Genomic DNA, 98230 nt, shown 5'->3' on the forward strand with positions numbered 1-98230 from the left:
GTCAGGCGGTTCAGGATGGTGGGAAAGTTCGTCATCAGCACCGGCACATCCCGGTCAAGCAGGGCGTTGGCGATACAACCGGCGAAAAAGGACTTGCCGGTTCCCACATCCCCAAACAGAAGCAGGCCGGTGTTGTTCCTGTATGCCTCTTTCCAGTTCTCCACATAGGCGCGGGCCTTGTCCATCAGGGGATTTTGGCCGTTGTCGTTGGCAAAGGTGTAGTCGTACAGATAGCGGTCTTGCAGGCCCTGGGCCTTCCGGCGCTTGATACGCTCCATGCGGCGCTGCCGTTCCTCGGCGGCCTTGCGCTGTTCCTCGGCCTCCCGCTGGCACTGGCAGATACAGCGGGGCATGAAGTAGCCCGGTTTCCCAAAGCAAGGCACAACGGTCTGCCTCTGGCCGCCGCACTTCTTACAGTGAATGAGGCCATCTGCCGGGTCTATGTACTCGTCCCCGGCCAGTTCCACACTGGCGGCTGCCTTGTCGATCAGCGCCCGGATTTCTGCGGTAATCTCCATCATATGGTTTCATCCTCCTTTACGCTGTAATCCCGGTTGCGGGTGGGCGGGGCCGCTTTCCTGGCGTCCTCACTGGCCCAGCGCCGGATGGTGGCAGCATGGCTCTGATACCGCTTGCCGGTAGAAGCCATGTACTCGGACAGCTTTTCGATGTACTGGCCCCATACAGTGGGAAAGCTGGCCTGCAGGTCTGCCAGTTCCTCGTCCATCAGGAAAACATTCTGGTAACGGCCATAGGCGCGGGCGCTCTCACTCTCTCTATTCTCTATACTCTTATCTCTAATATCTAATCTCTTATCTCTAATCTCTGGTGGACAAATGTCCCCCCGGCTATATGGTGGACAAATGTCCGCCCCGTCGGATGGGAGCAGTTTTTGACGCTTCAACCGCATACGCTCTTTCTTTTTCCGTTCCCCCTCGGTAGAGGACTGGCCGATCAGCAATTGGATGTCGGCCATGTAGTAGGCCCCGTCGGTCAAAATCTCCACAAGGCCAAATTCGAGGAACACCTTCAAGGCCCTCTCCACCGTCCCCACCTGATGGCGGGTAAAGGTGGCGATGGTCTGGGGCGTGTGGGGCAGATGGTCGTTGAGCATGAGAATACCGCCGCTTTTGAGTGACATGAGGTACATTTTCAGCAGCAGATTGGAGTACAGCAGGCCGTCCTGCATACTCTCCAAAATAACCATTGTTTCGCTGTTGTAGAAGTTTTCTTTCAGCTTGAGGTAGTAATATTTTCGATTGTCTGACATGGGTTCCTCCTTGGGGTTTATTTCAGGGGTCTGTACGCCTTTAGAGGGCCGTTTTGGGGGCCAGAGGATAAATCTATCAGGCCCCCAGCGACACCCTCAAAAAAAGCCTTGATTTACAAGGGGTTTTCGGCCCCTAAAGCGTGACATTTCGCCCTTTGTTTCCGCTTGCGCTGGGCGGCCTTGATACGCTTCATGCGCCCGGCACATTCCGGGCAGTATTTGGCCCGGTTGGAGCCGGGGGTGAACAGCGCCCCGCAGACGGCGCACCGCTTGGCGTCCAGGCGGTGGAACAGGGCCGTTTCCAGTTCTCTGTCCAGCGGCAGCACCGCCGCCCGGAACCACCGGCACAACAGGGAGTAGGAAATGGACTGGACGCAGACACATTCCTCCCCATCGTCCAGCGCGATACAGTTGCCGCCGTCATAGTTGCAGCACTCATGTACCAGCCGCCGCGCTCTGCGGTACTGGCGGTAGTCCATGACGGGGACGGGTTCAGGCTTGCTTTTCTTCATGCTGGCACTTCCCACACCCGCCGCAGTTGCCGCAGCCGTGGCAGGCATGGGCCTCCGGCTCCGGGCCGGTGGGCGCGTCTGCCGGTTCCGGCTGCAACAGGGCAAGGGGCAGGCGGATATTCAGGTGGACAGTGACGGGTAAAATAATCTGCTTCATAGGGCAATCTCCTTCTGTGAGTGAATGTTGACAGTTCTGTGCAAAGGTGTGTCGTGAAACGCGACGCACCTAAAAGGGGTCGGCAAAGCGCCGTACCCTTTACCGCTCTGGTCCCCGGTCGCGGGGCTTGTCCCGTTCCTGCCGGGCCAGTTGGTCGGCGGCCTTGCGGAGCCGTTCCACGGCTTTCAGTTCCTCCCGCATGGCCTTCATGTCGATGCTGTCCACCTGCTTCTGGGCGGTCAGCAGGTCGATCTCGCGCCGCCATTCCTTCGGAGAAAGTTCCTCGCCGCTGGCTTTCAGTTCCTTCAGATACCGAGCCGCCGCGTCATAGAGGATCAGTTCCCGGCTGTGGCGCTGCTCGAACAGTTCCCGCTTTTCCGGCTTCACCCTGGCAAACTGTTTATGAATGGCCTTGTACTCGTTGTACTGCGCCCACATCTCCCCGCGCTCGGTGAGAACAGCGATCCGGCGTTCGGCCTTGACGATCTCTCGCCGCAGGTCATAGTAGCGGGTGTTCATATCGGAAATTTTTTCATGGAGCTGCTGCATGGACTGGATGCCGTTTGCCTGCAAAAAGCTGAACAGGGCGGCGCTCTCCTGCAAAGCCCGGATTTTGCCGGTGCGGGTGTCAGGCCGCTTGAGCTGCTGCTGGGCCTCCCACAAGTCCATCATGCTGGGCTGCTGGCCCTCCGGCTTCTCCGCCTCGGCCTTCGACCAGTTGTAGAGACGGGTCATGCGGGCCTTGATTTCTTTCAGCAGCTTGTTGTCGGCGGCGATCTGCCGGTTGACTTCTCCCTTGTCGGTGCGGATGCCGCGCTTCTCCATCTGGCTGGCTGCTGGCCCCAGGTGGACAGAGGGGATTTTATCAATGCCCCGGCGCTTGTAGCTGCGGTGGTCTACCAGGGCAGGCTGACCGACGGCCTCCAATGCCCGGTTGGTATAGGCCGCCCATGCCGCCCGCCAAATCTCCACATTCCCTTTGTCGTTCCAGTCGGTGGTATCCTCCCGGTGGTTCTTCCAACCGCCTTTCCCGTCTGGGATGCGCTGGCCGTTCTCGTCCAGGTCGTATGCCTTGCGGCACTTCGCGCCCCATGCACCGTTTTCTTTTAAGGGCCGGACGGTCAGCATGATATGGACATGGGGGTTGCCGGTTCCCTTGTCATGGATGGCGAAGTCGGCGCACATTCCTTTGTCCACAAAGTTGTCCTTCACATAGGCCCGGACAAGGGCAAGCTGCTGTTCCCTGGACAGTTCACGGGGCAGGGCCGCCTCAATCTCACGGGCAAGCTGGCTGTCCCTGGCTTTCTCGATCTGCTCCACACTGTTCCAGAGGGTGGAGCGGTCTGAAAATTCCGGCGGGGCGTGGGCGGGCAGCATGATCTCCGCATGGACAACGCCGCCTTTGCGGGTGTAATCGTGGGTAAGGCCGTCCCATTCATTCGTCAGCTTTGTTCCGCTGCGGTAGGCGGCTGCGGCAACAGCGGAACGGCCCTCGCTGCGCTTGATGATACTGACGGGGATGTGGCAAAAATCTATGGGGATCGCCTCCTTTCGGTGAGGGGTATTCAGGCTCCGTGGAGCCGGACAGACGCGAAGCGGGTGTCTGGCTGCGCGGGGCGCACAAGGGGTTTGGGGAGTGTAGCGCCCCATCGCGGACGAAGTACGCAACAGCCCCCGGCAGGGCGCACGACACCGGCAACGGTGTATAAGTGCGCCCTTGTAAACAAGGGACTTACGGCTTGTCCCCGGATTTCGGCAGTTTTGCGGCCAGTTCCGCCGCCCCCGGAAGATGGGACAGGGCAATCAGGAACGCCTTGACCTCTACGCCGGGAAGGCCGGGGGCCAGAGGAAAAATGCCCTCCAAAATGGCCCCGCGCTCAATCAGGCGGCGGGTGCGGGCCTTGCGTTCCTCATTGCGCTGCTTGTTCTCCAAAATCTTCTGGCGGTTCTCAAGCTGCCGGATTTCCTTCAGGACTTCTTCGCGCTCGTCCTTTTTCGATTTCGCTTGGGCGGTGTTGTCTTTGTGCATATCGTTTTTTCCTTTGGCGGCTCCATCCAGCCGCGCTTGATATAATATTTCTGCAACTTGATGATGGCGTTGCGTACCGTGACAATGGCCGCCGATGTGGTAAATCCCTCGGCCCCGGCAATCTCCTTAAAGGGCTTGCCCTCCCAAAACCGGGCATGAAGGCAGCTCGCCTGCCGGGGCGTCAGGGTGGCAAGGGCCTCCCGGAGCCGTTCCATCATCAGGGCATGGGCGGCCTCCTGTTCCCGTTCCGTTTCCTTCTCCATCAGAATATCTTCCGGGGAAATGGCCTGCTCCGGGAAATGGTGTTCCATGCCGGGGGATGCGTCCAGAGAATAACAGTGATAATGCTGCTTGGCGTCATTGGCGTCCTCTGCGCGGCTTTCCTCCACAATGGCGTCTGCCACTTCGTCCGGCACTTCCACAAAGGTGTCTTTCTTACAAATCGGGTAGTAGTATTTTTTCAGGTTGAGGGTTTTCATAGGCCGCTTGTCCATTTCCGGCGTATGAAGTACCGGCGCAGCCGCCGGAGCGCCGCATGGATGGACTTCCCAGCCTGGGATGGGGTAATGCCCTCCATCGCAGCAATGTCCTTCACTTTCATCCCCAGCATATACCGGGCATGGACGCGGCGGGCCTGCGCTGGGGTCAGAGAGGAAATCGCCTCATAGAGCCGCCGGAGCAGTTCGGCGTATTCGGCCTGCGCCTCCTTTTCCATCAGGCAATCCTCCGGCGATGGCTGCGCCCAGCCGATGGCGGCGTTCTCAATCCCATCGTCGCAGTCAAGGGAGTAAAACGCCTTGTAGCGGTACATCTTGCGCTCCCTGGCGGCCTCGGCCCGCTTGTCCAGCAGGAACGCTTCAACGATTTCATCCGACACCTCCACAAAGGTGTCCTCGGTGCAGAACGGGTAATATTGCTTGAGGTTGATCGTCTGCATAGGCCCGCCCTCACTCTGACGGGAAAAGGCCGTCATAGCAGCGGCGCATATTCCGCAGGCCCCGCCGGATGGCAATACTGACCTTGCTGCTGTGTACGCCCTCCATCCGGGCAATTTTCGGCTGATTGATACCGGCGATGTAGTAGGCCCGGACGCGGCGGGCCTGTGTGGGGGTGGCATGGGCCAGGGCCTCCGACAAGGTGGCAACCAGCCGCAGGCGGGCGGCCCGTTCCTCGCGCTCCAAAAGGATTTCCTCCGGCGATCTGCCGTGTTCCAGCGCGTAGTTCTCCGTCCAGCTATATGCGTCCAGAGAGTACCAGGCGCGGTGGTAGACCTTCCGGCGCTCATAGTTGTTCATCTCGCGCTGGGCCTGCCGCATGACCTCCCAAACCTCATCGCTGACCTCTACAAACTCGTCATGTCGGTAGTGGGGATAAATCCACCGCAGATTGATTGTTTTCATAGGCTTACCTCCTGAAAATGGGAGAGGCGGGCAGCTTGTCCGCTGTCCGCCTCCCGCTGGGATAAGGGAAACAATCCCTTTCACTTGGTAGCCCGAAAACAGGTCATTCGTTAAGCCTGTTTTCAAAGAAATTTATAAAATTTTTTCTGACTGCCTCCACACTCTGATACACGGCCACTTTGGAGCAGCCGCACACCGTCCCGATCTCCGCAAGGGTCAGCCCGTCCAGGGCATAGAGCAGGAACCGGCGGCGCTGGGCCTCGGTGCAGGTGTCCAGGACGGCCATCAGCTCGCCCAGCGTTTCCATGCGGCAAAGGTATTCCTCCGGCGTTTCGCCGTAGATACCTACGCCCTCGGTGGCAACTATGTATTCGTCAAACTCCCGGCCATCCCAATGCCGCCGCTGCTCATGGGACAGGTTCTCGGCTTTGTGGTCAGCCCAGTCAAGAAATTCATAGACTTCCAGTGTGACCTCCACGGCCACAGCTTGTCCGTTGTAATGGATGGTGACTTCCATCTGCCTTTCCTCCGTTCAGATTTTTGCGGGAAAATCTGAACGGGGCGGCGGGGAACGACACCGGGGACAGGGTTCGGGCCATGTTGGCCCGATGTTCCGGCCCCATAGGTATGAAAAAACGCCCGGACAGCATGAAGCTATTCGAGCGCAAAAAATATGGTATTCAGTTACATTGTGACAATTTTCGCACTGGCTGCCAGACGGGGCCTGTCCGGTGGCCGGGCTTTTTTTGACGATAGTGCAAATATCGTCTGAATTTGTCGGCGGTCAGTGTGTTTCACGGCGGCTCCCTCCTAAAGCCGCCGTGTCAGCGTATGGGCGTCACTCCTTTGTCGAGGGCATAAGGAACGGCGGCCTTGATGTTACTCAAAACCGCCGCAGTCCTTGAAAATCCATTATGGGCGCACGAAGCTGCCTGCCCTGCAACGGTTTTTTTCTTTCCCCGTCTTGCGGGGCAGGATCGCTTGGCTTATTCGGTTTATTCCTGCTCCTGTTCGGCTGCCTCTTTCAGCCGTGAAAAACTCTCATCGCTGATAATGTGTTCAATCCGGCAGGCGTCGGCCTCCGCAGTCTTGGGGTCAACGCCTGCGGCGATAAGCTGCTCGGTAAAAAAACAATGTCTCTCATAGATTTTTTCAGCAACCTCGCGGCCCACATCGGTCAGATGGAGAAAGTGATCTTCGTCCATTGTAAGAAAGCCGCCGTCCCGCAGGATCGCCACTGCATGGCACACGCTGGGCTTTGACACCTCCATGTGCCGGGCCACATCTACGGAGCGTACCATACCGAGTTTCTTTTGGAGAACAAGGATGGTTTCCAGGTAGTCCTCCCCGGACGGAGTTATTACGGGCTTCATAAACTCTTTGCGCTCCTTTGCCTGTTTTTGTTGCAATTCTTCCCATGCTTCACGAATAATCAAAGAAAACACCTTGGCACGCCCCCTTTCAAGAATAATAGGTTCTGATGTTTATGCAAAAGAAATCACTTTAGTTTCCAGCCACTTGCCAGTTCACGCTGTTTCCAAAAACGACTATAAATTCCATCTTGAGAAATCAGTTCTGCGTGTGTTCCTTTTTGCGCCACTTTGCCATCCGATATAACGACAATCTGATCGGCATTTTTTACTGTTGATAAGCGATGTGCAATGGAAATCAGTGTTTTTCCCTTTGTAAGCTGTTCAATCGCTGCCAACAGTTCATGTTCATTCTCCGGGTCAACGCTGGATGTTGCTTCATCCAGGATAATGATTGGAGCATCTTTCAAAATGGCTCTCGCTATGGAAATACGCTGCTTTTCACCGCCAGACAAAGTAGAGCCACCTTCACCCACCTTTGTGTTATATCCTTCGGGCAAAGATACGATAAAGTCATGGCATTGAGCCTTTTTTGCTGCCTCCACGATTTGCTCATGGCTTGCATCAGGATTGCCAAAGCGAATATTATTCTCAATGGTATCATTGAAAAGGTAGACGCTTTGAAAGACCATGCTGATATATTGCATAAGGCTATCAGCAGTGTAATTTTTTACATCCTGCCCGTCCACAAGAACCTGACCTTCTTGAACATCCCAAAAGCGGGCAATCAGGTTGCAAAGGGTTGTTTTACCTGATCCAGATGGCCCCACAATCGCGCAGGTAGTTCCCTGTGGGATAAGCAGAGAAACATGGTCGATAATTTTTCGGGACTTTTCATATCCGAAAGATACATCCCGAAGCTCAATATCAAACCGTTTCGGGACAAGTTTATTTGATGTTGTGTCCATCTGCGGGATGTTAGTAACTTCTTCAAGGCGGTTTAAGCCAGCGGTGACGACACGGGAAAGAAACGCACCATTTCCCATCTGCTCCATTTCGGAAAAAATGATAAAGGCGCTGACAATCACCATGAGGCACCACGGCAACGATAAACTTCCCGCCAGATACAAAAGAACGGCGGCTAACATCAAAACACTGCCGGTTATCTTGTAAACAGCAGAGTACCATTTCATCAAAGCCATAGAAGCGTGTTCCTGTGCAAGATCAGCTTCTTTCTTTTTACGAAAAGAGGCATAAACGGCATTTTCGCTACCATCCGCTTGGGAAAAGGCACGAAGCACCGCAATTCCCCGGATATATTCCAACGCCTGAGTCGTCATATCTTCTTGCGCCGCCAATACTTTCGGCGCGTGTTCCCTTGCAACTTGTCCAATAGCATGAAGAATTAAGATGCCGACAATGGAACCTGCAAGGGTGATTACTGCAAAAACAGGAACGGAAAATAGAAAGAAAACGATCATTACCAGCGCCATCAACGCTCCGCTGGTCAGATCAGTGACCGCCATCATGGAATATTGTTCCAACTCCGTTACTGTCGTTGTAAGTACATTCTGAATACTTCCCAAACGCTGCTCAGAAAAATATCCCATAGGTGCTTTTCGCATGAGGGAGCCGACATGAAGTCTGTAATCACGGAATATATCAAAGCCTTTAGCACTCATGGAAATATCCATAAGCCACTGAAAAAAGAAACGGCCCAGCACACTGATACACAAGACAGCAAAAGCTTTCCAGATTACATCCATTGTCAGGCTGTCCAGATCAGAGGCAACAATATAAACCGCCCATAAAACCATTGCCATACATACGCTTTTCAGGAAATTAAAGAGGATGCCCAGCAAGATTTTTGATTTATGCTTTCCCGCCAGATTGAGTATTCTTTTAATCATAGCAACCATTGCCTATCCCTCCTTCTTTTCCAGATTTGATGCTCCGACATACTGCTGCCACATTCGATGATACAGTGGACACTGTTCCAGTAATTCTTTCTGTGTTCCTCTGGCAATAATATTTCCCTTATCAACGACAAGAATTTGCTCCGCATTTTGAATAGTGGAAAGCCTGTGGGCGACAACCACAAGAGTTTTGCCGTGAACAAGACGCCCAACAGCCTCTTGGATTTGAGCCTCGCTTTCGGGATCAGCGTAGGCAGTTGCCTCGTCCAAAATGATAAGGTTTGACTGTTTCAGCATAGCCCTTGCAATCGTAATGCGCTGGCGTTCGCCCCCTGAAAGCCGATCTCCCGCATCACCGGCAAAGGTATCATACCCTTGCGGCAATTTCATAATAAAGTCATGGCAGTTTGCGGCTTTGGCCGCAGCCTCTACTTCCTGATCAGACGCTTGTGGGTTTCCCATGCGAATATTCTCTCGAATAGACTTATTAAACAAAAAGTTATCCTGCGCCACATAGCTGATTTCCTGCATCAGCTGATCGAATGGAATGTCTTTTATGTCCTTTCCACCATAACGAACGATACCGGAAGTCGCATCCCAAAATCCAGCCATCAGTTTTGCAATCGTTGATTTGCCAGAGCCGGAAGCCCCAACGATAGCGGTCATAGTTCCTGGTTTTGTCTGGAAAGATATGCCATGAAGCACTTCTTTGGTATCGTTATAGGAAAACGAAACATTCTCAAAAGAATATGCACTTCCGTCAAATTCAACTTTCGCATCCGGCCGTTTTTGTTCCGGCGTTGCGAGGAAATCTTTGACGGGCTTCAGATTGGCGGTAATCGTTGTCAGCATTTCACCGGCACTTGCCAGCTTCATCAAAGGCGCAATCGCACCAATGGGGATGATAATGCACGCAACAAGGATCGGAAGTGAAATCTGCTGGTTCATATAGAGGTATGCACCAATGGGCAGACTTCCCAGCATTGTCGATGGAAGAATTGCTTTTACCGCAGCCATCCAAAACCAGCATTGCCGCCACCAATCAAGCGTACTGTCATGGAAAAAGTTCACTGAATTAGAAAACTTGCCAAAAGATGCTCCTGTACGGCTAAAGGCTTTTATGACCTGGATGCCTCCAACATATTCAACCAGCGCTGCGTTCATTTCGTTTCCGCTACGCAGATAGGTTTCCATTTTCTCACCATATCCGCGAAGCATCCCGAAAATAAAAGGGATGCAAAGAGGAATTGTAATGAGTGACGCCAATCCCATGCGCCAGTCCAACGCAAACAACAAAACAATGCAGGCTGCCGGAGCTGCGATATTTGAAGGGATTTCGGGGATAAAATGCGCTATCGCATCTTCTAATTTTGCAACATTATCTACGATGAGATTTTTATATACGCCGGATGGCGTTTCCAGCATGACACCCATTGGAACCTTTCGCATTTTTTCTGCAATCGCACACCGAATATTGCACAAAATGGTAAATGCAATCTTATGGCTGCGGCTGGATGCAACAATACCGAGCAGAGTTTTGAGGATGATACCTGCTGCGGCAATTCCGGCCCAAATCAGTGTACTATGTATCGTTGCTGTACCTGCGAAAACTTCGTTGGCAAGCATGGCGGCGGTCAAATAGGGGAGCATACCAAATAACTCTGACAGAACTGTCAAAATTACAGACAACGACATCTTTCCCTTGGCATCGCCGGAAAACTCAAAAAGAGTTTTTATTGGATTATCTTCTTTCTGCTTCATAAAGCCCCTCCTTCCTCAGAACCGAAAAATTGTTGAACACGCTGTCCGTTCTGTGTATCAAACGGCCCATACCATTTCACAGTCCCATCCTCAATAAAAATGAAATAGTCACAGCATTCTGCAATCAATTCCGGGTCATGGGTAATAATCAGCGATGTTTTCCCTATGGCGCTTAATTTCTTGAGGCAATTTGAAACCTCCAACATATGCCGATAGTCCAAACCACTTGTCGGTTCATCAAAAACCATAATTTCTTTTTTTGATGCAATGGCACTTCCAATCGCCACGCGCTGTTTTTGTCCGCCAGATAACGAAAGGGGATGGATACTTTTTAATGCAATTAAATCCATATCACGCAGGATCTCATCAACTATTTTTTCACGCTGAGCATCGTCCGTATGTTCCACGCTTATGGAAATTTCATCTTCAACGCTTTCTGTAAAAAGCTGATGATTGACATCCTGCATAACCAGATAGCATATTTTCAGCCGCTGCCGGTTGCTGTATGTTCTACTTCCGAACGAGAATAAACCTCTTGCCCGTTTCTCAAGCCCGCACAGGCAACGGGCAAAAGTCGTTTTTCCAGCTCCATTTTCCCCGATAATTCCAACAATCGCACCTTTCGGAATAGATAAGGCCGGTATTTCAATCCCAACGCCATCCTTGTAATGAAACGATAAATCTTTCACAGAATAGCAGTCCGAACTATGCGGTGTTCTGGCATTGGAGCCAAAAGACACTGGCGATATGGATCGTAGCCCACGGCGTTTGATTTCATCTGCTGACAGGCTCCAGAATGTATCAGCGGGCATATCTTCTTTGATTTCTCCATCGTTCATATAAACAACCCGATCTGCCACACCCTTCAAATAACTAAGCCGATGTTCAGCAACAATAACGGTCTTTCCCTGGGCTTTCCATCGCATGATAATATCTTTCAGCATCCAGATTGAGCGCCAGTCCAAATTAGAAGTGGGTTCATCCAAAACAAAAATGTCCGGCATGGGAATGGAAACTGAGGCACAGGCTATCTTTTGCTTTTCACCGCCAGACAGATGGAATAGATTTCGCCCAACAAGTTCTCCAATTCCAAATTCATTGATTGCGTTTTCTAAATACTGGCTGATTTGCTCAACAGGTACAGCCAGATTTTCACATCGAAAAATCAGTTCACTGGTAGAGTCAATATTAAAAAATTGTGTGCGCGGGTTTTGAAAAACAGAGCCAACCTTGCGGGCTACCTTATGGATCGGCTGCTTCGAGATGTTTTCTCCATTAAGCAGGACTTCACCAGTGAGCTGCCCCTCATAAAAGCTGGGAATAAGGCCATTCAATAGCCGTGTGATTGTTGTTTTTCCGCACCCTGATCCTCCACATATAAGGACAACTTCTCCATCGTGAATAGATAGATTTACATTCGTAAGAGAATTGTCCTGTTCGCTGTCCTTATAGCGGAAGGACACATTTTTCAGTTCGATCATCGTGCCCCTCCTTAAAACAAGTAATAGAGAATAAGCGCAGCGGTTAACAGAACCATCAAAAGGATGTCCAACCCTTTGATCTTTATTTTGCAGTAATTACTTCTTTCCGTATCCACGCCGAGGCCGCGTGCAACGGCGGCAGCGGATAGTTCGTCACCAATTTGCACAACAGAAGCAATCAGCGGTACGAGCCTGTATTCCAACATGGCAATCGGCCCTTTACTAATTCCAATACCGCGCATTTTCATTGCATCCTGAATACTGTGGTACTCGTCCGCCACCGTAGGAAAGAAGCGAAATATCACAGCGAAGGGAATTGTGATTTTTCTGGTAATGTGCATTTTTTCCATCGCCGCCACAAACTCGCTGACTTTTGTTGTCTGTAAAAAACTCATGGCGATAAACAGGGTGGGCATCATACGAAGCACCACCTCGACTAACAAGCGAATGATAATACCTAAAAGGCTCATTCCAGATATGTACGCCAGTAGCCCATTTGCCCCATAAGCGGCACAATAGGCCACCGCATAAACCGCGGCAAGGCCGGGCCTCCTGATGTTTATCAACATCAGGAAAGCCAGCCCTGCAAACACGATTTTCAAAATGGTATCAAGTTCGCTTTCAGACGATGGAACCATGACAAGACTGAACACCATTAAGGTATATAGTTTTGTCCTTGGGTCAAGATTGATAACGGCTTGCTGCGTATTCGTTGATACCTTCCCACTCATTATGCAATTCCCGCCCGTTTGAAATGCTTATTCAGGACAGCGCGGCCAATCAAAGCGCCGATGACACCGCCGACAGCAGTTGCAAGAATGACAACTGGAACCATATAGCCCTGCACTAAGGCTGCGAGGCCATCTGCAAAGGCATCCCCCTGGCTGGCACGGTACATTTCAACATAAGCATCGCCCATGATAAACATGGGAAGCTGTGTCCCGACCTGCCAAACACTGAAAACTGCATAGCCTGCCAGCATCGCTTTCCAGCTTTTATATTTTCCAGCCTTCATAATGACATCTGCCAGCAAGCCAAAGACAATGCCGGTAATCAGAGCGTAGTATCCATATCCCATCAGGAAAAAGATAAGGCCCAGAAGCACACCCATGATTGTCACGAGGCCGAAGGATTTTACCTTCGTGTAGAAAAGGATGCAGGGTATGCCTGCAATGATCGCTGTCAGCACAGGATAAAAAACAGCCATCACCGGAACAAAGCCGGTCATTGCACACACATAGAAGATCACAAAATAAATGACCGTGAAGATTGCGACATTTACAAGATCGCGCACGCCAATTTTTGAGGTTTGCACATTGTTTTCCATAAAAATATCCTCCTTTGTTTGTTAGTTACTGCTAACCTGTCTGTCAAAATGTAGCCGACGCTTTGAATATTTTCATATCAAACCATCGGCTGTAAGATTGTGTGAAAGCGCCTATACGCAGATCATTCGGGCGGCTTTAATCCGGCCACATGACATCACCCACTTTCCCGCCTTCAAAAATCGTTTTCCATCCGGCATTGAAGAACCAGCTCATACTTTGTATGTGCTTTTTAGCATCTTCTTTGGTCATATCATGGATAACGGTTTCAAAAAGGCCCGTATAAAAAGCGCTCGATAGCAGGTGGGCCAATTCCATTGTCAACCGGCCAGAAGAAATCGCATCGTTTCCAGTCTTTTCAATGTATTGCAAAGTGGTCTGTATATCAATCGCAACCACTCTGTGCATAAACTCCTGATAGCAATTTGTTTCGCCGCTGAGAAGCATGATTTTGAATTCATCAAGATGGGCGAAAACAAAATCCATCAGCTTTGAAAATTTGCCATTGGAGTAGCTATTGATTTGTGCTTTTTGTTCTTCCGGCTCTAAAGCCTCAAACCCGGCCAGCGTTTTTTGTAACAACTCGCAAAAGCCATCAGCAACAGGCTGGACAATACTGTGGTATAACGCCTCCTTGTCCGAATACCGATAGAGCAAGGAGCTTTTCGTTGTGCCTGCTTTTTCGGCAATATTACGCAAAGAAGCGTTCTCGTATCCATTGGCAAGAAATTCTTCTTTGGCACACTTGAGAATATTCTCCGTTACGCCTTCAATCATCTTGGCCATAGGCTCACCTCCTTCTTATTTTAGTCCACCGGTCTAAACCGATGGTCTAAATATAGCATAGAAAGATCAGATAGTCAAGATGGTCTTTCTATGTTTGGTTGTTAATGCTAACGGAAAACAATGTAACAGGCGGAAAAAATCCGCCTGTTCGATGCTGCTAAGCCATAATTAACTCATCTAAAACAATTTCCTCCGCCTGCGCTTTCAGCGTGTTCATCAGCCCCACCCAGCGCATGGGATCACGGACTTTCAGTTCCTCAGTGACGCCCGCCGCCTCCATCATACGGGGCAGCATGGCATCCATGCGCTCCCGCGCCGCCCGGTCAATCTCCAACAGGTGCAGGTACAGCTTTTCGCTCAAAATCAAGCTGCTGTAAAGGCTGGGTCGGTGTTCCTTCAGGTAGCGTTGCCGCATACGGCCATACTTGCCGATGGGGGCCTCCGGCTGCTCGGACAGCTTCAAGTCGGGGATATAGTAATCTCCGCAGCGGGTGTAAGTCAATTCGCTCATGTTCATTCTCCTTTGCACTGTGATGGTCAAACTGCGGCACTGGCCGATACGGTGGCCTTGCGCGGCTCCTGCCTGGGTAACTGGCTGACGGTGGTAAAAATGCCCTTCTCCATGTCCTCGGCCCGGATAGCTGCCTTTGCCGCCTCCATTTTTGCCTTGCGCTTGGCGTTGTAGCGTTCTTCCCATTCCTTCTGCTTGCCGTTTGCTTTGCGGCGTAAGTAGTTCTGGTGAAGCCTGTCTTTGCGTTCCTCCTTCTTCCGCAGTTCTTCCTGTTCCTCCGGGGTCAGGGGAACCGGCTGCAAGGCGGGCGGGATATACCGGCCCACAAAGTTGAAGTAGATTTCAACCTCTTGCGTAGTGTCCTGGCTGCCTTTGCGGGCGCGCTCATGGACAAGGATTTTCTCTACAAACTCGTTGAGCATGGTGTTTGTCAGCGTGTCGAAATTCTCGTACTTGTCAATCAGGGCAATAAATTTCTCCGCAGATTTCCGGCTCTGCTCATAGCCGGTAACGGCCTTTTCCAGTTCCGTGATTTCCGCATTGAGAGCGTCCTGCTCTTTGGCATACTGCGCGTCCAGGGCCTCATACCGGGCGTCCGGCAGCTTACCCAGGGCGTTGTCCTCATAGATTTTGCAAATCAGCCGTTCCAGTTCCCCGGCCCGCTTTTGGGCGGCGGCCAACCGTTTCCGCTTCTTGGATATGTCGGCGGTCTGCTGGGCGGCCTGCGTTTCCTGGACAGTGCGGATAAACTCGGCCCGGTCATTCTTGGAATATTCCGCGATGGCCCGGAGCATATCGGCAATCAGGGTCAGAACAGCTTCGGCCTTGATACGGTGCTGTGTAGGGCAAAGGGAGCCGATAGGGTATTTCCCATACTGGCCGCAAGTGTACTGCGGGACGCGCTTGCCGTTGTATGTGCGGTGAACATACATCTTGCCGCCGCAATCGGCGCAGTACATCAGGCCGGTCAGGGGATGGGCCTCCCCAAAGCCGTCCGGGTAGCGTCTGGCGTTTCCCCGGATACGCTGCACATTGTCAAAGGTTTCCTGGTCGATAATGGCCTCATGGGTGTTCTCAAAAATCGTCCACTCGCTTTCGTCAACATAGTGGCTTTTCTTGTCCTTGAAGTGCTTGCGGGTCTTGAAATTGATCGTATGGCCTAAATACTCCCGCTTTTTCAGGATTTCAACAACGGTAGAAGCACTCCAACGATAAATATCCGCAAAGGTCTTATTTTTGTTCACTCCCTCGCCATAGCGGGCAAGGTGAACGGCGGGCATTTCGATTTTTTCTTCTGACAACTTGGTTGCGATCTGATAGGGGCCGTATCCCTCCATCGCAAGCGCGAAAATATGGCGTACCACAGCGGCGGCTTCTTCGTCAACAAGCCAGTGTTCCCGCTTTTCGTCCCACAAATAGCCGTAAATGACAGTGCCGGTCAGGTGCTTGCCGCTCATGCCTTTGGACTTGAACACGGAGCGGATTTTCCGGCTGGTGTCGCGGGCGTAAAACTCGTTCATAATGTTGCGGAAAGGGGTAAAATCATCATCGCCTTTCAGACTGTCCACACCGTCATTGATGGCGATCAGCCGGACACCGCGCTGCCGCAAAATCTCCATGACCTGGCCGACTTTCAGATAGTCGCGCCCCAAGCGGCTCATGTCTTTGATAACAATGGCCTCCACCCGTCCGGCCTCAACTTCCTCCATCATCGCCAGAAAGCCGGGGCGGTCAAAACGGGTTCCCGATACGCCGTCATCGGTGAAGTGGGTAGGGTTCGGCAGACCATTCCGGCGGGCATAGTCCTCTAACATCTTTTTCTGGTTCGATATGGAATTGCTCTCGCCCTGTAACTCATCATCACGGCTCAAACGCTCATACAGAGGGGTGATTTTCTCGTTTCTCATGGCTGTACCTCCTGAAATGAAAATGCTCTAAGCGACTGCTTCACTAACCATGACAAAAACCATGATTAAGAAGTCACTTAGAGCATACATCTCCGGCGGCCAACTTGAATTTGCGGTACTGCTTCACGGCGAAGTGGTCCGGGTGCTCCTTCTCCAGCTTGGCAAAGAGCAGGTCCACAGGGCTTTGAAATTCCTCGTCGTCCTCTCTAGCCTCCGATGCGTTGATGAGCTCCAGCAGCGTGAGGAAGTTTCGCTCCTCCGGCTCCGCCTCGTACCAGATGTACCCAATCAGGGCGCAGTACAAAAGCCGCTCGGCCTTGACCCAAAAATCTTCTGAGGATTTCTCTCCGTCGCCTTTGGTGTTGGCAATGATGACATTGACCAGTTTGAGGATGTCTTTCTCTGACCGGATATAGGCGAAGGGGTTGTATTTCATGCTCTTTTTGAAATTGATGGTGTTGAGGACCTTGATGCGGTACGGCTCATAGATGATTTTCCCGCGGGCATCCCGCATGGGCTTTCCGTTCTCGTCCAGCTTGGGAGCGCCCCGCCGCAGCATGGTTCCCACCTCCGACAAAAGCTGTCCTTTCGGGTTTTGTCAATAAGGAACAAGAAAAAAGTATCTTGCTTTTAAGCGGTTTCATCGCCGCTGTCGTTCTTGATAAGGCGCACAACCTTGTCCGTAAAGGTTTCCCGGCTGGTTTCGCTGAAATGGATATGAATGTCAAAGGTCGTGCCGCCGATGTTCTTCACAAGGTCGGGTTTGGCGGTCAGAGGGGAAGCGGCTGCGGGGGTGCTGGTCTTGCTGGTTTCATTGTTCATAGGCTCTCCTTTCAAAGATAAAGCCCCATGTGGTCGGCACATGAGGCGGTCATATCGGGTAAGGGTGCAAGGATGCAACAATGCAAAGGTATCTACGGATTGCATTCTTACTTTGCACTCTTGGTTTCGTTCCTGCGGTAGTACCATTGATTTCCCCGGCGTATGACTTCTATCCGGGTATCAAGATTGCGGCGGGCATTTTTAACTGTTCTCTCGGATATTCCGGCTTCGGCTGCGGCCTTTACAATGTCCTCGCTGGCAAGCTCTTTCCCGTCTGCAAGCAGGTCAAGTATCAGCTTCTCGGCTTGCTCGGTCTTGGTGGCGGTGTTCCCGCCCGCGCCGGATAGCAGCTCGTCAGCGGTTATGTCATACTCGCCTATCCACGAAAAGCCCGTTTCCGGGTCAAGGCAAAAGGCTATCGGCTTGCCCTCCGGCGCAAGGGAAGATTTGTCATGGACGATTACCCGCACATTCGGCTCCCGCTTTACGCGCCCGATCAGCAGGACGCTCCTTGCTGCGGCGCGGAAGTCGATGGAGCCTAAACCCCGGTAGGCGCTTTGTCCTCCGGCGGCTTTGTTGAGATGGCCGATTAGGATAACGGCGCACCCGGTACGCTCGGCAATCTCGGCAAGGCGGCGGAACATGGGGCGTATCTCGTTGGCCTTGTTCATGTCGGTTTTCTCGCCCACATACGCCTGTATGGGGTCAAGGATAATCAGCCGCGCCCCGTTCTGCGTGATTGCCTTTTCTATGCGCTCGTCGGAGAGGGTAAGCTCCCGCTTGGCTTCATCAATCACAAGCACGCGGTCAAGGTCGGCTTCGGCTTCTATCAAGCGGGGCTTGACGGTATCGCCCAGCCCGTCCTCGGCGGTCTGGTAAATCACTTGGAATGGCGGCAAGGGCTTCATTCCCGGCAGCGTTCCCCCGGTGGTGCAGGCGGCGGCAAGGCGCAGGGCAAAGGTGGTCTTGCCCTCGCCGGGGTTGCCTTGCACAATGGTTACTTTCCCAAAGGGGATATACGGCTCCCATAGCCATTCAACGGTCTGTGTGTCAACCTCGCTCATGCGGATAATCTCGACGGTTTCTTCCTGCGGCGGCTCTTTCAGGCCGTAAACCGCTTCCCGGATATACTTCCCGTCTGTGATTTCTGCCCGGTGCTGCAATACCTCGTTCCAGTCCTTAAACAGCGGCACAAGGCGGTGGACGGTATATCCCTCCGGCACAAGCTCCGCAAGGCGGCTGCAAGCGTCGCTTCCGGCTTGGTCGCTGTCAAGGCATAGGTAAACGGTCTTGATGTTCGGACGGTCAGAGAGGAAACGCAACAGGGCTTTTTCTCCCACGCCGCCCAATGACAAATAGCTCTGCTTCTGCCACGCCTTTTTGAACAGGCAGAGGAAAGAGAGCAGGTCAACGGGGGCTTCAAAGACAAAAAGCCTGTCGCCCTCGCCCCGGTAGCAGAAATTAAAGGCTTTGTCGCTGCCTTTCACATCAAGCCGGAAGTTTCCCGCCGTTCCCTTGCTGTGGGCGTAGCGCGGTATTCCGTCCTCGTCCCGCCCCACAAATACGGCGTTGTGGTGGGCTGCGTCCTCGTAAATATCGCCGCGGGCAAAGAAAAAGCTCGTCACATCATCATCAATGCGGCGGGCTGCTGTGAGGTAGTTCCTCGCTATTCTGTTGTCGTTGTTTGGGGGCGGTAGCCGGAAGTCGGATAGGAACGCGGGGCAAGGTCTGTCCGGCGGTGATACGGCTCCCTTTTCTCCTGTGAGAAGTTCCACGGCTTCGGTGAAGCTCTTGCCGAAAAACTCCATGACAAAATCAACGGGGCCGCCGCCCTTGCTCTGGCTGTGCCTGTACCATTTGTTTCCCCGGACGGTCAAGCTGTCGTGCCGTTTCCAGCGGTATTCCTGTCCGGCGCGGGTAAGCTGCTCGCCTTGTGATTGCAGGAAAGAAACAAGGTCGGCTTGGTTCGCCCGATCTATCTGTTCTTGGGTGTAGTACATAGTTGATACCTCGCTTTCTATAGTTGAATTGTTCATAGTTTTTCAGTATAATGAGATTGACGAATTGGAAATTGTGGGGTGACTATTCATGAAAAATAAAATTTTCAAATATGTTGGATTGGAAGTCCTTTTATTGATCGCCTTGATACTGTGTGGAACTATTGTTGTAAAAATATTTAATGTTGCGCTGAAATTACAGTTTGAAAACATAGGGATTGCAGGGTTTATCTCAGGGTTATATGCTTGGCTTATATTGTTACTTGGTTGGGGCATAAAAGCAGCTAAAACAAAAAGGAACAAGTAACTTCCCATTTATCGGAGATTACATCGGACGGACAAGTAGAACGGCTTGCCCGTCCTTTTTCCTTTATCGCGCCTGTTCGTGCCGCTTGGTGCGGGTCTGCTCCGGCTGGTCGGCTTTCAGCGCAATATCAACGCACTTGCGGATATTGTGCAGCTCGGCAACCTCGGCGCGGGTTTCTTTCAGCTTGGTATATTCCGCTGTTCTCTGCCCGCTGAGAGTGGCGTGCTCTTTTTCCCATTCAGAGATAGGCAAGCTCTTTGTCCCTTTCGGCAGATTTGCATGGAGATAGCGGCTCGCTGCGTTCCATAGCGTAAGCTCGGCGCGGTGGGCTTCCTCGTACTTGTCGCGCTTGTTTGTCCAGCCGTTTTGCAGCTTTTTCAGTTCATCGTGAATGGGCTTGTACTCGGTGTAGTTCTTCCCGTATTCAATCAGCTTTTGCAGTTCTTTCATGCGCTTCTCGGCGGTTTTCATTCCCTCCCGGATAGCGTCGGCTTGGTCGCTGACAGAGGAAAGGGCAGCGTCCAGCTCGTCAAGGGTGGAAATACCATGCTCGGAAAGATAGTTGACCGCTGCCGCTATGGTTTTCAGTTCATCGGCTGTGTGCTGTTGTTGCCAACGCTGCGAATACTTCCGACTCTTTTCTCTCTGAACGCTCAAATACTTCATCAACAGATTTGCGAGGTTGGGAGATTGCGGCGGCTGTTCTGGGGCGGTTTCCCGCGCCTTGAACAGCTCGCCAATCCATTCTTTGAGCTTTCCAATCTGCGCCCGGATTTCCCGGATAAGGCGGTTTGCCTTTTGGATATTCCGGTTCAGCTCGCCTTTCTCGGTGGCTATGCCTTTCTTCTCCATTTGACAAGCCGCTACGCCCATGTGGACGGTAGGCAGCTCGTCAATGCCGCGCTCGGCGTTGCTGCGGTGGTCGATACGCGACCGGCTTCCGGCGCGTTCAAGGTAGGCGTTTGAAATATCCGCCCATGCCTTGCGCCATAAAAGCGCGTTGCCCTTGTCGTTCCAGCCTGTGAGGTCAACTTTGTGCGTCTTGTATCTGCCGCTTGGCAAGCGAATACGCTCGCCGTTTTCGTCAAGGTCATATTCCTTTTTGGACTTCGCCGCCCATGCGCCGCGCTCGTCAAGGGGGCGCATGGTAAGCATGATATGACAATGGGGGTTGCCGCTGCCGGTGTCGTGAATGGCAAAATCAACGCACATTCCTCTGGAAACAAATTGAGAGGAACAGTATTCCCGGACGAGCCGGATCTGTTCCTCTCTGGATAATTCTATGGGGAGTGCTGCGTCAATCTCTCTGGCAAGCTGGGCGTTCCCGGCTTTCTCGTAAAGTTCCACGCTGTTCCATAGGGCAGCGCGGTCAGAGAAAGAGGGCGGGGCATGGGGCGGCAGTAGGATTTCCGTATGGACAACGCCGCGCTTGCGGGTGTAGTCATGGGTCATTCCGTCCCACTCGTTTGTGATTTTCTCGCCGCTTCGATAGGCGGCTGCGGCAACGGCTGACTTGCCCTTTCCTCGGCTCACAATGCCGATGTTACAATGGTAAATGGCTATGGGTATCACCTCCCGGATAGGATAATAAAACCCGCAAAAATAGTACAGACGCCGGGGCGGGTGTACTGTTTTTGTGGGTGTGCAGGGATAGCCGCGAAGCGGCGCAAGGGGTGCAGCCCCTTGTTGCGGCAAAGCCGCCATATCGGAGCGCGGGGAAAGTTCCCTGTGCGGAGATAAAGCCCTCGGCAGAGCGCACACGCCCGCAAGGGTGTATAAGTGCGCCCTTTGTTCCAAAGGGATTACTCCGCGTTCCCGTCCCCGGCTCGTTTTTTCAAAAACTCCTGTGCTGGCTCGCTCGTCAAGGCAAGCCGTAAAAAGGCTTTCGCGTCCTCGTCCGGCATGGCAATCAGCTCCGGCACAAGGCTCTCCATGAAGCCGCCGCGCTTGCAAAGCCTGTGGGTTCTCGCCTTGCGTTCCTCAACGGATAACTTCTGCTTGATGATTTTCTCCCGGTTCTCAAACTGCCGGATTTTCTTCTTGCTTTCCTCAATCTCGGCGGTCAATTCCTCGCGGGTTTTCTCTCTCGGTTTCGTCATGACTGGTCGCTCCTTTCTGCCTGTCGGCATAGAAAAAGGACAGTCGATTTTCTCGGCTGTCCCTTGTGGGTGGAGTGTTTGATTTTACTATGTTCTGTTCGATTAAACAAAAATTCATTCCTTAAACTTATTCTTTATTCCTATTTCTGTTTTATAAAAGCCGCAAAACAAAAATACTATTCCCGTACAAATTCCTACAGTAAGGGCAATATTAACTGAAATCTGTAAAAGGAACATTCCTATACTTAAAATAATCTCAACTACTCCTAATACCTTGCCAAGAGAGATAAAATTATTTGGTGCTATACTTTGTGCATAATTCCAGTGTTCTTGTGATTTCCGTGCAGTTGGTGTGTTATATCCGTTACCCGATTTTATGTCAGTTGCAGGATGTCTTTTCAATATGTCCCCAACCAAAATCATTACAAAAGGTATAATCAGATTTAATAACAATAAGGAATACATGGTTTGCCTCCTCAACTCCGATTTGTTCCCAAGAAACAGTATATCATAAGATTGTGAACAAATCTACATCATTTCAGCCTGTCGGCGGCATTGTTTTCTCTGGCATACCGCTGCGCTGCCCTCCGGCGTTCCTCACTGTATGGGGCGGTCAGACGGAAAGAGAGGCGGCCTTTCTCAATATCAAACTCCATGCAGCCCGTTTCCGGGTCTGCGTCGGTCTGCTGGCAGATCGCCGGATAACGGCGGCTGTATGCAAGCAGACGCTTTTTCAAGGCGGTGTTGTGGGTGCGGATATGGATAAGGGGGTCTTTCTCGTCAAACCAAATATCGGTGGTCTTTTCCTGTTTGGTAAGCCCTGTTCTCATAAACTCTCCTTTCTGCGCCTTTGTTACGCAATAGGGGCATTTTTCGGGTGTTTTCTCCGGCTCTTGACTTGGAGAAAACGGCGTTTTTGACGATAAAAACCGCCCGGACGGGGAATGGTTCGTCGGGGCGGCTGTTATCGCAAGATTTCCGATTTTTCCGGCTCTTGACCGTTAAACATAGATTAGCTCATGCATTACGATTTCCTCGGCTCTCGCCTTGCAGTTGTTCATCAATCCCACCCATTTCATCGGGTCGGCAGCTTTGAGGGCTTCGGTGGCTCCCGCTTCTCTGGCAAGGCGGGGCATGAGGTAGTCCAGCATATCCCGCGCCGCCCGGTCTGTTTCCGTAAGGTGTGGGTACAGCTTCTCGCTGGCTACAAGGGCGGTATAAAGGCGGTGGCGGTATTGTTCCAGATAGGCTTTCCGCAGCCGCCCATAGTGGCCGATATGGGGCTTTGGGGTAATGGGGCGGTTCCCATTGTCAATCAATCTTCTCATGCGATTTGTTCGCCTTTCTCGTCGTGCTTCTTCCTGTGGTAGTTCTCCCGCCTTGCAGCAAGGAAGTTCTCATACCGGGCTTGGGCTTCGGGGTTTCCGGCTGCGGCTTCCTCGTACATCTTCTGGCGGGATTTCTTGGTGGCTTCCGAGTGGTAAGCCCGCCGCCTTGCAAGCTCGGCGGCTGCGGCGGGGTCGGTTTCCGCTTGGGCTTTCAGTTCTTGGTAGGCGTTCTTCTTCCGGCTCCGGCTGGCTTCAAGGCGTTCCGTTTCCTCTGGCGTGAGTGGCTGGCCTGCGTCCTGTGCGGCGGCAAGCTCTTTCAGCGTCCGGGGCTTGGGCGGCTGTGCCGCTTTCTGACGCTCATACCATGCCTTGTGCTGGCGGTTTTTCCTCTCCTGGTAGGCGGCAAGACGCTCTGCTTCCTCCGGCGTGAGGTCGGCTCCGGCCTTTTGCAGCGCGGCAAGCTCCTTTAAGGATTTCGGCTTCGGGGGCTTGGGCGGTTCGGCGGCTTTCCGCTTCTCCCGCCATTCCTTTTGCCATGCCCGGTTATGGGCTAACCGCGCTTCATCTGCCGCCTGTTCCTCCGGGGTCAGCAAGCCCGCTTTCTTCCTCGCGGTAAACTCCCGTTTCTCTGCCTTGCGCTTTTCTTCCCGCGCCTTGGCAAGCTCCTGTGAATGGGCTTCCTTTGCGGCCTGTTCCTCCTGCTGGCGGCGTTGTTCCTCGGCTTCCATTGGGGTAACGATATGGGCGGGGACTTCAAACGCGCCGATGAAGTTGAGGTAAATATCTATCCGCTGACGGCGGCTGTTCCCGCGTCCCTCGCCCTCATGGACAACGACTTTTTCGATAAACTCGTTGAGCATGGGCGTTGTCAATTCGGAAAAATCAGTGTAGCGGCTCACAAGCTCGATAAACTTATCTGTTTTCAGCCTGTCGGCGTTCCAGCTCTCGATTGCTTCCTGCCATTGTGCGATAGCGGCTTCCAGCCCAGTCTGTTCCTCGTCGTATTCGGCAAGCAGACGGGTAAAGTGCTTATCGGGTATCTTGCCTGTGGCGTTGCCCTCATAGAGCTTTTTCACAAGGCCGTCCAGCTCTTTACATCTCCGCTGCGCCTTGCTCACTTTCTGCCGGTACTCCTTGACGGCGTTCTCTTGGTGCTGGTCGGACGCTTCCCGCACACGCTCGATAAACTCCGCTTCATTGTGCCGCACATACCAGCTCACGCGCTGGATTGCGGCAAGAATGGCAGCTTCCATTTTTGCGGTGGGGATATAGTGCATGGTACAGTCGCGGGTAAGCTGGCGGTAGCTGGAACACACAAAAGCGTCGTCCAGATACTTGCCTTGCACAAGGCTGCTGCGGTGGGTCAGCTTCGCGCCGCAGTCGGCGCAGTAGAGGAGCCCGGTTAGGCGGTTTGGGGTGGTCTGCCGCTTGGGGGCGCGGCGTTTTGTCCCCATAAGCCGCTGGACGGTGTTCCATGTTTCCTCGTCCACAATGGCGGGTATCTCCCCGTCAAAAATATACCGCTCCTCCGGCGCGGTCTTGCGGGTGCTTTTGGTCTTGTAGTTCTCGCAGACGGTTTTTCCTAAAACCTTGCGCCCCGTGTACTCCGGGCGTTTGAGGATATAGCTGATAGTTGTTGTTGACCATGCGTAGGGGTCTGTGTACTTCGCCGCCCGGACGGGTGCGCCTATCCGCTTCCAATGCTCGGACGGGATAGGGATTTTCTCGGCGCGGAGTGCCCTTGCTATGCTGGCGATACTCTCCCCGGCAACAACACTGTGGAAGATACGGCGCACAACGGCGGCGGCTTCCTCGTCGATTACCCACTCGCCCTTATTCTCCTTGGACGCAAGGTAGCCATAGCTGACGCTGCCGGAGCAGCGCAAGCCCTTTTCCATTCTCGACTTGAACACGCTCTTGATTTTCCGGCTGGTGTCGGCAACATACCACTCGTTTATCACATCTCGGAAAATTGACATTATATCAAAGCCGTTGGCGGTATCAAGGTTGTCATTCGCCGCAATAAAGCGTACATGGTACTCGTCAAAGGTGCGCTTCAAAAGCCCCACTTCGACAACATCACGGCCAATCCTGCTTTGGTCTTTGATAATGACCGTAGCCACATTTCCCGCCCGGATTTCTTCCAGCATAGCGTCCAGCCCCGGACGCTTGAAAGTCGTTCCCCGCACTCCGTCATCGGTAAAGTGCCGGATGTTGGTAAAGCCATTTTTAAGGGCATAGTCCTCCAAAATGCGCTTTTGATTTTCGATTGACACGCTTTCCCCGGCTCGCTCATCGTCATGGGAAAGACGCTCGTACAGGGCTGTGATTTTCCCCTTGTCCGGCTGTTTCTTCATGGGGTTTAACCTCCTTTCTTGAGGGTGCGCGCTCCCTTTATCCTTATTGTAAATTACCATTGGGATCGGTGACCACATAGGAACTGTGCATCTGCATGAGGGAGGGTTTGACAAAGAACCGGGTCTTGCCGCTGCCGCTGCCGCCGATGACCAGGATGTTTTTGTTCCGGGCGTACTTGGGATTTTTCGGGCGGCTGGACATGGTGAGCTTTTCCGTCTGGGTCAAAGGGATATTCCAGTCGGGGACTGGATCGACATAGGGGGCAATATCGGCCGCCGTGCCCCATCGGGCGCTGCCGTATTCAATGCCCTTGCGATATTTCTTTGTATTCTTGCTCTTGGCATACACCGCCAGCCGGACGATGACCGCCCCGGCGATACCCACCAGCAGATCCAGCGGATGCAGGCTGGGAGCCGTATAAGAAAACGCCTCCGTAAAGCCCTGGCTCAAATGCAGGAACTTTTCAGAGGCGTCAAGGCCGGGCGCAAGGCGCACCGCCTGGCAGAGCTTATCAAAGAGATACACAAACAGCAGATACGGGAGGTTGGGGAGCAGTTTCTTTTTCCAGTCAACTGTCATAATTCCACACCCCGGTCTTTGGTCTTGACCTTCTCCCGCTGGCGGTGCTGTGCTTTGGCCTGCTGCTTTGCCTGCTCCAGCTCCTTGCGGATGGAGGGCTTTTTCTCTTTCTCCAGGTTCTTTGCGGAGAACTCCCGAAAGGCCGCCGTGATAACGTCGGCATCCCGGCCCTTGAAGAACACCAGGTAGCGGGGTATCTCGCCGCTGGTATCCTTTTTCAGTGCAAAGTCAATACCGTACTTCTTGGCGGTGGCAGAAAAGGCCCGGATGTTCTGGTTGGTGATCTCGATGTTGGAAACGCCGGTGTTGTGCTTCATAAGCTGCCGGAGGGTCTGCTTTCCGTGGTGCAGCTTGGTCTTGTAGCCGGTCACTTCTTTCTGCATCTCGTCCAGCACTTTTTTCATGGCCTGTTGCAGCATCCCGGCGGAGAGTTTGGTGGCCTCCACGCAGAGGGCAACGGTGCGCTGGGTGACTTCTTCCTGCATAAGTGATTACCTCCTTTCTCCGCTGCCGTAAAGGTCGTGGTTCACCAAGGACGCATAGTAGCTCTCGATGGTGGCCGGGGCGTTATACAGGGCAGCCAGTAGATATTTCTTGATGTTGCGGACATAGGTGGTATTCTCCCGCATACGGTCCAACACATACTCGATGTGAGAACTGTTCAGCTTCAGGAACCGGGATTTAACCACCTCCGCCGGATAGTCGTCCCCGGCAATGCGGATCGTTTCCCTGCGGGAACAGACGGTGTCCACCATGAGTTCCACCAGCTCATTCAGCATATCCTGATCCAGCCGGTCATCCCGGCATAGATAGTCATACTCGATATTCTCCAAAATGAGTTCCCGATAGCTCTCTCGCTCCCGCATCCAGTCCCGTCCGGTCCGGTTGGCCCCTGTGGGGGGGTGGGGGCTTGATTGGATAGGATTTGATCCTTCCGTACTTGATGAATCAGTATTTTGTTCTTCAGGATTTCTTTTCTCTTTATTTAATTGCGGCCGGTTTTCCAGACATGGGTTATCCATATCCGGGTTTTCCGTATCTGGACAAGCCGTATCCGGCTCGTCCTCACACGGCTGGCCCGTGTCCGGGGGATGGGGCGTCTCATAGATGACATACTCCACATCCACGATCTTGCCCTTGCTGTCCCGCAGGCGATTGCGGACTATGTACCCGGCCCGTTCCAGCTCCTTCAGGGCGGAGCCGATGCTGTCCGTGCCCTCCTTGCAGATTTTCGCAAGCCCCCTGGTGGTGTAGTTCCAGTCCTCCGGCAAGGACAGCATCATGGAGAGCAGCCCTTTGGATTTCAGCGACAGTCCCGCGTTGCGCAGGTGGTGGTTGGACATCACCGTGTAATCGCGGGTTTTCTCAATGCGAAATACCGCCATGGTATCACCTCCTTTCGGCGGTCAGGAAAAGTGTTTATTTTGGAGGAAAAGGCGGCCTCTGTGCCTCCTGGACACCCCGGAGGGGAAAACCTATGGGCAGTGGCCTTCCGGGTGATTGTAGACGAAAAAATCCGGGATTTTTAACTCCTTTGGGGGCAGTTTTCGGCATAAAAGAACGCCATAGGTTATATAAAACCTATGGCGTCAAATGAATGCCAACACAAGGAAAAATCAAGTTGTGCCGTTTTTGAGTTTTAGATAGTCTGTAAATGAAGCCGCCCCTAACCTTCTTCTTTTCGCAATCATTTGAGCCCAGATGCGATTTCCTTCGGCTTCAGTAATGATTTTTCGAGTATAGGCATCTACAAGGATGTCACTTGTCGTTGTATGTTTTAGTCCAAATTCAGTTATATATACTTGAATATCTCTGAAGTTATTGCTTGCAACAATTCCACCATAGTGTTTGGCCAAGGATATTGAAGCGGCCTCTCCGTTACCAATTATCTTATGGCCAGCTTCTGGCGCTTCGGTCAATTGGTAATATGTCTGATATTCCTCTGAAGTAACATCAATCTCTTGTATTGTTACTTGCCCTTTAGCAACTAACGCATCAACCCTAGCCTTTAAATGCGGAGTGTTAGGCCTGCACAGTTCTGTATATACCGGTTTTGGAACAACAATTTTTCCAGGATATAACTGAGGCAATAAGCTTTCGTTTTGTACCCACAAAAAGGCACAAAGACAGTCAGTATCAAAGAAGAGCGTATCAGTCAACGATATCCCCCTCCTCTGATTCCAATCCATAAACAATATCCTCTCGGAAAGCATCTAACAGAAGTTCTTCATATTTACCTTGAGAGATAACATCATTATCAAGCAAGTTTTCCGCTTGACAAATATAGTGACCTAATACTTGCATCTTTTTGTTTTCTTCGGTCGGCTTATACAATGATGTGTCAAATCCGAGTCGTGCCGCAGCTGAGATAATTCCACCTTGCATTGAAGCCAAATCTGCGGATGTAAGCTGACCTTCACTTTGCAATCGAATCAACATCGCTTGATGGCTGATTCCAAAATATTGTTCCAGACGGATAATATCGTTCAATGATAATTTGTCAGTGGAGTTCTTCTTGCATTTTGTGATTGCTGCATATAAAGCGGCAGACGGCACCAAAAAGTAGGAAGCAAACTGATCGGCATTTTTTTCCTTATCATTTCCGCTACCAATTTGGCTAGAGCATATGACGGAATCGCTGTCCTCATCAAAATAATAGTGGTAAAGTTCATGCGCTAATGAAAATCTTTGGCGTCCGAGCGACATATCGGAATTCACGACAATTAACGATGATAGCCGATTTCTAAAGCATGCGCCACTAATATTACTTCCTAGCGGATAAAAGACTAGTGTAAGATTTTGTATTGTTTGAACTAATGAAAAAATATCAACCGGAGAGGATTCATCCTCACCCAACCTTTTTCTTATTGTACTTGCCTTATTGCTCAAGTCCATTCTATCAATCATCAGCAATACCTCCGGCAAGTTGATCCATTTTAAATTGATTTAGTGCAATTTTATTAATTACAAATAATGCTCGAAGATCGTCATTGCTGATAGTAGTGGTTCGGAATGCAATATTATATGTTGGTTTTACTTCATCTTCTGTAAGGAGTTTCGATAATGGATAGCAAAATAGTGTTGCAATATTGCTAAGCATATCTGACGAGATTGAACGTTCGCCTTTTTCGATTTTAGATATAAGGCTTTGATCGATTGATAAAAACTCTGCTAACTGCGTTTGAGTAACTTTTGCTGTTTCTCTTAACCTCTTGATTTTTTCACCTATATTAGTCATGTTTTTAGTAGCCATGGATTGTCCTCCTTTCAATCCTCCTATTATATATTATACTCCGTTTTGTCATAATGTAAATGCAATTTTATATAAAAATTATGACAGTGCGAAATAAGGTCAAGGGATTGGAATGAGCATACTTGCATTTTGCAAGGACAACCATCAATTAAATCCTCTATGCGGCATCACCTATTCATCCAGCCCCTCCGCCTTCAGCCAATCCTCAAAGGACTTCCTGGAGATGCGGATCATGTTGCCGATGCGGATCGTCTTGAACAATCCGGAGTTGGCGAGCTTATAGGCCGAAGCGCGGCCGATACCGAGAATGGCTGCGATGTCATTCACGGTGTATGTTCTGCTTTGGGGCGTTCCTTTTTCGTTGGGTGTGTTGGTGCTCATAAGATTATCCTCCATCTGTGCTAATAGCATTGTGAAATGGCCCCTGAAAGCCCTCCGTTACAAGGGGTTTCTGCTAATACCTTGCTAATACGACATTTGAAAAGCCGTTGTAAGACAGCATATTTCAGGGGAATTTGTGCAAATTGACCTGCCTCCAGGCAGCACAATTTGCGAAGAAACAACACGGGAAGATATGATATGAACAACTTACGAAATGGTACGCCGTACTCCTAACAATCGAACCGTTCGAATCCTGGAGCCCTGCAAAATTGAATATTTTCTGTATAAGCCCCCGTAGCTCAGTTGGATAGAGCGGTCGCCTCCTAAGCGGAACGCCGGCAGTTCGAGCCTGCCCGGGGGTGCCAAAAACGCTGTGATTTTGCGAAATCACGGCGTTTTTTATTCAAAATTGTTACGGAGTGAAATCGATCAATTTCCCAATTATCCTATGCGTTTCCAACCATCTTGCCGTGGGGGAATCGAACGATTTTAGGTATGTCTGCTAATGAAAATGGGGTTTTGCTAAAGTCGATCTGTTTCCCGTAAGTCTCCAGCAGCGCCTGGTCCTCACTGGACCTCTGCCGCGCTGGCTTCCTCCGCAGGGAGAAACACATGGCGGCCATCATGGCCCGGTGGCGTGGGGACAGAACGGCATAGTCAATGCCGCCCCGGAGGTGGAAGAGAACGGCCCGCTCCAAGAACTTCGGGGGCAACTGCTTTTGAAGTGCAGCGCGAATATGCGCCCGGTTCTGCGGCTCCGCAGGGTCGGCCAAACCTACAGTGGCCACGATCAGCCGCTGGCCCTCCCGGAGGGAAAGACCTTTCATTGTCTGCTTGAGCCCCAGCACCCCGCCGGCATAGAGCGCCCCAAGATAGACGAGGATACTCCCCTCAGCCAGCCTGTGGAACTCCCCACAGGGGATGGCGGACAGGCCGGTGAGCCGGGAGAGTTCCTCCGCATACCGGCGGGTCGTGCCGTATTTGCTGCCATAGACGATGAGCCCATCCATCTGTGAAAATGCCTCCCTTTGCACAGCGCAACTATCCAGCCCTGCGGTAAAATTTCAATTTACGACAGCGCGGCGATGATCTTCTCCATGGCGGCGTAGCTGGGCATGGCGGCCACCTGGGTGATCTCCGCGGCCAGGTGGGGGACGCCGAAGTGGTCTTCATCGGCGTCCGTCCCGGACACCTCGGTGCGGAAGCCATGGCTCTCCCAGGCCAGGCGCTGGACCTCCTCGTCCATCAGGGCGTCGATGCCCGCCTCCCCCGCCTCGTCCAGGGCGATGTAGATATGGGAGGACCAGACGGTGGGTGTGGGATAGATCAGCACGATGTCATCCTTCAGCTGTTCCCAGTCCTCCGGGTTCTCCACGGCGAACTCCAGCAGTTGGTTTTCATAGCCGGCGATCATGGGCTTGGCCCCCATGCCGGTCTTGAGGAACTGGTCGAAGAGGTCGGAGGAGGACGCCTCCATATAGCCCAACTTCTCGAAGATGGCCTGCAAGCGGGGCAACACCGCCTCCACGCTGTCCGCATCCGCCACCCCGCCGCACAGCACATTGGCCAGCAGCCCCGCGAACATATTCCCGGAGTTGGAGCGCACAGGGTCGGTGGTGTTCACCGCCACGGTGCCGTAGAGCTCCGGCAGCCCTAGATCCGCCCAGGTGGTGCCCGCCTCGATCTCCGCCACCAGCCCGGCCATGTCCATGTAGTAGACCCCGTCCCGCTCTGTCACCAATCCCTCTTTCTGGAACGCCTCCAGGATGGGACGGTGGGTGTAGAGGACGATGGGGGTGTTGAACACGATCTGGCTCTTGTCCGGCGCGCCATAGAGCTGCTGGTAGTACTCCAGGGCGGTCTGGCTGGAGGGAAAGAGGAAGTCCCGGCCCTCGTGGTCCGCCGCCACCATGTCCAAGGAGCCAGCCTTGGCGTAATCCAGGGTGAGCCCGTAGTCCCGCTCCAGAATGTCCTGTACCGCCTCGTCCTCCAGCAGGCCGATCTTCTCGCCCCCCACATAGCCCCGCAGGACGGTGGGCTCCGGCTGGGGGCCGCCGCCCAGCAGCAGATAGATCGCCGCCGCCCCGATGACGGCCAGCAGAATGATCAGACCGATCCATTTTGATTTGCTTCCCATTGGAATCCCTCCGTGTTCAGCAGGCCCTCCATGACCTTCATGTCCGCCTCCGCGTCAAACCGCTCCGAGGCCATCAACTGGCTGAGCTGTTCCTCGAATCCGGTCTTCAGTTTTGGCAAAATGGCCCGCACCTTCCGCTGGAACTCCCGCACCTCGGAAGTCCCCAGCCCGGCCTCCTGGAACTTCACATACTGCCCCAGGATCCGGCCCACCGTGTCCAGATAGTAGGTGAGGAAGCGGTTGGCCGACGAAATCTTCTCCGGATGCTCCCGAAGATACCGGTAGAGGCGATCCCCCGTCTCCGTGAGGGCCAGGGCGTCCTCATGGGTCCGGACGTCCGTGATGCGGCCGGCGGCCAACCGGATGGCCTTCAGATCCCGCTCCGCCTCCTCCATCAGGGCCTGCATCTCGCCGCCGTCTGGCCGCTGGGCGAAATAGAGGGTGATGGGGTCCGCCCTGGGGGCCAGCAGGAACCACACTCCCAGATAGATTCCCACTCCCAGCGCGGCGCTGAACAGGAAATTCCAGCGCAGGCCCAGGGCCAGGACCAAAAAGGCCGCGACCCCCGCCCCCAGCGACAGTACCAGTTGCCGCAGCTGTCCTTTTTTCATCTCAGTTGTACCCCTTCACGCTACGGAAGGCCCCGATCAGGTCTTCCCGGCCGTCGAAGACCCGGGCGTGGGTCAGTTCCGCCAGCTCCTCCAGCTGGGTGGGATCAGCGGAACCGAACATGATGGAGAACACCGGCACATCCGCCCCAAAGGCCTCGTAGCCGTCCCGGAAGTCGGAAAAACTCCCGTCGGACACCCCGTCCGTCAGCAGGATGATGGCGGGGGTATACTGACTCAGGTCGTAGCCATCCAGTTGCCGCAGGCCCTCCATGGCGGCATAATAGATGTCGGTGCCACCCACGGCCTCCTCCGCCTCCACCTGGTCGTAGAGATCCTCCAGCTCCGCCCCGTTGCCCTCGGCGGTGTAGACGTCCCGGGGGTAGCCCTCAAAGGGGATAAGGATATTGACCTCGTGCTCCGAGGCCTGGAGCAGATTTTGCTCCGCGTTCTCCTGGATCAGGATCTGGCTCATGGCCTCCACCATCTGTTCCCGGCCTATCCCCTCCATGCTGCCGGAGTAGTCCAGACAGTAGACTGTGAGGGAGGGCTTGCGGAACTCCGTCTGGTACAGGTTCAGGCACTCCATCAGCACATCGGTGGAGGGCATCCGAATGGGGGAGAGCACCCGATCCGGCTGGACGCCCCAGTCGGCGCGGAACACGTCGGCGTTCTCCGCCGACACCCCCTCATAACCGGTGCGGCGGCCGGTGCGCTGGATCTCATTCTGCACCTCGTCGGACAGGAGATACTCCTGTAAATCCAGAAAGGCCTGTTCCTTCTCGGTGTCCCCGTTGTCCACATAGCCCAGGGGGGAGTCGGCGATGGAGAGACCATCATAGGGGTAGACGGCGTACAGCGTCTCCTCGCCTCGCTCCTCCAGCTCCTGGTTGGCGCTGATGACGAGGCACTCATAATTCACCATGGCGTCGTATCCGCCGGTGAGGAACAGGTCCTTCAGCCAGTCAGAGCTTCCGGAGGACCGATCCACGCCGGAGAGCAGCTGGGTGATCTGCTCCGAGAGGCCGGGGGTCTGGAGGCTCTCCGACGTGATCACATCCGGATTGCCCAGCAGGGCGTAGAGAAAGCCGATGTAGGCGCTGCACCCGGAGTTGGACTGGGTGGCGGAGGTCATGCAGAACTCCAGCTCCCCCGCCTGAATGGCGGAGAGCAGGTCGCTGACCGACACCTCCCGGCCCACAAAACCCAGCTCCTCCGCCAGGCTCTGTCGGATGCCGAACACCACCGGGGTGATGGAGATGGACTGGGCGTGCTTCACCCGGTACTGGGTGTCCCCGGCGGTGAGCCACAGGCTGCTGGCCGGCCATACCGCATCATAGTCCACCGTTTCCCCTTGGAGTGTCCGCATGATATCCAGGGAGCCCTGGTACTCCATTTCGATGTTCACGCCCCGTTCTCGGGCAAAGTCCTCCAGGATGCCCTCCAGCTCCTGGTTCTCCGAGCCGGAGAGGATGCGCAGCGTCACATCTCCGCCGTAGTGGAAAGTCTGCTCTCCGCTGGCGGGATCGCCGGTGGAGGTTATGCTGTCAGACGATGCCGGACCACAGGCTGTCAAAAGCAATGCAAATGCCAGGATACATACGGATAAAACTGCGCGTTTCATAGCAGTAGACCCTTCCTTTCCTGATACGGTGCACAGGCAGCAAGGACCTGCACAGAGAGGAATATATAAAATAAACCTAATTTACCATATCACATCCGGTGGATGCCCACTACCGCAGCGCAGTAAAATGCGTGTAAAATCCGTGTGTTATCCTGGAAAATGAACGCATCCCCCATGTGTGCACACGCATGGGGGATGCGTTCATCCATCCGGAAAGTAGTCTTTTTTCATCTGGTGCAATAGCTGAAGGCGTTCCGCGCTTTCAGCTCCTAACCGTTCCGCCGCAGCGACGGCCAGGGCGTCCAGCAGGGCGGCGGGGGCAGCCATGGAGTGGTACTCCTTTTCGGTGCCGCGGTAGGCGAACAGACTGACGTCCGCCCGCTCCTCCGCGGGCAGGCAGGTGCGTCCCACAAAGGCCAGCGTCCGGTAGCCGGCGGCCCGGCTGTGCTCCAGGAGGACGCGGCCCTCACGGGAGAGTTTGGAGAAGCTGAACAGAACCACCAGGTCTTTTGCGCCGACCTGGGAGAGCCCTTCCAGCAGTTCAGAGCCGCCGGAGGGAAAGAGAGATACCTGTAAGCCCAGCCGGCGCAGGCGGAAGTGGAGCAGCTGAGCCAGGGAGGCGGAGGCGTTTTTTCCGTGGATGAATACCCGCTGGGCAGAACAGAGGGCCTCCACCGCCCGGTCAAACTCCACGGTGGAGAGCTGCTGTATGGTCGTCTCCAGGTACGCCCGCTGCCGCTCCAGCCAGGCCTGTGGGGAAAAACGCGCTCCCTGACTGAGTGTGGCCGCCAGCTTTACCGCCGGGCCCGGAGACTGCTCCAGCACCAGAGATTTCAGCGCCTTGAAGTCCCGGCAGCCCACATGGCGGGCGAAGCGGGAGACCGTGGCGTCGGAGAGCTCCAGCCGCTCCGCCAGCTGCCCAATGGACAAAAACAGGAAGGTATCTGTGTTGGTGTTGATATAATCCAGGATCTTCTGCTCCGCCCGGGTCAGTTCCCCAGCGGCGGCGGGAAGGCGCAGGTCCATGACGAAACCCTCATTCCTTCAAAATTGTTTGCAGTGCGCCGCGGAGCCGCCCATTGGAGGCCAGCAGAGGCCCACCCTCCGCCAGAGAGAGGGGGGCGCCGCCAAGAGCGGTAACCTGTCCCCCGGCCTCCGCCACGATGAGCATTCCAGCGGCGTAATCCCACGGCTGGAGTACAAGCTCCACATAGCCGTCCAGCCGTCCGCAGGCCACCCAGCACAGGTCCAGGCTGGCGCAGCCGGTGCGGCGCACGTCCTGACACCGGTCATACAGCGCCCGCATCTGCCGGAAAGCCGCATCCGCCAGCTCCCGGCGGCCTGGGACGGTGCCCGTGGACAGGAGGCTGTCCTCCAGCCGGGAGACATCGCTGACGTGGATCGGGACTCCGTTTCGGAGCGCTCCGCCGCCCCGGCGGGCGGTGAAGCACTCCTCCGTATAAGGATTGTATACCACACCAAAGACAGCTTGTCCACCCTCCGCCAGAGCCAAGGAGATGGCGCTGTGCCGGAAGCTGTGGATCAGGTTGGTGGTGCCGTCCACCGGATCCAGGATCCAGCAGGGGCGGCTCCAGTCCAGCCCCGTATTGTCCTGCTCCTCTCCCATAAACTGGACGTCCGGGGCCAGGGCCGCCAGGCGCTCCAGCAGAAACTCCTGCACCGCCAGGTCTACATTGGTGACATAGTCCGTCTCGCTCTTGGCCCGGATGCTCCTGACGGCGGCGGGATCGGCCAGCAGCCTTCCCGCCGCCAATACCGCCTGGACGGCCCCCTCCGCCAGAGGATCCGTCAGGGCGGTCATGCGGTGGCTTCCCGGGTCAGAATGGCCACATAGTCGCCTCCCAGGGCGTGGATCTCCTTCAGGGACCGCTTCAGCAGGCAGGCGGTACGCACCTGGAAGGCGGCAGTGTCGGATAGATCGATGGCGTAGCGGCCGGCTGTCATCTCCCCATAGAGGGCGGGGACGGTGTCCACATCCCGTTCAAAGACCGTGGTGACGCAGCCGTACTGCACCGCCTGATGGGTGTCGCTGCCGGACACCACAGGGATCTCCAGCTCTTTTCCCAGAGCGTAGGTGAGCCGCTCCGTCCGATCCCGGTCCAGGGCCAGGTCCTTGCCGTTGAGATCCAGGAACCTCAGCCGCCGAAGCTGCTCCTGAGGCAACTCGGGCACATGGCCGCCGGCGCGGAAGGGGTGGCCGCAGCCCACTACCACCGGGTATTGGTCGAACAGATCCATGAGCTGGGCGAAGGGCAGAAAGTTTCCCTTCTCCTTGTGGGGCTCCAGCCGCCGGTTCAGCTCCAGAATGGCCTCCAGCGGCCCGACGGACAGGATGTGGCCCCCCTCGGCCACATCGGTCTCCATGCCGGGGAAAATTTTCAGGCCGTTCTCCAGCTCCAGAGCGTCCCCGGTTCTCCGGCTCACCGAGGCGATGTAGCCGTACACATCGGCAAACTGGAGGGTGTTGAAGTGCTCCGTCAAGCACAGGGCGTCCAGGCCAGCCCGTCGGGCCTCGCCGAAGAGCCAGTCTGTGTAGGCGGTGGAAAACGGGAGCTTTTTGGCCAGCTTCCCATGGGTGTGAAAATCCAGGCGCAAGAGAAAAAACCTTCTTTCTTACTTACAGCAGTGTGGAGATCAGGACGGCCACCGCCACCACCAGAAAGGAGATGGCCAGAAACAGTCCATCGTTATAGGTGACCTTCAGGGCGGCCAGCTTGATCTTCTTCACGGACTTGTTCACCGCCGCGTACCGGTAGCCCCGCAGCTCCAGCGCCTCCACCGTGGTGCGGGAGCGCTTGGCGGTGTTGAGCATCAGGGGGTAGAAGGACTGCATGATGATCTTCACCTGATAGATCAGGTACTTGACCTTGCCCCCCAGGGTCTCGTGGGCGGGGGGATTGCCCCGCAGCCGGTAGGAGAGCAGCACGTTCTGGAATTCCTCCATCAGCATGGGCAGCATCCGGTAGGCGTAGGAAATGGAAAAGCTCAGCCGCTCCGGGCAGCCGTACCACATGAGACCGTTGGACAGCTTGTCCGGGTCCAGCCCGGAGAACACGGTCACCGAGGCCAGGGAGATGGTGGCCACCTTCAACGTGAGGATGAGCAGCGGGGCAATGGCGGAGGCGTCACCTCCAAAGAGCAGGGTCACCACAAAGAGATACCCCGTCTGGGAGAAGACCCCCAGGGCAAAGAGGAACAGCACCAGCCCTGCCACTCTCGCCAGGAGGGTGGTGGCCATCACCAGCAGGAAGCACCCCAGCAGGAAGGGAATGTCGCTGACAAACCAGGGAACCAGGCCGAAGAACAGGTACCAGGCCAGCAGCACCCGGGGATCCAGGGCGGCGATGACGGTGTCGTCATTGCCATAGGCGTTCTTCAGCACCTGATTGCGGAGAAAGTCCATGGAGAGCTTGTCCAGAATGCTCTCCGAGAGTTTCGCGGTCAATTTTTCCACAGCGGTCACACCTCCTGAAAGGATGACAGGAACTCGTCAATGGTATAGCACATGGAACGGCTGTCTAAAGCCTGTGCCATGGAGAAGATCTCCGGCGGACGGATGCCTACCTGCTCCACCAGGTCGGCCCGGGCAAAGATCTCGTCCCGGGCGCCGTCGGCCACCACCTGGCCGTTACACAGCACAATGATTCGCTCCGCCCACTGGCACACCAGTTGCATATCGTGGGTTGCGATGACGGCGGTCTGGATGATGTCCTTCATATCGGACAGGACCGCCATGATCTCCCGCCGGGTGGCGATGTCCAGGTTGGCGGTGGGCTCGTCCAGCAGCAGGATACCCGGGTTCAAGGCGATGCCGATGGCCAGGCTGGCCCGGCGCATCTGCCCGCCGGACATGAGGCGACCGTCCCGGTCTGCCAGCTCTGTCAGCCGGAACCGCTCCAGCAGCTCCCCGGTGCGTTTCTCCCACTCCGGGACGTTCCGCACCTCCATGGCGTAGGCGATGTCGGCGCGGATGGAGTCCTTGATGAACATCTCCTCCGGGTTTTGATACACCAGGGAGATCTGCCGGGACAGATCCTCGGCCTTTTTGTCCCCAATGGCCTCCTCAAAGAGGGAAACTGTGCCGGAATTGGGCTTCAGCAGACCCACCATCAGCTTCATGAGGGTGGACTTGCCCGCCCCGTTGGAGCCGATGAGGGCCACCTTTTCCCCTTTCCGTATGTTCAGGTTCAGGCCGTCGAACACGGTGTGGGGCTCCCCCTTTACCGAGCGGTAGGCCAAAGATACGTCCTGGAAGGAGACTGCGCTCTCTCCGTCTGGGACAGCTGGCGCCGGACGTTCCCGGGAGATATAATGCAGTCCGGCGAAGGCGGTTTTTCCTCCCTCCACGGTGGTGGGCAGGAGGATGTCCGCCGGGAGACGGCCTGCCCTCCGCAGCCGGTGGGCCGCCTGGGTCACCTGGGGCGGGAAGATGTTGCATTCCTCCAGCTCCTCCACCCGCTGGAGGGCATTCTCCGTGGGCAGTATCCAGCGCACCTGGCCGTCCCTCATCAGCATCACATGCTTGCAGTAGTCGGCGATGTACTCGGTATGGTGTTCAATGACGAGGATGGTCTTGCCGTGGTTCTCATTCAAGTCCCGGAGGACCTCATAGATCCGGTCGGCGTGCATGGGGTCCAACTGGGCGATGGGCTCGTCCAGGATCAGAATGTCCGGCTGGAGGGACACCGCGCCGGCCAGGGCCAGCAGGTGGGTCTGACCGCCGGAGAGCTGCCAGACATATTCCTCCTCCCTGCCCTCCAGACCGCACTGCCGCAAAGCAGTCCTGCCCCGCGCCAGGTAGTCGGGGAAGGCGTAGTTCAGGCAGGCATAGGAGGCGTCGTCCAGCACGGTGGGCCGGACGATCTGGTTTTCAAAGTCCTGATATACATAGCCCACCTTCTGGGCCAGGACGCCCACGTCGCTCTCCCGGGTGTCAAGCCCCTCCACCCGCACGCTTCCCTCCATGGTCCCCGTGATAAAGTGGGGGATCAGGCCGTTGAGGGCCTTACACAAAGTGGACTTCCCGCAGCCGTTGTTGCCAACGACCGCCAGGAAGTCCCCTTTCTCGATCTGAAGGGAGATCTCTTTCAGGGTGGGCTGAGGGGCGCCTGGGTAGGTATAGGTCAGGCCGTCGATCTCAACCGCGTTCATGTCAGTTCACCGCGGCCTTTTTCCCGGCGTTCTTTTTGATGACCAGCAGGGCGATGATGGCCACCGCGGCGGCCGCTACCATGCCCACGGCCATGGCGGTGCCGCTCTCGGCCCACTCGGCCTCCCAGTCAATAAGGGACATACCGGCAGTGGCGGCCAGCTCAGCCACGATGGCGCACACAAAGCCGACGGCGCATACGATCAACGCCTTGGGGCTGATGCCGCTGACGGCGCTGTCCGGGGTGCGGGGAGCCATGCCCAGCAGGGGCTCGATCTTGCCATACAGCTTGGGTACCAGGTATAGGGTAGGCAGCAGGCAGAACAGGATGCCGGAGAACAGCAGGTCGTTGAGGAAGGCAAAGCCCTCGGTGGCAAACACGCTCTCAGGCAGGCCGGCCACGGCCTCGAAGTCCTCCACCGCCAGCTGGACCTTCAGAATGTCCACCACGGTTCCCATCAGCAGTTGGGCGGCGGTTCCGGTGATGGCGGCCACGCCCACCATGACGCGGGTCTTCGGGTCCTTCACCAGCCGTCCGGCGATGTATACGCCGATGGTGACGGTGAGGAACTTCTCCAGCTCGCCCAGGCCGCCGAACTGACCCAGCATGATCTCGCTGAACACCAGCTCGCCGGTGGCGGCGCCCAGGGCGGCGGACAGGGGGTCGAACAGCATGGCCAGGGTCAGGGGGATGAACAGGAAGTACTCCACGGAGAACTCCACAACCCCCACCTGGAACTTGGGGATCAGCTCCGTGAACAGGGTGGCCAGCCCATACAGGGACATGGACAGGACGAAGATCATCAGCTTCTGGGACTGTGTGGCAGTCTGCTTCTGTGCGATACTCATAGCATATTTTCCTCCCTATGATGGTGTGTTTCTCGCTCACACAGGCACAGTATACCGCCGGGATGTAAATTCTTCCTCCAAAGTCCTGTAAAATGTAAATAAATTTTCTTATCTGCCGTGTTATGTAAGTTCTGCCCTCATTTACATCCGCATCGCCGCGTCCAGAGCCAAAGAGGAACGCTCGCACTCGTCAGGGAGCATGGTCAGCTGGACGCACAGGGGGCTGCCCTTCATGTGTGCGCTGGCGTAGGTCAATCCGTTGCTCCGGGTATCCAGCAGGGGATGGTCGATCTGGGCCGGGTCCCCCAGCAGCACCACCTTGGTGCCTTTTCCAACTCGCGTGATGATACCCTTGACCTGCCGCGGGGTCAGGTTCTGGGCCTCATCGATGATGAGCCAGGTGTCGGTGATGGACCGGCCACGCATAAAGTTCATGGCCTCGGCGGTGATGATGCCGGTATCGAAGAGGTAGTCAATGCGCCCACGCAGCTCCTCCTCGCTGCGCCGGTCCTTTTTCTTCCCCTCCAGATCCAGCAGGATCTCCAGATTGTCCACAATGGGCCGCATGAGGGGAGAGATCTTCTCCTGCTCACTGCCCGGGAGAAAACCGATGTCCGCGTCAAACTGGGCATTGGGGCGGCAGACAAGGATTTTGCGGTAGCGGCGTTCCTCCATTTCCAGTACCTGTTCCAGTCCGGCGGCCAGGGCGTAGAAGGTCTTGGCGGTGCCCGCCGGCCCTTGGATGATGGCCAGGGGCGCCTCCTCCACCGGCAGCAGCAGGGCCTCCTGCAGGAACTGCTGGCCCACGCTCCGGGGCTTGACGCCGAATGGGCGGACGCCGCCAAAGCGCAGGGCGGCCACCTTCCCTTCCCGGAAACGGCCCAGCATGGTCTTTTTCGGCTCGGTATCCGAGTGCAGAAGGACGAACTGGTTCTCGGTCAAGGAAGCCGGCTTCCGCTCCCCCGCGCCGTCCACGGCATAGAGCTCTCCCGCCGGCACTCCCTTTTTCTTGAAGGCCGGGAGCAGAGCATCGGGAATATAGACCTCCGCCCGGCCGGTATAGGGCTGGGCGCCGTCCGGCAGCCGGTCAGTGGTGAAGTCCTCCGCCGGCACCCCCATCATCTGGGCCCGGATGCGGGCGACCATGTCCCGGCTCACCAGCGTCACCGGTGTCCCCTCGTCCATGAGGCCCCGGCACACCTTCAGCACCCTTCCTGCCCGGCTGCCGGGTTCTATCCCTTGGGGAAGGGCCGCGTCCACATGGTTGACCTCCAGGCGCACGGTGCCTCCACTGGGCAGGGTCACGCCTTTTACTAGGTCTCCTTGGAGCCGTAATCTCTCCAGGAAGCGGAGCACATGCCGGGCGTTGTTTCCCGCTTCACCGTCAGCCCCCTTCCGATCATCCAACTCCTCCAGCACCGCCAGTGGCAGCACGATGTTGTTGTCCTCGAAGGACTCCAGAGCGTAGGGGGCCTGGAGGAGGACATTGGCGTCCAGCACATAGGTCTTCTGCATACGTTGCGCCTGCCTTTCTGTATTTTTCATGCTTGGGAGCGGTGCCCGGAAAAACAGCGCCGGTTCGCCCCACAAGGGCGCAAACCGGCGCTGATCACACGCTGTTGATTTTGATTGGGCTTTCTGAACCTGTGCTCCATACTGCCGCTCCCAACCGATGCCTGCCGCATCTGTCTGCAGTATACCAGCGGTGCTTCGGTATGCGCCACCGCGTTTGGGTAAAACGCAGGTAAAATCTGTACCAAAAGGTGCTGAACCATTTGCACTCCGGAGAAGTTTAACCCGGGCCGCCTTTTGGATTTTACAGTCGGGCGGCTATACTAAATCCAGAAATCTAAGCAAAGCACCTATCCCGACGCTGGCAGCATACAGTCAAAAGGAGGAGAAAATGATGAGCAGCCAAACAAAAGACCGCAAGAAGCTGGAAAAGGCCGGATTTACCGGGCAGACGCTGGAGCGGGCGATGGAGCTGCTGGAGCGGACGAATGCGTCCATTCTGGCCGAGCTCCTGGTCAAGATGGTGACCAGGCAGGAAAAAACGCCGTCCATGGCGCTGCACGAGATGGAGATCAAAATGCGGGAGCTGGAGGCCAGACTGGGATTTTCGCCCAAGGAGCCATCCTGAAGGACAAAACATACAGAATGAAGCAGCGGGGAGAAGGCAGTGTGCCTTCTCCCCGCTGGTTTTCTGTGCCGGCCAGTCCTGCCAGCCGGCATTCCAGTCGAAGGATCGTGGGGCGATCACAAATTCATACTTCATGCCGTCCAGCAGCGGTTCCCTCTCTTAGATTGCCTGCGGCGGCTCCACACCCAAAAGGGCAAAGACGACCAGAGCCAAAATCCAGGGCAGGAAAATGACCAGCAGAAGAAGCAGCCCTTTGTGGTTTTGATAGTGGTATTCATCACAGGAAAAGAGTTTACAGGGATCGTTGATGTAGTAGAGATACAGATACAGGGGCGGCGTGGACGGGTGCTTGAAATAGGCAGTGTACCTACGCTCCTCGCCTTGGAGCGTATAACGGTAGGTAGCGTGCCAGCTGTAGTGGCCCACATCCCCGGATGGCCATTTCTTTACGATCGACGCTTTGATGATGTGGTTTCGGCTCCTGGCGATGTCCCGCTTGCGCTCCCAGCTCATACCGTGGGAGAGTTTCCCATACAGCGGGACTGCGACAAAATACCCTCCGATCAGGACGGCAAATACCAGCGCCCATTTGAGCCAGTTGACGGGATTGTCTGTAAACATATGGATCAGTGCCTCTCGGATGCTCATATAGGACACTCCCTTACCTGTTTTCCCTTGGACGGTATAGTATTCCGGGGTCTCCGCAGGACAGATGCCTGTTTCCGGTACCTGCAGCCAAATCCGCGTGTTGCAATAGGCTTGTGGGCATCAATCCCGCAGATCAGCGTTCCAGTCGAAGATCCGCCCCGTCCGGGGGTCCAGTTCAAACTCGTACTTCATGCCGTCCAGGAACAGCTCCCCTTCGTAACGTCCCCGGCCGTCGCCGGACTCTTCCCAGACAGATACGTCCGCCGCACTGGCGCCGGAAACCTTGCCGGCCACGATGGAAGTGGCCTCCTCCGCTGTGACAGGGCTGCCGTCCAGAGCGTCCAGCCACTCCTCGTCCACCTCGTAGTCCGCACCAACGATGCGACCGTCGGCCATGGCCACCTCAAAGTCGTAGTCGCCGTAGTCGGTCTCGAACTCGATGTCATAGATGGGGATGCCATTGTCGCTGTCGGTCTCGTTTTTGATGTTGTAGGCGTCGCCCTCCGGCACGTCCGAATTGTCCAGGGCGATGGCCAGGGCCTCCTCCCGGCTGATCTCCCCGGCGGCGACTCCCCTCTCCGGGTCGGGGGACACAGGCGGCGTCTGCCCCTGGCCGGCGGGCGTTTCTGGAACGGAGGACGCCGGGGGAGTCTGGCCGCCGGAGGGGGCCGTCCCGCCGGGCGCGGCGCCGCCCGCCTGTCCGCCGCAGCCGGTCAGGCAGGCCAGCAAAAGCGCCGCTGTCAAACCGAAAGAAAAGATCTGTTTCATCCCGCGCTCCTTTCTGTGTGCGTGCCTCCATCCTACCACGAAGAACCCTGGCGCGCAACCCATCCAAGGGAACACAAAACCGCCCCATCCGTTTCATTACATATATTTGACAAAGATTTGACATCCAGACGGTCGCGCCTCCGTTTCGCAGCCGCTAAACTTTACAATAGTGTTTTCTACCCTTTGAAAATTTCTGCTGTGACCCCGAAAATCCGGCGGCGTGTCCGTATCCTACTGCCGGAGGGGGATGGAGGGATGGCAATGGTGCGCACAGAGCACGACATCGTTTCCCAGGTACGATCGGCCAAGACGGACTCGGAGGCGGCGGACGCCCTCATCCGTCAGTACATGGGCTTTATCCGCTCGGAGACGGTGAAGTTTCTTCATACCGCCCCGGAAAACGGCCATGAGGACGAACTGAGCATCGCCATGCTGGCCTTCTATGAGGCGGTGCTGGCCTATGAGAAGAGCCGGGGCGCTTTTCTGCCCTACGCCGCCCGTGCTATTAAAAACCGGCTCATCGACCACTACCGGACGGAGAAGCGCCACGGCAACGTGATCTCCCTCCACACCCCCCTGGGCGGGGAGGAGGACGGCGGCGAGCTGCTGGACACCATCCCCGACACCGTGGACCACGCCGGGGACTATGCGGTGCGCACCGCCAGCCGGCGGGAGATCCAGGAGTTTTCCGAGAAGCTGGCCCAGTTCGGCCTGACCTTCTCCGATGTGGCGGACAACTGCCCCCGGCAGGAGCGGACCTTCGCCGCCTGCCGCCGGGTGCTGGACTTCGCCCGGACCCAGCCGGAGCTGCTGAAACGGGTGGAGGACACGGGCAAGCTGCCCATGGGGGAGCTGTCCGCCGGCTCCGGCACCGACAGGAAGACCATGGAGCGGCACCGGAAGTACCTGGTGGCCATCCTGCTGGCCTTCACCAACGGCTATGAGATCATCCGGGGCCACCTGTGCCAGGTGGGCCCCAAGAGAGGGGGCGACGAGGCGTGAGCTATCTGGTCATGGAGGTGCATCCGGCCTACGCGGTGGTGCTGGACGAGGAGGGCCGCTTTTTGAAGGCCGCCAACCTGCGCTATCAGGTGGGGGACACAGTGCGGGACATCGTGGAGCTGCGGCACCCCAGGGAAAAACGCCCCGCCCTGTGGAAGCCCCTGTCCGGCGTGGCTGGCCTGGCCGCCTGTCTGTGCTTGGTGTTCTTTGGCTACTACCAGCCAAACTTCACCCCCTACGGCGCCCTGCGCATCCAGATCAACCCGGATGTGGAGCTCACCCTCAGCCGCACCGACCGGGTGCTGGAGCTGGAGGGGCTCAATGAGGACGGCCAGAGCCTGATTGCGGGCTACGAATACAGCGGCAAGGACCGGGAGGACGTGACCGGGGAGCTGGTGGAGCGGGCCATCGATATGGGCTACCTCTCCGGCGGGGAGACGGTGTCCATCACGGTCACCAGCGCCGACGCCGACTGGCAGGCCCGGGAGGAACAGGCGGCCCGGGAGGATCTGGAGGAGCGGTACGGGGAGACCATCGTGATCCAAATCGGCCCCGCGCCGGAGGAGGAACCGGCCACCGAGGTGGTGATCCCGGTGGCGCCGCCCAGCCCCACGCCGTCCCCCACCTCGGACCTCACGCCGGAGCCTGTGCCGGAGCCCACGCCGGCGCCCTCCGCGCCCCCTGTCCCCTCTGCCGACCCGGGGATCACGGACTACGATGACACGGACTACGGCCCCAACGCCGACGGGGTCACCGATTATGAGGATACGGATTACGGTCCTTACAGCGACGGCGTCACCGACTATGAACCTCCCGACGACGGCCCTTATGTGGACGGTGACACCGACTATGAGGACCGGGATGACGGCGATGACCGGGACGACGATGACGACGACTGGGACGGCGATGACGATGATGATGGCGACGATGACGGAGAGCGGGATGACGACGATTAACGCAGAAAAATTTCCGCCGCGGCCCCGGTTTTGGAGACCGGCCGCCGTATCCTCCCTGTGTCAGCCGAAGAAGAGGAAAAAAGTTTTTCCCAGGCCCCGGTTTTTCGGCAGCGGCTCCGTAATCTAAAAGCAGAACACACAAACCAAACACCCTTTTCAAGGAGATGAATGAAATGAAACAGAACATCCGCACCAAATGGTTTGCCCTGACCCTGACCGCCGCCCTGGCCCTGACCACTCTGACCGCCTGCGGGAACGGCGCCGGCACGGCGTCCCTCCCCGAGACCCCCGGCACCAGCGCCCCCCTCCTGGAAGAGAGCGGCGGCGTGGCCGGCACCGTCCTGCTGAGCGTGAACCCGGAGATCGAGATGGACTATGACGATCTGGGCAACGTGGTGGCCCTCACCGGCCGCAACCAGGAGGCCCAGACCCTGCTGGCCTCCTACACCGGCTATGAGGGCCGGCCCTGTACCCAGGTGGTGGGAGAGCTGGTGGACGAGATCAATGCCCTGGGCTACTTCGACGCCACCGTGGGCGGCCACGAGAAGAACATCATCCTGAAGCTGGAGCGGGGCTCCGTCTGCCCCAATGACCAGTTCCTGAACGAACTGGCCGAGGCGGTCCGGCTGGTGGTGGAGACCGACCAGATCGGCTCCCAGGCCGTGACCCTGGACCAAGACGACTACGACGACGCCTACGGGGACAAGGGGTACATCAACGCCTCCGCCGCTCAGAGCATCCTCTCCACCCAGCTGGGCCGGGACGATCTGCAGTTTGTGGAGAAGGAGTACGACCTGGACGACGGGGAGTACGAGGTGGAATTCGTCCTGGACGGCGTGGAGTACGAGTATGAGGTGAACGCCTACACCGGCAAGGTCACCGAGATGGACGCGGAGTTCCAGGACTATGACGACACCGACTATGGCCCGGGCAGCGACGGGATCACCGATTACGGCGTGACTGACTACGACGACACCGACTACGGCCCCAATGCCGACGGGATCACCGACTATGACGACACGGACTATGGCCCCAACAATGATGGAATCACCGATTACGACGACACCGACTACGGTCCCAACGCCGACGGCATCACCGATTACGACGACACGGACTACGGCCCCAACGCGGACGGGATCACCGATTACGACGACACCGACTACGGCCCCAATGCCGATGGCATCACCGACTACGACGACTGGGGCGATGACGACGACTGGTACGGCGACCCCACCGGCGAGGACCACTGGGACGACGATGACGACGGCTGGGACGACACGGACTACGACGACCGGGACGACGATGACGACTGGGACGACGATTGGGACGACTGAGCCCCTCCGCCTGCGCCACGAGGTCAAGCACCAGATCTCTCCCCAGGAGGATCTGGTGCTCGCCTCCAGGCTGGGGAAGCTCTTTCCCCGGGACGGCCACGCTGGGCCGGACGGCTCCTACCGGGTGACCAGCCTGTATTTCGACACCACCTACGATACCGCCCTCCGGGAGAAGTTGGACGGGGTGGACCGGCGGGAGAAGTTCCGCCTGCGATACTACGGGGAGCGCCCGGATTTTCTCAAGCTGGAGAAGAAGTGGAAGGTCAACGGCCTGTGCGGCAAGCGTTCCGCCCGCCTGACTTTGGAGGAGGCGGAGCGGTTGCTCTCCGGGGAGGACGCCTTCCTTCTGGAGCGGGGTGAGCCCCTGCTGTCGGAGCTGTACCACAAGCTCCATGGGACGTTGCTGCGGCCCAGGACGGTGGTGTGCTATGACCGGGAGGCCTTCCTGTACGTCCCCGGAAACGTCCGGGTGACCCTGGACCGGAACCTGCGCACCTGCAGGGACAGCGTCGGCTTCCTGTCCCCAGGAGCCTTTCCCCTCAGGCCCCTGGAGGGGGTGACGGTACTGGAGGTCAAGTACGATGCCTTTCTCCCCGACCTGGTGCGGCTGGCCGTCCAGACGCCGGGCCGCCGGGCGGGAGCCTGTTCCAAATACGCCCTGTGCCGGCGGTTTGACTGAGAACGAAGAAAAGAGGTGTGGCTGCCATGCCCACGTTCACCTTTCAGGACATCTTCAAATCCAGCTTTCTGGAGCGGCTGGACGCGGTCTCCCTGCCGGACGCCGCCATCGCCCTGGCGCTGGCCTTCTGCCTGGGCCTGTTCATCTTCCTGGTCTATAAAAAATGCTACGCCGGGGTCATGTACGCCCCCAGCTTCGGGGTGACCCTCATCGCCCTCACCCTCATCACAACCCTGCTGATCCTGGCGGTGACCAGCAACATCGTCCTCTCCCTGGGCATGGTGGGCGCCCTGTCCATCGTCCGCTTCCGTACCGCCATCAAGGAGCCCATGGATATCGCCTTCCTGTTCTGGGCCATCGCGGCGGGCATCGTGCTGGCGGCGGGGCTGATCCCCCTGGCGGTGGTGGGCAGCCTATTTGTGGGGGTGGTGCTGCTGGTGTTCTCCCGGCAGAAGAACGGGGAGTCCCCCTACATCCTGGTGGTCCACTGCGCCGACCAGGATGTGGAGGGGCAGGTGCGCGCCCTGGTGGAGGCCCGGGTGCGGCGGCTGAATCTGAAGAGCAAGAGCGTGGCCCCGGGCCAGATCGAGCTGAACTACGAGGTGCGCCTGCGGGATGCCGACACGGAGTTCGTCAATGAGCTGGGGGCCATGGAGGGCGTGGGGAACGTGGTGCTGGTCTCCTACAACGGGGACTACATGGGGTGAGGCCATGATCCGCCACCGGCATATCGATCTTATCTGCGGCGGGGCCATCCTATTGGCCCTGGTCCTCACCGGTCTGCTCTGCTTCGGGGAGGCTCTGGGCCTCCGGCCCGCCAGCGCCGCGCCCGGGTACGCCTCCCGCCTCTTTGACGATGGCCGGGTCCACACCGTGGACCTGCGGGTGGAGGACTGGGCGGCTTTCCTCGAAAACGCCCCGGCGGAGGAGTATATCCCCTGCACCGCAGTCATCGACGGGGAGGAATTTTACCAGGTGGGCCTGCGGGCCAAGGGGAACAACTCCCTCCGGCTGACGGAGGAGTACGGCCTGTCCCGGTACAGCCTGAAACTGGAATTCGACCACTATGTGGACGGCGGGAATTACCACGGCCTGGACAAGCTCTCCCTGGACGCCTCCTTCCAGGACAACAGCTACCTCAAAACCTGGCTGGTCTACCACATGATGGCCTACATGGAGGTGCCCGCCCCGCTGTGCAGCTATGCCTGGGTGACGGTGAACGGCGCCCCTTGGGGACTGTTTCTGGCCATCGAGGAGCCGGAGGAGGCCTTTGCCCGGCGGAACTTCGGCCCGGATCACGGTCAGCTCTACAAGCCGGACTACCGCTCCCTGAATGCGGAGAACGCCGACGTGGCCCTGCGGTACGTGGGCGATGACCCCGCCGGCTACCCAAACATCTTTGACAACGCCAAGTTTGACACGGACGTGGCGGACCGGGAGCGGCTGATCCAGGCCCTGCGGGTGCTGTCCACCGGGGAAGATCTGGAGACGGCAATCAACGTGGATGAGGTGCTGCGGTATTTTACCGTCCAGGTGTTCGTCATGAACTGGGACAGCTACCTGGGCCACACCGGCCACAACTACTTCCTCTATGAGGAGGACGGGGTGATCTCCATCCTGCCCTGGGACTACAACTTGGCCTTCGGCACCTACGCCCTGGGCATGACCGATCCCATCCGGGACCCCAATGTGCTGATCAACTGGCCCATCAACACCCCCGCCCGGGGGGAGACCATGCTGAAACGGCCCCTCTATCACAATCTGATGAAACACGACGGTTATTTCGCCCAATATCACGCCTATTTCGACCAGTTGATCACGGAGTATTTCGAGAGCGGCCGGTATGAGGCGGTCATCCGGCAGACCCAGGCCATGATCGCCCCCTATGTCCAGGCCGACCCCACCGCCTTCTGCTCCTATGAGGACCACCTGCTGGCGGTGGACACCCTGCTGGAGGTGTGCCGCCTGCGCTCCGAGAGCATTCGGGGACAACTGGAGGGGGACTATCCCATCACCCTGGCCCAGCAGGAGTCGAATCCGGGGGCGGGGGTGGACGCCTCCCATGTGGATCTGCGGGCCCTGGGGGATTTCGATGACCTGGAGGCAGCAAGGGAGCGGCAGGATGAGGCCGCGGCGGTGGTGGAGTGACGCAGGGAAAGAACATGGAATGAGTTTCAGAACAGATCCACGCCAATTTGGTGCTTGATAAACGAAAAAATCAGGCCGCCGGTTCCTTTCGGAACCGGCGGCCTGATTGCAATTTCACCGTTGTCACATTTCCGCCAGATAATACCGCAGGTTCTTCGCCGTTCCCCGCTTCACCAGCAGGCCGTCCCGGGTCATCTCCCGCAGCAGCAGGATCGCCGTGGCCTGGGAGACGCTCAGTGCCGCCTCCACGTCTTTCCGGACGACCCACCCATTCTCTCTGCACAGCCCGATGACCTTCTGCACCCGGGCCTCTCTCTTGCCCAAACTGGTGGCTGGCCGGGTAGATGGGGCATTTTCTGTCTCGCGGCTGAAATTCAGGTTCGGCAGGGTGATCTTGAAGGCGTGGTCGGTGGTCTCGATAGCCGGCTGCACCGCTGCGCCGGCGTAGCACTCGTGGATACGGAGAATGCCGGTTCCGTAGGCCTCGATCAGCCGCAGGCGGTAGAAGATGTTGGCCAAGTTGGGGTTGCGCAGCACCGAGACGCCCAGACGGATGTCCTCCAGCCCGATGCCCCTGGCCAGGCCGCCGATGGTAACGAACTCGATCCGATCTTCAAAAATACTGATGAGTGTGGGGCCGCTGAAGGCGTAGTCCCTGTGGACCAGAGCGTTGAGTAGCGCCTCCCGCACGGCCTCGGGCGGGTAGTCCCGGATGTCCACCCGATCCAGGCCGGAGAACTCCGCCCGGGTGCGGTTGAATCGGTCGATATAGCCGTAGGCGTCCTCCAACTGCTGGAGCAGAGAGCCGGTCAGCTCCTGCCGGTCCTTGAAGACCGACTTTTTGCTGCCCTCGAAGACCGCCAGCTTGACGGTGTGGCTGCACTGGTCTGAGAGCAGGAATGCCAAGTTGGTGTAGGTGCCGTCCGGACCAATCAGATGGAGCGTGCGCATCTGAGCCGGGCCGAAGGCCACGTTCCGGCTCCGGAAAAACGCCGAGGCTTGCTCAAAGGTGAGTTGCTGCTCCAGGGAGCGGGCGGCCTCATAGCTGTCGCCGCTGGTCTCCTTGATCATGTCCAGAATGGCCGCTTCGCTGGCGGGGACGGTGGAGGCCCCCCGGCGGACAAAGACGCCCTCCGGGCGGATGCCCTTGCTGTGGAGGTAGTAAGGCCGAGCCGTCCCCCGCTGGACCCGGACGCAGATCACCGGCTTTCCCTCCATGGTCTCACAGCGGCAGTCCAGGAACATCGTCAGATCCGGGCGCACGGCGTCCCGGATAGCGTTGGTGACCCGGAGCATGGTGCCGTCCGCGTCCTCCACGCCGCGCACCGTGCCGTCGTCCTCAATGCCCACATAGATGGTGCCGCCGTCGCAGTTGGCGAAGGCGATGGCGGTATTCTTGATGTCGTCCACATACTCCCGCTTCAGCTCGGTCGTTTTGTTTTCCGTGAACATGATGAACCTCCCACAGGCAATCTAATAATCTGATAATTATTATATTAGATCATCGCGGGTTTGCAAGGGGATTTTGTCTCCGCGGAGCTATTTTATTGGACCATGCCGCTCAGGCTGTGGACGCAAAAGTCCTCGTACAGCGTATCTGGTTTTCTGATTTGCGTTCAGCGTAGACCTAATGTCGAGCCGCGGTTTTCCGCGCCGCCGAAGGTCTGCGCTGAACGTATTTTTATGCCTGGCTGAAATTTCCCAAAAAAGTTTTCCTAAGGGGGGCAAAAACAGGGGGCCTTTTCTCCATTTATTATGAAAGGGCAATCACGGGCGCCTCCGCCGGCAGGAGTTTTGAAAAATTTTTGCCGGGAGGGGGTGAAAATACCCCCTTCATTTCTACATGCTTAATGAAGGGGCTTTTCAGGAGGCTTCCTGCCCCGAGCCCTTATCCTGTTATGAGAGAAGGTCTTTCCCATGAAGTCACACGATCCGATCCGCAGTGAACATCGCCTGCTGGAGGCCCTCCGAGCCGCGGAGACAGCAACGCTCGCCCTGCGGGACTATGCCGCCACCGTTCTGCCGCCGGGACCGCCCGCGGCGGGAGGCCCGTCCATCGGCGAGGCGGCGCCCGCCATGGTGGAGCTGCTGGAGGGCGGCTGGCTGGCCGTCACCCTGGAGGCTGTCCTGCCCCGACGGGGCGACGGCGACCGAGGCCGCTTCCTGGCCCACTCCCTGCGCGCAGCCATCCGCCGGGCGTTCCCGGACCGGCTGCCGCCCAAGTTCCACATCTGCGTCCTGGCTTATGAACACATCTACGGCCCGGGCCGCCGCTTTTTGGACCACGACAACCTGGAGCTGAAGCACTGCCAGGATGTGCTGGAGGCGGCGTTCCTCACCAACGACACCTCCGCTCTCTGCTCCGCCTTTCAGTGCAGCCGCCGGGGGGACCGGAACGCCACCCGTATCTGGGTCCTGCCCGCCGAGGCGTTCCACAAGTGGCTGGAGAGTCATCGGGAGTCCTGGGCCGGACCACCGGAAACCTGAAACAATAGAGAAAAAATGACCCCAAAAAACATACCGATTTCTGATTTCTCGCGCCTGCGGATTTTCGGTGCCGCTTTTGGGCCGGAAAGCCAGTATTCCCAAGGGGTCCGGCTTCGGGCTTCCAACGCCGTTGGGATCTTTATGGTTTTGAGGCGGTGCGGCAGCGGCAGTCTGTCGGACAGGGCCTGTGCCGGACAGATCCCGTGGGGAATGGCGGCAGTCTGGGCAAGGCGCTCAGCGCGAAAAGGGCCGCGGGCTGCGGAGATCGCAGTACTTAAGATATGAGGATGATACAAGATGAAATGGAATACAGAATATTTTGGCTTTCGCCTGCTGGTGTTCGTGGGGTTCTGCGGCGAGGTGCCGGTGGCGCTGCTGCGGAAGACGGGCGGCTGCTATGACTATCGCCGGCGGGTGGTGACAGAGCTGGTGCGGATGGGCTATCTGAAGGAGCGAAGGTTCCGGGGAGAGCGCCGCCATGTGGTCCGCTCCCTGTCTCTGACCAGCAGGGGGCTGAACCAGATCCAACACCTCTCTCCCGGCCGGGCGGAACAGATCCGGGCCCGCCTGCTGGCTCCGGCTGACGGCCAGGGGGACTGGAGACGGACCCAGCGGCTCCACCGGAACGCCGCCTGCCTGCTGCTGGCCCACCAGCTGGGGGCCCGGTGGGTCCAGGGCAGGCGCAAGGACGACGCCAGGCGGAAGGAGCTGGTCTATTACAGCGCCTATGAGCTGAACAAGGTCTGCGGCAAGGACAACAAGTCCGCCCGGGTGTCCGGGGTGCTGCTGACGCCTGGCGGGCGCTATTACGCTCTCTATTACCTGGGCCGCCGGAATATGCGGTGGAACCCCGAGACGGAACTGCTGTTCCGGGATCAGTTCGAGCAATCGGAGGCCGGGGCCGGCTTTTACTACAATGGCAGCATCCTGCTGGGGGAAGCGTGGGAGCAGGCCGCCGATCTGGTGCCCCACGCGATGAACCCGCGCAGCCGCCTGATCCGCTTTGCCCGGGAGGACTTCTTCTACTACATCGCCTTTGACGCAAACGGACGCCGGCTGCTCCGGGCGATCCTGGACGAGCACTGCCTCTACCGGCTCCAGCAGTACCTGCTGCGGGAGGCGCACTGCCCGGTCACCAATGAGCCTGTGTACCTGTTCCCCCTGGAGCTGCTGGCGGGATTCTATCAGCTGCCGGGGGAGCGGCAATACCATGTCCGGCCGGGTCTGGGCTGGTTCTTCGATTTCCAGATGCCCGCCATGGAGCGGCTGTGCAACACCGGGGCGGAGTTGGTCTCCCTGCCCGGCAGCCTGCTGGCCGGTCTGGACCGGAAGGAGGGGGAGCGGAATGGATCGTGAGAAGATCATCACCGCCGCCGAGCTGATGGATATGCAGTTCCTGCCCCGTTCCACGGTGGTGGATGGGATGCTCCCCGCCGGGTGCTACATTCTGGCGGGAGCGCCCAAGGTGGGCAAATCCTTCCTCATGGCCCAGCTGTGCTGGTGTGTGGCCACAGGGATCCCCTTCCTGGGACAGCCCACCCGCCGCTCCCATGTGCTGTATCTGTCTCTGGAGGACACGAAGGAGCGCGTCCAGGGCAGGCTGATCCGGATGTTCGGCGTGGAGCACCAAGTGAAAAGGCTCCATCTGAAATTTGGAACCGACCTGCGTGGGGGAGACCTGCTAGCAATGCTGGGGGGGTTCTTCATGGATCACCCAAGCGTCCGCCTCGTCGTCATCGACACCTTCCAGCGGGTACGGGAGGGCGGCGGCGCCCAGTACAGCTACCAGAGCGACTATGAGGAGATCCGCCCCTTCAAGGAATTTACCGACATCCACGACGTAGCGCTGATCCTGGTCCACCACACCCGGAAGAACACAGAGAGCGAGAATTCCTTTGACCGGATCAGCGGCACCAACGGCCTGCTAGGAGCGGCGGACGGAGCCTTCCTGCTGTACCGGGAGAAGGGTCGTGTGATCCTGGACCAGACCGGGCGGGAGCTGCCGGGACAGCGGATGATCCTGGACTTTGACCCGCAGCGATGCCTGTGGACGGTGGTGAGCCGGGAGGCGGAGATCGCAGAGCCGCCGGAGCCGCTGCTGGATCTCATCGACCAGGCGATCGGCGGGGGCTGGCAGGGGACAGCCACGGAGCTGCTGGAGCGGTTGCGTCGGCTGGACCCGGAGCTCCCCTACAGGGCCAACACGCTGACCCGGAAGCTCAACGCCCTCACCCGCCGGCTCAAGGAGGAGAAGGGTATCGAATACTGGAAGTCCCGGAGGCCGGAGAGCCGGCAGCTCACCTTCCTGCGCACGGAGGACGAGGAGGAAGATGAGGAGCGTGACGATGATGACGATTCCGCCCCCGCGGGGGAAATACCGTCATTACCGTCATCGGGATCAGAGAGCGGTGGTGATGGGAATGGCTGAGATGGTTCCAGTCTGGGAGAAGGCCAACCTGACCCTGGAGGAGGCCGCGGCCTACTTCGGCATCGGCATTAACAAACTCCGGGATCTGACCAATGAAGAAAGCTGTCCCTTCGTGCTCTGGAACGGAAGCAAGCGGCTAATCAAACGAAAAGCGCTGGAGAAATATTTGGAGACTGCCTATTCCATATAGGTGGTAAATTCCAAGGCTGTATGGTAAAATCAGATACAGCCTATCGAGCGCTTTTCGAGAAAGGAGGATCAAAACTTGTCCGAAAAGCGCCGGGATCAGAGAGGCCGTATTCTGAAAACAGGCGAGAGCCACCGGAAAGACGGTCTCTATATGTTTCGCTAACAAGGCTGTTCTCGATGCTCTGGTTGTCAAAGATACCAAACGCCTCATAGAACACCTTTTGGTCAAAGGTGCCCTGCTCCAGCGCAAAGGCATGAGCCTGGTTGATGGCCTCTTTTGCGGAGTCATGATCTTTCAGCGTTGTGGAGCGCAGGTGATGAAATTTCGTCCACACATTCTCAAAATAGGTGTAGTAGTTGCTCCGCAGCACTTCCACACCGTCCATGCGAATGGCTGCCCGGCCCTCATGGTCGGCGCTTTTGCTGTAACTGGTGGCAAAATATTGGATATGGCCCCGGAGCGCCGGGCACAGGTAGTCATTCTCCAATTTGTTCCGGATTCCGCTCCAGGTTGACATAGGTACTTGTCTCCTTTCTAATGCCGTTGCGGGCGTTGCCCCTTCCGCAGAATTTGCCTTTTGTGTTTGAAGTGTTATCCGTTGAATCCGCCGACTTCAATTTTATATTTGCAGTCGACCTCGATACAAACTAAATGTCCCATGAAATAGTCGGGTTCCGCATCCAAATCGATGTAAAAGCCAGTTTTACTTCCATTTATAAATACCGTTACATTGTTTACAAACAGTGCTTTTACAAACTCCTCTTCTGAAATTTTCCCATCCGCTTCCAGCGTTCCATCTTCGATCATTTCATTCACGGCGTCTATGCAGTCATCGTTTTCCTCCAAAAATGCTCGGATAATGGTATCTTTGTGGTCATTGACCCAATTTACCTTTTCCAAAACGATATCGCCCATATTTCCCTCTGTGCTCTGAAACTCAAGGAGAATTTTAGTTTTTCTATCCCATACGGTCCATTCTCCAACATGAAAGCCGAGTTTGCGGTCAAATACAAATTCCATATTCCCCAAAATGATTTTATCCGGCATTTCGACCCTTTTCTTCAAAAATAGTCCCATAATACACCTCCAAAGATTCCAATTGATTGCTCAGTAGAGCCGGGCTACGCTGACCAGATTCAAATAGTAGTAGGTCAGTTCGGTGAGCTCGGAGATCTGGGACTGGATAAACAGGGTGGAGCGGCTGGGGTCCAGACCCACCGACAGATAGTCCAGCGCCACCTCAATGATGTTCTGCCGAACCTTTTCCGGGTTGTCAAAATTGTCGGTCAGGGCCTGGGCATCCGCGATCATGATGAGGACCTTCTCATATTCCCCTGAATTTTGCAGGGCTACCCGCCGTCTCAGGGAGCCCACATAGTGCCCCAGGTGCAGTCTGCCGGTGGGCCGGTCGCCAGTCAGAATAATTTTGCTCATTTGAAATACGCCTCTTTCTACATTGTTTTGGAGTTCATGGGGTTCCGCCAGGGGCGTGTTTCAAACAAAAACGCCCTTGACAGACCTATGGTTCTGTCAAGGGCGAATAAAATATCTTATCCGTGGTGCCACCTTGATTCATAAGGATAACCCTTATGCGCTTTACAGGATACCAACATATCCCTGGTAACTGACGTATACCCACACGTCGCAGAATACTCTGTAAGTAATTTCACCTACATTTGACTGCGCCCTCAGCGGTCCATTTGACAACTTGTTTCTTGCCCGGTTCTCAGCAGCCCGGACTCTCTGTAAAGGCATCATTGCCGTTATCTCCGCCTCAACGGTTTCAGGATTCCGTATTCAATTGTATGCATAGGATCATATCCCTAAGCCGGGCTATTGTCAATAGCCTGAAAAGATAAAATAAAAAGCAGCGCAGCGTTTACGGGTTCTGGGACTCCTCTTTCTGACGGCCCATTGCCTCCCGGGTCATCTTCCCATCCTCATAGAGCTGGATCTTATAGTTGAGCCGGTCCAGAGACTGCTGGATCTCCTCCATCCGGGCCAGCAGCAGATCCCGCTGCTCCATCAGCAGGGCCTTGCGGGCTTCCAGGGTGGCGTCCCCCTGGCGGAACAGCTCCACATATTCCACCAGCGCCTCGATCTGGACCCCGGCGGCACGCATACACTTCATCAGTTCGATCCACTGGCAGGATTCCTGATCGTAGTCCCGGATGCCGCTCTTGTTCCGGGGCACCGGGGGGATCAGGCCGATCCGCTCATAGTAGCGCAGGGTATCCGCGCTCAGGCCGTACTGCCGGCTGGCTTCCGCAATGGTCAAAGAGATCGCCTCCTGTTCTGTTGCCGGTATTGTAGCACCTGGAGTGGACTCCAAGTCAAGAGATTTTAAAACTTTATGGAAAAAGGGCAAGAAGCCCTTGACATGGAGTGCACTCCAGGTGGTAGCGTAAAGACAAACATCCAACAGGAGGAATCAAGATGGTTTATCGGGACTTTCAGGGAATTAAGCTGTCCGGGCTGGGTATGGGCTGTATGCGCCTGCCGGTGGTGGACGGAAAAGACGACCAGGTGAATCAGGCGGCGGTGGAGGAGATGGTGGCCTGCGCCATGGACAGCGGCGTCAACTACTACGACACCGCCTGGGGCTATCACGGAGGCAACTCGGAGCTGGCCATCGGCAAGGCCCTGGCGGCCTATCCCCGGGAGAATTTCTATCTGGCGGACAAATTCCCCGGCTACGACCTGTCCAATATGGACAAGGTGGCGGAGATCTTTGAGGCTCAGCTGAAAAAGTGCCAGGTGGAATACTTTGACTTTTATCTCTTCCACAACGTATGCGAGATGAATATCAACGCCTATCTGGACCCCAAGTACGGCATTCTGGACTACCTGCTGGAGCAGAAGAAAAACGGGCGCATCAAGCACCTGGGCTTCTCCTGCCACGGAGCCATGCCGGTGCTCAAGCGCTTTCTGGAGGCCTATGGGCCGCACATGGAGTTCTGTCAGCTCCAGCTGAACTATGTGGACTGGCAGTTCCAGGAGGGAAAGGAGAAGGTGGAGCTGCTGGGGCAGTACCACATCCCTGTGTGGGTGATGGAGCCCCTGCGGGGCGGGCGGCTGGCCCGGCTCACCCCGGAGGAGGCGGCTCCGCTGAAGGAACTGCGGCCGGAGGAGGGGGTACCTGCCTGGGCCTTCCGCTTCCTCCAGACTATCCCCGGCGTGGTGGTGGTTCTCTCCGGTATGTCCGATCTGGCCCAGACCAGGGACAACCTGGCTACCTTTGCCACTGAGGCCCCCCTCAGCGACAAGGAATGGGAGACGGTGCTGGAGGTGGGCCGGCGCATGACAGCCCCGGAGGCCCTGGCCTGTACCGGCTGCCATTACTGCGTCAGCCACTGTCCTCAGGGGCTGGACATCCCCCATCTGCTGGCCCTGTACAACGAGCACCGCTTCACCGGCGGCGGCTTTATCGCCCCCATGGCCCTGTCTGCGCTGCCTAAGGAGAAGCAGCCCAGCGCCTGTGTGGGCTGCCATAGCTGCGAGGCGGTGTGTCCCCAGCAGCTGAAGATTGCCCAGGCTATGGCGGACTTCAGCGCCAAGCTCTGAGCCGGGCAGGGAAGGGACCGGTATTTTCCCGGGAGAGCAGTCGTTTTTCAGGCTGGTTTCAGGTTGCCACGGTATGATAAAGTAGAAAATGAGGTGACGACCGTGAAGATCCTGATCGTGGAAGACGAACATCTGCTGGCGGAATCCATCGGCGCTCTGCTGGAAAACCAGGGGTTTGAGGTGGAGATGGCCTTTGACGGGGAGACCGGGATGCAGTACGCCGAGCTGGGAGTGTACGATCTGCTCATTCTGGACGTGATGATGCCCGGCCTGGACGGCTACGAGGTAGCCCGGCGGGTACGGGTCCGGCGGCTGGGCGTGCCCATCCTGATGCTCACCGCTAAAAGCGGCCTGGAGGACCGGATCGAGGGGCTCAACGCCGGGGCGGACTACTATCTGACCAAGCCCTTTGATGTGCGGGAACTGCTGGCCTGCATCCACGCCCTGCTCCGCCGACAGGGCCCCCAGGTGGACCAGATGGAGCTGGGCAATACCACCCTGGATCTGTCCTCCGCCCTGCTGCAATGCGGCAGCAAGCGGGTGCGCCTGTCCGCCAAGGAATTTGAAGTGATGCGCTTCTTGTTCCAGGCGGGGGGGCGCAACTGCTCCAAGGAGGCCATCCTGGCCAAGGCCTGGGGCTATGACTCCGACGCGGTGGAAAACCATGTGGAGGTATATATCGGCTTTTTGCGGAAAAAGCTGGCCAGCATCGGCTCCAACGTACGCATTGAGACCATCCGCAGGATGGGCTACCACCTGGAGGTGGACGGCGATGATTAAGCGGCTGCGGCTCAAGTTTGTGCTCATCAACATGAGCATTGTCTCCATCATGCTGGTGGTGATCCTGGGGCTGGTGTTCTACTTCACCAGCGCCAACCTGGAGCGGGAGAGTATGCGGATGCTGGAGAACATCGCCCTGCAGCCTGTGGGGCTGGGGGTGCCCGGCCAGCCCGGTGAGGACGTGCAGCTGCCCTTCTTCAAGTTACAGCTGGGGCTGGGAGGGCAGGTGGTGGCCACCGGCGGCGGGTACTACGACCTGTCCGACCAGGCCCTGCTGGACCAGCTCATTGCCCAGACCAGCGCTTCCCCCAAGTCCCTGGGGGTGCTGGAGGAGTATAACCTGCGCTACTACCGCCTGAACACCCCCGCCAACCAGTGCGTGGTCTTTTCCGACATCTCCAGCGAGCGGGCCACCCTGGACGGGCTGTTTAAAACCTGTGTGATCATCGGGTGCGTCAGCTTTTTCGGCTTTCTGTGGGGCAGCATTCTGCTGTCCAAGTGGGCGGTGCGTCCGGTGGAGCGGGCCTGGAAGGGGCAGCGGCAGTTTGTGGCCGACGCCTCCCACGAGCTCAAGACGCCCCTGACCGTGATCATGACCAACGCCCAGATGCTTCAGGACGGGGAGACCGGCGGAGCCGACCAGCGGCGGTTTTTGTCCAGTATCCTCACCATGTCCCGGCAGATGAAGGAGCTCATCGAGCAGATGCTGGAGCTGGCCCGGGGGGACCACGGGGAGACGAAGGGGGTGTTCCAGCCGGTGGAGCTGAGCGGACTGGTGGAGGACACCCTGCTGCCCTTTGAGCCCATCTTTTTTGAGGCGGGCCTCACCCTGGACAGCCAGGTGGAGGAACAGATCACCGTCTCGGGGGACTCTCCTCAGCTGGGCCGGGTGCTGGAGGCCCTGCTGGACAACGCCCGGAAGTATGCCAGACCGGGCGGCAGGGTGTGGGTGCGCCTGGAGCGGCGGGGCAGAGGCCGCTGTCTGCTGACGGTGGCCGATCAGGGAGAGCCCATCCCGCCGGATACCCTGGAGCACCTGTTTGAGCGGTTTTACCGGGCCGATCCGGCCCGCAGCCGGACGGGCAGCTTCGGACTGGGGCTGTCCATTGCCCAGAGCGTGGTGACCCGTCACCGGGGAAAGATCTGGGCGGAAAGCCGGGGGGGAATCAATTCCTTTTTTGTGGAACTGCCCTGTATGTAAAAGGGAGCGGCCTGCGGGCCGCTCCCTTTTTTGTCTAATTCAGGGTCCTTTCAGCACCGTTTCAGCATGGCCCGCTATAATGGCTCCGATACCAGCGCCGGCTGCTGCCGTGCGCGGCAAGGAGGTCCAATATGATAACCGTGGAACATCTGACCAAATGTTATGGGGATTTCCTGGCGGTGGACGATCTGTCCTTTGAGATCGACGAGGGCCATGTATAAGCATCCAGTTCTACCGCTATGACGGCGCCTACTGCCTGGCCGTGGTGGACGGCCAGCCCACCGCCCTGGTGACCAGAAGCCAGGTGGTGGACCTGCAGGAGGCAGTGTATGCCGTGGTGCTGGGAGAAAGCTGACCCTGTAAGAAAACTGAAAGAAATGTTCGGAAACTTGTAGGGTGCGGGAAAGAAAAAGCAAAAACATCAAACGCCTTGCTTTGGTACCATATCGGTATCAAAGCAAGGCGTTTTTTGCCTGTTGGGAGGAATCTGCAATGAAAACCATTCTGGTACTTTTCGGCGGCTGCTCCACGGAGTATGCCGTCTCGCTCCAATCGGCCTATGCCGTGGTGAGCCATATGGACCGGGAGGCCTATACGCCTCTGCTGGTGGGTATTACCCGGTCGGGACAGTGGCTGTACTACACCGGCCCTCTGGACCGGATGGAGGCCGACACCTGGCAGCAGGAAAACTGTACCCCCTGCACCCTCTCCCTGGACCGGGGCCGGGGAGCGCTTCTGCTGCTGGACGGTACCGAAACGCGGCTTCATTTTGACGGGGCCTTCCCGGTGCTCCACGGGAAAAACGGGGAGGACGGCACCCTCCAGGGTCTGTTGGAATTGGCGGGGGTGCCGGTGATCGGCTGCGGCACCCTGGCCAGCGCCCTGTGTATGGACAAGGACCGGGCCCATAAGCTGGCCGCCCTGGCGGGGGTGAAGGTCCCCCGAGGGACGGTGGTGGATCGGAGCTGGCGGGAGGCCGACCTCCAGAGCGCGGCCCAGGACTTGGGCTATCCCCTGTTCGTCAAGCCGGTGCGGGCCGGTTCCTCCTTCGGCATCACCCGGGTGACCGGGCCGGAGGCCCTGGTGGAGGCGGTAAAGGAGGCCCTGAAGCACGACCGGGAGGCCCTGTTGGAGGAGGCGGTGCCCGACTTTGAAGTGGGGTGCGCCGTGCTGGGCAACGAGGAACTTACGGTGGGGCTGGTGGATGAGATCCAGCTGTCCCAGGGCTTCTTTGACTATGAGGAGAAGTACACCCTCAAGACCTCCGCCATCCACTGTCCCGCCCGCATCAGGCCGGAGCAGGCGGCCGCCATCCAAGCGGCGGCCAGGACCATCTATCGGGCCCTGGACTGCCGGGTGTTTGCCCGGGTGGACCTGTTCCTCACCCCGGAGGGGGAGATCTACTTCAACGAGGTCAACACCATCCCCGGCTTTACCGCCCACAGCCGCTACCCCAATATGATGAAGGGGATCGGCCTGGACTTTTCCGCCCTGGTGAGCCGCCTCATCGCCCTGGGGCTGGAGCCGTGAGAGGGGAGGGGACGGTCCGGGACCTGACCTGTACCGGACCGCTGATTTTGGTCAACGCCGCCCACCCTCTGAGGGTCCCGGCTGATCCGGAATTGGTGGAACTGGAGGGCGGGGTGCAGCTGGAGCGGCGGGCGGCTGCGGCTCTGAGAGCCTGTCTCCGGACGGTGGGGGGGACGGCGGGCATCCTCCCTGTGTCCGGCTGGCGCAGCCGGCCGGAGCAGCAGGCCATCTGGGACGACACCCTGGCCAAAGAGGGGCTGGCTTTCACCCAAAGCTATGTGGCCATGCCCGATTGCAGCGAGCACCAGACCGGTCTGGCCATCGACCTGGGCCGGCGGCAAGAGAACGTGGACTTCATCCGCCCCTACTTTCCCGACCAGGGAGTGTGCCGGGCCTTCCGGCTGGCAGCCCCCCGGTACGGCTTCGTGCTGCGCTATCCCGCCGGGCGGGAAACCGTCACAGGCATCGCCCATGAGCCCTGGCACTTCCGCTATGTGGGGCCGGTCCACGGGGAGATTATGGCCCGGCTGGACCTGACCCTGGAGGAGTATCTGGAGGAGCTGCGGAACTATCCAGCCGGTGGGGCTCCCTTCCGCTTTGCCGCGGCGGAGTGGGAGTGCGCCGTCACCTACCTCCCCGGCGGGGTGGGGGAGCCCTTCCGGCTGGCGGGCCAGCAGGGGCTGCTGTGCTCCGGTGACAACTGCGGGGGCGTGGTGGCCGCCTCCTGGCGGAGCACAGGGGGGTGAGGACATGGGAAAGGACAGGCTGGTTGCCCGGTCCAGAGGGGATGGACTGGGCTGGTTCTGGCGGCTGTACCGGCTGCGTCGGAACACAAAGCACCGGCTGGTGCGGAGCCTGTGTACCTACCTGATGTGCCGCAGCGCCCACCGCCACGGGGGCTATGTGGGGCCGGGTGCGGAGTTTGAGTCCCCGCCGGTCCTCCCCCACGGCCTCCACGGGGTATTTATTTCCCGCTACGCGGTGGTGGGGGCAAGGTGCAAAATCTATCAGAATGTGACCATCGGCGAGGTGGACGGAAAGGCCCCGACGATCGGCCCGGACTGCCTCATCGGCGCCGGGGCGGTGCTGGTGGGAGACATCCGGGTGGGGCGGAATGTCCGCATCGGCGCGGGGGCGGTGGTCTGTCGGGACATCCCCGACGGCAGCACCGTGGTGGCCCCGCCGCCCCGGATCTTGGAAAGGAAGCAGAGGGTATGAAGTACGAGGAAGCGCGCACCGCCCGGGCCTGGCGGGAGGTGGACCTGGAGGCTGTGGTCCACAACGCCGCCTGGCTCCAGGGGCGGATGGGCCCCGGCTGCCGGCTGATGGCGGTGGTCAAGGCGGACGCCTACGGCCACGGGGCCGGGCCGGTGGCCCGATGCCTGGAGGAGCAGGGGGTAAAGGCCTTCGCGGTGGCCTGCCTGTCGGAGGGGATTGCCCTGCGGCGGCAGGGAGTGAGGGGCCTCATCCTCATCCTGGGCTATACCCCGCCGGAGGAGGCGGCGGAGCTGGTCCGGTGGGGGCTGACCCAGTGCGTGGCCGACGAGGCCCACGGCAGAGCCCTGTCGGCGGCGGGGGTGCCTCTGGAGGTCCACCTGGCCCTGGATACCGGGATGCACCGGCTGGGCATCCCGGCGGAGGACCATGAGGCCATCGCCCGCACCCGGGCTCTGCCCAACCTCAAGTTCACCGGCACCTTTTCCCACCTGTGCGTGTCGGACAGCGCCAGCCCGGAGGACCAGGCTTTCACCCAGGTCCAGCTGGGCCGATTCTACGGGGCGGTGGCCCGGATGGCTGCCGCCGGTCTGGACCCGGGGGCCGTCCACATCCAGGCCAGCTACGGCATCCTGAATTTGCCGCACCAGCCCTGCGCCTGGGCCCGGGCGGGCATTGCCCTGTACGGCGTGTACAGCCGGGAGGAGGACCGGACAAATTCCGCCGCCCTGCGTCCTGCCCTGTCCCTGCGGGCCCGGGTGGCCGCCCTGCGCACCGTGCCCGCCGGGGAGGGGGCCGGGTACGGCCTGGCCTTCCGGGCCAGGGGGGATACCAAGCTGGCGGTGGTCACCGTGGGCTACGCCGACGGCCTGCCCCGGATGCTGGCTCAGGCGGGCGGGGAAGTGCTGGTCCGGGGGGTGCGCTGCCCCATGGCGGGGCGGATGTGCATGGACCAGCTGCTGGCGGACGTGACCGGCGTACCCCAGACCGCTCCCGGCGACGTGGTTACCCTCATTGGCCGGGACGGCGGAGAGAAGATCCGGGCGGAGGAGGTGGCCGCCCGGTGCGGCACCATCACCAACGAACTGCTCTCCCGGCTGGGAAACCGCCTGCCCATCCGGTATTGTCCATAAAAAATACCCTCTGCCCAGGGCAGAGGGTATTTTTGCGGTTACAGGAAGAACTCCGGCTGACGGGGGACGCCTGCCTTTTCCGTCAGCATGGCGGTGGTGGCCTGGAGGGCAGGGGCGGGGATGGTCCGGGCCCCACGGGGGCAGAGGGAGACGCAGCGCATACAGGTGATGCACCGCTCCGGGTCGGTCTCCTTGGGGCTTCCCGCCGGAATGGCGCCCACCGGGCAGCGGGAGGCGCACAGGCCGCAGGAGATGCAGCTCTCCCCGGCGGCGGGGTGGAAGGGGACCCCCTTCCAGTCCTTGTAAGGGGTGTTCCCCGGCACAGTTACCGGGGCAAGGGGATCGGGTCCGGCCAGCTTGTCCAGCACCGCCCGGCCGAAGCTGGCGGCGGCTTCCAGATCGGCCTGATCCGGACGGCCCTGGGCAATGGTGGGGGCGATGGAGTGCTGGGCCACAAAGGCCGCCGCTCCGATCACCTGAAAGCCGCCCGCCTTCAGGGCGTCGGACAGCTCCAGCAGGGCGTCCTCATAGTCCCGGTTGCCGTACACCGCCATGGCGACCGCGGGGCCGCTGCCGCTGAGGGCGGCCAGCCGCTCCAGGGCCACGGCGGGAATACGCCCGCCGAACACCGGCGCGGCGGCCAGCAGCACGGTGTTGCCAGCCACCGGCGTGGACGGCGCGGGGACGGACAGATCCACCACATGGCCCTGGCCTCCGGTAATGGCCTTGGCGATGGCGGCGGTGCCGCCGGTGGGGCTGAACACGGCAGAAATCCAATGAAGGTCATTCATGATGGGACTCCTCCTCTTTTTTCGCAATAAACTCCTGGGAGAATTTAGCCAGCATATCTTTGGGCGGCACCGAGTCCTCCCGGCTGAGCAGGAACTTCTTGATAATGAAGATCAGGGCCACTGCCGCCACCCCCAGCAGGGTATCCATGGAACTGGAGTGGCTCACCACCAGCTGGCGGGCGATGGCAAAGAGCAGCACGTCGGTGACCGCCCGGGGGGTGTGGAGAATGAGCATCTTCACAAACTCCAGGCATACCACGATGTTCATGGTATTGGCCAAAAACTCGTCCAGGCTGAATTGCCCCAGGGCCAGATAGTTTAGGGAATCCATTCCCGTCAGAACCATCTGCACCACTGTAATCACCAAAATAAACAGGGCAATGACCAGTTCCAGGATCCAGGCGGTTTTCAGAAGGAATTTTATGACGGTTCCTTTCATGGAGGACGCTCCTTTCCGGTGTGCCTTCTGTACAAATTATAACGGATGGGCCATGCGCCGTCAACGCCGGGAGGTATAGGGTGGAAAAATTCGGGTATCCTATCAAAATGAGATTGACTTGCCGGTCAAACTGTGCTATGATGGCCGCAGTTGAAAAGGGAGTAGTTTAAAGTCACACTGCCAACAATCACGGCTGTCACCAGCCTGGCTGTGTGCACCCCATGGGTAACAAGACTTTTCGACAACTGCCGTGCTATGCCCGGCGGTTGGCGGAGGGTCTTTTTTTATTTGCTCTTCGCCGAAAGTAAACTGTAAGGGAATGAAAGGTATGACAGAGGCTTATTACCGGAAAACCACCCAGCAGGCGCTGGAGGCCCAGCAAGCCGGGATGTCCGGCCTCAGCGATCAGGAGGCCGGACGCCGGCGGGAGCAGTACGGCCCCAACAAGCTGTCCGAAGGGAAAAAGAAGAGCGCCATCCAGGTCTTTGCCGAGCAATTCAAGGACCTGCTGGTCATCATCCTCATCATCGCGGCTATCATCTCCGCGGTGTCGGAGAATGTGGAGAGCACCATCGTCATCTTTGCCGTGCTCATCCTCAACGCCATTCTGGGCACCGTCCAGTATCTGAAGGCGGAAAAATCACTGGAGAGCCTGAAGGCCATGTCCTCCCCCACCGCCAAGGTACTGCGGGGAGGCGTGCGGGTGGAGATCCCCTCCGCCGACGTGGTGCCCGGCGACATCGTGCTGCTGGAGGCCGGCGACATGGTGGTGGCCGACGGCCGTGTGCTGGAAAACTTCTCCCTCAAGGTCAATGAGTCCTCCCTCACCGGCGAGAGCGAGGGCGTGGATAAGACCGCCGACGTGATCGAAGCCGACCAGGTGGCCCTGGGCGACCAGAAGAACATGGTGTTCTCCGGCTCCCTGGTGACCTATGGCCGTGCCACCGTGCTGGTTACCGGCACCGGCATGAATACCGAGCTGGGCAAGATCGCCGCCCTGATGAACCAGACCCAGCAGCGCAAGACCCCCCTGCAGCAGAGCCTGGACAACTTTTCCGCCAAGCTGGCCATCGTCATTATGGCCATCTGCGTCGTGGTGTTTGCCCTGTCCATCTTCCGTACCGGCATGGGGGTGCTGGACTCCCTCATGTTTGCCGTGGCCCTGGCGGTGGCCGCCATCCCCGAGGCTCTCAGCTCCATCGTTACCATCGTGCTGGCCATGGGCACCCAGAAGATGGCCAAGCAGAACGCCATCATTAAAGACCTGAAGGCGGTGGAGAGCCTGGGCTCGGTCTCCGTCATCTGCTCGGATAAGACGGGCACTCTGACCCAGAATAAGATGACTCCCCAGAAGGTGTATGCCGACGGCTCCCTGCTGGAGGGAGAGGATCTGGAGCTGGTCAACGACGTGCAGCGGCTGCTCCTCAAGGCAGCCCTGCTGGCCAGCGACGCTACCAACAACGCCGAGACCGGCACCTCCATCGGCGACCCCACCGAGGTAGCCCTGGTGATGCTGGGCGAGAAGTTCGGCATCGACGAGGAGGTTTACCGGTCCCAGCATCCCCGTCTGGGCGAGCTGGCCTTTGACTCCGACCGTAAGCTGATGAGCACCCTCCACGACATCGACGGGACGCCCACCATGTTCACCAAGGGCGCTATCGACGTATTGCTGGACCGGTCCAAGTGGCTCCTCACCCGGCAGGGCAGAGTGGAGATGACCCCCGAGCGCAAGGAGGAGATTGCCCGGGTCAATATGGAGCTGTCCATGGAAGGCCTGCGGGTGCTGGCCTTTGCCTACCGGGAGGTGGACGCGGTCCGGCCCCTCACCCTGGAGGACGAGAAGGACTTTACCTTCATCGGCCTCATCTCCATGATTGACCCGCCCCGGCCCGAGGCCATCCAGGCGGTGGCCGACGCCAAGCGGGGCGGCATCCGCACCATCATGATCACCGGCGACCACAAGGTTACCGCCTCCGCCATCGCCCGCCAGCTGGGCATCTTCCAGGACGGGGATGAGGCGGTGTCCGGACTGGAGCTGGACCAGATGAGCGACGCCGATCTGGATGAGCGGCTGGCCAAGATCTCGGTCTATGCCCGGGTTTCCCCCGAGCATAAGATCCGCATCGTCAACGCCTGGCAGCGCCGGGGCAACATCGTGTCCATGACCGGCGACGGCGTCAACGACGCCCCCGCCCTGAAGAAGGCGGACATCGGTGTGGCCATGGGCATCACCGGCACCGAGGTGTCCAAGGACGCCGCCTCCATGATCCTGGCTGACGATAACTTCGCCACCATTGTCCGGGCGGTGGTCAACGGCCGCAGCGTGTACACCAACATCAAAAACGCCATCCAGTTCCTGCTCAGCGGCAACACCGCCGGCATCTTCTGTGTGCTGTACGCCTCCCTGATGGGGCTGCCGGTGCCCTTCCAGCCGGTGCATCTGCTGTTTATCAACCTGCTCACCGACTCTCTGCCTGCCATCGCCATCGGCATGGAGCCCGCCCGGAAGGGTCTGCTGGACCAGAAGCCCAGAGATCCCAAGGAGCCCATCCTCAACAAGCCCCTGCTCTCCCGCATCGGCGGACAGGGCCTGCTCATCGCCATTGTCACCATGATCGCCTTCTACCTGGGCTACCAGAACGGGGACGCGGCGCTGGCTTCCACCATGGCCTTCTCCACCCTCACCCTGGCCCGGCTGTTCCACGGCTTCAACTGCCGGGGCGCCGAGTCCATCTTCCGGCTGAAGTTTGGCACCAACAAGGCCTCCATCGCCGCCTTCTTTGCCGGCGTGGTGCTGCTGATGCTGGTGCTCTTTACCCCCGGCCTGACCAGCCTCTTTATGGTCGCTTCCTCTTTTGGCCTGATGAATCTGGGCGAGATCGTGATCCTGGCCTTCCTGCCTACTCTGGTGATCCAGATTGTCAAGGTCATTGCCGGCCTGAAAAAGGGCAGGGACTAATTGCAAAAAAGACGCGCCCGCAGGGCGCGCCTTTTTCACGCATAAAACCGGGGCGCGGTGGAAACACCGCGCCCCTTACAGGATCGGAGTTCGTTTGATTCCACTCCTTTCGCCTTTCGCCAGAGGGTGAGCTCACCCGGCACCGGCTTAAAAGGAGATGCAAGAACCAGCGGTCATCCGGTCCAACATCAGTATGCCCCGATGGCGGCCTGAAATACAGGAAAAAAACGGTATAGAACCGGACATAATTGCCCAAACTGGACATAGGATAAAACCGGAAAGCCCGGAGCAAGGAGGAGGATCGTATGCCGGAAGCCACCAAGCGCTTCAGCCTGCGCCGACGGGAGAGCGAGCGGGAGGGGACCCGCCGGGTCCTGCTGGAGGGACTGAGCCAGACCAGGGCCCTCATTGCCCAGGCCTATCAGGGCTTCAACGACGCCTGTGACCCGGATCTCATCGAATCCTATGTCTTTGAGATCAACGCCCTTCAGTCCCGGTACACCTACCTGCTGCGCCAGGTCAAGGAACTGGAGGGCGGGCAGACCGTCCGCACCGGATAAGAGGGGCCCGCCCCGCCGCCAAGGTTCTGGCACACAGAAAGGAGGTGGCGGCGGTGGAACCGCTGCTCAACGCCCTGCCATGGGTGGCGGGAGGACTGTTTCTGGTGCTGCTGCTGGCAGTGCTGCGTAAGCCCCTGAGCTGGCTGGGCCGTCTGGCGGCCCGGACAGGGGTGGGGCTGGGAGCGCTGTGGGTTTTGCGCTGGGCTGGGGGCATTCTGGGCCTCCAGCTGGGGGTCAACCTGACCAACGCCCTGGTGCTGGGCCTGCTGGGGCTGCCCGGATTCGGCCTGCTGGCGGCCCTGGAGTGGATGCTGGCTGTGTAAGAAAAGGACGCCGCCCGGAGGTGCGGCGTCCTTTTTGTAAAATTATTTATAATTGGGTCCTTTGGTGTTCATAGTTTTTTAAAATCCGTATCGTAAAATAAATAATACTCGATTATAAGGAGTGGACCCACTTGAAAAGACGACTTGCGGCGCTGACCTGCGCCCTGACTTTATGCGCCGGCCTGGCGCTGCCCGCCTCCGCGGCGAATTTTACCGACGTGCCCGCCGGAGCCTGGTATGAATCGGCGGTGAAGGAGTCGGTGGAACAGGGGTGGATGACCGGTGTGTCCGATACCCTGTTTTCTCCCAACGCCACGGTGACCCGTTCCACCGTAGCCATGGTGCTGTGGCGGATGGAGGGGGAGCCCACCCCGGTGTGGCGGGGCCATTTCCCCGATGTGCAGATCAACAGCTGGTACGGCATTGCCGCCGACTGGGCCTGTGAGGCCCGCATCATCAACGGCACCGACAAGGGCACCTTCAGCGACGGCGTGGTCACCCGGCAGGAGCTGGCGGTGATGCTCAGCCGCTATGACACATATAAGGGCCGTACGATGGCGGAGGGCGCCCTGAACCTCTACAGCGACGCCAACCAGGTGGCCTCCTGGGCCAAGGAGGGTATGTCCCATGCCATCGGTATGGGCTGGATGGAGGGAGACGGCGGCAAGCTCTCCCCCAAGAGCACCACCACCCGGGCCCAGCTGGCGGTGATTTTACAGCGGATGAATACCCAGGCCATGGGCTGACCGGCCCCTTACGGCACGGGCAAGAGAAAGGAGAACGCCCAATATGGAGCAAAGCAGTCTGTTCATATCCTATCTGCGGGTGACCCAGCATATGTCCCAGCAGTTTCGCAGCCACTTCGGCCGGATGGATCTGACCTTTCCCCAGGCCATGGTACTTACCGTACTGGGTGAGGACGGGCCGGTGCCCATCAGCACCCTGGCCGAGCGGACCGGCAGTGCCAACAGCACGGTGTCCGGCATTGTGGACCGGCTGGAGAAGCTGGGGCTGGCCAAGCGCCAGCGCAGCGAGACCGACCGCCGGGTGATCTACGTCAGCGCCACCGAGAAGTACGCCGCCCTGCGGGACAAGGCGGTCACCGATGTGAACAGCTACTTTACCGCCCTGATGGGGAATATGCCGGAGGAGGACCGGAAGCTGGTGGCTGCCGCCCTCCAGAAGCTGGACGAGGCGTTGAGCCAGGTGGAGGAAAAGGGAAAGTGATCCCTGATCTGAGAGGAAAGAGTGAGGTGTCCTGCCGTGAGGCGGAATGGTTATGAATCCTACCATGGGCGCAGCCGGGGACGTAATGCGCTGAAAGTGCTCATCGGCGTACTGCTGGTGCTGCTGGTGCTGTCGGTGGCGGCGCTCTTTTTCCTGGAGCCGTATATTCACTACTCGGCCGATGGAGTCCGGGTGGAGCTGCCCTTCTTCGGCGGCGGTGAGACGGAGACCGAGCCTGACCCGCCGGCCGGCACCGTTCCCATTCAGATCACCACACCGGAGCCCACCCCGCCCCCCACGCCGGAGCCGGAGGTGGATTTCCGGGGCGTGCAGCTGCCTGCCGCCGCCCTTACCGACGGTACTGCCCAGACCCAGCTGGAGGCTAACCGCGGCACCGCCGCCATCTTCTCCATGAAGGAGGCGGACGGCACCCTGGGTTATCAGTCCCAGACCACTTTGGGCACCTCCTCCGATCAGGAGGGCATCAATGAGGCTATCCAGACCCTCAACGGAGGGGAGCTGTACACCGTGGCCCGGATCTCCTGTTTCCGGGACAACGCCCTGCCCTGGAACGACCGGGCCCTGGGCATCCACAGCAATTCGGGCAACTGGCGGGACGACGAGAGCGTCCGCTGGAGCAGCCCGGCAGTGGAATCGGTGCGGACCTATGTGGCTCAGGTATGCGGCGAACTGGCCGGGCTGGGCTTTGACGAGCTGCTGCTGGACAACTGCGGCTACCCCACCCGGGGCACCGTCAGCTATATCAAGAGCGACAGCAACTACGATCCCAACACTCTGACCCAGACTATGGAGGCCTTCTTCCAGACGCTGGACCAGACGTTGGCCCAATATCCTGATATAAAGGTATCGGTGGTGACCAGCCTGACGGTGCTGGGCGGCGGCTCCGACGGCAGCGGCCTCACCCTGGACCTGCTCAAGCAGTATGCCGACCGGGTCTATGTCCAGGTGCCCGAGGGAGAGACGGTCCCCGCCGTCGAGGGGCTGGAGATCGTGCCCATTGTGACCCAGAGGACGGATACCGGCAGCTGGGCCCTGCTGAGCTGACAAAAAAGCTGCAAAAAAGTTGAAAAATGCTTGACTTTTAAAGATCACATTGATATACTACTAGAGCCGCTTTGAATGGGAACCCAAGTGACCGACGTGACTGATGTGACGTCACGCTTCGGCCCTCCCCCGACAGCGAGCCCGTAATGAAGGAGTTGAAAACGTAATGCACGCAATCATCGAGACCGGCGGTAAGCAGTATAAGGTGGCTGAGGGCGATACCCTCTTCATCGAGAAGCTGCCCAACGAGGCTGGCGACAACGTGACCTTTGACAAGGTTCTGGCTGTCATCGACGGCGAGAAGATCACCGTGGGCACTCCCGTGGTGGAGGGCGCCAAGGTGGCCGCTTCCGTGGTGAAGAACGGCAAGGGCAAGAAGATCCTGGTCTTCAAGTACAAGCCCAAGAAGGGTTACCGCAAGCGTCAGGGCCATCGTCAGCCCTACACCAAGGTGACCATCGGCGCCATCTCCCTGTAAGATGACTACCGTCTCTTTTCACATGGAGGGGGACCGCATCGTGGGCTTCACTGTGAAGGGCCACAGCGGTTACGCCGAGGCGGGGAGCGACATCGTCTGCGCCGCCGTCACCAGCGCCGTCCGCCTGACCGAGTGCGCCGTCAACGACGTGCTGGGCCTGGGGGCGACCGTAAAGGTGAAGGAGCATGACGTATCCATCTCCCTGCGTATCCCCGGCGGGCTGAGCCAGACCAGCGAGAGCACCTGTCAGACCCTTCTGACCGCCCTCATGGTCCACTTTACCAGCCTGCACGAGGAGTATCCCGAAAATATTCTCGTACTGGAGGAGGATTGACCTCTCCGTACGGCGACTTTTTAACACACAAGTTTGGAGGTGTGACACCATGCTGAACATCGGTCTTCAGTTCTTCGCCCATAAAAAGGGCGTGGGCTCCACCCGTAACGGCCGCGATTCCGAGGCCAAGCGTCTGGGCGTGAAGCGGGGCGACGGTCAGTTCGTTCTGGCCGGCAACATCCTGGTCCGCCAGCGGGGCACCCATATCCATCCCGGCGTCAACGTGGGCAAGGGCAGCGACGACACCCTGTTCGCCCTCAAGAGCGGCCGCGTGAAGTTTGAGCGCCTGGGCAAGGACCGCAAGCAGGTCTCTATCGTGGAGATCGCCCAGTAATTGCCCGCAATATGGGTACACTAAGCCCCGGACGGACTCCCGTTCCGGGGCTTTTTCTATCGCCTTCCCCTGGGGGAAGGTGACTGGCCGTAAGGCCAGACGGATGAGGGGAACGGCCGGGCGACCACAAGGGTCGCCCCTACGAGACAAATCACCCCTTGGCAAGGAGGTTTTTATGGCAGCACCCTTTGTAGATACCGCCCGCATCACCGTTAAGGCGGGCAACGGCGGCAACGGCGCGGTGGCCTTCCACCGGGAGAAGTACGTGGCCGCCGGCGGCCCCGACGGCGGCGACGGCGGCCGGGGGGGCAATGTGATCCTGGAGATCAACCCCCATATGTCCACACTGATGGACTTCCGCTACAAGCGCAAGTATGTGGCGGGCAACGGCATGGACGGCCAGGGCAAGCGCTGCTCCGGCAAGGACGGGGAGGACCTGGTCATCAAGGTGCCCCGGGGCACCGTGGTCCGGGATGCCGAGACCAATGAGATCATCTGCGATATGTCGGAGACCGACCGCTTCGTGCTGGCCAAGGGCGGCAACGGCGGCTGGGGCAACAAGCACTTTGCCACCCCCACCCGTCAGGTGCCCCGCTTCGCCAAGGCGGGCCTGCCCGGTCAGGACCGGCAGGTCATCCTGGAACTGAAGCTGCTGGCCGACGTGGGCCTGGTGGGCTTCCCCAACGTGGGCAAGTCCACCCTCCTCTCCGTGGTGTCCAAGGCCCGGCCCAAGATCGCCAACTACCACTTTACCACCCTCTTCCCCAACCTGGGCGTGGTCTATGTGGACGAGGGCGTGTCCTTCGTGCTTGCCGACATCCCCGGCATCATTGAGGGCGCCTCCGACGGCGCCGGTTTGGGCCACGACTTTTTGCGGCACATCGACCGCTGCCGGCTGCTCATCCATGTGGTGGACGTGTCCGGCTGCGAGGGCCGTGATCCGGTGGAGGACTTCAAGGCCATCCAGGAGGAGTTGAAACAGTACGGCCCCGATCTGGCCTCCCGGCCCATGATCGTGGCGGGCAACAAGGTGGATATCGCCAACCACCGCACCGGTCTGGAGGCCCTGAAGGCCTATGTGGAGGGGCTGGGTATGCCCTTCTATGAGATCTCCGCCGCCGCCCAGCTGGGCACCCGGGAGCTGATGTTTGCCGCCGCCCGGGAGCTGGAGCACCTGCCCCCCATCACGGTGTACGAGCCCACCTATGTGGAGCGGCCCCCAGAGGTGGATACCTCCGAGCCCCTCAACATCATCCACGAGGACGACACCTGGATCGTGGAGGGCCCCTGGCTCCAGCGGCTCATGGCCAACGTCAACTTCGGCGACTACGAGTCCCGCAACTGGTTCGACAAGATGCTCCGTCAGTCCGGCCTCTTCGACCGGCTGGAGGAGATGGGCATCCACGACGGGGATATCGTGTCCCTGTACAACCTGGAATTCGAGTACCAGCGGTAAACAAACAGGGCCTGCCATATGGCGGGCCCTGCTTTTGTTTTACTGGGAGACCGGGATGGCTACATCCCCCACGGTGACGGAGGCCACTTCATCCAGAGGGCGGATGGTGTCAAAGATCAGACCCATGGTGCATTTGGCCTTGCCGTTACCCGAGCCGACGCTGGTGTTGGCGCTCTTGATCTCCAGGGTGGAGCCGTCGGTGTAGGTGAGGGTCACAGGCAGATCCCGGAAGGGGGCGTAGGGGTCGTTTGCCTTATCGGTCTGACCGGTTTCCCGCTCCGCCTCCGGTATTTCCTGGTGGACAGTGTACTCCACCATGATGGACAGGGGGGAGAGGGTAATGCTGTCCAGGGTGGCGTCCATGCCGCTCACCTGGATCGCCTGCCCGGCGGGGAGGGCGATGGAGGAGTCCTCAAAGTCCATGGTAAAGTCCAGGGTCCAGGGTCCCTCCGCCAGCAGGGTTTTGTTGGCATAGCTGTCGGTGGTGTCATAGAGACCCCGGAAGGTGGTGCTTACCTTGCCCGAGCGGATGGGGGTGTCGGAGGTCCAAAAGGCCACAAACTGGATGGCGTTGTCGGTAGGGTCGGCGTCGTAGAAGTGGGAGAAACCTCCGCCGCCTCCGGAGGACAGGGAGTCCAGGGGGCCGGTGGGCCGCAGGTCATACTCCTCAAAGGAGAGGGGAAGGCGGCCCTCATATTCCTCGCTGCCATCCAGCGTCGCCTGGGTTACCAAGGGCTGCCCGTCCTCCCGGGAGATGGAGTAGACAATGGCGTAGGAATGGGTGTCCCCCACAATGGCGTCGGCGGTGATGGTGATGCCGTCAGCGGTGACCGAGGCGCCGATGGGGTAGCCGATCTGGTCGATGACCTCGGTCTGGGTAGCAGGACCGAAGAGGGCGGAGAAGCGCTCCCCTACCTCTCCCAGCACGCCGGTGGCGCCCGCCATCCCCACGCTGAGGACCAGGGCGGCAGCCACCCCCACTACCGCCACCCGACGGAAGCTGTGGGGGCGCCGGGGGGAAGTCTGAGCGGATTCCATCAGCCGGTCCACCATATGGGCCTTTTGCTCCGGGGTAAAACGGAGCTCGTCCATGGTATCTTTATACTGCTTCATGTCAGTTCCTCCTGTTCCAGATAGGTCCGCAGCTTCTGCCGCCCCCGGTCCAGCCGGGTGAAAACGGTGGCCGGCTTTTCTCCCAGCAGGGCGGCGATCTCCCTGGCGGAGTAGCCCTCGTAGTAGTAGAGGTAGATGACCGTGCGGTATTTGGGGGGCAGCAGATCCAGAGCCGCCAGCAGGGTGCCCTCCTCAGGCTGGGGGGCAGGCACGCGCTCCGCCGCGTCCAGGGTCACCGTGGTGCGCCGCCAACGGCTTTTCAGGTGGTCCTTGCACAGGTTGACGGTCATGCGGATGAGGAAGGCCCGCTCATGCTCGTCGTTGTCAAAGGCCCGGGGGGCCTGGAGCAGCTTGAGAAAGACGGTCTGGCAGATGTCCTGGGCGTCGGCGGTGCTGCCCAGATAGGTGTAGCTCAGCCGGAGGATCAGGTCGGAGTAGGTTTCCACCAGCCGCTGGGCCTCCGCCCGGTCCGGTATGGGTGGCATGGCTGTCACGTCCTTTCCGTGGGATTGAAAAGCGCTTTCACCCACAATACGATTGAGGAACGCCGGATTCTTCATCTTTGCAAAAAAATGCGGAAGCTGATCGCTTCCGCATTTTCAGGACAGAACGAAGTGCCAGTACACCCACCCGCCCAGGGCGACCTGGGCCACGAGGATGGCGGGCAGGCCCCACTTGAAGTACCAGTGGCGGGTCTTGTGGCGGAAGGCGTACATACCCAGGATGGCCCCGGGGGAGCCCCCCACCAGGGCGATGAGGAAAAAGGTCTTTTCCGGCACCCGCCAGCGGTGCTTTTTGGCCTTCCGCTTGTCCACACCCATGAGGACAAAGTCCACCACACTCCAGCACAGGGCCCACAGGGCGATCCATTTCAGCATGAGGCGAACTCCTTCCCGGCCCCCAGGGCGGACACAAAGCCGCCCCGGGTCTTGGTGGTGTCATACCACAGGTGCAGGTCCATGGTGAAGGCCTCGCCGTTGTCCACAATGGAGGCGGTATCGCCGTCCAGACCGATGAGGGTCACCCAGTGCCACCGGTGGAGCTGCTTGATCTTGCCGTTGTCCAGGTTGAGGAAGGCCACCGGACAGTCGGCCTCCAGACTGGCGGCCACAAAGGAGCGCACCTGTTCCCAGGGGGGACGCTTGGTGCGGGGGGTGGGGAAGGCAAAGAGGGAGGGGGCCAGAGGTACCCCCACGGCTTTGCCGTAGTCCGTCATGCCCTCCACCATGTACTCCGGCCGGTTGAGGCCGTGGCTCCGGGGGGTGATATACTCCCACACCCGACACATATGCTCCAAAAAGCCCGCCCGGTCTTTCCCCATTTTGGCTCGCAATGGGGAAAACTCGGGCCGCTGCTGGGCAAGATAGTGGAAGATGAGGGCGGCGGTGTTGGGGCCGCACCCCGCCCGCTGCTGCCAGAGATCGGGGAACCAGTCCTGATCCGCCCCGTGGGTCACGGTGCCGTCGGGGCCGGTCAGATCCAGCCGCTCCGGGTGAAGAATGAATGTGGGCATCCGCCCACCCCCTTTTTGTAATGGTTATGACCAGTATAGCATTCCTGTCAAGGCGGCGGCAGTTGCCAGGGGAGAAAAACTGTGTTATCCTGTAGAGAACAACAGGAGGAAGGATATGATCAAGACCGAACTGCTGAATAAGCTGGCCCGGGACGGGGAGGAGCGGCTGCTGCTGGCCCGGGCTATGGATAAGCTGGAGCTGGCCCGTACCCGGTCGGTGCCCGGCCATACCGGCTTTTTATCCCCACAGGAGCGGGTGAGTGTGGAAAACCTGCTCAATGCCTGCGGCCATCCCCGGCACCTGTTCTACGGCGGCTTTGCGGGGGCGGAGCGGACGGTGTGCGCATTCCTCCCCGACTGGCAGGAGGAGGACGTGTGGCTGGAGAGCGACTGCCCCATCAAGGCCGTCCGCTGCACCTGGTCCAACGGTACTCTGAGCCACCGGGACTTTCTGGGCTCCATTCTGGGCCTGGGTCTGGACCGGGAGAAGATCGGGGACCTGCTGGTGGGAGACGGGGAGTGCCACATCCTGGCCCTGGAGGACGTGGCCGACTTTCTGGCCATGAATCTGGACCAGGCCGGGCGGGTGCGCCTCAAGACCACCCCCATGGAGCTGGCCGACCTGAAGCCCCCCGAGGTGAAGGTGAAGCCCATCCGGGACACCGTCAGCTCCCTGCGGCTGGACGCGGTGGCCGCCTCCGGATTTTCCCTGTCCCGGGGCAAGGCGGCCGATCTCATTGCCTCGGGCAAATTCCAGCTCAACCACCGGGAGTGCCTCAAGCCCGACCGCCCCGTGGCGGAGGGAGACGTGATGAGCTGCCGTGGGCTGGGCAAATGTGTCCTGAAAGAGGTGGGCGGCCCGTCCAAAAAGGGGCGAATTATGATTTTACTGGAGCGATATGTATAATGGATGACAAAAAGATTGCCCGTATCAACGAGCTGGCCAAGAAGGCCAAGAGCGAGGAGGGCCTGACCCCCGAAGAGATGGTGGAGCGGGACCTGCTGCGGCAGGAGTACATTGCCGCCTACCGGAACAATCTGGTGGCCCAGCTGGAGAACACCTATATTGTGGAGCCCGACGGCACCAAGCACAAGCTGGGCAAGAAGCCCTGAAAAAAACGCCTGCCAGAACGGCAGGCGTTTTTCTTTGGCTGAAAGGCCGCTCTTACTTGTCTTTGGAGAGCAGCCGTTTGTAGGTGAAGTCGATGGCGAAAGCGCCCAGGGGGGCGGTGACCAGGATGGCAATGACCGCCACGGTGAGCACAATCTGCCCGCACCCCAGGCCCATGGCCAGAGGCACGCCGCCGATGGCGGCCTGAACGGTGGCCTTGGGCAGATAGGCCAGCACCGCAAAGACCCGCTCCTTTTTGTTGAGGCGGCTGCCTGCCATGCACAGCAGCACGCCCAGGGCCCGGAAGCACAGCACCCCCAGCACCGTGGCCACGGCGGCCAGACCGGCGGCTGCGGCATAGGGCAGGTTGACCTCGGCGCCCACCAGCACGAAGAGCATGATCTCAGCGCCCACCCACAGCTTGCCGAACTTGGCGGTGAGCCGCTGGGCCACCACCAGCCGCCAGCGCCGCAGGCCCAGACCGGCCCCCAGCACCGCCAGCAGGCCGGAGAAGGGCACCCAGGCTTCCACCGCATCCTCCAGGGCCACCAGCAGGAAGGCCAGGGAGAGCAGAATGACCACCTTCACCGAGTCCCGCATATGGAACCGGGCAAAGAACTTTGCCAGCACAAAGCCGATGAGCAGGCCGAAGGCCGCACCCAGTACAATGGACACCGGCACCCCGGCCAGGGCAGCGGGGGAGAAGGAGCCCCCCTGGGCCATGCCGGTGAAGGAGGTAAAGAGGACGATGACAAACACGTCGTCCACCGAGGCCCCTGCCAGCACCATCTGGGGAATGCCCTTGGCGGTGCCGTAGCCCTCCTCCATCAGTTTGAGCATCCGGGGCACAATGACGGCGGGGGAGACCGCCCCCACCACCGCGCCCATGATGGCGGCGTCCAGGGTGCTCACCCCCAGCAGCCGGGGGGCCAGCACCACCATGCCCAGCACCTCAAAGGCGGCGGGCAGGAAGCACATGAGGATGGCGGGCCGCCCCGCCCGGCGCAGGTCGTCCACATCCAGACTCAGACCGGCCCGGGTGAGGATAATGACCAGGGCCAGCTGCCGCAGGTCGGCGGAAATCCCCAGCAGGGAGGGGGAGAGCAGATTGAGGACGCAGGGCCCCAGCAGAATGCCCGCCAGCAGCATACCCACCAGGGAGGGCAGCCGCAGCCTGGCGGCCAGGGTGCCCAGGGCCAGGCCCAGCAGCAGCACAAAGCCTAAACTTGTCAACATAACACACATCATCCCTTCCAGAGGGCACAAAAAAAGCCAATGCCCCCTGCAACAAATTGCAGAAGTCATCAGCCAAACGGCGGTTCGGGCAAATGCCCCGGGCGGACCTCATCCCCGTATTTCGGTGGCAGTATACCACAGGCTGATCCCCTTGTCAACTGTGGGAAAAGGGAGTATGATAATGCGTACAGAGCAAAACCGAACGCACAGAGGGCCAAGGCGTTCGGTTTTGCGGCGCAAGGGGCTTGTGCGATACTGCCCCAACCCCTTGCGCCGTTCGCCGGGACGTGTTTCGTTCCGGCGAACATACGCATTGTCACAATGTCGCAATTTCACAAAACAGCGAAGTACGCCGTTTTGTGAAATTGCGCGGCCCTGCCGCGCCAATCAACCGCGTTGCGGTTGATTCAGCAGACATTATGATGAAAAAACAAGACCACAGGAGGCCTTTATGATCTTCGATACCCACGCCCATTACTATGACGACGCCTTTGACGCCGACCGGGACGCCCTGCTGGCCCAGCTGCCGGACAAGGGGGTGGACCTGGTGGTGTGCCCCGGCTGTGACCTGGAGTCCTCCCGGCAGTCCATGGCCTTGGCGGAGCGCTACGACTATCTCTATTTTGCAGCCGGGTTTCATCCGGAGAACCTGGAGGGCGTGACTATGTCCCAGCTGGATGAGATCCGCTCCCTGTGCGCCCACAGGAAATGTGTGGCGGTGGGGGAGATCGGCCTGGACTACTACTGGGTCAAGACCCCTGAGGACCGGGCCAACTCCCGGGACTTCTTCGACGCCCAGCTCTCCCTGGCGGAGGAGCTGGACCTGCCCGCCATCGTCCACGACCGGGACGCCCACAAGGACTGTGTGGATATGGTCCGGGCCCATCCCAACGCTCGGGGCGTGTTCCACTGCTACGCCGGCAGCATTGAGGACGCCAAGGTGCTGGTGGACAAGGGGTGGATGCTCTCCTTCACCGGCAATATCACCTTCAAGAACGCCCGCCGGGCCCCTGAGGTGATCCGCTGGCTGCCCATGGACCGGATTATGCTGGAGACCGACGCCCCCTATATGGCCCCCGAGCCCTACCGGGGCCGCCGGTGCGACTCCTCCCTCATCCCCCTGATGGCCCAGACGGTGGCCCAGCTGAAGGGTCTGACCACCGAAGAAGTTTTACGGATTACCCTGGAGAATGGAAAACGGTTTTTCGGCCTGTGAGTAAGGAGGTATTTTTATGGAGACCATTTCCTATGAGTACGAAGGCGCCCTCTATGTGAACCTGACCAACCGGTGCGACTGCCGGTGCGTGTTCTGCCTGCGGCACAACGGCCATAAGGGCTCCATCTATGCTGACGATCTGTGGCTGGACCACGAGCCCACCCGGCAGGAGGCCCTGGACGACCTGCTGGCCCGAGACTACTCCAAGTACCGGGAGCTGGTGTTCTGCGGCTTCGGTGAGCCCATGTACCGCACCGACGACATCCTGTGGCTGGTGGACCAGCTGAAGGAGAAAGTACCCAACCTGCCTCCCATCCGCATCAATACCAACGGCCACGCCAACCTGATCCTGGGCCGGGATGTGACCCCTGAGCTGTCCGGCCGCATCGACACCGTGTCCATCTCCCTCAACGGCTCCACGGCGGAGGAGTACTGCGCCGTCACCCAGCCCAGGGACGGGGTCAAGGCCTGGGAGGCCATGCTGGACTTTGCAAAGAAAGCCAAGGCCCATGTGCCCCATGTGGTGATGACCATCGTGGACAAGGACAAGACCCCGGCGGAGATCGACCGCTGCCGGGCCATCACGGAGGAGCTGGGAGTCACCCTTCGTATCCGGGCCTATATCGAGGATTAAAAACAGCTGGGGCGCTGCAACAGCAGCGCCCCAGCTTGTTTTCCTTTACTTGACAAAGGCGGCTACCGCCTGACGGAAGGCGGCCTGATCGCCGTCGCTGCCGTGGAGGCGGACTGTCACCGGGTGAGACAGGTCCAGAGAAAACAGCCCCATGATGGACTTACCGTCCACCACATAGCGGCCGGACAGAATGTCCACCTCGCAGGGAGAGCGGGTGGCGGCGTTGACAAACTGGCGGACCTCCTCGATGGAGGCCAGAGAAACCTGGAATTCAGACATGGGGCACCTCCTGAACGAATATTATCCTTGCAATCAAACTGGAATTCCGTATAATAGGGGATATCGAAACTCTGTCCTGTTTATTATACTGACAAGTCAGATGTTTTTCAACAGGAAAACGCCTGTAAAGAGAGGAAAGCGTATGCGTACAGCGATCTATACCCTGGGCTGTAAGGTGAACCAGTACGAGACCCAGGCCATGGAGGCCGAACTCACCCGCCGGGGCCACACTCTGGTGCCCTTTGACGGGGAGGCCGACGCCTATATCATCAACACCTGCACCGTCACGGCGGTGAGCGACAAGAAGTCCCGCCAGATGATCCGGCAGGCCCGTAAGCGCTCCCCCCACGCCATTGTGGCGGTGTGCGGCTGCTACGCCCAGACCGACCCCGAGGCGGTGGAGGCTCTGGAGGTGGACCTGGTGATGGGCACCAACGACCGCATGGGCTTTCTCGACCGGCTGGAGGCCCTGAGCCCCGACGGGGGCCAGGTGGTGGACGTGGACGACGCCCTCCGCCGCCGCACCTTCGAGCGGCTGCCCGCCGGCGGCCTGGAGGGCCGCACCCGGGCCATGCTGAAGGTGGAGGACGGCTGCGTCAACTTCTGCACCTACTGCATCATCCCCTACGCCCGGGGACCCATCCGCTCCCTGCCCGCTGCCGAGGCTGCCGCCCAGGCCGCCAAGCTGGCGGACGAGGGCTACAAAGAGCTGGTGCTCACCGGCATTGAGATTTCCTCTTGGGGCCGGGATCTGGAGGGCAAGCCGGAGCTGATGGACCTGATTGAGGCGGTGTGCGCCGCCGCGCCGGAGTGCCGGGTGCGGCTGGGCTCTCTGGAGCCCCGCACCATCACCGCCGATTTCTGCCGCCGGGGGGCGGCTATCCCCAACCTGTGCCCCCACTTCCACCTGTCCATGCAGTCGGGGTGCGACAGCGTTTTGAAGCGAATGAACCGGAAATATGATACCGCGCGGTATTATGAGAGCGTCAGATTACTGCGGGAATACTTTGACCGGCCCGGAATCACCACAGATCTCATCGTGGGCTTCCCCGGCGAGACCGAGGAGGAGTTTGTCCAGACCCTGGAGTTTGTGCAGAATTGCGCCTTCTCCGCCATGCACATCTTCCCCTACTCCCGCCGCTCCGGCACCCCTGCCGCCGCCATGGCTGGCCAGTGCTCCAACGCGGTGAAGGAGGAGCGGGCCCACCGGGCGGGTGAGGTGGCCCGTGGGCTCCACCAGGCCTGGCTGGAGAGCTGGGTGGGCCAGACTCTGCCCGTTCTCTTCGAGGAGGAGAAGGACGGCCTGTGGCGGGGCCACGCCCCCAACTACACCGAGGTCTTTGTTTCGAGCCAGGGATTACACAATGTGATACAAGACGTAAAAATAACAGGCCTTCATGGAGAAGGCCTGTTGGGTGAGCTTGTGCTGTAACGGGGACTGCGGGGCGGGGGCTGGCCTCCCGCCCTGCGTTACTTGTTGCGATGAAACTTTGCCTTGAACTTCTCCACCCAGGGCTCCAGACGCTCCCGGGGGAGAAGATAGTTGATGAGCAGGGACATGGCCACGCCCATGCCGGTGTCAAACATCCGGTCCAGGGCGTAGGACACATAGGTGTCCACCGGCGTGTTGAACAGGACGATGCACAGCACCACGCCGCCGGGCTGTACCGCTCCCACCCAGAAGGTCTGGGCCAGCAGGATCAGGATGATGACGCCCACAAAGAGTAGAGGCACCAGCAGCAGCCGGTTCTCCCCGTCGGGGTAGAAGATCAGATAGATGCGGAACAGCCCCATGCCCAGCAGGCCGCCGATGATGGTGCCGAAGAGCCGGTTGCCGCCGTGGAGCTTGGAGTGGTCCATATTGGCCCCCATGCCGAAGATGGCGCCGATGCAGGCAAAGGTGGGGTTGCGCTCACTGAGAAAGAAGTGGTAGATCAGGGCGCAAAGAGAGGCGGAGAGAGCGGTTTTCAGATTGCGCAGGCCGATGTGCAGATGCAGATGGTGGGTTGTGGTGGCGGAGCCGGAGGCGGGGGCGTCTTTCATGGCGAGGTCACACTCCTGATGTTTGATTTGAATGAGGTTTTTGAAAATGGGAGGTACGCGATGAGCAGAGCAGACGAGCTGTTTATTCAAAATTGCAAGGATATTCTGGCCCATGGGGTGTGGGACACCGATCAGGAGGTGCGCCCCCGGTGGGAGGACGGCACCCCCGCCCACACGGTGAAGAAATTCTGTATCGTCAACCGCTACGACCTGCGGGAGGAGTTCCCCGTCCAGACCATCCGCAAGATGGCCTTCAAGAGCGCGGTGGACGAGCTGTTGTGGATCTGGCAGAAGAAGTCCAACAACATCCACGACCTGAACAGCCATATCTGGGACGCCTGGGCCGATGAAAACGGCTCCATCGGAAAGGCCTACGGCTATCAGCTGGGGGTGAAGCACCAGTACGCTGAGGGGATGTTTGACCAGGTGGACCGGGTGCTCTATGACCTGAAGCACAACCCGGCCTCCCGGCGGATCATGACCAACCTCTATAACCACCACGACCTCCACGAGATGGCCCTCTACCCCTGCGCCTACTCCATGACCTTCAACGTCAGCGGCAAGACCCTAAACGCCATCCTCAACCAGCGCAGCCAGGATATGCTCACCGCCAACGGCTGGAACGTGATGCAGTACGCCGCGCTGGTCCACATGATGGCCCAGGTGTCCGGCCTGGAGGCCGGCGAGCTGGTCCACGTCATTGCCGACGCCCACATCTATGACCGCCATGTGCCGGTGGTGGAGGAGATCATCGCCCGCACCCCCTACGAGGCGCCCAAGCTGTGGATGGACCCCTCCGTCACCGACTTCTATGCCTTCACCAAGGACAGCTTCAAGCTGGAGGGCTACCAGTTCCACACCCTGGACCAGCCCATCCCGGTGGCGGTGTAAGGAGGATATGCCATGAATCTCATTGCAGCGGTGGACCAGAACTGGGCCATCGGCAAGGACGGGGATCAGCTGTGCTATATCCCCGCCGACCTGAAGCGGTTCCAGACCCTCACCACCGGCCACGCCGTCATTCTGGGGCGCAAGACTCTGGCCACTTTCCCCGGCGGCCGGCCCCTGAAAAACCGGCGCAACCTGATTTTGTCCCGCAATGCCGCCTTCGCCCCCGAGGGGGCGGAGGTCTTTGCCGATGTGGACAGCCTGTTGGAGGCGGCCCCGGCGGATGCCTTCGTCATCGGCGGGGAGAGCGTGTACAAGGCTCTGCTGCCCTACTGTGACAAGGCCTATATCACCAAGATCGACAGGGCCTGGCCCGCCGATGCTTTCTTCCCTGACCTGGACGCCGATCCGTCGTGGCAGGTGACCGAGGAGGGAGAGTGGCAGGAGCATGAGAGCCTGGCCTTCCGCTATGTGACCTATGAGAGGGTGAAGTGATGTACCGGGAGGAGATAGCGGCCTATGTGCCACAAAACCAGCAGGAACTTGGAGATAAGGAAATGATGCTGGAGTACCTGCGCTTGTTCCCCGATAACCTTCTGACCCGGCAGAACAGGATCGCCCACTTTACCGCCTCCGGCTTTGTGGTCAACGCCGACGCCAGTAAGGTGCTCATGGCTCACCACAACCTCTATCAGGTATGGGCCTGGACCGGCGGCCATGCCGACGGGGAAGCCGACCTGCTGTCGGTGGCCCTGCGTGAGGCCCGGGAGGAGACGGGGGTGGAGCACATCCGGCCCCTGAGCACGGCGCTGGCCTCCCTGGAGATCCTGCCGGTGTGGGGCCATGTGAAGCGGGGGGCGTGGGTGCCCTCCCATCAGCACCTGAATCTCACCTATCTGTTGACCGCAGACGAGACAGACCCCCTCCATTACCGGGAGGGGGAGAATACAGGGGTGGCCTGGTTGCCGGCGGACAAGCTGCTGTCCATCACCAACGAATGGCAGATGGATGAGGTATACACCAAGCTGCTGGAGCGGGCCCGCCGTCTGGTGGGAAAAAGACCGTAAAAGATCTGCCGCACAAGGGCTGGGGCCATGCGCGGCAGACGGTTACCATATGGTAATGGTATCATGCTCGCCTGCCCGGCGCAAGTGCCGACTTGCCCAAAAACCAATCAATTTTTTTGACAACCTGACAAAAAATATGGGACCATAAAATCTTTTGACACGGCATATACAGACGGGTATGCAATGTAAAAAAACGGTAAGCAAGCGGAGGCGCGTTGCCCCGCAGGGTTTTCCACATTATCCACAGGGTTTTCCACACTTGTCCACACTGGTGGAAAACAACCGTTATGCATATTCCGGTAGACATAAAAGTAGTCAAGGGAAAAATCCACGGCAGAATTGCCAAAGTTTCCACACAGCGGGAGACGGGAAGGAAAGACCATGTCCGACACCATCGCAGCCATCGCCACACCAGCCGTTCCCAGTGCCATCGGCATCCTGCGCCTCAGCGGGCCGGAGGCCATTTCCGCCGTCTCCGCGGTGTTTCGGCCCCTGAGAGGAAAACCCCTGGAGGAGCAGGAGGACCGGCATCTGGTGCTGGGGGAGCTGCTGGGGCCGGGGGGCGAGGTCATCGACCAGGCCCTGGCCACCATCTCTCACGGCCCCCACAGCTATACCGGGGAGGATACGGCGGAAGTGCAGTGTCACGGCTCCCCGGCGGTGCTCTCTCTGGGGCTGGAGGCCCTCTTTGCCCAGGGGGTACGGCAGGCAGGGCCGGGGGAGTTTACCCGCCGGGCCTTCCTCAACGGGCGGCTGGACCTGACTCAGGCCGAGGCAGTGGCCGACCTCATTGACGCCGAGACCCCCGCCGCCGTGCATCAGGCCGCCGGGCAGCTCTCCGGCGCTCTGGGCCGCCGGGTGGGGGCCATTTACGACGGCCTTACCGACCTGCTGGCTCACTTCCACGCCGTGCTGGACTATCCCGACGAGGATATCGACCCCTTCCGGGCGGATACCATCCGGGAAGGACTCGCCGGGGCCAGAACTGCCCTGGAGGACCTGCTGGCCACCTACCAGCGGGGCAGGTACATTGCCGGCGGTGTGCCCTGCGTACTGGTGGGGCGGCCTAACGCGGGCAAGTCCTCCCTGCTCAACGCCCTGGTGGGCTACGACCGGGCCATCGTCACCGACATCCCCGGCACCACCCGGGACACGGTGGAGGCCAAGTGCGTGCTGGGGGGCGTGACCCTGCGGCTCATCGATACCGCCGGCATCCGGGAGACCGAGGACACCGTGGAGCGCATCGGCGTGGAGCGCAGCCGTGCCGCCCTGGAGGAGGCCGCCCTGGCCCTGGTGCTGTGGGACGGCTCCACGGCCCTGGGGGAGGAGGATTGGGACCTGCTGGCCGATGCCAGAGCCCACGCGCCGGTGATCCTGGTACGCACCAAGGCGGACCTGCCCTCCAAGCCCATGCCGGTGCTGGGGGTGGAGGAGATGCCCCCGGTGGTGTCGGTGTCCGCCAAGACCGGCCAGGGGCTGGACAAGCTGGGAGAGCTGGTAGAAGGATTCTTCCCCACGGTGGGCGCCGGAGGGGCGGGAGAACTGCTCACCAACGCCCGGCAGGCGGAGGCCGCCCGGCGGGCTCTGGAGGGCGTAGCCCGGGCGGAGGAGAGCCTGGAGGCGGGGGTCACCCCCGACGCCCTCCTTACCGACGTGGAGGAGGCCCTGTCCGCCCTGGGCGAACTCACCGGAGCCAACATCCGGGAGGACATCACCGCCCGCATCTTCGAGCGGTTCTGTGTTGGAAAATAGGGGCGGCCTTTGGCCGCTCCTTTTTTGCGCTTTGTAACCCCTTGTCTCCACATTGGCACCGGCCCTGTAACCCTCTGTACCACGGGACATGGTAGGATGGAGGCAGAAAAGGAGGTTACTGTTATGAAGCGCACGGTATTGCCTGCCCTGCTGCTGGCCCTTGCCCTGTGCGGCTGCGCGGCACAGACACCGCCCCCTGCCTCCCCCTCTCCGGCGGCGGAGACACGCCCCCTGACCCAGGAGGAGATTGACCGGGTCAACGAGGCCTTCTCACCCCTGGCGGAGCAAGACGGCGTGACCTACGCTGCCCCGGTGAGCTGCTTCTTTACCTGTTATTATGACGATGTGAAAAATCTGGACTTTGCTGACTTTTTGTACTACTTCCCCGGCGACGGCACATTGAGCGCCGAAGATGAGGCGGAGTCCGATGCCCTGAAAGCCCTGCCCGGCTATCCCTGGGGGAATTCGCCGGGTTCCGTGCCCACCCACCGCATCCTCCGCGCTTCGGTGGACCAGACCCTGGAGCGCTACGCCGGCATCACCTCCGCCGATCTGGACACCTCCGGCGTGCCCTATCTGGAGGAATACGACGCCTGGTATACCTTCACCAGCGATTTTGGCCCCGGCTGTTTCGTGTGCGCCGGAGGCCAGGTGGACGAGGCTGCCGGAACCGCTCTGCTGTGGACTGACGAGGGGGAGGACGGCTCCCGTATTGAACTGGCCCTGGGAAAGGACGGGGAGAACTGGCACATCCGGTCCCACCGGAATACTGCCTCCGACAAGCTGCTGGAGCTGCTGGCCGGGCTGGAGGGGGAGCATATCGGCTCTGTGAGCTGGTATGGACCCAACGATCCCCTGGAGGCGGAGCAGCTGGCCGACCTTATCCGGGCCGCGGCGGCCCACCCGGTGGACCATCCTGATCTCACCCTCAATGGCTCGGACACCGACATCATATGGACCCTGGATTGCTGCCTGGCCCCAAAGGATCAGGGGGCTTACTCCGAGGATGATGCGCTCCATCTCCAGGTGGGGCTGGAGGAAAACGTGGTGGAGATCTTCGGCGGGAGCAATTTGCCCCGGAGCAAGGTTCACCTGGAGGATGAGTCCCTCTACCAGCTCATCCGCACCAGCTGTGATACCCCGGACGACATCGACCAGGAGGCCTACGCCGCCTGCCGGGAACTGACCGACGCCTACTACGATGCCCGACTGGCGCAGGTGGGCGGCGAAGGCGGCTTTGTGAGCTGGGAGCTGACCTGCTTCCGGGAGGAGGACCAGGCTTCTGCTCTGGATGCCAAGGCCTACACCATCGGTGCGGCCTTCCGCACCGATCCGCCCGAGCGGGCTCCCCAACTGCTGGCCGGGGGCGCCTATGTGGACAGCCAGTTGCGGGTCCACGGCCTGGACTGGCAGGCCACCTATCTGGTGACCATCGGCGGCCAGCCCACCGGAGTGCTCCGGCTGGGAGAGCCGACGGACGACGGCCCCCTGAGCCACTTTGACAGCGTGGAGGCTCTCCGGGCCGCCCTGTGGACGCCGGGAGAGGAATTGTAAACATTTCTTGAACCCCCTTGCAATTTTTCATACGAAGGATTATGATAGCGTTAGCACTCTGGATAATTGAGTGCTAACGCTATGTTTTTAAAAACACTTTCATATACAGGAGGCATTCATCGTGGAAAAGAAAGAATTTCAGGCGGAATCCAAGCGACTGCTGGACCTGATGATCAACTCCATCTATACCCACAAGGAGATCTTCCTGCGGGAGATCATCTCCAACGCCAGCGACGCCATGGACAAGCTGTCCTATAAGGCCCTCACCGACGACAAGGTGGGCCTGGACCGGTCGGAGCTGAAGATCACCCTCACCCCCGACCAGATCGCCCGTACCCTGACCATCAGCGACAACGGCATCGGTATGACCAAGGAGGAGCTGGAGCAGAACCTGGGCACCATCGCCCGCAGCGGCTCCCTCCAGTTTAAGCAGGAGATGGCCAAGCAGGAGAAGGCCGAGGGGGATACCACCGACATCATCGGTCAGTTCGGCGTGGGCTTCTATTCCGCCTTCATGGTGGCCGACCATGTTACCGTCACCAGCAAGGCCTACGGCGCCGACCAGGCCTGGAAGTGGGAGTCTGACGGTGCCGACGGCTACACCATCGAGCCCTGCGAGAAGGACAAGGTGGGCACCGACATTGTGCTCCACATCAAGGCCAACACCGACGACGACCACTACGACGAGTATCTGGAGCAGTACCGTATCGCCGATCTGGTGAAGAAGTACTCCGACTATATCCACTACCCCGTCGTCATGCTCATGCACAAGTCCCGCCAGAAGCCCCGCCCGGAGGACGCCGGCGACGACTACAAGCCCGAGTGGGAGGACTATGACGAGTGGGAGACCCTCAACTCCATGGTGCCCCTGTGGCAGCGGCCCAAGAGCGAGGTCAAGGCTGAGGAATACAACCAGTTCTACAAGGAGAAATACGGCGACTGGGAGGACCCCCTGAGCGTGATCCATGTCTCCGCCGAGGGTACCGTGGAGTACAAGGCCATGCTCTACATCCCCTCCCACGCCCCCTACGACTTCTACACCCGGGAATATGAGAAGGGCCTGCAGCTCTACTCCTCCGGCGTGCTTATCATGGACAAGTGCGCCGACCTGCTGCCCGAGCACTTCCGCTTCGTCAAGGGCGTGGTGGACTCCCAGGACTTCTCCCTGAACATCAGCCGCGAGATGCTCCAGCACACCCGCCAGCTGAAGGTTATTGCCAACAACCTGGAGAAGAAGATCAAGGCCGAGCTGCTCCGCCTCCAGAAGGAGGACCGGGAGAAGTACGAGACCTTCTGGAAGGCCTTCGGTCCCCAGATCAAGATGGGTGTGGTGGCCGACTACGGCGTCCACAAGGACCTGCTCAGCGACCTGCTGCTGTTCTGGTCCTCCAAGGAGGGCAAGCTGACCACCCTGGCCGAGTACAAGGAGCGGATGCCCGAGGATCAGCAGTACGTCTACTTTGCCTGCGGCGAGGATACCGCCAAGCTGGACAAGCTGCCCCAGGCCGAGCGCATCCGGGACAAGGGCTACGAGATCCTCTACCTCACCGCCGAGGCCGACCAGTTCGTGATCAACGTGCTGGGCGCGGTGGACGGCAAGGCCTTCAAGTCGGTGGACGACGACGACGCCCTGCCTGAGACCGACGAGGAGAAGGCCGCCCTGGAGCAGAAGGCGGAGGAGAACAAGCCGGTGCTGGACTTCCTGAAGGAGACCCTGGGGGGCGACATCCACGAAGCCCGCCTGTCCAAGATCCTGAAGAGCGGCGCCGTGTGCCTCACCACCGACGGCCCCATCACTCTGGAGATGGAGAAGTACTTCCAGCGGATGGACCCGGACAACGCCGACAACATGAAGGCCCAGCGGGTGCTGGAACTCAACCCCGATTCGGACGCCTTTGCCGCCCTGAAGCGGGCGGTGGCCGAAGACAGGGACCTGGCCGCCAAGTACGCCCAGCTGCTGTATGCCCAGGCCCAGCTCATTGCCGGTCTGCCTCTGGCCGACCCCGCGGGCTACACCGAGCTGGTGTGCTCCCTGATGAAGTAATGAATCACAAAAGGCCCCGCTGCCGTTGGCAGCGGGGCCTTTTTGCGTGGAATTGTAAACTTAGGGAGTAACTACGATCAGAATGCCGGGAACACCGCCGGCAACGCTGGCGCCCATCATAACAAAGTAGGTGCCGTTGGTGTAAATCAGGGTGGTGCCGCCGTCGTCATTGACGAAGCTGTCCATGTACCGGAAGCCGCTGGCCACCAGGGCGGCGTCATAGCGCTCGGCGAAGTCCTCGCCGTGACCGGCGTTCTTGATGCTGGTGTAGGAGTAGAAGAAGCCGCCGGAGTTGTCGGAGGGATCATAGGTGCTGTCCATGGCGTAGGTGCCCATCACCAGACCGAAGTCAGGCACGCCGGCGAACCGGGAGTAGGACTGATAGCCGGAGCTGGCGGGCTTCTTGACGGTGACGGTGCAGGAAGCGCTCTTGCCGTTGGGGGTGGAGGCGGTGATGGTAACGGTACCGGGGGCCACGGCGGTGACGGTGCCGCTCCACACGGTGGCCACAGCGGTGTTGGAGGAGGTCCAGGTGATGTTCTTGTTGACGGCGTCGGCGGGCTGGACGGTGGCGGTGAGGGTGCCGGTCTTGCCCACGTCCAGGGTCATGGTAGTCTGGTTCAGGGTGACAGAGGAGACGGCCACGGGGGCGGCGGTAACGGTGACGGTGCAGGAGCCGCTGACGCCGTTGTCGGCCACGGCGGTGATGGTGGCGGTGCCCGCCTTATGGGCGGTGACGGTGCCGTTGCTGACGCTGGCCACGCTGGCGTCGGAGGAACTCCAGGTCAGGGACTTGACAGTGGCATTGGAGGGGGCCGTCTGCACGGAGATGGCGCCGGTCTTGCCGGCCTCCAGGCTCAGGCCGGTGAGGGTCAGGCCGGTCAGGTTCACATAGGTGAGGGAGATGTTCTGCCGCAGGGCGGGGTTGGCCATGCGGGAGACAATGGCGGCCACGGAGGAGCGGGTGATGGTGGTCTCAGGCTGGAAGGTGCCCTTGGAGTCGCTGCCGGTGAGGATGCCCGCCCGGTAGAGCAGGTAGATGTCGTTGTAGTTGTCGGAGCCGGCGGCCACGTCGGGGATCATGCCGTCGTCCACGGTGTTCTTGGCCTCCAGGGCCTCGGCGGGCAGGGCACGGGCCAGGATGGCGGCAAACTGACGGCGGGTGGCCACGGCGTTGTAGTCGGTGAACTGGCCCTGGGAGATGATGCCGTTCTTCACGGCGTAGTCCACATAGACCTGGTACCAGGGATCACCCTGGACAAAGTTGGCGGCGCCGGTGTTGTAGATGCTGTGGAGCCGGCAGGCCAGGGCGATGGTGGAGCCCACGGTGATGTTGCCGTCGGGGGAGAAGGAGGTGCCGCTGGTGCCCTTCATCAGGTCCATCTCATAGGCGGTCTTGACGTTGCTGGTGTACCAGGTGTCGGCGGGCACGTCGGTAAAGGTGCCGGTGGTGTAGGTGTTGACGGACTTGAAGTTGGACAGGCCGTCGGCGGCGGCCAGGGCGCCGGTGGTCAGCAGGGACACCGACAGGCCCAGAGCCAGGAACAGGGACAGGATGCGTTTTTTCATGGGGTAGAGCTCCTTTCAGTAAAATATAAAATTGAGATTACAGATTTTTGATGATGGAATTGGCCGTGCTCAGAATGTTGTTCCACTGCTTGAGAACATAGGTGAATTGGTTCTGCCCCTGGATGATATCCATGTCAGTGCCGTTCTGAGAGATCTGTTCGTACATGGTAATGGTGGAGTCCACATCGTCCAGCAGGGTGGTGGCAAGCTCCTTGACGCTGGACCAGTAGGAGTTGTCGCCGCAGGCGGCGATGATATCGCTTACGGTGGTTCGGAAATCCTTCATGGCCACGTTGGCGGGGATGAAGCGGATGATAGCCGACTTGATGACGTCGGGATCAAGAGGATTACTGGCGGCCTCATTGCCGGCGGCGGTCACCTCATTTTTGGCGACCTCCAGAGCGGCCATACCGTTGGTGAAGTGGTCGCTCATGGTTTTGCCGATCTCCAGGGCCTCCTCCTTCTCCGGGTCCACCTCGGGCTCGGGCTCGGGGGTCTCAGGCTCCACCAGGCCGGGCACGGCCTTGTCGCCGGAGTAGCTGACAAACTCGATGGAGGCGGCCTGGGACAGGGCGGTGGGGTCCACGTCGAAGGTCATCTCCACCGCAAAGTCCTGGTTGTTGCCCACGCTCTTGGAGCTGTAGTCGGTGTCCAGCAGCTTGCCGCCGGCGTCGTACAGATTGATGCGGACGTAGAAGTACTGGGAGCCGCTGCCCACGCTGCCCTGAACGGTGGCTTCCAGACGGGCCTGGCTGTACTGGAGCTTGCCGCTGGTGAAGGTGAAATCATTCACCAGGAAGTTGGTGACCGTGCTGCCGGAGCGGTAGACAATGGTCATGGGGCCGTAGTTGTGGTTCAGCTCAGGCACGGAGAAGTTCAGCTTGGTGGAGGCCTTGACGGTCAGGCGGCAGTAGTCGTACCGGCCGTTTTCGGAGGTGGCGGTGATCCGGGCGGAGCCGGGGGCCACGGCGGTGACCTTGCCGCTGGAGTTGACGGTGGCCACGCTGGTGTCGGAGGACTCCCACTCCACGCTGTCGTCGGTGGTGTTGGCGGGATACACCGAGGCGCTGAGGTACTCGCTGTCCCCAACCTCCAGCGTCAGGCTGCTGGGGTCCACGGTGACGCTGGAGACCTTGATCTCAGGGGTGACGGTGACCTTGCAGGTGGCGGTCTTTCCGTTGTAGGTGGTGACGGTGATGGTGGCGGTGCCCTCCCGCTTGGCGGTGACGGTGCCGCCGCTGCTGACGGTGGCCACGCTGGTGTTGGAGGAGGACCAGGTGACGCTGTCATTGGTGGCGTCGCTGGGCTTCACCGTGGCGGTCAGGCGGCCGGTGGTGCCCTCCGCCAGACTCATGGTGGACTTGTTGAGGGAGACGCCGGTGACCTCCACGGGGGCGGGGGTGACGGTGACCTTGCAGGTGGCCTTGACCCCGTTGGCGGTGGTGGCGGTGATGGTGGCGGAACCCTTCTTCACGGCGGTGACCTTGCCGTTGTCCACAGTAGCCACGCTGGTGTTGGAGGACTTCCAGGTCACGTTGGTGACGGTGGCGTCAGCGGGGGAGGGGGTAACGGTGAGGGTGGAGGTCTTGCCCTCCTCCAGCGTCAGGCTGGTCTGGTTCATGGTCAGCTTGGTGGCGGGAACCACCTTCATGGTGACGGACTGCCGCAGCTGGGGCATGGCCATGCGGGAGACGATGGCGGCCACCGACGAGCGGGTGATGGTGGACTCGGGGACGAAGGTGCCCTTGGAGTCGCTGCCGGTGAGGATGCCCGCCCGATAGAGAAGATAGATGTCGTCATAGTTGGCGGAACCGGCGGTCAGATCGGGGATCGTGCCGTCCTCCACCGTGTTTTTCTCCTCCAGAGCCTCCTCAGGCAGGGCCTTGGCCAGAATGGCGGCAAACTGCCGGCGGGTGGCCACCGCGTCATAGTTGGTAAACTGGCCCTGGGTAATGATGCCGTTTTTGAGGGCATAGTCCACATAGACCTGATACCAGGGGTTGCCCTGGATGAAGTTGGCGCCGCCGGTCTCATAGATGCTGTGGAGCCGGCAGGCCAGGGCAATGGCGGAGCCCACGGTAATGTTGCCGTCGGGGGAGAAGGCAACGGAGCTGGTGCCCTTCATCAGACCCAGCTCATAGGCGGTCTTGACGTTTTCCGTGTACCAGGTGCTGGCAGGCACGTCGGTAAAGGTACCGGCGGTGTAGGCGGCGCTCTTCTGGAAGTTGGACAGACCCTTGCCTGCGGCCAGAGCAGTGGGACAGAGGGTCATCACCAGCCCCAGGGTCAGTGCCAGGGACAAGATGCGTTTTTTCATACAATCTCTTCCTCCTCTTCAGGGTGCGCTCAGGCCAAACAGGGCGGGGCGCCTCCTCGCCCTGCCCTGCTGGACCTTCTTTCCAATCACAACTATATACTCTTTTTTAAGGTAAAACAATTTGCTGGCTGCATAGTGTTTGTGGAAAGATATCCAGGGAGAAACAGAAAAAACCGCGCAAAGCAGTGGGTTTTTCTGCATTTTGCGCGGCTTGTATGAATTCAATTTTGGAAGATATTCCGACTGCTCAGAACTGGGAGAGGGCCTTCCACAGCTTCTTCTGATTGGGCAGCATCTGCCGGGGTGTGGTGCGCCTGGCATAGCGGCTGGCGATCTCCCGCTGCTTGTCGGGGGGAAGGAAGGGCAGCAGGGCCATGGCCCGACCCTCAAAGGCGGACAGGGAAAAGGCCACGGTGTGATCGGTGGGGACAGGATAGAAGAGCATCAGCTCCAGGGCCTGGGCGGCCAGGCGGCAGGCCTCCTCCGCCGGACAGGTCTCCAGCACGGCGGTCAGGGTGGTCAGGCGCTCTGTCATGGCGGCGTCAAACTCCTCCACCGCATAGGACACCCGGGGGTTGCCCTGGGCCCGGAAGAAATTGCCCATGACCTCGCCCACACTGGAGGCCTTGCTCTTCTTCAGCTTCTCGATGAAATCCCGGTAGCAGACCTCCAGGTCCTCCAGAGCCTGGGGGGCGGATACGGGGGTGTGTTCTTCCATGGGGATCCCTCCTTTTTTCCACATTATAGTCGCTGCCGGTGCAAAAAACAAGGTCCCGGCCATAGCCGGGACCTTGTTTCGTGCTTGAAAGGTTTAGCCCTGAGCGGCCACGAAGTCGTGGAAGAGCTGCTCGGCCTGATCGGCGTTCTCACCAATGAAGAAGAACACATAGCCGTCCTCGATCACGGTGCGGGCGTCCTGCACCTTGGACAGGTGCTGAGACAGGTACCAGGAGAAGGTGTCCTCCTGGCTCTTGCGGTAGGCCTCCAGGGCGTCGGTGACCGCCTTCTCGTCGGCGCCATCCGCCAGCTTGCCGATGATGACGGTGTCGGGGCTGGTGATCATGGGGAAGAAGGCCACGATCTGCTCAAATTCATCCACAGGGATCTTGTAGGCATCGGCCAGCATATCCTCATAGGTGCGGGAGCCGAACATCTCGCTGTTCTCCATGATGGAGTAGGCCAGCTTAACCATGGGGTCGTTGTTGGGGGTGGTGATGTCCACGGCGCCAAAGCTCTCAGCGGTGGGGTCGGCCCAGGTGACGGTGAAGCCGTCCAGCAGGGCCAGCACGCCGGAGGACACATAGGTCACGCCGGCGGTAACCTCCGCCTTCTCCTTCACCAGCTCGTCGTTGACCAGAATGGTGTTGTCGTCAAAGTTTACGGTGATCTTGTCCTGGCCGAAGTTGAACCAGGCCTCGTTGCCCTCCTGATCCCAGTAGGCGTTGCCGTGGTCGGCCTCGGCCAGCAGGCGCAGGGGCAGCATGGAGTCGGAGGCGGCAGGCAGAGCGGCGGTGTCCAGCTTCTCACCGTTGAGGGTGATGGAAGTGGTGTAGCCCACCTTGGCGGAGATGAGCACGGGGGTCTCCACAGCCAGGGCCGGGAGGGTCATGGAGCCGGCCAGAGTCAGGGCCAGCGCGGCGGCGCCGAATTTTTTCATCGGTAAGGTCCTCCTTGCAAGTTTGTTGTCACAAGGATAGACGGGAGTTTTTCAAAAAGGTTCCCCAAAAGAGGAAAAATTTTATGGGGCTGTTGCAAAATGTGCAGCTCGTACAAAGACCCGTCATTCCGAGAAAAACGGCCGCCCACCAGGCGGCCGTTTTTCGTGGGAATCCGTCCCTTTTGCCGGGGAAACGGATTGCCACGCCAGTGTGCGCACTGGCTCGCAATGACAGGTTTGTGCAAAACAGCTATTTTGCAACAGGCCCATGTGCCGCTTTCAGCGGCACGGCCATGAAATCAAAGCGCATGGGCCGGGACGGCCCATATGCGCATAAACTTCATGCGCCACAGCCTTTGCTTGTTTTCGTGGTATGCTCTTGGCGCATAAGGTTTTATTTCGCCACCGGAGCAAACCGGCCCCGCACCAGGACCGCCAGAGCCGCCGGAGCCACCTCCACCTGGGCGCCGATCTTGCCGGCGCTGACGGTAATGGTGTCCAGACCCTCCACGCTCTGGTCAAAGACGGTGGGGAACTGCTTCTTCATGCCCACCGGGGAGCAGCCCCCGTGGACGTAGCCGGTGAGGGGGAGCAGCTGGGCCTGCTTGATCATCTCGATGGATTTCTCTCCCACCGCCTTGGCGGCAGCCTTCAGGTCCAGCTCCTTCAGGACCGGGATGACGAACACATAATATTTCTTGCTGGCCCCCTGAGTCACCAGAGTCTTGCATACGCTGGCCGGGTCCTTGTCAATGAGGGCGGCCACGCTGGCGCCATCCACCGCCCCATCGGGGTGGGCGTAGTGGTGGGGGGTATAGGGCACCTTCTTTTGATCCAGTACCCGCATTACGTTGGTCTTTTCTTCGGACATGGTTGCATCGCTCCCGTGGTTTGGTATAAGATAAGGACATCATACTACAATCAAGGAGCGGACGCAAATGCTGGATACACAAAATTGTCAGGGCATCATGATGGACATTGCCAAGCGGCTGCTGGCTATCGACAGCCCCAGCGGATTTACCCAGAACGTGGTGCGGGAGGCGGAGCAGATCGCCCAGGACCACGGCTATACTACCCGGCGCACCAACAAGGGCAACCTGATCGTGTCGGTGCCCGGCCGGGAGAAGGGCAAGAGGATTGGCCTGTGCGCCCATGTGGATACCCTGGGCCTGATGGTGCGCTCCATCACCGCCGACGGTATGCTGAAGATCACCAAGGTGGGCGGCCCCATCCTGCCCACCCTGGACGGCGAGTACTGCCGTATCTACACCCGGGACGGCAAGGTGTACACCGGTACCATCCTGTCCCTGTCCCCCGCGGTCCACGTCTATGATGACGCCGCCACCCGGCCCCGGGAGGAGAAGGAACTGGCGGTACGCATTGACGAGAAGGTGAAGAGCAAGGCGGACGTAGAGGCTCTGGGCATCTGCGCCGGGGACTATGTGTGCTTTGATCCCAAGACCACCGTCACCGAGAGCGGCTTCCTCAAGTCCCGGTTCATCGACGACAAGGGCAGCGCCGCCTGCCTGCTGGTGCTGCTGCGGCTGATGCACTTTGCCAAGGTGCGCCCCCGCTACGACACCGAGGTGTGCTTCACCGTCCACGAGGAGGTGGGCCACGGAGGCGCCACCCTGCCCCAGGTGGACGAGCTGCTGGCGGTGGATATGGGCTGTGTGGGCGACGATCTGAGCTGCACCGAGTATCAGGTATCCATCTGCGCCAAGGACAACAACGGCCCCTACGACTATGAGATGGTGAGCCGCCTGGTGGAGCTGGCCAAGGCCAACGGTGTGGATTACGCGGTGGATATCTATCCCCACTACGGCTCTGACGTGGCGGTGGCCTGGAAGACCGGCATGGACGCCAAGGGCGCCCTCATCGGTCCCGGTGTCCACGCCTCCCACGGTATGGAGCGGACCCATTTTGATGGGATGAAGGCTACGATCGATTTGGTGAGCCTGTATCTGGAGCTGGGCTAAAAAAGAAGAAGTCCGCTCCATCTCCGCCGAAGGCGGGAGCCCGGCGGAATTCATTTCTGACGGGTGATAAATAAAAAGAATGGGGTCCCCGCGGGACTGTGGTCCCGTGGGGGGTGGACCCATTTTGATGGGATGAAGGCTACGATCGATTTGGTGAGCCTGTATCTGGAGCTGGGCTGAGAAAACAGGCGGGCGGCCTTATAGGCCGCCCG

Annotated in this window: 104 protein-coding genes, 1 tRNA gene, 5 pseudogenes and 1 riboswitch; of the genes and pseudogenes, 43 read left to right on the top strand and 67 right to left on the bottom strand. The window is 59.2% G+C overall.

Annotated elements, in window-relative coordinates; genetic code table 11:
* The 22 genes and pseudogenes from B5G42_RS06640 to B5G42_RS06740 all read right to left on the bottom strand — a co-directional run.
* Positions 1-521 (bottom strand): annotated as a pseudogene (locus tag B5G42_RS06640) (ATP-binding protein); the annotation flags it as partial.
* Positions 518-1270, bottom strand: a complete 753-nt coding sequence (locus B5G42_RS06645) for a phage replisome organizer N-terminal domain-containing protein (RefSeq protein WP_087268197.1) — start codon at positions 1268-1270, stop codon at positions 518-520. The gene B5G42_RS06645 and the pseudogene B5G42_RS06640, both read right to left, overlap by 4 nt.
* A 113-nt stretch (positions 1271-1383) precedes the next feature.
* Positions 1384-1782: a cysteine-rich VLP domain-containing protein gene (locus B5G42_RS06650; protein ID WP_044992645.1), complete on the bottom strand. Its 399-nt coding sequence runs from the start codon at positions 1780-1782 to the stop codon at positions 1384-1386.
* Positions 1763-1939, bottom strand: coding sequence for a hypothetical protein (locus tag B5G42_RS18355; RefSeq protein ID WP_164475014.1), 177 nt, complete (start codon positions 1937-1939; stop codon positions 1763-1765). The genes B5G42_RS06650 and B5G42_RS18355 overlap by 20 nt, the downstream gene beginning before the upstream one ends.
* A 99-nt stretch (positions 1940-2038) precedes the next feature.
* Entirely contained in the window at positions 2039-3589 is a 1551-nt protein-coding gene (mobQ, locus tag B5G42_RS06655) for a MobQ family relaxase (RefSeq protein WP_242961150.1), read from the bottom strand.
* A gap of 82 nt (positions 3590-3671) precedes the next feature.
* Positions 3672-3968 carry a DUF3847 domain-containing protein gene (locus tag B5G42_RS06660; RefSeq protein ID WP_087268200.1) on the bottom strand — a complete coding sequence of 99 codons (297 nt, stop codon included), beginning with the start codon at positions 3966-3968 and terminating at the stop codon, positions 3672-3674.
* Complete coding sequence (locus tag B5G42_RS06665; protein WP_087268203.1) at positions 3908-4447, bottom strand: RNA polymerase sigma factor; 540 nt, start codon at positions 4445-4447, stop codon at positions 3908-3910. Before B5G42_RS06665 ends, B5G42_RS06660 begins: the two co-directional genes overlap by 61 nt.
* Entirely contained in the window at positions 4444-4905 is a 462-nt protein-coding gene (locus B5G42_RS06670; RefSeq protein ID WP_087162339.1) for an RNA polymerase sigma factor, read from the bottom strand. The genes B5G42_RS06665 and B5G42_RS06670 overlap by 4 nt, the downstream gene beginning before the upstream one ends.
* A gap of 10 nt (positions 4906-4915) precedes the next feature.
* Positions 4916-5368 (bottom strand): RNA polymerase subunit sigma-24, encoded by a 453-nt coding sequence (locus tag B5G42_RS06675; protein WP_087268207.1) that lies wholly within the window; start codon positions 5366-5368, stop codon positions 4916-4918.
* Positions 5369-5471: 103 nt separating this feature from the next.
* A complete protein-coding gene (locus B5G42_RS06680) occupies positions 5472-5885 on the bottom strand; it encodes an RNA polymerase sigma factor (protein ID WP_087268209.1) in 414 nt (137 codons plus the stop codon).
* Between the two features lie 478 nt (positions 5886-6363).
* Positions 6364-6741 carry a metal-dependent transcriptional regulator gene (locus B5G42_RS06685; RefSeq protein WP_087268212.1) on the bottom strand — a complete coding sequence of 126 codons (378 nt, stop codon included), beginning with the start codon at positions 6739-6741 and terminating at the stop codon, positions 6364-6366.
* A gap of 125 nt (positions 6742-6866) precedes the next feature.
* Positions 6867-8597 (bottom strand): ABC transporter ATP-binding protein, encoded by a 1731-nt coding sequence (locus tag B5G42_RS06690; RefSeq protein ID WP_087235883.1) that lies wholly within the window; start codon positions 8595-8597, stop codon positions 6867-6869.
* 3 nt (positions 8598-8600) lie between these two features.
* Complete coding sequence (locus B5G42_RS06695) at positions 8601-10355, bottom strand: ABC transporter ATP-binding protein (protein WP_087235881.1); 1755 nt, start codon at positions 10353-10355, stop codon at positions 8601-8603.
* Entirely contained in the window at positions 10352-11836 is a 1485-nt protein-coding gene (locus B5G42_RS06700) for an ABC transporter ATP-binding protein (RefSeq protein WP_087268215.1), read from the bottom strand. Before B5G42_RS06700 ends, B5G42_RS06695 begins: the two co-directional genes overlap by 4 nt.
* An 11-nt stretch (positions 11837-11847) precedes the next feature.
* On the bottom strand, positions 11848-12567 hold the full coding sequence (locus B5G42_RS06705) for an energy-coupling factor transporter transmembrane component T (RefSeq protein WP_087235877.1): 720 nt from the start codon (positions 12565-12567) through the stop codon (positions 11848-11850).
* A complete protein-coding gene (locus tag B5G42_RS06710; protein ID WP_087235875.1) occupies positions 12567-13163 on the bottom strand; it encodes an MptD family putative ECF transporter S component in 597 nt (198 codons plus the stop codon). Before B5G42_RS06710 ends, B5G42_RS06705 begins: the two co-directional genes overlap by 1 nt.
* Positions 13164-13299: 136 nt before the next feature.
* Positions 13300-13947: a TetR/AcrR family transcriptional regulator gene (locus B5G42_RS06715; RefSeq protein WP_087235873.1), complete on the bottom strand. Its 648-nt coding sequence runs from the start codon at positions 13945-13947 to the stop codon at positions 13300-13302.
* Positions 13948-14104: 157 nt separating this feature from the next.
* Entirely contained in the window at positions 14105-14458 is a 354-nt protein-coding gene (locus B5G42_RS06720; RefSeq protein ID WP_087235871.1) for a TnpV protein, read from the bottom strand.
* A 26-nt stretch (positions 14459-14484) separates the two neighbouring features.
* Positions 14485-16365 carry a recombinase family protein gene (locus tag B5G42_RS06725; RefSeq protein WP_087268218.1) on the bottom strand — a complete coding sequence of 627 codons (1881 nt, stop codon included), beginning with the start codon at positions 16363-16365 and terminating at the stop codon, positions 14485-14487.
* Positions 16366-16456: 91 nt separating this feature from the next.
* Positions 16457-16960 (bottom strand): annotated as a pseudogene (locus B5G42_RS06730) (type IV secretory system conjugative DNA transfer family protein); the annotation flags it as partial.
* A 35-nt stretch (positions 16961-16995) separates the two neighbouring features.
* Complete coding sequence (locus tag B5G42_RS06735) at positions 16996-17187, bottom strand: transposon-encoded TnpW family protein (RefSeq protein ID WP_087235179.1); 192 nt, start codon at positions 17185-17187, stop codon at positions 16996-16998.
* Between the two features lie 107 nt (positions 17188-17294).
* A complete protein-coding gene (locus B5G42_RS06740; protein ID WP_242961152.1) occupies positions 17295-19187 on the bottom strand; it encodes an AAA family ATPase in 1893 nt (630 codons plus the stop codon).
* Positions 19188-19275: 88 nt separating this feature from the next.
* Here B5G42_RS06740 and B5G42_RS06745 point away from each other — a divergent pair, with 88 nt between their 5' ends.
* Entirely contained in the window at positions 19276-19491 is a 216-nt protein-coding gene (locus tag B5G42_RS06745) for a hypothetical protein (RefSeq protein ID WP_087268224.1), read from the top strand.
* 63 nt (positions 19492-19554) lie between these two features.
* Here B5G42_RS06745 and mobQ (B5G42_RS06750) read toward each other — a convergent pair whose 3' ends face one another.
* The 13 genes and pseudogenes from mobQ (B5G42_RS06750) to B5G42_RS06810 form a co-directional block, all read right to left on the bottom strand.
* A complete protein-coding gene (gene mobQ, locus B5G42_RS06750; RefSeq protein ID WP_087268425.1) occupies positions 19555-21063 on the bottom strand; it encodes a MobQ family relaxase in 1509 nt (502 codons plus the stop codon).
* Positions 21064-21293: 230 nt separating this feature from the next.
* Positions 21294-21590 carry a DUF3847 domain-containing protein gene (locus B5G42_RS06755; protein ID WP_087249583.1) on the bottom strand — a complete coding sequence of 99 codons (297 nt, stop codon included), beginning with the start codon at positions 21588-21590 and terminating at the stop codon, positions 21294-21296.
* 114 nt (positions 21591-21704) lie between these two features.
* Positions 21705-22055, bottom strand: coding sequence for an SdpI family protein (locus tag B5G42_RS06760; protein WP_087268227.1), 351 nt, complete (start codon positions 22053-22055; stop codon positions 21705-21707).
* A 68-nt stretch (positions 22056-22123) separates the two neighbouring features.
* Positions 22124-22420 (bottom strand): hypothetical protein, encoded by a 297-nt coding sequence (locus tag B5G42_RS06765; RefSeq protein WP_087268229.1) that lies wholly within the window; start codon positions 22418-22420, stop codon positions 22124-22126.
* 171 nt (positions 22421-22591) lie between these two features.
* Positions 22592-22918 carry a TnpV protein gene (locus B5G42_RS06770; RefSeq protein ID WP_087268232.1) on the bottom strand — a complete coding sequence of 109 codons (327 nt, stop codon included), beginning with the start codon at positions 22916-22918 and terminating at the stop codon, positions 22592-22594.
* The gene (locus B5G42_RS06775) at positions 22915-25275 is read right to left on the bottom strand and encodes a recombinase family protein (protein ID WP_087268235.1); all 2361 of its coding nucleotides are present in this window, start codon (positions 25273-25275) and stop codon (positions 22915-22917) included. The genes B5G42_RS06770 and B5G42_RS06775 overlap by 4 nt, the downstream gene beginning before the upstream one ends.
* An 8-nt stretch (positions 25276-25283) precedes the next feature.
* Positions 25284-25855: pseudogene (locus B5G42_RS06780) on the bottom strand (type IV secretory system conjugative DNA transfer family protein); the annotation flags it as partial.
* On the bottom strand, positions 25852-26340 hold the full coding sequence (locus B5G42_RS06785; RefSeq protein ID WP_087268241.1) for a PcfB family protein: 489 nt from the start codon (positions 26338-26340) through the stop codon (positions 25852-25854). The gene B5G42_RS06785 and the pseudogene B5G42_RS06780, both read right to left, overlap by 4 nt.
* A gap of 6 nt (positions 26341-26346) precedes the next feature.
* The gene (locus B5G42_RS06790; RefSeq protein ID WP_087268243.1) at positions 26347-27240 is read right to left on the bottom strand and encodes a DUF6017 domain-containing protein; all 894 of its coding nucleotides are present in this window, start codon (positions 27238-27240) and stop codon (positions 26347-26349) included.
* Positions 27241-27471: 231 nt separating this feature from the next.
* The gene (locus B5G42_RS06795; protein ID WP_087268246.1) at positions 27472-28014 is read right to left on the bottom strand and encodes a hypothetical protein; all 543 of its coding nucleotides are present in this window, start codon (positions 28012-28014) and stop codon (positions 27472-27474) included.
* Complete coding sequence (locus tag B5G42_RS06800) at positions 28007-28762, bottom strand: ImmA/IrrE family metallo-endopeptidase (RefSeq protein WP_087268248.1); 756 nt, start codon at positions 28760-28762, stop codon at positions 28007-28009. The genes B5G42_RS06795 and B5G42_RS06800 overlap by 8 nt, the downstream gene beginning before the upstream one ends.
* Positions 28755-29108: a helix-turn-helix domain-containing protein gene (locus B5G42_RS06805; protein WP_087268250.1), complete on the bottom strand. Its 354-nt coding sequence runs from the start codon at positions 29106-29108 to the stop codon at positions 28755-28757. Before B5G42_RS06805 ends, B5G42_RS06800 begins: the two co-directional genes overlap by 8 nt.
* A 171-nt stretch (positions 29109-29279) precedes the next feature.
* Positions 29280-29489, bottom strand: coding sequence for a helix-turn-helix domain-containing protein (locus tag B5G42_RS06810; RefSeq protein ID WP_087268253.1), 210 nt, complete (start codon positions 29487-29489; stop codon positions 29280-29282).
* A gap of 288 nt (positions 29490-29777) precedes the next feature.
* Between B5G42_RS06810 and B5G42_RS06815 the strand changes: the two genes are divergently transcribed.
* Positions 29778-29854, top strand: a tRNA-Arg gene (locus B5G42_RS06815).
* An 81-nt stretch (positions 29855-29935) separates the two neighbouring features.
* On the opposite strand, the gene B5G42_RS06820 is transcribed toward B5G42_RS06815, so the two are convergent.
* The 11 genes from B5G42_RS06820 to B5G42_RS06870 all read right to left on the bottom strand — a co-directional run bounded on the left by B5G42_RS06820 (position 29936) and on the right by B5G42_RS06870 (position 41392).
* Positions 29936-30499, bottom strand: coding sequence for a flavodoxin domain-containing protein (locus B5G42_RS06820; protein ID WP_087268255.1), 564 nt, complete (start codon positions 30497-30499; stop codon positions 29936-29938).
* 59 nt (positions 30500-30558) lie between these two features.
* The gene (locus B5G42_RS06825) at positions 30559-31626 is read right to left on the bottom strand and encodes a hypothetical protein (RefSeq protein WP_087268258.1); all 1068 of its coding nucleotides are present in this window, start codon (positions 31624-31626) and stop codon (positions 30559-30561) included.
* Positions 31596-32237: a 5-bromo-4-chloroindolyl phosphate hydrolysis family protein gene (locus B5G42_RS06830; RefSeq protein ID WP_087268261.1), complete on the bottom strand. Its 642-nt coding sequence runs from the start codon at positions 32235-32237 to the stop codon at positions 31596-31598. Before B5G42_RS06830 ends, B5G42_RS06825 begins: the two co-directional genes overlap by 31 nt.
* 1 nt (position 32238) lies before the next feature.
* Entirely contained in the window at positions 32239-33858 is a 1620-nt protein-coding gene (locus B5G42_RS06835; protein WP_087268264.1) for a vWA domain-containing protein, read from the bottom strand.
* A gap of 201 nt (positions 33859-34059) precedes the next feature.
* A complete protein-coding gene (locus tag B5G42_RS06840; protein ID WP_087268267.1) occupies positions 34060-34884 on the bottom strand; it encodes a MurR/RpiR family transcriptional regulator in 825 nt (274 codons plus the stop codon).
* A 10-nt stretch (positions 34885-34894) separates the two neighbouring features.
* Positions 34895-35680, bottom strand: coding sequence for an inositol monophosphatase family protein (locus B5G42_RS06845; protein WP_087268270.1), 786 nt, complete (start codon positions 35678-35680; stop codon positions 34895-34897).
* Positions 35677-36474, bottom strand: a complete 798-nt coding sequence (locus B5G42_RS06850) for a PHP-associated domain-containing protein (RefSeq protein WP_087268273.1) — start codon at positions 36472-36474, stop codon at positions 35677-35679. The genes B5G42_RS06845 and B5G42_RS06850 overlap by 4 nt, the downstream gene beginning before the upstream one ends.
* 22 nt (positions 36475-36496) lie before the next feature.
* Entirely contained in the window at positions 36497-37333 is an 837-nt protein-coding gene (locus tag B5G42_RS06855) for an energy-coupling factor transporter transmembrane component T family protein (protein ID WP_087268428.1), read from the bottom strand.
* 5 nt (positions 37334-37338) lie between these two features.
* On the bottom strand, positions 37339-39030 hold the full coding sequence (locus B5G42_RS06860; RefSeq protein ID WP_087268276.1) for an ABC transporter ATP-binding protein: 1692 nt from the start codon (positions 39028-39030) through the stop codon (positions 37339-37341).
* A 1-nt stretch (position 39031) separates the two neighbouring features.
* Positions 39032-39877, bottom strand: coding sequence for a cell division protein FtsQ (locus tag B5G42_RS06865; protein ID WP_087268279.1), 846 nt, complete (start codon positions 39875-39877; stop codon positions 39032-39034).
* A gap of 141 nt (positions 39878-40018) precedes the next feature.
* Positions 40019-41392, bottom strand: coding sequence for a PhoH family protein (locus B5G42_RS06870; RefSeq protein WP_087268282.1), 1374 nt, complete (start codon positions 41390-41392; stop codon positions 40019-40021).
* Positions 41393-41780: 388 nt separating this feature from the next.
* Here B5G42_RS06870 and B5G42_RS06875 point away from each other — a divergent pair, with 388 nt between their 5' ends.
* Positions 41781-42017, top strand: coding sequence for a hypothetical protein (locus tag B5G42_RS06875; protein ID WP_140399819.1), 237 nt, complete (start codon positions 41781-41783; stop codon positions 42015-42017).
* Between the two features lie 159 nt (positions 42018-42176).
* Here the strand turns inward: B5G42_RS06875 and B5G42_RS06880 are convergent, their stop codons facing one another.
* On the bottom strand, positions 42177-42665 hold the full coding sequence (locus B5G42_RS06880) for a hypothetical protein (protein ID WP_087268288.1): 489 nt from the start codon (positions 42663-42665) through the stop codon (positions 42177-42179).
* Between the two features lie 120 nt (positions 42666-42785).
* Positions 42786-43433 (bottom strand): PepSY domain-containing protein, encoded by a 648-nt coding sequence (locus B5G42_RS06885; protein WP_162611059.1) that lies wholly within the window; start codon positions 43431-43433, stop codon positions 42786-42788.
* A gap of 261 nt (positions 43434-43694) precedes the next feature.
* Here B5G42_RS06885 and B5G42_RS06890 point away from each other — a divergent pair, with 261 nt between their 5' ends.
* From B5G42_RS06890 to B5G42_RS06915, 6 genes are all read left to right on the top strand, one after another.
* The gene (locus B5G42_RS06890) at positions 43695-44435 is read left to right on the top strand and encodes a sigma factor (RefSeq protein WP_087268293.1); all 741 of its coding nucleotides are present in this window, start codon (positions 43695-43697) and stop codon (positions 44433-44435) included.
* Positions 44432-45391, top strand: a complete 960-nt coding sequence (locus B5G42_RS18470) for an anti-sigma-I factor RsgI family protein (protein WP_204245945.1) — start codon at positions 44432-44434, stop codon at positions 45389-45391. The genes B5G42_RS06890 and B5G42_RS18470 overlap by 4 nt, the downstream gene beginning before the upstream one ends.
* A 173-nt stretch (positions 45392-45564) precedes the next feature.
* A complete protein-coding gene (locus tag B5G42_RS06900; protein WP_140399820.1) occupies positions 45565-46725 on the top strand; it encodes a PepSY domain-containing protein in 1161 nt (386 codons plus the stop codon).
* Entirely contained in the window at positions 46694-47404 is a 711-nt protein-coding gene (locus B5G42_RS06905) for a polyphosphate polymerase domain-containing protein (RefSeq protein WP_087268298.1), read from the top strand. The genes B5G42_RS06900 and B5G42_RS06905 overlap by 32 nt, the downstream gene beginning before the upstream one ends.
* A 26-nt stretch (positions 47405-47430) precedes the next feature.
* Positions 47431-48111: a DUF4956 domain-containing protein gene (locus B5G42_RS06910; protein WP_087268431.1), complete on the top strand. Its 681-nt coding sequence runs from the start codon at positions 47431-47433 to the stop codon at positions 48109-48111.
* A gap of 4 nt (positions 48112-48115) precedes the next feature.
* Positions 48116-49552 (top strand): CotH kinase family protein, encoded by a 1437-nt coding sequence (locus B5G42_RS06915; RefSeq protein WP_140399821.1) that lies wholly within the window; start codon positions 48116-48118, stop codon positions 49550-49552.
* A gap of 123 nt (positions 49553-49675) precedes the next feature.
* Here B5G42_RS06915 and B5G42_RS06920 read toward each other — a convergent pair whose 3' ends face one another.
* Entirely contained in the window at positions 49676-51004 is a 1329-nt protein-coding gene (locus B5G42_RS06920) for an RNA-binding domain-containing protein (protein ID WP_206406164.1), read from the bottom strand.
* Between the two features lie 465 nt (positions 51005-51469).
* On the opposite strand from B5G42_RS06920, the gene B5G42_RS06925 reads away from it, so the two are divergent.
* The 5 genes from B5G42_RS06925 to B5G42_RS06940 all read left to right on the top strand — a co-directional run bounded on the left by B5G42_RS06925 (position 51470) and on the right by B5G42_RS06940 (position 54819).
* Complete coding sequence (locus tag B5G42_RS06925; RefSeq protein WP_087268307.1) at positions 51470-52039, top strand: DUF6100 family protein; 570 nt, start codon at positions 51470-51472, stop codon at positions 52037-52039.
* Between the two features lie 297 nt (positions 52040-52336).
* A complete protein-coding gene (locus B5G42_RS18110) occupies positions 52337-53395 on the top strand; it encodes a hypothetical protein (RefSeq protein WP_162611060.1) in 1059 nt (352 codons plus the stop codon).
* A complete protein-coding gene (locus tag B5G42_RS06930; protein ID WP_162611061.1) occupies positions 53385-54467 on the top strand; it encodes an AAA family ATPase in 1083 nt (360 codons plus the stop codon). Before B5G42_RS18110 ends, B5G42_RS06930 begins: the two co-directional genes overlap by 11 nt.
* Positions 54454-54657, top strand: coding sequence for an excisionase (locus tag B5G42_RS06935; RefSeq protein WP_333635565.1), 204 nt, complete (start codon positions 54454-54456; stop codon positions 54655-54657). The genes B5G42_RS06930 and B5G42_RS06935 overlap by 14 nt, the downstream gene beginning before the upstream one ends.
* 75 nt (positions 54658-54732) lie before the next feature.
* Positions 54733-54819, top strand: a complete 87-nt coding sequence (locus B5G42_RS06940) for an integrase DNA-binding domain-containing protein (RefSeq protein WP_162611062.1) — start codon at positions 54733-54735, stop codon at positions 54817-54819.
* Here the strand turns inward: B5G42_RS06940 and B5G42_RS06945 are convergent.
* The 4 genes and pseudogenes from B5G42_RS06945 to B5G42_RS06965 form a co-directional block, all read right to left on the bottom strand.
* Positions 54812-55174 (bottom strand): annotated as a pseudogene (locus tag B5G42_RS06945) (hypothetical protein); the annotation flags it as partial. The gene B5G42_RS06940 and the pseudogene B5G42_RS06945 sit on opposite strands and share 8 nt — an antisense overlap.
* A 74-nt stretch (positions 55175-55248) precedes the next feature.
* On the bottom strand, positions 55249-55734 hold the full coding sequence (locus tag B5G42_RS06950) for a DUF2262 domain-containing protein (protein WP_242961153.1): 486 nt from the start codon (positions 55732-55734) through the stop codon (positions 55249-55251).
* A 39-nt stretch (positions 55735-55773) separates the two neighbouring features.
* Positions 55774-56091: pseudogene (locus tag B5G42_RS06955) on the bottom strand (tryptophan--tRNA ligase); the annotation flags it as partial.
* A gap of 445 nt (positions 56092-56536) precedes the next feature.
* Complete coding sequence (locus B5G42_RS06965) at positions 56537-56935, bottom strand: MerR family transcriptional regulator (RefSeq protein ID WP_087268316.1); 399 nt, start codon at positions 56933-56935, stop codon at positions 56537-56539.
* A 158-nt stretch (positions 56936-57093) separates the two neighbouring features.
* On the opposite strand from B5G42_RS06965, the gene B5G42_RS06970 reads away from it, so the two are divergent.
* The 7 genes from B5G42_RS06970 to vanT all read left to right on the top strand — a co-directional run bounded on the left by B5G42_RS06970 (position 57094) and on the right by vanT (position 64080).
* The gene (locus B5G42_RS06970) at positions 57094-58221 is read left to right on the top strand and encodes an aldo/keto reductase (protein ID WP_087268319.1); all 1128 of its coding nucleotides are present in this window, start codon (positions 57094-57096) and stop codon (positions 58219-58221) included.
* 102 nt (positions 58222-58323) lie between these two features.
* Positions 58324-59001, top strand: coding sequence for a response regulator transcription factor (locus B5G42_RS06975; protein ID WP_087268321.1), 678 nt, complete (start codon positions 58324-58326; stop codon positions 58999-59001).
* Positions 58994-60202 (top strand): sensor histidine kinase, encoded by a 1209-nt coding sequence (locus tag B5G42_RS06980; RefSeq protein ID WP_087268324.1) that lies wholly within the window; start codon positions 58994-58996, stop codon positions 60200-60202. Before B5G42_RS06975 ends, B5G42_RS06980 begins: the two co-directional genes overlap by 8 nt.
* Before the next feature lie 492 nt (positions 60203-60694).
* The gene (vanG, locus tag B5G42_RS06985; protein WP_087268327.1) at positions 60695-61732 is read left to right on the top strand and encodes a D-alanine--D-serine ligase VanG; all 1038 of its coding nucleotides are present in this window, start codon (positions 60695-60697) and stop codon (positions 61730-61732) included.
* Positions 61729-62478 (top strand): D-alanyl-D-alanine carboxypeptidase family protein, encoded by a 750-nt coding sequence (locus B5G42_RS06990; RefSeq protein ID WP_242961154.1) that lies wholly within the window; start codon positions 61729-61731, stop codon positions 62476-62478. Before vanG ends, B5G42_RS06990 begins: the two co-directional genes overlap by 4 nt.
* Positions 62479-62482: 4 nt before the next feature.
* Positions 62483-62950, top strand: coding sequence for a serine acetyltransferase (locus tag B5G42_RS06995; protein ID WP_087268330.1), 468 nt, complete (start codon positions 62483-62485; stop codon positions 62948-62950).
* The gene (gene vanT, locus B5G42_RS07000; protein WP_087268333.1) at positions 62947-64080 is read left to right on the top strand and encodes a serine racemase VanT catalytic subunit; all 1134 of its coding nucleotides are present in this window, start codon (positions 62947-62949) and stop codon (positions 64078-64080) included. The genes B5G42_RS06995 and vanT overlap by 4 nt, the downstream gene beginning before the upstream one ends.
* A 38-nt stretch (positions 64081-64118) precedes the next feature.
* Here the strand turns inward: vanT and B5G42_RS07005 are convergent, their stop codons facing one another.
* A complete protein-coding gene (locus tag B5G42_RS07005) occupies positions 64119-64871 on the bottom strand; it encodes a 4Fe-4S binding protein (RefSeq protein WP_087268336.1) in 753 nt (250 codons plus the stop codon).
* Positions 64864-65310 (bottom strand): hypothetical protein, encoded by a 447-nt coding sequence (locus B5G42_RS07010; protein WP_206406165.1) that lies wholly within the window; start codon positions 65308-65310, stop codon positions 64864-64866. Before B5G42_RS07010 ends, B5G42_RS07005 begins: the two co-directional genes overlap by 8 nt.
* Positions 65311-65638: 328 nt before the next feature.
* Here B5G42_RS07010 and B5G42_RS07015 point away from each other — a divergent pair, with 328 nt between their 5' ends.
* From B5G42_RS07015 to obgE, 10 genes are all read left to right on the top strand, one after another.
* Positions 65639-68269, top strand: coding sequence for a cation-translocating P-type ATPase (locus tag B5G42_RS07015; RefSeq protein ID WP_087268339.1), 2631 nt, complete (start codon positions 65639-65641; stop codon positions 68267-68269).
* Between the two features lie 305 nt (positions 68270-68574).
* Positions 68575-68829 (top strand): DUF2508 family protein, encoded by a 255-nt coding sequence (locus tag B5G42_RS07020; protein WP_087188880.1) that lies wholly within the window; start codon positions 68575-68577, stop codon positions 68827-68829.
* 53 nt (positions 68830-68882) lie between these two features.
* The gene (locus B5G42_RS07025; protein WP_087188879.1) at positions 68883-69152 is read left to right on the top strand and encodes a pro-sigmaK processing inhibitor BofA family protein; all 270 of its coding nucleotides are present in this window, start codon (positions 68883-68885) and stop codon (positions 69150-69152) included.
* Positions 69153-69283: 131 nt separating this feature from the next.
* Positions 69284-69898: an S-layer homology domain-containing protein gene (locus B5G42_RS07030; RefSeq protein WP_087268341.1), complete on the top strand. Its 615-nt coding sequence runs from the start codon at positions 69284-69286 to the stop codon at positions 69896-69898.
* Between the two features lie 43 nt (positions 69899-69941).
* Positions 69942-70379, top strand: coding sequence for a MarR family winged helix-turn-helix transcriptional regulator (locus B5G42_RS07035; protein ID WP_087268344.1), 438 nt, complete (start codon positions 69942-69944; stop codon positions 70377-70379).
* 36 nt (positions 70380-70415) lie between these two features.
* Positions 70416-71444 (top strand): putative glycoside hydrolase, encoded by a 1029-nt coding sequence (locus B5G42_RS07040; protein ID WP_087268347.1) that lies wholly within the window; start codon positions 70416-70418, stop codon positions 71442-71444.
* 166 nt (positions 71445-71610) lie between these two features.
* A complete protein-coding gene (gene rplU, locus B5G42_RS07045) occupies positions 71611-71922 on the top strand; it encodes a 50S ribosomal protein L21 (RefSeq protein WP_087188875.1) in 312 nt (103 codons plus the stop codon).
* Between the two features lies 1 nt (position 71923).
* Positions 71924-72256, top strand: a complete 333-nt coding sequence (locus tag B5G42_RS07050) for a ribosomal-processing cysteine protease Prp (protein WP_087268350.1) — start codon at positions 71924-71926, stop codon at positions 72254-72256.
* 49 nt (positions 72257-72305) lie between these two features.
* Positions 72306-72590: a 50S ribosomal protein L27 gene (gene rpmA / locus B5G42_RS07055; RefSeq protein ID WP_087268353.1), complete on the top strand. Its 285-nt coding sequence runs from the start codon at positions 72306-72308 to the stop codon at positions 72588-72590.
* Positions 72591-72765: 175 nt separating this feature from the next.
* Entirely contained in the window at positions 72766-74046 is a 1281-nt protein-coding gene (obgE, locus tag B5G42_RS07060) for a GTPase ObgE (RefSeq protein WP_087268356.1), read from the top strand.
* A 39-nt stretch (positions 74047-74085) separates the two neighbouring features.
* Here the strand turns inward: obgE and B5G42_RS07065 are convergent, their stop codons facing one another.
* From B5G42_RS07065 to B5G42_RS07080, 4 genes are all read right to left on the bottom strand, one after another.
* Complete coding sequence (locus B5G42_RS07065) at positions 74086-75159, bottom strand: DUF4179 domain-containing protein (RefSeq protein ID WP_087268359.1); 1074 nt, start codon at positions 75157-75159, stop codon at positions 74086-74088.
* On the bottom strand, positions 75156-75644 hold the full coding sequence (locus B5G42_RS07070) for an RNA polymerase sigma factor (RefSeq protein ID WP_087268443.1): 489 nt from the start codon (positions 75642-75644) through the stop codon (positions 75156-75158). Before B5G42_RS07070 ends, B5G42_RS07065 begins: the two co-directional genes overlap by 4 nt.
* A gap of 114 nt (positions 75645-75758) precedes the next feature.
* A complete protein-coding gene (locus tag B5G42_RS07075) occupies positions 75759-76037 on the bottom strand; it encodes a DUF1294 domain-containing protein (RefSeq protein ID WP_343286692.1) in 279 nt (92 codons plus the stop codon).
* Entirely contained in the window at positions 76031-76672 is a 642-nt protein-coding gene (locus B5G42_RS07080) for a hypothetical protein (RefSeq protein ID WP_242961155.1), read from the bottom strand. Before B5G42_RS07080 ends, B5G42_RS07075 begins: the two co-directional genes overlap by 7 nt.
* A 115-nt stretch (positions 76673-76787) precedes the next feature.
* Between B5G42_RS07080 and B5G42_RS07085 the strand changes: the two genes are divergently transcribed.
* The gene (locus tag B5G42_RS07085) at positions 76788-77579 is read left to right on the top strand and encodes an RNA-binding protein (RefSeq protein WP_087268362.1); all 792 of its coding nucleotides are present in this window, start codon (positions 76788-76790) and stop codon (positions 77577-77579) included.
* A complete protein-coding gene (locus B5G42_RS07090) occupies positions 77579-77785 on the top strand; it encodes a DUF896 domain-containing protein (protein WP_087188870.1) in 207 nt (68 codons plus the stop codon). Before B5G42_RS07085 ends, B5G42_RS07090 begins: the two co-directional genes overlap by 1 nt.
* A gap of 52 nt (positions 77786-77837) precedes the next feature.
* Here B5G42_RS07090 and B5G42_RS07095 read toward each other — a convergent pair whose 3' ends face one another.
* Complete coding sequence (locus tag B5G42_RS07095) at positions 77838-79019, bottom strand: cation:proton antiporter (protein WP_087268365.1); 1182 nt, start codon at positions 79017-79019, stop codon at positions 77838-77840.
* 52 nt (positions 79020-79071) lie between these two features.
* Positions 79072-79144, bottom strand: a riboswitch (Fluoride riboswitch).
* Between the two features lie 326 nt (positions 79145-79470).
* Between B5G42_RS07095 and B5G42_RS07100 the strand changes: the two genes are divergently transcribed.
* Both B5G42_RS07100 and B5G42_RS07105 read left to right on the top strand, forming a co-directional pair.
* Complete coding sequence (locus B5G42_RS07100) at positions 79471-80235, top strand: TatD family hydrolase (RefSeq protein WP_087268369.1); 765 nt, start codon at positions 79471-79473, stop codon at positions 80233-80235.
* Between the two features lie 16 nt (positions 80236-80251).
* Positions 80252-80869: a TatD family nuclease-associated radical SAM protein gene (locus B5G42_RS07105; protein ID WP_087268372.1), complete on the top strand. Its 618-nt coding sequence runs from the start codon at positions 80252-80254 to the stop codon at positions 80867-80869.
* Positions 80870-80914: 45 nt separating this feature from the next.
* Here the strand turns inward: B5G42_RS07105 and B5G42_RS07110 are convergent, their stop codons facing one another.
* Positions 80915-81148, bottom strand: coding sequence for an HPr family phosphocarrier protein (locus B5G42_RS07110; protein WP_087268375.1), 234 nt, complete (start codon positions 81146-81148; stop codon positions 80915-80917).
* A 142-nt stretch (positions 81149-81290) separates the two neighbouring features.
* On the opposite strand from B5G42_RS07110, the gene mtaB reads away from it, so the two are divergent.
* Entirely contained in the window at positions 81291-82580 is a 1290-nt protein-coding gene (mtaB, locus tag B5G42_RS07115) for a tRNA (N(6)-L-threonylcarbamoyladenosine(37)-C(2))-methylthiotransferase MtaB (protein WP_087268378.1), read from the top strand.
* A gap of 38 nt (positions 82581-82618) precedes the next feature.
* Here mtaB and B5G42_RS07120 read toward each other — a convergent pair whose 3' ends face one another.
* Entirely contained in the window at positions 82619-83191 is a 573-nt protein-coding gene (locus B5G42_RS07120; protein WP_087268382.1) for an FUSC family protein, read from the bottom strand.
* Positions 83192-83251: 60 nt separating this feature from the next.
* On the opposite strand from B5G42_RS07120, the gene thyA reads away from it, so the two are divergent.
* The 6 genes from thyA to htpG all read left to right on the top strand — a co-directional run bounded on the left by thyA (position 83252) and on the right by htpG (position 90496).
* Positions 83252-84082, top strand: coding sequence for a thymidylate synthase (thyA, locus tag B5G42_RS07125; RefSeq protein WP_087268387.1), 831 nt, complete (start codon positions 83252-83254; stop codon positions 84080-84082).
* Positions 84083-84094: 12 nt separating this feature from the next.
* Positions 84095-84574, top strand: a complete 480-nt coding sequence (locus tag B5G42_RS07130) for a dihydrofolate reductase (protein ID WP_087268391.1) — start codon at positions 84095-84097, stop codon at positions 84572-84574.
* Positions 84574-85146, top strand: coding sequence for an NUDIX hydrolase (locus B5G42_RS07135; protein ID WP_087268394.1), 573 nt, complete (start codon positions 84574-84576; stop codon positions 85144-85146). The genes B5G42_RS07130 and B5G42_RS07135 overlap by 1 nt, the downstream gene beginning before the upstream one ends.
* A gap of 381 nt (positions 85147-85527) precedes the next feature.
* A complete protein-coding gene (gene mnmE, locus B5G42_RS07140; protein WP_087268397.1) occupies positions 85528-86898 on the top strand; it encodes a tRNA uridine-5-carboxymethylaminomethyl(34) synthesis GTPase MnmE in 1371 nt (456 codons plus the stop codon).
* Positions 86899-87021: 123 nt separating this feature from the next.
* The gene (locus tag B5G42_RS07145; protein WP_087268400.1) at positions 87022-88452 is read left to right on the top strand and encodes a hypothetical protein; all 1431 of its coding nucleotides are present in this window, start codon (positions 87022-87024) and stop codon (positions 88450-88452) included.
* Positions 88453-88573: 121 nt separating this feature from the next.
* Positions 88574-90496 carry a molecular chaperone HtpG gene (gene htpG / locus B5G42_RS07150; protein ID WP_087268402.1) on the top strand — a complete coding sequence of 641 codons (1923 nt, stop codon included), beginning with the start codon at positions 88574-88576 and terminating at the stop codon, positions 90494-90496.
* Between the two features lie 60 nt (positions 90497-90556).
* Here htpG and B5G42_RS07155 read toward each other — a convergent pair whose 3' ends face one another.
* The 5 genes from B5G42_RS07155 to ybaK form a co-directional block, all read right to left on the bottom strand.
* Complete coding sequence (locus B5G42_RS07155; RefSeq protein ID WP_087268405.1) at positions 90557-92065, bottom strand: Ig-like domain-containing protein; 1509 nt, start codon at positions 92063-92065, stop codon at positions 90557-90559.
* A gap of 37 nt (positions 92066-92102) precedes the next feature.
* A complete protein-coding gene (locus B5G42_RS07160) occupies positions 92103-94382 on the bottom strand; it encodes an Ig-like domain-containing protein (protein WP_087268407.1) in 2280 nt (759 codons plus the stop codon).
* A gap of 247 nt (positions 94383-94629) precedes the next feature.
* Positions 94630-95100 (bottom strand): hypothetical protein, encoded by a 471-nt coding sequence (locus B5G42_RS07165; protein WP_087268410.1) that lies wholly within the window; start codon positions 95098-95100, stop codon positions 94630-94632.
* Positions 95101-95193: 93 nt separating this feature from the next.
* Positions 95194-96039 (bottom strand): DUF4358 domain-containing protein, encoded by an 846-nt coding sequence (locus B5G42_RS07170; RefSeq protein WP_087268413.1) that lies wholly within the window; start codon positions 96037-96039, stop codon positions 95194-95196.
* 394 nt (positions 96040-96433) lie between these two features.
* Positions 96434-96910, bottom strand: a complete 477-nt coding sequence (gene ybaK / locus B5G42_RS07175; RefSeq protein WP_087268416.1) for a Cys-tRNA(Pro) deacylase — start codon at positions 96908-96910, stop codon at positions 96434-96436.
* A 67-nt stretch (positions 96911-96977) separates the two neighbouring features.
* Here ybaK and B5G42_RS07180 point away from each other — a divergent pair, with 67 nt between their 5' ends.
* Positions 96978-98018, top strand: a complete 1041-nt coding sequence (locus B5G42_RS07180) for a M42 family metallopeptidase (RefSeq protein WP_087268419.1) — start codon at positions 96978-96980, stop codon at positions 98016-98018.
* The last annotated feature ends 212 nt before the right edge of the window (positions 98019-98230 follow it).

The sequence above is a fragment of the Flavonifractor sp. An91 genome (assembly GCF_002159225.1).
Classification (GTDB): Bacteria; Bacillota; Clostridia; order Oscillospirales; family Oscillospiraceae; genus Flavonifractor; species Flavonifractor avicola.

What these genes read in the sequence shown, in the direction of transcription:
- B5G42_RS06645 (WP_087268197.1), bottom strand. Translation starts at nt 1,270, where the DNA reads ATGTCAGACAATCGAAAATATTACTACCTCAAGCTGAAAGAAAACTTC.
- B5G42_RS06650 (WP_044992645.1), bottom strand. Translation starts at nt 1,782, where the DNA reads ATGAAGAAAAGCAAGCCTGAACCCGTCCCCGTCATGGACTACCGCCAG.
- B5G42_RS18355 (WP_164475014.1), bottom strand. Translation starts at nt 1,939, where the DNA reads ATGAAGCAGATTATTTTACCCGTCACTGTCCACCTGAATATCCGCCTG.
- mobQ (WP_242961150.1), bottom strand. Translation starts at nt 3,589, where the DNA reads ATGGGGCGCTACACTCCCCAAACCCCTTGTGCGCCCCGCGCAGCCAGA.
- B5G42_RS06660 (WP_087268200.1), bottom strand. Translation starts at nt 3,968, where the DNA reads ATGCACAAAGACAACACCGCCCAAGCGAAATCGAAAAAGGACGAGCGC.
- B5G42_RS06665 (WP_087268203.1), bottom strand. Translation starts at nt 4,447, where the DNA reads ATGAAAACCCTCAACCTGAAAAAATACTACTACCCGATTTGTAAGAAA.
- B5G42_RS06670 (WP_087162339.1), bottom strand. Translation starts at nt 4,905, where the DNA reads ATGCAGACGATCAACCTCAAGCAATATTACCCGTTCTGCACCGAGGAC.
- B5G42_RS06675 (WP_087268207.1), bottom strand. Translation starts at nt 5,368, where the DNA reads ATGAAAACAATCAATCTGCGGTGGATTTATCCCCACTACCGACATGAC.
- B5G42_RS06680 (WP_087268209.1), bottom strand. Translation starts at nt 5,885, where the DNA reads ATGGAAGTCACCATCCATTACAACGGACAAGCTGTGGCCGTGGAGGTC.
- B5G42_RS06685 (WP_087268212.1), bottom strand. Translation starts at nt 6,741, where the DNA reads ATGAAGCCCGTAATAACTCCGTCCGGGGAGGACTACCTGGAAACCATC.
- B5G42_RS06690 (WP_087235883.1), bottom strand. Translation starts at nt 8,597, where the DNA reads ATGGTTGCTATGATTAAAAGAATACTCAATCTGGCGGGAAAGCATAAA.
- B5G42_RS06695 (WP_087235881.1), bottom strand. Translation starts at nt 10,355, where the DNA reads ATGAAGCAGAAAGAAGATAATCCAATAAAAACTCTTTTTGAGTTTTCC.
- B5G42_RS06700 (WP_087268215.1), bottom strand. Translation starts at nt 11,836, where the DNA reads ATGATCGAACTGAAAAATGTGTCCTTCCGCTATAAGGACAGCGAACAG.
- B5G42_RS06705 (WP_087235877.1), bottom strand. Translation starts at nt 12,567, where the DNA reads ATGAGTGGGAAGGTATCAACGAATACGCAGCAAGCCGTTATCAATCTT.
- B5G42_RS06710 (WP_087235875.1), bottom strand. Translation starts at nt 13,163, where the DNA reads ATGGAAAACAATGTGCAAACCTCAAAAATTGGCGTGCGCGATCTTGTA.
- B5G42_RS06715 (WP_087235873.1), bottom strand. Translation starts at nt 13,947, where the DNA reads ATGGCCAAGATGATTGAAGGCGTAACGGAGAATATTCTCAAGTGTGCC.
- B5G42_RS06720 (WP_087235871.1), bottom strand. Translation starts at nt 14,458, where the DNA reads ATGAGCGAATTGACTTACACCCGCTGCGGAGATTACTATATCCCCGAC.
- B5G42_RS06725 (WP_087268218.1), bottom strand. Translation starts at nt 16,365, where the DNA reads ATGAGAAACGAGAAAATCACCCCTCTGTATGAGCGTTTGAGCCGTGAT.
- B5G42_RS06735 (WP_087235179.1), bottom strand. Translation starts at nt 17,187, where the DNA reads ATGAACAATGAAACCAGCAAGACCAGCACCCCCGCAGCCGCTTCCCCT.
- B5G42_RS06740 (WP_242961152.1), bottom strand. Translation starts at nt 19,187, where the DNA reads ATGTACTACACCCAAGAACAGATAGATCGGGCGAACCAAGCCGACCTT.
- B5G42_RS06745 (WP_087268224.1), top strand. Translation starts at nt 19,276, where the DNA reads ATGAAAAATAAAATTTTCAAATATGTTGGATTGGAAGTCCTTTTATTG.
- B5G42_RS06755 (WP_087249583.1), bottom strand. Translation starts at nt 21,590, where the DNA reads ATGACGAAACCGAGAGAGAAAACCCGCGAGGAATTGACCGCCGAGATT.
- B5G42_RS06760 (WP_087268227.1), bottom strand. Translation starts at nt 22,055, where the DNA reads ATGTATTCCTTATTGTTATTAAATCTGATTATACCTTTTGTAATGATT.
- B5G42_RS06765 (WP_087268229.1), bottom strand. Translation starts at nt 22,420, where the DNA reads ATGAGAACAGGGCTTACCAAACAGGAAAAGACCACCGATATTTGGTTT.
- B5G42_RS06770 (WP_087268232.1), bottom strand. Translation starts at nt 22,918, where the DNA reads ATGAGAAGATTGATTGACAATGGGAACCGCCCCATTACCCCAAAGCCC.
- B5G42_RS06775 (WP_087268235.1), bottom strand. Translation starts at nt 25,275, where the DNA reads ATGAAGAAACAGCCGGACAAGGGGAAAATCACAGCCCTGTACGAGCGT.
- B5G42_RS06785 (WP_087268241.1), bottom strand. Translation starts at nt 26,340, where the DNA reads ATGCAGGAAGAAGTCACCCAGCGCACCGTTGCCCTCTGCGTGGAGGCC.
- B5G42_RS06790 (WP_087268243.1), bottom strand. Translation starts at nt 27,240, where the DNA reads ATGGCGGTATTTCGCATTGAGAAAACCCGCGATTACACGGTGATGTCC.
- B5G42_RS06800 (WP_087268248.1), bottom strand. Translation starts at nt 28,762, where the DNA reads ATGATTGATAGAATGGACTTGAGCAATAAGGCAAGTACAATAAGAAAA.
- B5G42_RS06805 (WP_087268250.1), bottom strand. Translation starts at nt 29,108, where the DNA reads ATGGCTACTAAAAACATGACTAATATAGGTGAAAAAATCAAGAGGTTA.
- B5G42_RS06810 (WP_087268253.1), bottom strand. Translation starts at nt 29,489, where the DNA reads ATGAGCACCAACACACCCAACGAAAAAGGAACGCCCCAAAGCAGAACA.
- B5G42_RS06820 (WP_087268255.1), bottom strand. Translation starts at nt 30,499, where the DNA reads ATGGATGGGCTCATCGTCTATGGCAGCAAATACGGCACGACCCGCCGG.
- B5G42_RS06825 (WP_087268258.1), bottom strand. Translation starts at nt 31,626, where the DNA reads ATGGGAAGCAAATCAAAATGGATCGGTCTGATCATTCTGCTGGCCGTC.
- B5G42_RS06830 (WP_087268261.1), bottom strand. Translation starts at nt 32,237, where the DNA reads ATGAAAAAAGGACAGCTGCGGCAACTGGTACTGTCGCTGGGGGCGGGG.
- B5G42_RS06835 (WP_087268264.1), bottom strand. Translation starts at nt 33,858, where the DNA reads ATGAAACGCGCAGTTTTATCCGTATGTATCCTGGCATTTGCATTGCTT.
- B5G42_RS06840 (WP_087268267.1), bottom strand. Translation starts at nt 34,884, where the DNA reads ATGGACCTGCGCCTTCCCGCCGCCGCTGGGGAACTGACCCGGGCGGAG.
- B5G42_RS06845 (WP_087268270.1), bottom strand. Translation starts at nt 35,680, where the DNA reads ATGACCGCCCTGACGGATCCTCTGGCGGAGGGGGCCGTCCAGGCGGTA.
- B5G42_RS06860 (WP_087268276.1), bottom strand. Translation starts at nt 39,030, where the DNA reads ATGAACGCGGTTGAGATCGACGGCCTGACCTATACCTACCCAGGCGCC.
- B5G42_RS06865 (WP_087268279.1), bottom strand. Translation starts at nt 39,877, where the DNA reads ATGAGTATCGCACAGAAGCAGACTGCCACACAGTCCCAGAAGCTGATG.
- B5G42_RS06870 (WP_087268282.1), bottom strand. Translation starts at nt 41,392, where the DNA reads ATGCAGAAGACCTATGTGCTGGACGCCAATGTCCTCCTCCAGGCCCCC.
- B5G42_RS06875 (WP_140399819.1), top strand. Translation starts at nt 41,781, where the DNA reads ATGATGAGCAGCCAAACAAAAGACCGCAAGAAGCTGGAAAAGGCCGGA.
- B5G42_RS06880 (WP_087268288.1), bottom strand. Translation starts at nt 42,665, where the DNA reads ATGAGCATCCGAGAGGCACTGATCCATATGTTTACAGACAATCCCGTC.
- B5G42_RS06885 (WP_162611059.1), bottom strand. Translation starts at nt 43,433, where the DNA reads ATGAAACAGATCTTTTCTTTCGGTTTGACAGCGGCGCTTTTGCTGGCC.
- B5G42_RS06890 (WP_087268293.1), top strand. Translation starts at nt 43,695, where the DNA reads ATGGTGCGCACAGAGCACGACATCGTTTCCCAGGTACGATCGGCCAAG.
- B5G42_RS06900 (WP_140399820.1), top strand. Translation starts at nt 45,565, where the DNA reads ATGAAACAGAACATCCGCACCAAATGGTTTGCCCTGACCCTGACCGCC.
- B5G42_RS06905 (WP_087268298.1), top strand. Translation starts at nt 46,694, where the DNA reads ATGACGACTGGGACGACGATTGGGACGACTGAGCCCCTCCGCCTGCGC.
- B5G42_RS06910 (WP_087268431.1), top strand. Translation starts at nt 47,431, where the DNA reads ATGCCCACGTTCACCTTTCAGGACATCTTCAAATCCAGCTTTCTGGAG.
- B5G42_RS06915 (WP_140399821.1), top strand. Translation starts at nt 48,116, where the DNA reads ATGATCCGCCACCGGCATATCGATCTTATCTGCGGCGGGGCCATCCTA.
- B5G42_RS06920 (WP_206406164.1), bottom strand. Translation starts at nt 51,004, where the DNA reads ATGTTCACGGAAAACAAAACGACCGAGCTGAAGCGGGAGTATGTGGAC.
- B5G42_RS06925 (WP_087268307.1), top strand. Translation starts at nt 51,470, where the DNA reads ATGAAGTCACACGATCCGATCCGCAGTGAACATCGCCTGCTGGAGGCC.
- B5G42_RS18110 (WP_162611060.1), top strand. Translation starts at nt 52,337, where the DNA reads ATGAAATGGAATACAGAATATTTTGGCTTTCGCCTGCTGGTGTTCGTG.
- B5G42_RS06930 (WP_162611061.1), top strand. Translation starts at nt 53,385, where the DNA reads ATGGATCGTGAGAAGATCATCACCGCCGCCGAGCTGATGGATATGCAG.
- B5G42_RS06935 (WP_333635565.1), top strand. Translation starts at nt 54,454, where the DNA reads ATGGGAATGGCTGAGATGGTTCCAGTCTGGGAGAAGGCCAACCTGACC.
- B5G42_RS06950 (WP_242961153.1), bottom strand. Translation starts at nt 55,734, where the DNA reads ATGGGACTATTTTTGAAGAAAAGGGTCGAAATGCCGGATAAAATCATT.
- B5G42_RS06970 (WP_087268319.1), top strand. Translation starts at nt 57,094, where the DNA reads ATGGTTTATCGGGACTTTCAGGGAATTAAGCTGTCCGGGCTGGGTATG.
- B5G42_RS06980 (WP_087268324.1), top strand. Translation starts at nt 58,994, where the DNA reads ATGATTAAGCGGCTGCGGCTCAAGTTTGTGCTCATCAACATGAGCATT.
- vanG (WP_087268327.1), top strand. Translation starts at nt 60,695, where the DNA reads ATGAAAACCATTCTGGTACTTTTCGGCGGCTGCTCCACGGAGTATGCC.
- B5G42_RS06995 (WP_087268330.1), top strand. Translation starts at nt 62,483, where the DNA reads ATGGGAAAGGACAGGCTGGTTGCCCGGTCCAGAGGGGATGGACTGGGC.
- vanT (WP_087268333.1), top strand. Translation starts at nt 62,947, where the DNA reads ATGAAGTACGAGGAAGCGCGCACCGCCCGGGCCTGGCGGGAGGTGGAC.
- B5G42_RS07005 (WP_087268336.1), bottom strand. Translation starts at nt 64,871, where the DNA reads ATGAATGACCTTCATTGGATTTCTGCCGTGTTCAGCCCCACCGGCGGC.
- B5G42_RS07010 (WP_206406165.1), bottom strand. Translation starts at nt 65,310, where the DNA reads ATGAAAGGAACCGTCATAAAATTCCTTCTGAAAACCGCCTGGATCCTG.
- B5G42_RS07015 (WP_087268339.1), top strand. Translation starts at nt 65,639, where the DNA reads ATGACAGAGGCTTATTACCGGAAAACCACCCAGCAGGCGCTGGAGGCC.
- B5G42_RS07020 (WP_087188880.1), top strand. Translation starts at nt 68,575, where the DNA reads ATGCCGGAAGCCACCAAGCGCTTCAGCCTGCGCCGACGGGAGAGCGAG.
- B5G42_RS07035 (WP_087268344.1), top strand. Translation starts at nt 69,942, where the DNA reads ATGGAGCAAAGCAGTCTGTTCATATCCTATCTGCGGGTGACCCAGCAT.
- rplU (WP_087188875.1), top strand. Translation starts at nt 71,611, where the DNA reads ATGCACGCAATCATCGAGACCGGCGGTAAGCAGTATAAGGTGGCTGAG.
- B5G42_RS07050 (WP_087268350.1), top strand. Translation starts at nt 71,924, where the DNA reads ATGACTACCGTCTCTTTTCACATGGAGGGGGACCGCATCGTGGGCTTC.
- rpmA (WP_087268353.1), top strand. Translation starts at nt 72,306, where the DNA reads ATGCTGAACATCGGTCTTCAGTTCTTCGCCCATAAAAAGGGCGTGGGC.
- obgE (WP_087268356.1), top strand. Translation starts at nt 72,766, where the DNA reads ATGGCAGCACCCTTTGTAGATACCGCCCGCATCACCGTTAAGGCGGGC.
- B5G42_RS07065 (WP_087268359.1), bottom strand. Translation starts at nt 75,159, where the DNA reads ATGAAGCAGTATAAAGATACCATGGACGAGCTCCGTTTTACCCCGGAG.
- B5G42_RS07070 (WP_087268443.1), bottom strand. Translation starts at nt 75,644, where the DNA reads ATGCCACCCATACCGGACCGGGCGGAGGCCCAGCGGCTGGTGGAAACC.
- B5G42_RS07075 (WP_343286692.1), bottom strand. Translation starts at nt 76,037, where the DNA reads ATGCTGAAATGGATCGCCCTGTGGGCCCTGTGCTGGAGTGTGGTGGAC.
- B5G42_RS07080 (WP_242961155.1), bottom strand. Translation starts at nt 76,672, where the DNA reads ATGCCCACATTCATTCTTCACCCGGAGCGGCTGGATCTGACCGGCCCC.
- B5G42_RS07085 (WP_087268362.1), top strand. Translation starts at nt 76,788, where the DNA reads ATGATCAAGACCGAACTGCTGAATAAGCTGGCCCGGGACGGGGAGGAG.
- B5G42_RS07090 (WP_087188870.1), top strand. Translation starts at nt 77,579, where the DNA reads ATGGATGACAAAAAGATTGCCCGTATCAACGAGCTGGCCAAGAAGGCC.
- B5G42_RS07095 (WP_087268365.1), bottom strand. Translation starts at nt 79,019, where the DNA reads ATGTTGACAAGTTTAGGCTTTGTGCTGCTGCTGGGCCTGGCCCTGGGC.
- B5G42_RS07100 (WP_087268369.1), top strand. Translation starts at nt 79,471, where the DNA reads ATGATCTTCGATACCCACGCCCATTACTATGACGACGCCTTTGACGCC.
- B5G42_RS07105 (WP_087268372.1), top strand. Translation starts at nt 80,252, where the DNA reads ATGGAGACCATTTCCTATGAGTACGAAGGCGCCCTCTATGTGAACCTG.
- B5G42_RS07110 (WP_087268375.1), bottom strand. Translation starts at nt 81,148, where the DNA reads ATGTCTGAATTCCAGGTTTCTCTGGCCTCCATCGAGGAGGTCCGCCAG.
- mtaB (WP_087268378.1), top strand. Translation starts at nt 81,291, where the DNA reads ATGCGTACAGCGATCTATACCCTGGGCTGTAAGGTGAACCAGTACGAG.
- B5G42_RS07120 (WP_087268382.1), bottom strand. Translation starts at nt 83,191, where the DNA reads ATGAAAGACGCCCCCGCCTCCGGCTCCGCCACCACAACCCACCATCTG.
- thyA (WP_087268387.1), top strand. Translation starts at nt 83,252, where the DNA reads ATGAGCAGAGCAGACGAGCTGTTTATTCAAAATTGCAAGGATATTCTG.
- B5G42_RS07130 (WP_087268391.1), top strand. Translation starts at nt 84,095, where the DNA reads ATGAATCTCATTGCAGCGGTGGACCAGAACTGGGCCATCGGCAAGGAC.
- B5G42_RS07135 (WP_087268394.1), top strand. Translation starts at nt 84,574, where the DNA reads ATGTACCGGGAGGAGATAGCGGCCTATGTGCCACAAAACCAGCAGGAA.
- mnmE (WP_087268397.1), top strand. Translation starts at nt 85,528, where the DNA reads ATGTCCGACACCATCGCAGCCATCGCCACACCAGCCGTTCCCAGTGCC.
- B5G42_RS07145 (WP_087268400.1), top strand. Translation starts at nt 87,022, where the DNA reads ATGAAGCGCACGGTATTGCCTGCCCTGCTGCTGGCCCTTGCCCTGTGC.
- B5G42_RS07155 (WP_087268405.1), bottom strand. Translation starts at nt 92,065, where the DNA reads ATGAAAAAACGCATCCTGTCCCTGTTCCTGGCTCTGGGCCTGTCGGTG.
- B5G42_RS07160 (WP_087268407.1), bottom strand. Translation starts at nt 94,382, where the DNA reads ATGAAAAAACGCATCTTGTCCCTGGCACTGACCCTGGGGCTGGTGATG.
- B5G42_RS07165 (WP_087268410.1), bottom strand. Translation starts at nt 95,100, where the DNA reads ATGGAAGAACACACCCCCGTATCCGCCCCCCAGGCTCTGGAGGACCTG.
- B5G42_RS07170 (WP_087268413.1), bottom strand. Translation starts at nt 96,039, where the DNA reads ATGAAAAAATTCGGCGCCGCCGCGCTGGCCCTGACTCTGGCCGGCTCC.
- ybaK (WP_087268416.1), bottom strand. Translation starts at nt 96,910, where the DNA reads ATGTCCGAAGAAAAGACCAACGTAATGCGGGTACTGGATCAAAAGAAG.
- B5G42_RS07180 (WP_087268419.1), top strand. Translation starts at nt 96,978, where the DNA reads ATGCTGGATACACAAAATTGTCAGGGCATCATGATGGACATTGCCAAG.